Source organism: Pseudomonas sp. S2_E01 (assembly GCF_054668365.1).
Genome location: NZ_CP162762.1, coordinates 5,653,824 through 5,769,166, shown reverse-complemented (window position 1 = coordinate 5,769,166; position 115,343 = coordinate 5,653,824). Strand labels below are relative to the sequence as shown.

The following is a 115,343-nucleotide window of genomic DNA, read 5'->3' as shown; positions in this document are numbered from 1 at the left end:
GAACTGCGCAGCGCATTTTCCAACCTGGTATTCAACGCAGTGAAATACACCCCGGCCGAAGGCAACATCCGCATTCGCTGGTGGGGCGATGAGCAAGGGGCACACTTGAGCGTGCAGGACTCGGGCATCGGCATCGACAGCAAGCACCTGCCGCGCCTGACCGAACGCTTCTATCGGGTGGATTCCAGCCGCAACTCCAACACCGGTGGCACCGGGCTCGGGCTGGCCATCGTCAAGCATGTGCTGCTGCGCCATCGCGCGCGCATGGAAATCAGCAGCGTGCCGGGCCACGGCAGTACGTTTACCTGCCATTTCGCTCCGGCCCAGGTCAGCCAAACACGGGCAATCAGCACCGCCGACTGATACCGGCCAGCACGCGCCACTAGGCAATCGTCCGGTCAGCCGCTACATTGGCTGACTTGTGCCTGCCTTTCAGGCGCTGCATTTTTCCCCTTTTCGAATACACGGAAACCGCAAAACTCCATCATGGACCCTTCCCCTGGCTTGACCCTCGCGACACTTTTCGCCGATTTCGGCATGATTCTTTTTGCTCTGATCCTGGTCCTGCTCAACGGTTTTTTCGTTGCTGCGGAATTTGCCATGGTCAAGCTGCGCTCGACCCGAGTCGAGGCCATCGCCGATAAAAACGGCTGGCGCGGGCACATCCTGCGTACCGTTCACAGTCAGCTCGATGCCTACCTGTCGGCGTGCCAGTTGGGTATCACCCTCGCCTCCCTGGGCCTGGGCTGGGTCGGTGAACCGGCCTTCGCGCACATCCTCGAACCGTTGCTGGAAACCGTTGGCGTGCAGTCGCCCGAAGTGATCAAGGGCGTGTCGTTCTTCGCCGCGTTCTTCGTGATTTCGTACCTGCACATCGTGGTGGGCGAGCTGGCGCCAAAATCCTGGGCCATCCGCAAACCCGAACTGCTGTCGCTGTGGACCGCCGTGCCGCTGTACCTGTTCTACTGGCTGATGTACCCGGCGATCTACCTGCTCAACGCCAGCGCCAACACCATTCTGCGTATCGCTGGCCAAGGTGAGCCCGGCCCGCATCACGAACACCATTACAGCCGGGAAGAACTCAAGCTGATCCTGCACTCCAGCCGTGGTCAGGACCCCAGCGACCAAGGCATGCGCGTGCTGGCCTCGGCCGTGGAAATGGGCGAGCTGGAAGTGGTCGACTGGGCCAACTCCCGTGAAGACCTGGTGACGCTTGAGTTCAACGCGCCGCTCAAGGAAATCCTGGCGATGTTCCGTCGACACAAGTTCAGCCGCTACCCGGTGTACGACAGCGAGCGTCAGGAGTTCGTCGGCCTGCTGCACATCAAGGACCTGCTGCTGGAACTGGCAGCCCTGGATCACATTCCCGAGTCGTTCAACCTGGCTGAGCTGACCCGCCCGCTGGAGCGCGTGTCGCGGCACATGCCGCTGTCGCAACTGCTGGAGCAGTTCCGCAAGGGCGGTTCACACTTTGCCCTGGTCGAGGAGGCCGACGGCAACGTCATCGGTTACCTGACCATGGAAGACGTGCTGGAAGTGCTGGTGGGCGATATCCAGGACGAACACCGCAAGGCGGAACGCGGCATCCTGGCCTACCAGCCGGGCAAGCTGTTGGTGCGCGGTGACACGCCGCTGTTCAAGGTCGAGCGCCTGCTGGGCATCGATCTGGACCACGTCGAGGCCGAAACCCTGGCCGGGTTGGTCTACGAATCGCTCAAGCGGGTGCCGGAAGAGGAAGAAGTGCTGGAAGTCGAAGGCCTGCGGATCATCATCAAGAAGATGAAGGGGCCGAAGATCATTTTGGCCAAGGTGTTGATGATTGATTGAGGGCGCCTGGATTTAAGACCGAGGCGCGGCCATCGCGGGCAAGCCCGCTCCTACAGGATGAGGCCGAACCAGCCAACCCCCTACTGTTTGCCCAACGCAAAGTTGGGCAACACCCCCATCGGCTGCTTGAACTGGTACGGAATCGAGACCAGGCCCAACCCGGTATTGCGCTGCACCACAAAATGCAGGTGTGGCCCACTGCTGTTGCCGGTGTTGCCCGAGAGCGCCAACGCAGTGCCCACTGACACCCGCTGCCCTTCGCGAACGATCACCGAGCCTTGCTTGAGGTGCAGGTACACGCCCATCGTCCCGTCATCGTGCAGCACCCGCACAAAATTACCGGCGGGGTCGTTGCCGCGCCCGGTCTGCGCATTCTCGGTTTTCACCACCACCCCGCCACGCGCCGCAATGATCGGAGTGCCTTCGGGCATGGCGATGTCCATGGCGTATCGGTTCTTGGGGCCGAAGTGGCTGTACTGGCCATTATTGCCCTGGCTCAGCCGAAACGGACCACCCCGCCAGGGATACGGGTATTGATAGGCCATGGCAGCCCCTGAGGGGTCGCCCAGGGAATATTCGAACTTGGGGACGTAGGCCAGCGGCTTCTGGGCATCCATCGCCGTGAGCAGCGCCAGGCGAATGCTGCTGCGCGCAGGCATGACCCGGCGAATCGGCCGGCTCGGTGCACCATTGACGTTCTGCAGCCCGGCAAAGCTCAACTCGATCTCGACCGGCGCATATAAGTCATTGCGCACATAGACGCTGTCTGCGCCCTTCTTCTTGGTGATGATCAGGTACACCTGCCGCTCGAGGTGCTCGACCATGCGATCGCGGAAGGTGAACACCTGCGCACCTTTGGACGGGCGGTCGCTGTAAGACACCACGCCATTGGCGTCGGTGGACTTGTAGATCGTCATGGCCGACGCCTGGGCGCCGGCCAACAACAGACCGCAGAAAAACATCGAGCGCATGAACATGGGCAGGATTCTGTCGAGTGATACCTGGGAGTGAGCCTAGCAGCTGCAATGGACCCGGGTAGTCGGCAGAGGTTTCAAAGCGGTGTCGCCTTCATCGCGGGCAAGCCCGCTCCCACAGGGGAACGCATTCCACTGCAGGAGCGAGCTTGCTCGCGATGAGGCCAGCTCAGGCGACGCGGCTATCAGGCACCCGGCACAAAATGCTTCTGCGCCGTACCCCGAGCAATCAGGCGCGACAGGTAGTCGAGCTTTTGCGCGTCCTTGTCGACAAAGCGGAAGGTCAGTTGCAGCCATTCGCTGTCGGGTTTCTGTTCATGGGCGACGATGGCGTGCAGGTAGCCGTTCAAGCGCGCTGTTTCCGCACTTTCGCCCTGTTCCAGGTCGAGCACGGCGCTGTCGAGTACTTGTGGCAGGGCATCGACGCGCTTGACCACCAACAGCGCTTCCTTGAGGCTCAAGGCCTTGATCACACAGGGCTGCACGCCGTTGGGCAGGCGCAATTGGCCCTGGCCACGGCCACCGGTGGCAGCAGAGGCCGCTGGCGCTGGCGCTTTCACCGGCGGGCTGTTGAGCAGACCACGGGACGGCGCAGCGGCAGGTGCCGGGGCGGCAGCCGGCGTCGATGCAACGGCGGCAACGGCCGGTTTGCCGCCCGTCAGCGCGCTCAGGGAATCGTTGCCGAAGGCCGAATTCATCTTGGTCGGTGCACTGTTCATCAAGGTATCGAGTTTGCCGACCTTGTTCAGCGCCTGCTTGACCTTGGTCAGCAGTTGTTCGTTGGTGAAGGGTTTGCTGACGTAACCGGAAACACCGGCCTGGATGGCCTGGACGACGTTTTCCTTGTCGCCACGGCTGGTCACCATCACGAAGGGCATGGTCTTGAGGTTGTCCTGTTCACGACACCAGGTCAGCAGCTCCAGGCCAGACATTTCCGGCATTTCCCAGTCGCACAGGACCAGGTCGAACGCTTCGCGCGCCAGGATGGCCTGGGCCTTTTTACCGTTAATGGCGTCTTCGATGCGAATGCCCGGGAAGTAATTACGCAGGCACTTCTTCACCAGGTCACGAATGAACGACGCATCGTCCACGACCAATACACTGACCTTACTCATCCATCACCCCTTTAAAAAATCCTGGCAAGCATACCGCTTTACTGATGGCACTTCGCCATAAACCTCAGTCACGCCGGGACTTTTCGTTCGCGGGTGCTGCTGTGCAATTCTGGCCCGTAAACAAAAACGCCCGGCCAAAAGACCGGGCGCTTTACTAGGGCAATCTTATTTATCGTCAGCTTCGCCCGGAACATTAGCGGTTTCACCACTTGTGCCTTCAACTTCTTCCTTCATGCGCTTGAGGCCCATGTGGCGCACGTCGGTGCCGCGCACCAGGTAAATCACCAATTCGGAGATGTTGCGCGCGTGGTCGCCGATGCGCTCCAGCGAACGCAGCACCCAGATGATGCTCAACACCCGCGAGATAGAGCGTGGGTCTTCCATCATGTAGGTGGCCAGTTCACGCAACGCCGTCTTGTACTCGCGGTCGATGATCTTGTCGTACTGCGCCACCGACAACGCCAGGTCCGCGTCGAAGCGGGCGAAAGCGTCCAGCGCGTCACGCACCATGTTACGCACCTGGTCGCCAATGTGGCGCACTTCGACGTAACCACGCGGCGCTTCGCCTTCCTCGCACAACTGGATGGCGCGGCGGGCGATCTTGGTCGACTCGTCGCCGATACGCTCCAGATCAATCACCGACTTGGAAATGCTGATGATCAACCGCAGGTCGGACGCCGCCGGCTGACGACGGGCCAGAATGCGCAGACATTCTTCGTCGATGTTGCGCTCCATCTGGTTGATCTGTTCATCGATCTCGCGCACTTGCTGAGCCAGGCCGGAGTCCGCCTCGATCAATGCAGTGACCGCGTCGTTGACCTGCTTTTCCACCAGCCCGCCCATGGCCAGGAGGTGGCTGCGCACTTCCTCGAGCTCGGCGTTGAATTGCGCGGAAATGTGATGGGTAAGGCCTTCCTTCGAAATCATGGGTTTGCTCCGCAAAAGCTGTAAGCCGCAAGCTACGAGCTGCAAGCTGTTTAATGTCGTACCCGAACTGCTCTTACTTGCCGCTTGAAGCTTGCGGCTTGTAACTGCCTCAACTAGCCATATCGACCGGTAATGTAGTCTTCGGTCTGCTTCTTCGCCGGATTGGTGAACAGGGTATCGGTGTCGCCGAATTCCACCAGTTTGCCCATGTACATGAACGCCGTGTAGTCGGAGACCCGTGCGGCCTGTTGCATGTTATGGGTGACGATGACGATGGTGAACTTCGATTTCAGCTCATAAATCAGCTCTTCGACCTTGAGCGTGGAAATCGGGTCGAGTGCCGAGCACGGTTCGTCCAGCAGCAGCACTTCGGGCTCCACGGCGATGGTGCGGGCGATCACCAGACGCTGTTGCTGGCCACCGGACAGGCCCAGTGCCGAATCGTGCAGGCGGTCTTTGACCTCGTCCCACAACGCCGCGCCTTTCAATGCCCACTCGACGGCTTCGTCGAGCACGCGTTTTTTGTTGATGCCCTGGATGCGCAGGCCGTACACCACGTTTTCGTAGATCGTTTTCGGAAACGGGTTGGGCTTCTGGAACACCATGCCCACGCGGCGACGCAGCTCGGCCACGTCTTCGCCCTTGCGGTAGATGTTGTTGCCGTAGAGGTTGATTTCACCTTCCACGCGGCAGCCGTCGACCAGGTCGTTCATGCGGTTGAAGGTGCGCAGCAGCGTGGACTTGCCGCAGCCGGACGGGCCGATGAAGGCGGTCACGCGCTGTTTCGGGATGTTCATGCTGACGTCGAACAGCGCTTGTTTATCGCCGTAGAACAGGCTCAGGCCTGGCACTTCGATGGCCACGGTTTCCTGCGCCAGGTTCAGGCTTTGCTTGTCGCGACCCAGGGCGGACATGTTGATGCCGTGGGAATGGGTTTCGTGCTGCATGATCTCACTCCGTTCGTAGCTGCAAGCTTCTAGCTGCAAGCTGCAAGTTTGAGCAAAAGCGGCTTGTAGCTTGCCGCTTGTGGCTAATGGCTTTAGCTATCCAACGCTTTGTATTTTTCTCGCAGGTGGTTACGGATCCACACCGCCGACAGGTTCAACGTCGCGATCACCAGCACCAGCAACAGCGCCGTGGCGTAGACCAGCGGCCGCGCCGCTTCGACGTTCGGGCTCTGGAAGCCGACGTCATAAATATGGAAGCCCAGGTGCATGATTTTCTGGTCCAGGTGCAGGTACGGGTAGTTACCGTCCAGCGGCAGCGACGGCGCCAGTTTCACCACGCCCACCAGCATCAGCGGTGCCACTTCGCCAGCGGCGCGAGCGACAGCGAGGATCATGCCGGTCATCATTGCCGGGCTGGCCATGGGCAGTACGATCTTCCACAGGGTTTCCGCCTTGGTTGCGCCGAGGGCCAGCGAGCCTTCGCGCACCGTACGCGGAATCCGTGCCAGCCCTTCTTCGGTGGCCACGATCACCACCGGCACCGCCAGCAGCGCCAGGGTCAGGGACGCCCAGAGCAGGCCTGGCGTACCGAACGTCGGTGCCGGCAGCGCTTCGGGGAAGAACAGGCGGTCGACCGAGCCGCCCAGCACATAGACGAAGAAGCCGAGACCGAACACGCCGTACACAATTGCCGGGACGCCCGCCAGGTTGTTCACCGCAATGCGGATCACCCGGGTCAGTGCGTTCTGCTTGGCGTATTCACGCAGGTACACCGCCGCCAGTACGCCGAACGGGGTCACGATCATCGCCATGATCAGGGTCATCATTACGGTACCGAAGATCGCCGGGAAGATCCCGCCTTCGGTATTGGCCTCACGCGGGTCGTCGCTGAGGAATTCCCAGACCTTGCTGAAGTAGAAACCGATTTTGGTGAAGGTGCCCATGGCGTTCGGCTGGTAGGCGTGAACCACTTTGCCCAGGCCGATTTCGACTTCCTTGCCGTTGGCATCGCGGGCCGTCAACGCATCGCGGTTGAACTGGGTATGCAGGTCAGTCAGACGCGCTTCGATTTCCTGGTAACGGGCATTGAGTTCGGCGCGCTCGGATTCCATGTCCGCTTGCGCAGCCGGGCTGAGTTTGCCTTCCAGTTCCAGTTTGCGGCCATGCAGACGGAGGCGTTCAAGACCTGAGTTGATGGCGCCAATGTCAGTCTTCTCAATGGTCTTGAGCTGGCCCGCAAGCTTGTTCACCCGGTCGATCCGCGCTTGCAGTTCAGGCCACGCCGCTTCGCCTTCTGCGACGACTTTGCCGTCTTGCTTGACGTTGACCAGATAGCCGTAGAAGTTGCCCCACTCGCGACGCTCAATGGCCATCAGCTCCACGGGCGTCGTTTGGTTGGTCAGCCACTCACCGACGACCCACGTGAAGTCGTTACCGTTCAGGTCACGGTTGCCGACCTTGATCAGCTCACGGGTCATGAATTCCGGGCCTTGGTCCGGCACCGGCAGGCCTGCACTTTTCAGGCGTGCGCGGGGCACTTCTTCTTTCTGTACCACTTCGCCGATGACCAGGTGATTACCCTGCCCCGGTACGTCGTAGCTGGCGTGAATCAAGTCCGCCGGCCAGAAGTGACCCAGGCCGCGCACGGCAATCACCGCCAGCAGGCCGATGGTCATGATGACTGCGATGGACACCGCGCCACCACTGATCCAGACACCCGGGGCGCCGCTCTTGAACCATCCTTTCAGGGAGTTCTGTTTCACAGACTTCTACCTTTCTTAAAGCGACGAGTATTTCTTGCGCAGACGCTGACGAATCAGTTCCGCGAGGGTGTTCATGACGAAGGTGAACAACAGGAGCACCAGCGCCGAGAGGAAGAGCACGCGGTAGTGGCTGCCGCCGACTTCCGACTCGGGCATTTCCACCGCGACGTTGGCGGCCAGGGTGCGCAGGCCTTCGAACAGGTTCATTTCCATGACCGGGGTATTACCGGTGGCCATCAGCACGATCATGGTTTCACCCACCGCACGCCCCATACCGATCATCAGCGCCGAGAAAATACCCGGACTGGCGGTGAGGATCACTACGCGGGTCATGGTTTGCCAGGGTGTGGCACCCAGGGCCAGGGAACCCAGGGTCAGGCCACGGGGCACGCTGAACACGGCGTCTTCGGCGATGGAGTAGATGTTGGGGATCACCGCAAAACCCATGGCCAAACCGACGACCAGGGCGTTGCGTTGGTCGTAGGTGATGCCCAGGTCGTGGGAAATCCACATGCGCATGTCACCGCCGAAAAACCAGTTTTCCATGAACGGGCTCATGTACAGCGAGAGCCAGCCCACGAACAGGATTACCGGAATCAGCAGTGCACTTTCCCAGCCGTCCGGCACTTTCAGACGGATCGATTCAGGCAGGCGACTGAACACGAAGCCTGTGACCAGGATGCCAATCGGCAGCAGCATCAACAGGCTGAAGATGCCCGGCAGATGACCTTCCACATACGGCGCCAGGAACAGCCCGGCGAAGAATCCGAGGATCACCGTCGGCATCGCTTCCATCAGTTCGATCACCGGCTTGACCTTGCGGCGCATGCCGGGCGCCATGAAGTACGCGGTGTAGATCGCTGCGGCAACGGCCAGCGGTGCGGCCAGCAGCATGGCGTAGAACGCCGCTTTGAGGGTACCGAAGGTCAGCGGTGACAGGCTCAGCTTGGGCTCGAAGTCGGTGTTGGCGGCGGTCGATTGCCAGACGTACTTAGGTTCGTCGTAGTTTTCGTACCAGACCTTGCTCCACAGCGCGCTCCAGGAAACCTCGGGATGCGGGTTGTCGAGCAGCAGCGGCTTGATCTGGCCGCCCGCTTCAACGATCACGCGGTTGGCCCGTGGCGACAGGCCGAACAGGCCCTGGCCGTCCACCACCTGATCGACCAGCAAGGTGCGGTGCGCAGTACTGTGGAAAACACCCAACTGGCCAGCGGCGTCCAGGGCGATGAAGCCTTTGCGACGTTCTTCAGCGGTGATTTCCACGATCGGCGTACTGCCCATCTGGAAGGTGCGAATTTGCTTCAAGCGTTGTTCGCCATCCGGATCGCGAGCCATGAACCACTGCGCCAGACCGCCCTTGGAGTCGCCGATGATCAGCGAGATGCCACCCACCAGTTGGGTGGCAGCGGTGACTTGTGCCTCGCCGTCCTCCAACAGTTTGTAGCGTCCGTTGAGGCTTTTGTCGCGCAGGCTGAACACGTCGGCCTGGGCACGACCATTGATCACGTACAGCCACTGCTGACGCGGGTCGACGAAGATATTCTTCACCGGCTCGGTCATCTGCGGCAGCTCAATACGATTCTGCTCGTTGGTGACTTCGCCGGTCATCATGTTCTCTTCGCTGGTCAGCGACAGGACATTGAGTTGCGAACCGGTGGACCCCACCAGCACCAGCGTTGAGTCAGTGGCGTTGAGGCTGACATGCTCCAGCGCACCGCCCGCTTCGTTCAGTGCAACGGGTGCTTCACCGTACGGGTACTCGATCGCCGGGGTAATGGTTTTCTTGCCGTCCGGGTAGCTGACCTTATAAGTGTGGCGAAACACCAGCGCCTGGCCATTGGACAGGCCCACGGCCACCAGCGGATGACCTGGCTGATCCTCGCCGATGGAGGTGACGCTGGCGCCAGCCGGGACCGGCAGGTCGACGCGCTTGAGCTCGGCGCCGCTGTCGATGTCGAAAAACAGCGCCTGGCCCTTGTCGGAAACGCGCATGGCCACCTGGTTCTGTTCTTCCAGGGAAATCATCAGCGGCTTGCCGGCGTCCTGCATCCAGGCCGGGGTAATGGCGTCCTTGGCCGTCAAGCTGGCCCCCTGGAACAGAGGCGCGACGACGTAGGCAAGAAAGAAGAAGATCAGGGTGATCGCGCCCAGCACGGCCAAGCCGCCAACGAGTACATACCAGCGGGTCAGGCGATCCTTGAGCGCGCGAATGCGGCGCTTTCGTTGCAACTCAGGCGTATTGAAATCAATTCGCTTGGGGGGATTTGTAGTCATGTTGGAATTGGCCAGATCATTCATTCGCACACCCTAGCGATCCTGTATGACAGAAAGATGACAGCATGGTGACGCAACAAATCCGCCGCAGGCAGTGACCCGCAGAGGATTGGGAATTTGAAATGAATGGGGGCGGTTTTGGCCGCCCCCATCTTGAGCCTTCGGGGTTCACCCTACGCTCAGTTTGTTACTTCTTTGCGACAGTGCCGCCTTCTTGCAGACCCAGGTCAGCCAGTGCTTTGGCAGCAACCTTGGCTGGCAGTGGGATGTAGCCGTCTTTAACAACCACTTCCTGACCCTGTTTGGACAGAACCAGTTTCACGAACTCGGCTTCCAGCGGGGCCAGAGGCTTGTTCGGGGCCTTGTTGACGTAAACGTAGAGGAAACGCGACAGCGGGTATTTGCCGTTCAGGGCGTTTTCTTCGGTGTCTTCGATGAACTCGGTGCCGCCTTTCTTGGCCAGGGCAACGGTTTTCACGCTGGCGGTCTTGTAGCCGATCCCCGAATAACCGATGCCGTTCAGCGAGGAGCTGATCGACTGCACGACCGAAGCCGAACCAGGTTGTTCGTTGACGTTAGCCTTGTAGTCGCCTTTGCACAGGGCTTCTTCCTTGAAGTAGCCGTAGGTGCCGGATACCGAGTTACGACCGAACAGTTGCACCGGCTTGTTGGCCAGGTCGCCAGTCACGCCCAGGTCGCCCCAGGTTTTCACATCGGCTTTGGCGCCGCACAGGCGGGTGGACGAGAAGATCGCGTCAACCTGTTCCATGGTCAGGTGCTGAATCGGGTTGTCCTTGTGTACGAATACAGCCAGTGCGTCGACGGCAACAGGGATGGCGGTAGGCTTGTAGCCGTACTTCTGCTCGAAGGCTGCCAGTTCGGTGTCCTTCATCTTGCGGCTCATGGGGCCCAGGTTGGAGGTGCCTTCAGTCAGCGCAGGCGGCGCGGTGGCGGAGCCAGCAGCCTGAATCTGGATGTTGACGTTCGGGTATTCCTTTTTGTAGTTCTCGGCCCACAGGGTCATGAGGTTGGCCAGGGTATCGGAGCCGACGCTGGACAGGTTGCCCGACACACCGGTGGTCTTGGTGTAGCTCGGGATAGCAGGGTCAACAGCGGCAACTGCGTTGGCAGTCGCAACGCCAGCAGCGACAAAAGTCATTGCCGCCATCAAACGCTTCAGTTTCATGCCTTACTCCTAGCAGATAGGTGTTTTAAGTCGGGGCCAAGTATCAGCAGGCCATGTGAACACTCTATGGCTGAAATATGACAATTGGATGAAAGGCCATCATTGACCAGGGAATCGTATCAAGCCTCGCCACCAAGGTTGACAAAACAGATGAAAAATATAATTTGTCAACCAAGAGAGGATCACATGATCAATGACCGAATTCGTCGCGCCCGCCTTCTGCGGGGTATGTCACTGGAGGCCTTGGCCCTCCAACTGGGCGACATCACCAAGCAGGCGTTGAGTAAATATGAAAAAGGGCTGAGCACCCCCGATTCGACTCGCCTGTTGAAAATGGCAAAGGTTCTGCAGGTCAACCCTGAGTACTTTTTCCGTGCGGAGGCCGTTCCTCTTGCGCCACTGGAGTTTCGCAAGCTGGCGAAAATGCCCAAATATCGCCAGGTTCAAGTCGAAGAGCAGATCAGGGAACACCTGGAACGGTACATCGCTCTGGAAGACTGCTTCGACCCGGCAGACATTCGAACTCCAGAAACCCCATCGCAAATGTTCCCGGTTTCATCTCTCGACGAAGCTGAGCACGCCGCCGAATTGCTCCGCAATTACTGGGGGATAGGCAGCGACCCTATTTCCAACCTGACCGAACAGTTGGAGGAGCACAGTATCAAGGTCGCGATGCTGACGGGGCCGGAGGATTTCGATGGGGCATGTGCCGCTACCGGCGACGGCCAACACGTATTGATCGCGCTGAATGCTGAGCGTCCAGGTGAACGCATACGCTTTACTGCCGCGCATGAACTCGGTCACTGGGTGATGCAATTATCTGACGACATGCCGGAGCGAGAAAAAGAGAACTGCTGCCATCGGTTCGCCGGAGCCTTTCTCTATCCCGCTAAAGGAGTCACTGGTGACTTCGGCACTCACCCTCGCTCTCGCGTACATCCTCGTGAGCTGTTGATCGCCAAACGCCAATATGGAATTTCCATGCAGGCAGCCCTGCGTCGCCTGAAAGACCTGAACCTTCTCAGCGACAGTGGGTACAAATCCCTCACCATCCAATTCGGTGCAAATGGATGGCGCAAGGCTGAACCTGAACCATTGCCCTGCAAACCACCACAACGGTTTGAATCGTTGGTGTTCTGGGGACTTGCGGAAGGGCTGATTACCAAGTCTCGCGCAGCCGAATTTCTACGCAAACCAGTGAGTGCTCTTGACCCCAATTTCCTGGGCTCACTGGAGAGTGCATGAGCCTGATCTACATCAGCGACACCAATATCTGGATTGATTTCAGGAATGCGGGATTGTTGGATCAAATGTTCAGCCTGCCATTCACTCTTTGCTGTACAGACTTCGTACTGCACGAACTGGAGGACTTTTGCGTCGATGAATTGGTGAGTCACGGACTGTTGGTCGAGTCATTCGACGAATCGGGAGTGACAAGGCTGTTTGGTCTGAAGATGGAGCACAACAATAGTTCTTTGGCCGACGTTTCCTGCTACCTGCTCGCAAAGCAAACAGGTCGGCCACTTTTGACCGGTGACGGAAAACTCCGGCGTCAGGCTCAGCGCGACGGGTTGAAAGTGCATGGCGCTCTTTGGCTGCTGGACTTGATGATTGAGCATCAGGCCATAAGCCCAACAGAGGCCGCCGACGCGCTCATCGATATGCTTGAGCGCGGGGCACGTTTGCCTTCTGGCGAATGCGATACAAGGCTTTCACATTGGCGAAAGCCTTGAAGTGGCTGCTGTTATCGCCCCTTCTTCCAGAGATAAACCCCCAACACAATCCCCATCCCGCACAGCACAGCCACGTAGTACGCCGGCCCCATGGCGCTTTCCTTGAGCAGCAGGCTAACGACCATCGGAGTCAGGCCGCCGAATATGGCGTAGGCAACGTTGTAGGAAAAAGACAGGCCGCTGAAACGCACTACCGGCGGAAACGCCTTGACCATCACGTACGGCACCGCACCGATGGTCCCGACCAGCAGGCCGGTCAGGGCGTACAACGGAAACAGCCAGTCCGGATGCTCGGCCAGGCTGTGATAGAAGGTCCACGAGCTGGCCAGCAAGGCAGTGCAGCCGAACACGAATACACGGCCGGCACCAAAACGGTCAGCCAGCGCACCGGAAATGATGCAGCCGAAGCTCAGCATCACGATGGCCACGCTATTGGATTGCAGGGCCGTCGTCGGTGAGAAGTGGTAGACGGTCTGCAGCACGGTCGGCGTCATCAGGATCAGCACCACGATGCCTGCCGACAGCAGCCAGGTCAGCAACATGGAAATGACAATCGCCCCACGATGGTCACGCAGCACCGCGCGCAGCGGCACTTCCTCGGCCAGGGCCTTGCGCTGTTGCAGCTCGGCGAACACCGGGGTCTCGTGCAGCCAGCGGCGCAGATACACCGAGAAGAGGCCAAACACACCGCCGAGCAGGAACGGGATCCGCCAGGCGTAATCGGACACTTCCACCGGGGTGTAGAGGCTGTTGATCGCGGTGGCGACCAGCGAGCCCAGCAGAATGCCCGCGGTCAGGCCGCTCGTCAGCGTACCGCAGGCATAACCGATATGCCGCTGCGGCACGTGTTCGGAAACGAAGACCCAGGCGCCCGGCACTTCACCACCAATCGCCGCGCCCTGGATCACTCGCATCAACAGCAGCAGGATCGGCGCCCACAGGCCGATTTGTGCGTAAGTCGGCAGCAGGCCCATGATCAGGGTCGGCACCGCCATCATGAAAATACTCAGGGTGAACATCTTCTTGCGCCCCAGCAGGTCGCCGAAGTGCGCCATCACGATGCCGCCCAACGGCCGGGCCAGGTAACCCGCCGCGAAAATGCCGAAGGTCTGCATCAGCCGCAGCCACTCAGGCATGTCGGCCGGGAAGAACAGCTTGCCCACGACGGTTGCAAAGAAAACGAAAATGATGAAGTCGTAGAACTCCAGCGCGCCGCCCAGGGCAGACAGCGACAGCGTCTTGTAATCATTACGGGTCAACGGTCGTGCGGGTTGGGTCGGCTGCGCGATGCTCGAAGGCGCTGTGGTCATGGCAAGGCTTCTCTTTATAGGCGGTTCTGCCACCCCGACAACGCTGGCCAGGGCTTGGGCAGGTCCGGCACGATAGCAAATTGTTCGAAAAAGCACATAGAGGCGCGTGTTTGACGGTCAAAATGAGAACCGGACGGTCGTCTCGGAGTCTATCGACCGATATACTCGGGGTCTTGCAACGGTTTTGAAGGGTTGCTGTGCGAAAACGCCTGTCGGGATTCAGGCGGTTTCGCAGAGTTTCCCTTTAGGCGCCTTACGAAAAACGTGACGAACAGGGTATGTTCGGGGCTGAATCGTTTTTCTTTAGACGGCTATTCACCTTGCAACACTTATGAAGAGTCACGGGTCAGAGGCACCCCCGGCATGATAGAGCTCGAACAAGAAGATCCGATCCCCCAGGGCGACCTGGCCTTGCAAATCACCGCGCTCCCACGGGAAACCAACGGTTTCGGCGATATTTTCGGCGGCTGGCTGGTCGCGCAGATGGACCTGGCCGGCACCGCTATGGCCAGCAAGGTTGCCGGCGGTCGAGTAGCCACCGTTGCGATCGATCGCATGGCGTTCCTGGTACCCGTCGCCGTGGGCGCGCAGTTGTCCTTTTATACCCAGGCGCTGGAAATTGGCCGCAGCTCCATCCAGATGATGGTCGAGGTCTGGAGCGACGACCCGCTGTCCAGCGAGTGGCGTAAAGTGACGGAAGCGGTGTTCGTGTTCGTTGCCATCGACGGCAGTGGCCGCACCCGTTCGGTTCCGCCACGGGCGCGTTAAACGCAGCCACTGTTTTGCGGTCCATTGCAGTCCTGTTCCCGATAGAGAGTGGTTCCATGAACACGCCCAACGTTGAAGCCGTGAAGCTCAATGAACTGAACTGCTGGCGTATTCGTCACGGTCAGGCCGAATTGCTGGTGGCCCAGCAAGGCGCGCACATCCTCAGTTATCAGTTGGCCGGCCAGCCGCCGCTGATCTGGCTGAACGATGAAGCGGTGTTCAAGACCGGCACCAACATCCGTGCTGGCGTGCCGGTGTGCTGGCCGTGGTTCGGTAATTTGGCGCGCAACCCGCAGAGCGTCCAGGCCATGCGCACCAGCAGCGAGCCGGCCACTGCCCACGGTTTTGTGCGGGCAACGGATTGGGAGCTGGCGGGTATCGAGACCGAAGGCGAAAGTCTGAAGGTGGAATTCGTCCTGCCCTACCCCGAAGGTGGCTTCGCCGAGTGGCCCCATCAGGTGGGCCTGACGCTGAGCATTCGCCTGGACGAGCAACTGCACATCAGCCTGACCAGCCACAACCAGGGGACCGACACGGTGACCCTCAGCCAGGCGCTGCACACTTATTTCGCGGTCAGCGATGTGCGCAACGTGCACGTCGAAGGGCTTGATGGCTTGAGCTACATCGAAACGCTGGAAGACTGGAAAACCAAACCCCAGACCGGCGACCTGCATTTTGCCGGCGAGACCGACCGGATCTATCTCGATACCCCGCCGAAGCTGAGCATTGTCGACCCCACCTGGGAGCGGCGCATCGAGCTGACCAGCAGCGGATCGCGCTCAGCGGTGATCTGGAGCCCATGGGTAGCTCGCGCTGCGGCATTCAGCGACATGGCTGACGATGGCTGGCAGCGCATGCTGTGCATCGAGACGGCGAACCTGATGGATGACGTGGTGACGCTCAAGCCGGGGGCCATGCATACGCTGGGTGTGAGTATCGGTAGCAAGCCCCTCTGACACCGCTTTTCTAAATGTGGGAGCGGCGGTGCGGCGATCCCACCGGGGTGGACTGTGCAAGCCTTGCGCTTACAAATCCGACTCTTTCACCACCCGCACCTTCGCCGCATCCAGTGCGTAGGCCGCGTCGGCCAGGTCGTTGTTGACCTTCTCGATCTTCAAGGTCCCCGTCACCCATAACGGGGTGTAGATGTCGTTAAGCTTCAAGCCCTGTGGATAACGCACCAGCACCAACTGATTGGGCGGCGGTGGCGGCACGTGAATGCAGGCGCCCGGATACGGCACAAGGAAGAACAGTGTACTGCGGCCTTTGGCATCGGACTCCAGCGGCACCGGGTAACCGCCGATGCGAATGTGCTTGTCGTTCATCGACGGCACCGTCTTGGTCGAGTACATCACCGCCGGCAAGCCCTTGGCCTGTTTCATGCCACCTTTCTGGTCAAAGGTGCCATTGGCTTCGGGGGAGTTGTGATCGATTTCGGGCATGGCCTCGAGGGCTTTCTGGTCGGACTTGGGCATCAGATCCAGCCAGTCGGTTTCCGGCAGTTCGCCGGCGTGGGCAAAGCCCGAGCCCAGTAAAACAAGAGTCAACAAAAGACGGCGCATGAAGGTGCTCGGCAAGGGGGACGATACGACGCCGAGCATTCTAGCCCTCTCCGCGCATTTGTCAGAGAGGGCTTTGTCGCTTGAATCAGTTCTTTTTGATCAGACCGTAGATCACCAGTAAAACGATGGCGCCAATCAGCGCGCCAATGAAACCGGCACCTTGGCCTGCCTGGTAGATGCCCAGGGCCTGGCCGCCGTAGGTGGCTGCCAACGAACCGCCAATACCGAGCAGGATGGTCATGATCCAGCCCATGCTGTCATCGCCCGGTTTCAGGAACCGGGCCAGCAGGCCGACGATCAAGCCGATAAAGATGGTTCCGATAATTCCCATGGCACTTCCCTCTGGTTTGGTAGATAGAAGCCTAGTCAGACTTTGGCATCCTGCCATGAGAGAACGGCGGGCCCGCAATGGTTCCGCCGTTGCCACGTGAAACTGGATTTACTCGGCGATCAGCGCTTCAACCTTGAGGATCTGCGCGGCCAGCGTCTCGCGATCGGCACACCGCAGGTTGGCGTGGCCGACTTTGCGCCCGGCCTTGAAGGCCTTGCCGTAGTGATGCAGATGGCAATCGGCGATGGCCAGGACCTTGTCCGCCTCAGGTACTTTGCCGATGAAATTGAGCATTGCGCTCTCGCCCACCTTGGCCGTCGAACCCAACGGCAGGCCGGCGACGGCCCGCAGATGGTTTTCGAACTGGCTGCATTGCGCGCCTTCGGTGGTCCAGTGCCCAGAATTGTGTACACGCGGCGCGATTTCGTTGGCTTTCAAGCCGCCGTCGACTTCAAAGAATTCGAAGGCCATTACGCCGACGTAATCCAGCTGCTTGAGCACGCGGCTGGAATAATCTTCTGCCAGGGCCTGCAACGGGTGATCGGTGCTGGCGACCGACAGCTTGAGGATGCCGCTGTCGTGAGTGTTGTGCACCAGTGGGTAGAACCTGGTCTCACCATCGCGAGCCCGCACGGCAATCAGCGACACTTCGCCGGTGAACGGCACGAAGCCTTCCAGCAGGCAGGCGACGCTGCCCAGTTCAGCAAAGGTACCGACCACGTCTTCAGGTGTGCGCAAGACTTTCTGACCCTTGCCGTCGTAACCCAGGGTGCGCGTTTTGAGCACGGCCGGCAGGCCGATGGTCGCCACGGCGGCGTCCAGGTCGGCTTGCGACTGGATGTCGGCGAACGCCGGGGTGGGGATCCCCAGGTCCTTGAACATGCTCTTCTCGAACCAGCGATCACGAGCAATGCGCAAGGCTTCGGCGCTCGGATAGACCGGGACGAATTGCGAGAGGAACGCCACGGTTTCAGCCGGTACGCTCTCGAATTCGAACGTCACCAGATCGACTTCATCGGCGAGCTGGCGCAGGTGGTCCTGATCGCCGTAATCGGCCCGCAGGTGTTCACCCAACGCGGCTGCACAAGCATCCGGTGCGGGGTCCAGGAAAGCGAAGTTCATGCCCAGCGGAGTGCCCGCCAGCGCCAACATGCGACCCAACTGGCCGCCACCGATTACACCGATCTTCATCGTCAACAACCTCAGGCGATACGTGGGTCTGGATTTTCCAGCACGCTGTCTGTCTGTTCGGCACGGAAGGTTTTCAAAACCTTGTGGAACTGCGGGTGCTTGGCGCCCAGGATACTTGCCGACAGCAGCGCGGCGTTGATCGCACCTGCCTTGCCGATGGCCAGGGTCGCCACTGGGATGCCCGCCGGCATTTGTACGATGGACAGCAGCGAGTCGACGCCCGAGAGCATGGCGGACTGCACCGGCACACCCAGCACCGGCAGGTGAGTCTTGGCCGCACACATGCCTGGCAGGTGCGCTGCGCCACCGGCACCGGCGATGATCACCTCGATGCCACGCGCCTCAGCCTCTTCGGCGTACTGGAACAGCAGGTCCGGGGTGCGGTGAGCAGAAACCACTTTCACCTCGTAGGGAATGCCGAGCTTTTCCAGCATATCGGCGGTGTGGCTAAGGGTGGACCAATCGGACTTGGAGCCCATGATCACGCCAACCAATGCACTCATCGTCGTGCCTCTTCTCTCTGGGCGCCCGCAGGCGCGTCAAAAACAACAAGCCACGCAAAATGCGTGGCTTGAATTGTACGAAAAATAGCCGGACGAGCCGGCCAAAGGCCGCGCAGTATACCGCAATACCGAAGATAAACAGCCCCTGTTTCGACCATCTGTCATCTGCCATGAAAGGGCCGATTATTGACTCGAAAGTCAGCGGCCTGACTCTCAAGAAACACACAAGCGCTCGCTGATCAACTTCTGAAAAGTATCAACTAAGCAAAATGATGCGTGCCAGATCGGCAATAGTGAGAAATATACAACTTCTCGCTATATGCTTGCGTGAAGTTTAACTTAGCCCCCGCAACAACAACCCCCATAAACAACTGAACTAGACATAAATAAAAACATGACTAACAAAAACCCTATCGATATATTCGTCGTCATCCATGAGGATATAAACCCATCGACAAAACAACAGATGGCAGCGAGTTACTTTAGCCATCTACAGAAAGAGCTAGAAAGTTTCACCGATCGGAAGGTCAACATTTTCTATGGCACAGGCTCTCCCCACAACAAGTTTGACTACAAGGGAAGCAATGAAACGGAAATATTGCAACGCTGGGAAAAACTGGGTCTCCAGTGGCTGGAGTTTCGCAGCAAAGAAGGCTTCATAATCACTCAAACAAGCCTGGTGCTATTGTTCACCGCACACCCTATCAATGAAAACGTCTCGGGCGCCGCTTTGGTGGATTTGCGCAAAAATGGCGGTCGGTTTGCGATTGCATCGGCTGGCAGCAATTTGTATCCCGCTCATGAGATAGGTCATTTGCTGGGCGCAAAACATGATGACTATGAAGTCAACTATGATGGCTGGTGGTGTGAAACTTACATGACTCCAAACCCCCATCTCTTACGGAGCAATTGTTACAAATACAGCCCGGCTAATCGAAACGCCATTAAACACTACCTCGCGTCCATGGATTAAGGATTAAGCGGCAATATCCGCGTAACCTGATGCTGAACCTGAAGCACGACTAACTGGGGGTCGCCGCCCCTTCAAGTTTGCGCCACAACAAGCGCACATTGGCCTTGCGAACCAACGCGCAGCGGTACAGACGAATCTCCAGGGGCACATGCCATTGCGGGCCGCCGCAGATCACCAGTTCGCCGCGTGCCAATTCCGCTCGCACACTCAACTGCGGCACCCAGGCGATGCCCAGGCCTTCGAGCGCCATGCTTTTGAGGCTGTCGGCCATGGCAGTTTCGTAGACGGTCGTGAACCGCAAGGCGCGCTGGCGCAACAGCAGGTTCACCGAGCGCCCCAGAAACGCACCGGCGCTATAAGCCAGCAGCGGCACGCTGCCCTCGCCTTCCAGGTCGAACAGTGGCTTGCCGTCTGCATCCGCCGCGCAAACCGGCAGCATCTCGGTCTGGCCCAAGTGCAGCGAAGGGAAGATTTCCGGGTCCATTTGCATCGCCGCATCCGGGTCATAGAACGCCAGCATCAGGTCGCAACCCCCTTCTCGCAACGCATGCACCGCGTCGCCGACGTTGGTGGCGACCAGTCGCGTCGCGATGTTCAGACCTTCGTTACGCAGTTGCGCGATCCAGCGCGGGAAGAATCCCAGCGCCAGCGAGTGTGCGGCGGCGACTTGCATCACTTCGCCCTGCCCGCCTTCAAGGTGATGTAGATGGCGCAGCACTTCGCCGAGTTGCTCGACCACCGTTCGCGCAGTCACCAGAAACAATTGACCCGCCGCCGTCAGCTCGATGGGGGTACGCGAACGGTTGACCAGTTGCAACCCCAGCGCCGCCTCAAGGCTGCGAATACGCCGGCTGAACGCCGGTTGCGTCACGAAGCGGCGCTCAGCCGCCTGGGAGAAGCTACGGGTAGCGGCCAGGGCACTGAAGTCTTCCAGCCATTTACTTTCCAGGTTCATTACGTCCTCCCGGACACGCACCAAATTGGGTCGCACGCTCGCCGCAAACACGGCGTCACACCAGCATTATGCCGAATATGCATAGGCCAGTGTTTAACAGCATTGGCCCTAAATTATCCACAAGCCTAGCATTTGCAGTGTTCCGGCACAGACCGGGTCCATATCGAGATGATTTCCGTCATGTCCTCCGCTGCATCATTCCGCACAGAAAAAGACCTGCTTGGCGTACTCGAAGTACCGGCTCAAGCGTATTACGGCATCCAGACCCTGCGAGCGGTGAATAACTTCCGTCTCTCCGGCGTTCCGATTTCGCATTACCCCAAGCTGGTGGTCGGCCTGGCCATGGTCAAGCAGGCTGCTGCTGACGCCAACCGCGAGCTGGGTCACCTGAGCGAAGCCAAGCACGCCGCCATCAGCGAAGCCTGTGCACGATTGATCCGCGGCGATTTCCACGAAGAGTTCGTGGTGGACATGATTCAAGGCGGCGCTGGCACTTCGACCAACATGAATGCCAACGAAGTCATCGCCAACATCGCGCTGGAGGCCATGGGTCACCAGAAAGGCGAATACCAATACCTGCACCCCAACAATGACGTGAACATGGCGCAGTCGACCAACGACGCCTACCCGACCGCGATCCGCCTGGGTCTGCTGCTGGGTCACGACACCCTGTTGGCCAGCCTCGACAGCCTGATCCAGTCGTTCGCCGCCAAGGGTCAAGAGTTCAGCCACGTCCTGAAGATGGGCCGTACCCAACTGCAAGACGCCGTGCCGATGACCCTCGGCCAGGAATTCCGTGCCTTCGCCACCACCCTGAGTGAAGACCTGGCACGCCTGAAGACGCTGGCGCCAGAACTGCTGACCGAAGTGAACCTGGGCGGCACCGCCATCGGCACCGGCATCAATGCCGACCCGCGTTACCAGGCCCTGGCCGTTCAGCGCCTGGCCACCATCAGCGGTCACCCGCTGGTACCGGCAGCCGACCTGATCGAAGCCACCTCTGACATGGGCGCCTTCGTGCTGTTCTCCGGCATGCTCAAGCGCACCGCAGTCAAGCTGTCGAAGATCTGCAACGACCTGCGCCTGCTCTCCAGCGGTCCGCGCACCGGCATCAACGAGATCAACCTGCCAGCGCGTCAACCTGGCAGCTCGATCATGCCCGGCAAGGTCAACCCGGTGATTCCGGAAGCCGTGAACCAAGTGGCTTTCCAGGTCATCGGTAACGACCTGGCCCTGACCATGGCAGCCGAAGGTGGTCAACTGCAACTGAACGTGATGGAGCCGCTGATCGCCTTCAAGATCCTCGACTCGATCCGCCTGCTGCAACGCGCCATGGACATGCTGCGCGAGCACTGCATCACCGGCATCACCGCCAACGAAGCGCGTTGCCGCGAGCTGGTCGAACACTCGATCGGCCTGGTCACCGCACTGAACCCGTACATCGGCTACGAAAACGCCACGCGCATCGCTCGCATCGCACTTGAAAGCGGCCGCGGCGTATTGGAACTGGTGCGCGAGGAAGGCTTGCTCGACGACGCCATGCTCGACGACATCCTGCGTCCGGAAAACATGATTGCTCCGCGTCTGGTGCCTTTGAAGGCATGAGCCGACGCGTACTTGTAGCACCGCTCACCAGGTTGAGGGACTAGACACCTCTCACCTTTTGAGGGCCTGGAGGTCGCTCTCCAGGCCCTTTTTTTATCCGCTGCAAATGCACCACCAGTGGGAGCGGGCTCGCTCGCGAAGGCGGTGTGTCAGTGACACATGTATGAGCTGACACACCGCTTTCGCGAGCAAGCCCGCTCCCACCCAAAGCAAAACCGTGCAGACGGACACAACTGCGACCGGTATAGTGCCGCCCCTCTTCGCGGGGGCGGTCGTCGGTAGCGAGATCACAACCCAAGCGATACCCCTTACTTACAACAAACCCGCGAATTGGAACCGGAACGAAACCTTCGCACCACCAGCTCTGCCGCAAAAAAGCCGGTGTAACACGATGTTTCCACCCGACCAGCATTTGCTCACATAAAAACAGCGAGGAATAATCCATGCTCGAAGTCATCAACGACTTCCTCTCAGGGAAAGTACTGATCGTGCTCATTGTCGGGCTCGGTAGCTACTTCACGATCCGCTCGCGTTTCGTTCAACTGCGTCATTTCTTCCACATGTTCGCGGTGTTCCGCGACAGCCTCAAAAGCAGCGCTGGCCAGCTCAGCTCGTTCCAGGCCCTGATGCTCAGCCTCGCCGGCCGAGTGGGTGCGGGCAACATTGCCGGCGTTGGCATTGCCGTGACCCTGGGTGGCCCGGGTGCCGTGTTCTGGATGTGGGTGACCGCTCTGGTCGGCATGTCCAGCAGCTTCTTCGAATGCTCCCTCGGCCAGCTGTACAAACGCTGCGACTCCGAAGGCCAGTTCCGTGGCGGTCCGTCGTACTACATTGAACACGGCCTGAAAAAGCGCTGGCTGGGCGCGATCATGGCGTTCCTGTTGCTGGTGACCTTCGGGTTTGCCTTCAACGGCCTGCAATCCCACGCCGTGACCCACTCGCTGAACAATGCGTTCGGTTTCGACACCACCTGGACCGGCCTGGCGCTGGCGGTGTTGCTGGGCCTGGTGTTCATCGGCGGGATCAAGCGTATTGCCAAGGTCGCTGACCTGCTGGTACCGGTGAAAACCCTGGTGTACATCGGCGTGACCATCTACGTGATCGTGCTGCAATTCGACCACGTGCCGGCCATGCTGATGACCATCGTCAAGAGCGCATTCGGTCTGGACCAGGCCTTCGGCGGCCTGGTCGGCAGTGCGATCGTCATGGGCGTGAAGCGCGGCGTGTTCGCCAACGAAGCCGGCCTTGGCAGTGCGCCAAACGTGGCGGCCGTGGCCTCGGTGGAGCATCCGGTGGCACAAGGCGTGGTACAGGCGTTCAGCGTGTTCCTCGACACCTTCGTGATCTGCACCTGCACCGCGTTGCTGATCCTGCTCTCGGGCTTTTACACCCCGGGCTTCGAAGGCGACGGCATTGCCCTGACCCAGAACTCGCTGGCGGCTGTCGTCGGCGATTGGGGTCGGATGTTCATCTCGGTGGCACTGGCGCTGTTCGTGTTCACGTCGATTCTCTACAACTACTACCTGGGCGAGAACAATCTGCGCTTCTTGATTGGTGAAAACCGCAAGGCGTTGATCGGATACCGCGTCATGGTGTTGGCCCTGATCTTCTGGGGCGCCATCGAAAACCTCGGCACGGTGTTCGCATTCGCCGACATCACCATGACGCTGTTGGCGTTCGTGAACCTGATCGCGCTGTTCCTGCTGTTCAAGGTCGGCATGCGCATCCTGCGTGACTACGACGACCAGCGTGCAGCCGGGATCAAGACGCCGGTGTTCGATTCGAGCAAGTTCCCGGACCTGGACCTGGATCTGAACGCCTGGCCAGCCAACCCGCCAGCGGCCGGCAAGGCCGAAGCCGAGGCGCAAGGCGTACCCGCAGCGCAACGCTGATCGGTTAAAGTTCGAAACACCTGTGGGAGCGAGCTTGCTCGCTCCTACAAAGGACGTCATTGTTCTCGGAGCCGCTTCATGAATTCCTCGACCTACCCCGCCGCTCAGCACGTCATGGTGCTTTACACGGGTGGCACCATCGGCATGCAGGCCAGCGCCAACGGCCTGGCCCCGGCATCCGGTTTCGAAGCGCGGATGCGCGAGTATCTGCACAGCCAGCCTGAGCGGGTCGTACCGCAGTGGCGCTTTCGCGAGATGTCTCCGCTGATCGACAGCGCCAACATGTCCCCGACGTACTGGCAGCAACTGCGTGAGGCGGTGGTCGACGCAGTGGACGTGCAAGGTTGTGACAGCGTGCTGATCCTGCACGGCACCGACACCCTGGCCTACAGCGCGGCAGCCATGAGTTTTCAACTGCTGGGCATCAAGGCTCGCGTGTGCTTTACCGGTTCGATGCTGCCTGCCGGCGTGACCGACAGCGATGCCTGGGAAAACCTTGGCGGCGCGCTGGTTGCCCTAGGTCAAGGACTGGCGCCGGGCGTGCACCTGTACTTCCACGGCGAACTGCTGGACCCGACCCGATGCGCCAAGGTGCGCAGTTTTGGCCGGCATCCGTTCAAACGCCTGGACCGTCAGGGTGGCGGTGTGAAAGCCTCGACGCTGCCGGTCGCGCTGAATTACAACCAACCCAAACAACTGGCGAACGTTGCGGTGTTGCCGCTGTTTCCGGGCATTGGCGCCGAGCAACTGGACGGCGTGCTGCAAAGCGGCATCCAGGGCCTGGTGCTGGAGTGCTACGGCAGCGGCACGGGCCCCAGCGACAACCCGCAGTTTCTCGCCGCGCTGTCGCGGGCGCGCGACAACGATGTGGTCGTCGTTGCCGTAACGCAGTGCCATGAAGGTGGTGTGGAGCTGGATGTGTACGAAGCCGGCAGCCGCTTGCGCGGTGTGGGTGTGTTGTCGGGTGGTGGCATGACCCGCGAAGCGGCGTTCGGCAAGTTGCATGGTTTGCTGGGGACCGGGCTCGATGTGGCCGAAGTACGTCGGCTCATGGAACTCGACCTGTGCGGTGAGCTGAGCTGAGCTGAGCTGAGCTCCACCCCTTTGTAGGAGCGAGCATGCTCGCGATGGACGTTAACGATGAAGCGGGATATCAGATATCCCGCGGTGCCCTTGCGTCCATCGCGAGCGTGCTCGCTCCTACAGGGGACCGCGTACGGCATATTCCTTGCTGTAATCCAGCCACACCCCAGGCTGGAAGCTCCCATGCTCCACTCCCACCTCACCACGCTCAACGCTGTTTCCCTGGTGCTCAACGCCTTCAAGGCCGACGGTTTGTCCAGCGAGGCGCTGTTGGCCGGCAGTGGTATCAGCACCGCAGACCTGAGCCGGGCGGACACGCGCATCACCACCAACCAGGAAATGCAGGTGTGTGCCAACGCGGTGGCGCTCAAACGCGACATCGGCCTGGAGCTGGGTCGGCGCATGCATGTTTCGTCCTACGGCATGCTCGGTTATGCGCTCCTCACCAGTGCCACCTTCGGTGACGCTTTACGTCTGGCGATGCGTTATCCGGCGCTGTTGGGAACACTTTTTGAACTGGGCCTGGAAGAAGATGGCGAACGCATCTGGTTCGTCGCCGGCGATTACCGCGAAAGCCCGGCCATGGCAGTGTTCAACGCGGAGTTTTGCATGGTGTCGTTGAAAGTCATCTGCGACGACCTGCTTGGGCATTCGCTGCCGCTGCTGGCGGCACGCTTCGAACACCCTGGGCCCGACTATCGGGCAACCTATGCCGAACACTTCGATTGCCCACTGAGTTTCGACGCCCCGAACAACGCTTTCGCCTTTGATAAGCGCTGGCTCGATCAACCCTTGCCGTTGGCCGATGTCATCACCCACCAGGCCATGGCCGAACGCTGCCGCAAACAGAACACCGAATTCACCGGGCGCCAGGCCTGGCTGGGGCGAATTCGCCAACTGCTCAGCGCTCAACTCAATGCGGCACCGGGCCTGGACGGTCTGGCCGGGCAGATGAAATGCTCCACGCGAACCCTGCGCAGGCATCTCAAGGACATGGGCTGCAGTTATCAGGAGTTGCTCGACGAGCTGCGTTTCGAACAGGCCAAGCAGATGCTGTGCGAGGACCAGATGCCGATCTACCGGATTGCCGAGGCGCTGGGTTTCAGCGAGACGGCGAGTTTTCGGCATGCGTTCGTGCGCTGGAGCGGTGTAGCACCGAGTCAGTTCAGACCCTGAATACTCACTGCCGCGCCAATAAGGGGCGAATTCCGGTCATAGGTTTTGGCCATATCAATCCCCTTTTGGCCTTTCCTGCCGTTCTCCAAAATCGCGGGTGCCGCAAGACTGTGAGCAACCGAATCAGCTTGCGGAGAACAACAAATGCTGACGATCTACTCCGATGATCACCACCTGCACCACGGCCGTTGCGAATTGATCGACGGGCAACTCAAGCCCTGTTTCGAAATGCCTTCGCGCGCCGACCATGTCCTGCAACGGGTGAACAACCAGAATTTGGGACCGGTCAAAGCGCCCAAGGATTTCGGCCTCGACCCGATCGCCCGCGTACACACTCGCGACTACCTCGACTTCTTCAAGGGTGCCTGGGCACGCTGGACCGAATTCAATACCGACGGCGACTTGCTGCCCTACACCTGGCCAGCGCGCACCCTGCGCGCGATCAAGCCGAAAAGCCTGCACGGCGAACTCGGGTATTACAGCTTCGACGGTGGCGCCCCGATCACCGCCGGGACCTGGCAAGCGGCCTATAGCGCCGCGCAAGTGGCATTGACCGCCCAGGCGGAGATCCAGCGCGGCGCCCGCAGCGCCTTCGCCCTGTGCCGCCCGCCGGGACATCACGCCGCCAGCGATGTCATGGGTGGCTATTGCTACCTCAACAACGCTGCCATTGCCGCCCAGGCCTTCCTCGATCAGGGCCACAAGAAAGTCGCGATCCTCGACGTCGACTATCACCACGGCAATGGCACCCAGTCGATTTTCTACGAGCGCAGTGACGTCCTGTTCACCTCGATCCACGGCCACCCGGAAGCCGAGTTTCCGTTTTTCCTTGGTTTTGACGATGAGTTGGGCGAAGGCGCGGGCGAAGGTTTCAACTTCAACTACCCACTGCCCGCCGGCAGCGGTTGGGACACCTGGAGCGCTGCGCTGGAACAGGCCTGCAAAGAGATCGAAAACTACGGCGCCGACATCATCGTCGTTTCACTGGGCGTCGATACGTTCAAGGACGATCCGATCTCGCAATTCAAGCTCGACAGCCCGGATTACCTGGCGATGGGCAAGCGAATCGCCGGTCTCGGCAAGCCCACGCTGTTCGTGATGGAAGGCGGTTATGCGGTCGAGGAAATCGGCATCAACGCCGTGAACGTACTCGAAGGTTTTGAAAGTTTCTAATCAGTCATCCGCCCCAAAGACCCGCACACTGCGGGTCTTTTTTTGCCCACGATATTTATCTACCGCCAGCCGGCGGCGTCCGCCCGATAACGTCTTCGACCCCAAAGCTGTGTCATCTGCAGCGGTCATCAGGAGACAACCATGTCCGAAACCACCTTCCAGAAAGAACTGGATTTACTGACCGAACTGATCACGGGCCCCTTGATCACTGAAGTCGCCGCCAATGTGCTGCGGCCAGCGCTTGCCGCGTTGTACCCGCACTTGGAAATCAATCCGGCGCTCGCCACGGTCGTGAGTCCGACCTGGGTGATCACCACCGGACACGTGATCCCCGGAAAAAACACCTACGAATCCCTGACCAATGTGCTGATACGCCTGGGGTACACGCGGGGGTACGTGAATTACATCGACGGCGAACACTTTCTGACACTGCATCCGGGTGTCGAACCGATGGTTCAACTGGCCGTGAAGATCGATGCCATCGGCGGCCTGCTCAATTCGCTCGCACCGCTGTTGTTCAATGCATTTCAGCAACAACAGCTCGATTACTGGAACACGCTGATCCGCCCCTCAACGCCGCGATGGCATCAACTCTCGCTGTCGCTGCAAGGCATCTGGAACCTCGACCCGACCCTGGATTGGAACGAAGACGAAAAAGCCATGGCGCGTGCGGTGTTCAGCCAGCCGGATCGGGCAATACGACGGATGACCGACAAGTACCTGACCAAGGCGTGCCTGATCGACATTGACGTGGTGGCAGAACCAGGCACAACGGATAAGCACTCGTGGATTCTCGATGCGGCCGTTCTCGTTGGCACACTCGGCGGGCGGACGTACGTGATCACGCACTCGATCATCGAGGGATTCAAACGTTACGACTCTTTGGACGCATTGGGTAAAAGGCTGCCCACCCAGCAGAACATCCAGTGGCGACTGTATGAGCCCGACGGCCATTTTTTTCATCATCAGGCCTGCGCACTCATTGCCCTGGAAGTCGACGCCATTGGCGACCTTAACCGCCCTGACAAGTCCTCGCCAGTGAACCCGTCATCGCCCTCGAATCCTCATCCCAGGAATTTCACGAGCGGCGACCAACCACCGTCCTCCTACTTCAGCAAAGTCGAAGCCTTGACGCCCAACTGGCTGAAACGTGCTTCACCGGCAGACCTCACCCGCTACAGCCGGCACTTGATGGACATTGCCAACTTGCGAGAAAAGGATGCGGGCAAGACCTTTCTTGACGACATTCCGGCATTGCGCGAATTCACCCTGCAACGGCTGCGCGAGCGGATCATCAAGGATCACCCCGATGCCTCGACGCTCAAGCTTGAGGACGTCGAATTCAGTATCACCAGCGTGGTGGTGATCGGGACCTTTGTCGTACCGACGAAGACCCAGACCCTGCGGCTCTCGCTGGTGGACCTGGCACTGCAAAATCTGGTCGGCCTACCGCTGGGGAACAAGGCTGTGCAGTACAAAAACCGCAACCCGACGCCAGGCTGGATGACCGCCGAGTATCTGGAGCAACTGGTCACTCAGGTGGACATTGGCCAGACCTATCCCGCCCTGATCAAGCGCAAGCTGCTCACCGACACGCAGGACACATCACGCAGGCAAGGCTTGTACAGTCGGCACCTGCGCATCCAGCTGCCGCTGCAAGCGCTGCAACGCAAGATCCGCGGCGAGGAAGGTCTCGACGAGCGCGGTTATCAATACCTGCTGGCGGTCATGCAGGAGGACCCCGCTCTGCGCTATGTCGACGGGCTGGAAATCATCATTCGGCCGTTGGCGTTCGTCACTGGCGACGATGCCGAGAGCTCGGCGGATACGGTCGCGAACATGTTTGTCATCGGGCCACGCTTGGCGACCAAGGGTCCGTGCCTGCTCTACCGACCGCTGCTTGAGCATCCGCTGTTGCAATATCCAGGCGAGGCGAACCTGCTGTATGCGATCAGACACAGCACAATACTGCGGCAATCCATCCTGGCCTGGCTGCCGGACGGCGTGCGTTTCAACTACTCGCAATACGTCTTTCCCGGCGAGCTGCCGGCGGTCTGGACCATTGGCCAATTGCTGGTGGAGCCCAACTCGTTACTCGGCAAGATGGCCAATGTGAGGTTCAGCACCACGGCAGTGGAGGGTGAACCGGTCGCCGCGTTATTCAAAGCCAACGCCGACGCGATCGTCACACTGGCGGATCGCCAATCGGTGTCCAACGCCGAGGCCCGCTGGACCACACTCAAGCACGGTGCGTGGATGATGTTCAGCGTGGCGCTGCCGTTCCTCGGTCGCACAGTGAGTACGACGGCGTGGATCTGGCAAATCATGGACGACTTGCAACAAGCCAACGACGCCTGGACGAACGACGACCACGAGGGGAGCTGGTCGGCCATGACGGATTTGCTACTGACCCTCGGCATGGTGCTCGCCCATCAGGCCGCCGCCCGGCAGAGATCCTCTGCAAAAGTGCTGGAGAAAACCATCGTGGAGCGTCCCGCCTCGCCCGCATTGCCTGCACCCAAGGCGAGCGTGATTCGCCTGCCGGATTGGCAAGCCAGCCTACCCCCCGCCGCCCACGAATCTTCGTTGCACGCGCTCGGCGCGCTGACCTCCAAGGGCCTGGGTGAAGTCCTCGACGGCCTGAGCATTGCCGAACCAGCCAACCTCAAGCCACCGGCGCTCGACCCCGGTGCCTACCAGTATCTGAGGGGGCTCAACCATCAGTGGTACGCCAAAGTCGGTCAGCGTTGGTTCGAAGTCGCGCTCAACGACAACGAAGACGTGCAGATCATCGACTCGCGCAAGACACCGGCGGCCAAAGGTCCGTTATTGATTCATTCAGCCAAGGGGGAGTGGTTTGTCGACATGCGTCTTCGGTTGCGTGGCGGTGGTCGTCGCCAGATGCTCATGCGCCAGAACGAGCAGCGCAAGACAGACTTGAGGCAGAAACTGGAAGCGTTCGACATTCGAAAACGTGAGCTGGAAGTGCAACTGCAAAAAGCTGAAAAAGCCTTCTCCAAATCCAGTCGCCAGGCGCTGGGCGAAACGCTGGATGCGCAGGTGGTGGAGTACGGCGCCTACATCCAACAGGTCAAGGACTTCAACGCACTTGAGCCACTGCAGAACTACCGACCGGTGCTGGTCAGTTGTCTGGATCAGCAATTATCGCTGACGCAAAAATGGTTCGCCCTGCAACACAACAGCTTCAGGGAAGCCATGCGCCAGTCCCTTGCACTGCTCGACCACGAAACATTCGAAAGCGATCGGACGCCTCGCCAGATCCATCAACTCACCAGTGACATGACGCAGGGCTTTATCGACAGAATCGAGTTCGCCCAGGCCCGAATTGATGAAATGACTCGACTGGGCAAGGACGCCAGCGAAATCGCCCGTGATTACTCAATGCACATGCCAGGGTTCAAAATGCAGGATCTGAAAATGTTCCAGATCAGCATTGCTCAAGAGCTGTGCCTCAACGATGCCGCACCGGGTGACTCGGCGTCGGCGCGACAAGCCATGGAGAGAGTTGTCGAAGACGTCTGCCTGACAATCCAGTCGTCCCTGGACCTCACCGCTGAAGGCGAAACTCTGCCATTGCTGGAGCGAATCGACGGTTTCAATGACCTGGTGGAGCAATTTTCCAACCTCGATCAGCGCATTGCCGATCTGGGACCCGAGTTTCCCGATGAACTCCTGGACGCTCCCCTTGACCTCATGCGCGAACGGGTCAAGGCGTTCAACGAACCCACCACGCAGCAATTGGCCCACCTGCTGATTGAACGCAGGCTGCTCGAACCGACACCTGGACCGTCCCGGCCCGCACCACCGCATAGCCGCATCATCAAGACGCGCTTCAAGGGTACGGTGGTCGGCACCCCACGCCAGCGAGTGGCGGGCGAGGAAGCTGATCTGTTTGACGTGAAATCACCCCTGACCGGCCAGGTGATCGCGACCTTTCACGAGAAAACCCCGGGCAACTGGCTTGAGCATGTGCCTGCGCAAACGCCGTCGACGGCACGCCCCAACCTCGACCCCAGTATTCAGAAGGGTTAGATGCTGTTCGACCAGATGGCGTCCTTCAGCCGTCGAACCGAATCGCACGCCAACCAGGCAGGGCGCATTCCGGTGGAAATCGAGGACATGTTCAGTCAACAGGCCCGCCGAATGACAGAAGCGGCCGACGCCATCGAAAACGCCCTGACCGACCTGAACGCCACGGACGGCGGCCAGGTGTCAGCCGTCAACCTGGTCAAGCAGCTCAATGACGGCGCCGCCAGCCTGTACGAAAAGGGGCGTCAGTGCCGAATCAATATGATCAAAAAACAACCACCCACCGCCGCCCGGGTTCAATGGCTGCAGGATCAGGGCCTGGTGGACATTGTTCGGATTCCTGGGCGAACCCGGCTAAAGGGGCAACGAAAGGATTTTCTCGAGGAGTACGAAATCCGCGAGCGCGTAGCAGGCGACAGCAAGGGGGTGCTCTGGTATGCGCACTTTCATTACCCCAAGCCAGACACGCCGATTGATGGCTACACGGCAGCCCATCTGAAAACCGTTTCTCAACGCAAATTGGGCAGTGGGTTCGAAATGAAAACCGCACCGTCCAACAACGAACTGATCGAAATCTATCGCAGCGAAATCAGTCCGCAATTGGCCAAGGCGCTGTTCCTGCCCTCAAAAAACTGACCCATCCCCTGCAGCAGCGAGCATGCTCGCTCCTGCAGGGTTGGGAATGGGGTCAGCGCCAGGCTTTTTTCAACCGCGTCAGCGCCGCCCGGATATCCGCCTCCGGCACCGCTGCAAAGCCAAGCACCAGCCCGGCACGCAAGTCCAGCGGCGTTTGTGAGTCGGGCAGCCAGTAGCTGCTCAGCGGGTTGATCTCGACATCGACACGTGCGGCCTTCTCGACCAGTTCCTGCTCGCGGGCCTTTGAGTCCACTGCCACCGTCAAGTGAAGCCCGGCCGCTACACTCGGCAGCTGGCCGACACCTGAAATGCCCTGGGGCCAATCCGCCATGAGTGTGTTGCGCCGGCTCAAGGCGGCGCGGCGCATCCGGCGGATGTGGCGCTGAAAGTGCCCGGCCGCCATGAATTCAGCCATGACCGCCTGGGTGCTCACTTCGGAGTGCCGGACATCCACCGCACGCCGCCGCGAAAACGCGTCCACCAGCCCCGGAGGTAAAACCAGGTAGCCCAGGCGCAAGGCCGGAAAGGCGACTTTGCCGAAGGTGCCGACATACAGCACCCGCCCCTGCCGATCGAGGGCGGCCAGCGGCGCCAATGGCGCGCCGGTGTAACGGTACTCGCCGTCGTAGTCGTCTTCGACGATCCAACCCTGATTCCGCTCGGCCCAGGCCAGCAATTCAAGACGCCGTGCCAGGCTCATGACGACACCGCTCGGGTACTGGTGCGAAGGGGTGACATACGCCAGCCGGCAATTGCTGTAGGTCGCCAACTCATTGCAGTCGATACCCTCGCTGTCCACCGCCACACCTTGCAGGCGCGCTCCGGCCACGGCGAAGGCATGACCCGCTGCGCGATACCCCGGATTTTCGATAGCCACCCCATCGCCCGACTCCACCAGCAGCTGTGCACAAAGGCTAATCCCTTGCTGCGCCCCACTGGTGATCACAATTTGCTCAGCCGTGCACTGCATACCTCGGGAACTGCGCAGGTACGCGGCAATGAGCCCTCGCAAGCGCTCATCACCTGCCGGGTCGCCATAACACAACTGGTGCAAATCCGGTTTGCGCCAGAAAGCCGCGTTCAGCTTGGCCCACACCTCGAAAGGGAACAGATCGAATGCCGGAACACCCACCCGAAATGCTCGGGGAGGACCGCTCGGCGGCAAGGCCAAATGGTTATTTTCGACCCTCTCCATCGCGCCACTGTGGATAACTTTACTGGATGGAACCACAGGTAAATCCAGCAAATTTGTGGATAACCCTGTGGGTAAGCCTGTTGAAAAGCCTGTGGATACTTTTGTGGATAGTTTTTTTGTCTGCGGCAGTTGAGCCACGTACGTGCCGTCGCCCACTCGCCCTTCAATGAAGCCCTCGGCGTAGAGCTGATCGTAGGCCCTGACCACGCTGTTGCGCGAAATCGCCAACGCGCCAGCCAGATCCCGACTGGCTGGCAACCGGGTGCCGCTGACCAATCGCCCGTCGAGCACCCGTGCGCGCAACGCTTGATAGAGCTGACGACTCAGCCCCTGGCGTCGATCGAGTTCTATGCCCGCCGGGTTGAATGAAAGCGAAAGCGGCACGTCCGTCATGGTAATGGACCTATTAAATGGGTCTTAAATGGCTCTTACAACAGACCAATAGCCTGCCTAGGATGCAAGCAATCGCCAAGGAAAATATCCATGTACACGCCACGTAGTTTTGCCATCGACGATTTGCAGCAGATACAGCAGCAAATGCGGGATACCCGCTTGGCCGTGCTCGTGACCCACGGTGCGCAGGGCTTGCAGGCCAGTCACTTGCCACTGTTGCTGCGTCCGGACGAGGGCGCCAACGGCACTCTCTACGGTCACTTTGCCCGCGCCAATCCACAGTGGAAGGACCTGCAGGACGGCGCCGAGGCGCTGGTGATATTCACCGGCCCCGACGCCTACGTGAGCCCCGGGTTCTATCCGAGCAAGGCCGAACACGGAAAGGCTGTACCGACCTGGAACTACATCGCGGTGCACGCCTATGGCACTGCCGACGTATTCACCGACACCGGACGCCTGCATGACCTGGTCAGTGCATTGACCGATCGCCACGAAACCGGCCGCCCACAGCCGTGGAAGGTCACCGATGCCCCCGCCGACTACATCGACGGCATGCTCAAGGCCATCGTCGGTTTTGCCTTGCCGATCCAACGCCTGGAGGGCAAACGCAAGCTCGGCCAGAACCGCAGCAGCGCAGACATTGCCGGCGTGCGCGAAGGGCTTGCCGCCAGCCCGGATGCCCTGGACCGCGCCCTCGCCCACTTGATGACATAAGGAACACCCATGAGCCAGATAGAAATCCGTCAGGTCAGCGCTGACGATCACGCCGCGTGGCTGCCGTTGTGGCAGGCCTACCTGCGCTTTTACAAAACCGAGTTACCGGAGGCGGTCAGCCAGAGCACCTGGCAGCGCATCCTCGACCCGAGCGAACCGACCCACGCCGCGCTGGCCTGGGCGGATGGCAAAGCGGTGGGCATGGTGCATTTCATCTACCATCGCTCCAACTGGGCCATCGAAAACTCCTGCTATCTGCAAGACTTGCTGGTGGTGCCTGAAACCCGTGGCACCGGTGTCGGCCGCCAGTTGATCGAATTCGTCTATGCCACGGCCAAGGCCGATGGTTGCAGCAAAGTCCACTGGCTGACCCACGAAACCAATGCCACCGCGATCCAGCTCTACGAGCGCATCGCCGAACGCCCGGGTTTCATCCAGTTTCGCAAAGCCATTTAAGGTTCAAGGAGAACACGATGTCGACTTCACTCGCCGATTGGAAAGGCGCCCCGGCCCCCACCGTACAAACCCTCGAAGGGCGCTTCATTCGCCTGGAAAGACTCGACCCGGCGCGACACGGCGACGAGCTGTTCAACGCTTTGCAAGGTCCCGGCGCCGACCCGAAACTGTGGGACTACCTGCCTTACGGCCCGTTCCCGGAGCGCAGCGTCTTCAATGACTGGCTGAACAACCACGCCGCCAGCAGCGACCCGTATTTCTTCAGCGTGGTCGACCGCACCAGCGGTGAAGTGCAAGGCATCCTCAGCCTGATGTCGATCGTACCGTCCCAGGGCCGTATCGAAATTGGACACGTGACCTTCGGCGCGCCGATGCAGCGCTCGCCGAAAAGCACCGAGGCGGTTTACCTGCTGGCCAAAGAATCATTCGCCTTGGGCTACCGTCGCCTGGAGTGGAAATGCAACAACGGCAATGCCCGCTCCAAATACGCGGCAGAACGCCTGGGCTTCAGTTTTGAAGGCGTGTTCCGCCAGCACATGGTAGTCAAGGGACAAAACCGCGATACGGCGTGGTACTCGATCATCGACTCGGAGTGGCCGGCAGTCGCAGCGGGTTTCGAGCGCTGGTTGAGTGATGAGAATCAGTTGGGGGCCGGGCAAGTGAAGACGTTGGCGGAGTGCCGGGGATAAGTCACCGACGTCTGCACAGAGGCCTCCGAGCCCAGGTATGCGAAGGCGCTCTCGGTTCAATCCCTGCGGATGCGCACCACCCCCATCTTCATGCCAAAGGGACGGAACACGGCATTCAGCGATTTGAGTGTCTGGTTCCCTTCCCCATGCTCAATGTGTACCAGTGTGCGCACCGATATCCTGCACATTTTCGCGAACTGAACCTGGTGCATGCCTGTGACCTCGACCCGCAATCGCCGGACGGCTTCGCCGATTTCAAGCGTGCCCTGATTCAACGCTTCCTGAATGCTGTCCAAGAGCACTGCACGTTCAGCGACGGTCATGCTCATTTCAGATGCCACTCTTTCAAACGTTGCTCCAGGTTTTTCAGGGCTACACACGCAACATAATGCATATGCATTGACGTAACAGTCGTAATAAACGCAATAAAATGCAGATCTTCAACACTTTTACCCCGCAAATCTGCAAAACAATGCACACACACCTCAGTTGAAGAATCCTCTGTAGGCTTAAACCAGCAATGAGTACAGCGTCTACAGTGCGCCTGTGGATCGGGACACGTTGATGGTCGATGCCGGCCTGGACCTGAACCTCTCGGCACACAATACGCTGGGCGTGGGTTTGAACGGAGAAAGGGGCAGCGACAGTCGCGGCCATGGCCTGATAGGGCCGTGGCGCATAAGCTTTTGAGCGGCGACGAAATTCGGGCAAAAAAAAGGGGAGCACCCGCTCCCCCGAGGATTAAAACGTTGTGACCGAGGCTGTTAGATCAGCCTTCGATCTCGATCAGGATTTCGCCCGGGTTTACCCGGTCGCCCTTGGCCACGTGAATGGCGGTGACCTTGCCGGCAATGGCTGCCTGGACTTCGGTTTCCATTTTCATGGCTTCGGTGATCAGTACGGCCTGGCCAGCCTTGACGGTGTCGCCTTCCTTGACCAGTACGTCGACGATGTTGCCCGGCATGGTGGTGCTGACATGGCCCGGTGCAGTCGCTTGCTTGCGCTTGCTACTGCCACCGCCGACGAATTCGTTCAGCGGCTCGAACACCACTTCCTCCGGCATGCCGTCGATGGACAGATAGAAGTGACGCTTGCCTTCGGCCTTCACGCCGACACCGGTGATGTCGACACGGTAGGTTTCGCCGTGGACGTCGATGACGAACTCGGTCGGTACGCCTTCACCACCGGCGGAAGCGACCTTGCCGGCTTCCGGAATCGGCAACAGCACTTCCGGAGTCAGGGTGCCGGCAGCGCGTTCCTCGAGGAACTTGCGGCCAATGTCCGGGAACATGGCGAAGGTCAGCACGTCTTCTTCGGACTTGGCCAACGCACCGATCTCTTCACGCAGCTTGGCCATTTCCGGCTTGAGCAGGTCGGCTGGACGCACGTCGATGACGTCTTCGCTGCCAATGGCCTGGCGACGCAGTTGCTCGTTCACGGTGCCCGGTGCCTTGCCGTAGCCACCTTGCAGGTACAGCTTCACTTCGTTGGTGATGGTCTTGTAGCGCTCGCCGGCCAGCACGTTGAAGAACGCCTGGGTACCCACGATCTGTGAAGTCGGAGTCACTAGCGGCGGGAAGCCGAGGTCTTCGCGCACCCGCGGGATTTCTGCCAACACTTCGCCCATCCGGTTCAGGGCGCCCTGTTCCTTGAGCTGGTTGGCCAGGTTGGAAATCATCCCGCCTGGAACCTGGTTGACCTGCACGCGGGTATCGACTGCGGTGAATTCACTTTCGAACTGGTGGTACTTCTTGCGCACGGCGTAGAAGTACAAACCAATCTCTTGCAGCAGTTCCAGGTTCAAGCCGGTGTCGAACTCGCTGCCCTTGAGGGCAGCGACCATCGACTCGGTGCCCGGGTGGCTGGTACCCCAGGCGAAGCTGGAGATGGCGGTGTCAATGTGGTCGGCACCGTTTTCGATTGCCTTGAGCTGGCACATCGCGGCGAGGCCGGCGGTGTCGTGGGAGTGGATGAACACCGGCAACGACTGCTCGGCCTTCAATGCCTTGACCAGTTCGCCCGTGGCGTACGGGGTCAGCAGGCCGGCCATGTCCTTGATCGCCACCGAGTCGCAACCCATGGCTTCCATTTGTTTGGCTTGTGCCACGAACGCCTCGATGGTGTGCACTGGGCTCGTGGTGTAGGCGATGGTGCCCTGGGCATGTTTGCCGGAGGCTTTCACGGCTTCGATGGCCACGCGCAGGTTACGCACATCGTTCATGGCATCGAAGATGCGGAACACATCGATGCCGTTGACCGCGGCCTTGGCGACGAAGGCCTTGACCACGTCATCGCTGTAGTGGCGGTAGCCCAGCAGGTTCTGGCCGCGCAGCAGCATTTGCAGGCGTGTGTTGGGCAGCGCGGCGCGCAGTTGGCGCAGGCGCTCCCACGGATCTTCCTTGAGGAAGCGTACGCAGGCGTCAAACGTGGCGCCGCCCCAGCACTCCAGCGACCAGTAGCCGACTTTGTCGAGCTTGTCGCAGATCGGCAGCATGTCTTCGGTGCGCATGCGGGTCGCGAGCAGCGATTGGTGGGCGTCGCGCAGGATGGTGTCAGTAACGAAGATCTTCTTAGTCATTGGTATCTCCTCATAGCGGCAAGCTTCGAGCTACAAGCGTCAAGCAAAAGCAGATCGGCTTTTACTTGCAGCTTGCAGCTCGGCGCTTGCAGCTGTTTCATTCATAGGCCTGCGTGGGCGGCGATGGCGGCGGCGATGGCCAGGGCCAGCTCTTCGGGTTTGCGCTTGATCGAGTAGTTGGTCAGTTCAGGGTGGCTTTCAACGAAGCTGGTGTTGAACTGGCCGCTACGAAATTCCGGGTTGCGCAGGATTTCCTGGTAGTACGCGGCGGTGGTCTTGACCCCTTGCAGACGCATGTCGTCGAGGGCGCGCAAGCCACGGTCCATCGCTTCTTCCCAAGTCAGCGCCCACACCACCAGTTTCAGGCACATGGAGTCGTAGAATGGCGGAATGGTGTAGCCGGTGTAGATCGCCGTGTCGGTGCGCACGCCGGGACCGCCGGGCGCGTAGTAACGGGTGATCTTGCCGAAGCTGGGCAGGAAGTTGTTTTTCGGGTCTTCGGCATTGATCCGGAACTGCAGCGCGAAGCCACGGTGCTGGATGTCTTCCTGTTTTACCGAGAGCGGCAAGCCGGAAGCGATGCGGATCTGCTCACGGACGATGTCGATGCCCGTGATTTCTTCGGTGATGGTGTGTTCCACCTGCACCCGGGTGTTCATCTCCATGAAGTACACCTCGCCCTCGGCGAGCAGGAACTCCACGGTGCCGGCATTCTCGTAGCCCACGGCCTTGGCGGCGCGCACCGACAGGTCACCAATGTAGGCGCGCTGTTCGGGGGTCAGTTGCGGGCTCGGGGCGATCTCGATGAGCTTCTGGTTGCGGCGCTGGATCGAGCAGTCACGCTCGAACAGATGCACCACATTGCCAAAGCTGTCGCCGAGGATCTGCGCTTCGATGTGCTTGGGGTTTACGATGCATTTTTCCAGGAACACTTCCGCCGAACCGAACGCCTTGGTGGCCTCGGAAATCACTCGAGGGAAAGCCTGTTCAAGTTCCTCGCGGCTGTTGCAGCGACGGATACCACGGCCGCCACCACCGGAGGTCGCCTTGAGCATCACCGGATAACCGATGCGGTCGCCTTCGGTGAGGGCTTCTTCGATGCCGGATACGTTGCCTTCGGTGCCCGGAGTCACCGGTACGCCGGCCTTGATCATGCTGCGACGAGCTTCGGTCTTGTCCCCCATGCGGCGGATGACTTCAGCCGAGGGGCCGATGAATTTGATGCCGCGTTCGGCGCAAATCTCTGCCAGCTCGGCGTTTTCCGACAGGAAACCATAGCCGGGATGCAAGGCATCGCAGCCAGTTTCCACCGCCAGGTTCACCAGCTTGCGCGGGTTCAGGTACCCGGCCAGTGGCTCGGCGCCAATGCTGTGAGCCTCGTCTGCACGCTTCACGTGCAGCGCATGGCGGTCGGCATCAGAGAAAATCGCCACCGAGCGGATGCCCATCTCGGCGCAGGCTCGCACGATGCGGACGGCAATCTCACCACGGTTGGCGATCAGGATCTTTGTTATCACTTGGAGTTTCCCTTGAGCCGCTGGTACCCACGACCTGCTAGACCAGGTCGACGCGTGACCAAATGTTTCAATTTAGTCGCAGCCCCACACTAGCCCGCACAAGGGATTAACAAAAATGATTAATTATTGGGTCATGCATAAGTAAAGACTTATAGTTGAACCATCAGCCTGCGGCAGGAGCGTTCGGATAATGCGTAAGTCATTGATGCGTATGACATTGCGTCAATTGCAGATTTTCAATGAGGTCTGTGACCTGCGTTCATACAGCCGCGCCGCCGACGAAATGTCACTCACTCAACCCGCCGTGAGCCTGCAGATTCGTCAGCTCGAAGAGCTGATTGGCCAGCCTCTGTTCGATTACGTCGGCAAAAAGCTCTACATGACCGAAGCCGCTGAAGCGCTTCAGCGAGCCAGTCGCGACATCTTCGGTCGCCTGGAAAATCTCGACATGCAGCTGTCGGACATGCAGGGTTCGTTGCAGGGCCAACTGAAACTGGCCATCGAATCCAGCGCGAAATATTTCGTGCCGCACTTGTTTGCCGCGTTCAAGCGCCAGCATCCGGAGGTCAACCTGCAACTGACGGTGGTCAACCGTGGGCAGGTGATCCGCCGCCTCTCGGACAACCGCGATGACTTGGTGATCATGTCCATGGTTCCGCAGGACATGGGACTGGAATTCCTGCCATTCCTCAACAATCCGATCGTCGCGGCGGCGCCGCCCGATCATCCGCTGTGTCACATGGGCCCGCTGCGCTTGCAGGATCTGGAACCCTATACCTTGCTGCTGCGCGAGCCCGGCTCCGGTACGCGCATGGCCTGCGAGGAGTATTTCAAGGAGAAGCGCGTGCACTTCAACCAGACTCAGGAGGTCTCGTCGGCCGAAGCTCAAAGGGAATGCGTGTTGGCGGGTCTGGGCGTCGCGCTGATGACGCGCCACGCCCTGAACCTGGAATTGGCGACCGGTGGTTTGATTGAGTTACCGGTCGAGGAGCTGCCGCTGTTTCGCAGTTGGTGCCTGGTCCAGGCCAAGGCCAAGCGGCTGTCGCCGGTGGCCCACGCATTCCTTGCGTTCATCCGCAGCGAACGGGTGCAGATCAGCGCCCTGGTTGAGCGTTTCGACGGGAAGTTGCGGGAGTTGCCTGCCAGTAGTTGAGTTCCAGCTCTGGAAAATCACCGATCTCGGCCATTAACTGGCGGCGCTCGCAGCGATCTTCGATGGCGCGGCGAAACTCCATGCGGCGCTGGTCTTCCTGTTGACGACGGGTTCTGACAGCGCTGTTGCGTTCTTCGTAGGGCTGGGCCATTTCGAGTCTCCCAAGGCGAGTACGGGAGTTACAGGATGGGCGCGGGGGATGACCGTTTGGCGGCGGGGGCGTGACAGACTCGTGAAAGTTGTCGATCTGGAGGGAATTATCGCGAGCAGGCTCGCTCCCACAATGGATTGGTGTCCACAAGGCAACCTGTGGGAGCGAGCCTGCTCCGGGCGGCGTTCCGACGATCAAGGTCGATACGACCTTGCCATGACGCCAGTCATCAATCATCCAGCGCTTTCACCGCCTTTGGCGACAAGCGCAAGCTGCGCAGACTGCGCTTGACGCTCTTGAGGTGGTTGACCAGGCTCGGCCCGCGCGCCATGGCCACGCCCATCGCCAGCACGTCGATCACCACCAGGTGAGCGATGCGCGAAGTCAGCGGCGTATAAATTTCGGTGTCTTCGTGCACGTCGATGGCCAGATTGACCGTCGACAACTCGGCAAGCGGCGTCTGGCTCGGGCACAGGGTAATCAACGAGGCGCCGCTTTCGCGCACCAGGTTGGCCGTAATCAGCAAGTCCTTGGAGCGCCCCGACTGGGAAATGCAGATCGCCACGTCGCTTGGCTTGAGCGTCACCGCCGACATCGCCTGCATGTGCGGGTCGGAATACGCCGCCGCCGTCAGCAGCAGGCGAAAGAACTTGTGCTGCGCATCCGCCGCCACCGCGCCGGATGCACCGAAGCCATAAAATTCGACACGCTGCGCCTGGGACATGAGCGACACGGCCCGTTGCAACTCCACCGGATCGAGCTTCTCGCGAACCTCCATCAGGGTGTGCAGCGTGGTATCGAAAATCTTCAGGCTGTAGTCGGCGACGGAGTCATCTTCATGGATGGCGAACTGGCCAAAACTCGCCCCCGCCGCCAGGCTCTGCGCCAGCTTGAGTTTCAGATCCTGAAACCCGGAGCAACCGATGGCACGACAGAAGCGCACGATGGTCGGCTCGCTGATACCCACGCTGTGGGCCAGATCGGCCATGGAACTGTGCATCACCGCCGCAGGGTCAAGCAGCACATGGTCGGCGACCTTGAGCTCCGACTTGCGTAACAGGTGACGTGACTGGGCGATGTGTTGCAGCAGATTCAAGGGCCTGGACTCTTTGTTATGGGCAGGTGCCGGAGATGTAGCACGCTTGTAGTTATACTACATGAATCGGCTTTTTGCCTGCTCAAATGCGTGACCAGATCCCTTATTTTCCGGCATGTGCGTTCCATGTAGCACTTTTTGACAGCGTTTTTTAATGTCGGCACGCGCCTATCAAACGAACAACGTTTTCAGTTCAAATCCTTGAAAATTTTAAAAAGCTTCTTCCGCAACTAATCCCACATACAACACGACAACTTACAAATACCTGATAATAACAACTTCCAAATAACCAGAACCTTCGTTAAGTTAATCGGGCAGGACGCAACTAACTTAATTAAAAGGAACTACACTAATGTTTATCGAAACCAAAAATTGGACCGCACAAATCAACCAACTGCCCGACTCGGAATTTTTCCGCACTGACGGCACCGTAATCGTTCCGCACGCTGGCGTTACCCCACGGCTTGTTATGACTCCCATTCAGGACAAATCGTTTAACCTGCGACTTGAGTTGAAACTTGATGTCATCGACGAACCAGCCGCTCAAATTCGCGTTGAAAAGAGTGTTGAGTACGTAGCATCCGGCAAGTCTAACGTCACTGGCGTTGATATCTTCTTTGAAGGTGCATTACTGCACCACATTGATACGATCATTATGCCGCGTTAATGCGTCACCGGTAAAACTCGGAGTTCTTCACCCGTTCCCTGCAACTGATGGAGAACTCCAACTCAGTTACATTGCGCTCGCAACAAGACCGCCAGCCCATCCGCTTCAATCGGCCGACTGATCAGGTAGCCCTGCACCTCATCGCAGCGCTCACCCTGGAGAAACTCCAGCTGCTCCTGCTTCTCGACCCCCTCGGCCACCACCTTCAACGACAACCCATGCGCCATCGCAATGATCGCCCGGGTAATAGCCGCGTCCACCGTGCCCTCCCCCAGGCCGCGAATGAACGACTGATCGATCTTCACGTAGTCCACCGGAATCCGCTTGAGGTAACTCAGGGACGAGTAGCCGGTGCCGAAGTCATCAATCGCCAGTTTCACGCCCAGGTCCCGCAGTTGCTGGAAGGTCGCGATGATGTGTTCGACGCTGTCCAGCAAGTGGCTTTCGGTCAGTTCCAGTTCCAGGTAGTGCGGCGCCAGGCCAGTTTCTTCCAGCACCTGACGCACCAGGCTGACCAGTTTGCCCTGGCGCAGTTGATGCACCGACAGGTTCACCGACACCCGTATAGGCTCCAGGCCCTGGCGCTGCCACTCGCAGGCCTGCCAGCACGCCTGTCGTAACACAAACTCACCGATCGGGCCGATCAACCCGGTTTCCTCGGCCAGGCCGATGAAGTCTCCCGGCGGGACGTTGCCTAATAGAGGGTGATCCCAACGCACCAGCGCCTCAGCAGCATTCAGCCGGCCGGTGGCGAGGCACAGTTTGGGTTGATAGAAGACGTTCAGCTGCTTTTCTTCAATGGCTTTGCGCAGCCGGTTTTCCAGTTGCAGGCGCTCAAGGGTGCTGGCTTGAAGGCTGTCGGTGTAGAACTGGAAATTGTTGCCGCCCAGGTGCTTGGCGTGTTGCATGGCCATGTTCGACTGGCTCACCAGGGCGGAGATTTCCCGCGCATTGTCCGGCAGCATGCTGATGCCCATGGAGGCGCTGACCACCAGTTCATGCCCGTCGACCGTCACCGGCACGCGCAGCTTGGTCGACAGTCGCGTCGCCACCCGCGCCAGGCTCGAGAGTGTGCCGTAGGCGTCGAACAGCACGGCGAATTCATCGCCGGACAGCCGTGCGATGGTGTCCGCCTCCGGCAGCGCGTTGACCAGACGCCGGGACATTTTCTGCAACAGCTGGTCGGCGATTTCATGGCCCAAACTGTCGTTGAGCAATTTGAAGCGGTCGAGGTTAATGTGCAGCAACGCCAGGCTACGACCGCCCTGGCGCACACGCTGATGCGCCTCCCTCAGGCGTTCGTGGAACAGCGAGCGGTTGGCCAGGCCAGTCAGTTCGTCGTAGTGAGTCAGATAGCGCATGCGCTCTTCAGATTCACGTCGCGCTGAGAGATCGGCGAAGAAGCCCACGATATGGCTGATATTTCCTCGGTTATCGCGCACAACGTTCAATTGCAGCCACTGCGGATACAGCTCGCCATTCTTGCGCGTTTCTACCAGCTCGCCTTGCCAACTGCCATGCTGCTCCAGTGCCTGATGGATCGCCCCGTAGTGCCGGCGGGCATCGCGACTGCATGGCAGCTCGACAACGTTGCACCCGATCATGTCTTCCAGGTCATAACCGCTTAAACGGCTGAACGCCTGGTTGACCGCGATGAGGGCGTAGTTCGGGTCGAAAATCATGATGCCTTCACTGGCCGCCTCGAACACCGTCGCCGCCAGTTGCTGCTGCGCCTCGAGGTTTTTACTGGCAGTGATGTCGCGGCGGGTGCCGACCATGCGGATCACCCGGCCATTTTCGGTACGCTCGACCGCGCGCCCCCGGTCCTCGATCCAGACCCAGTGACCCGCCCCATGGCGCACCCGGTACTCAATCTGATAATCCTCGCTGCGGCCCTTCAAGTGCTCGACGAGAGCCCGCTTGAGTCCTGGCACGTCCTCCGGGTGCAAACGCGGCGTGAGATGACCAAGCATCGCCGTAATGAACTCCGGATCGAGGCCAAACAGCTCCTGCAGATGCGTGTGGTGAACCTCGTCGGTCTGCAGGTTCCAGTCCCACAACCCCAATTCGCTGGCTTTCAACGCGAGCGCCAGCCGCGCCTCACTTTTTCCCAGAGCATGGTTGGCGGCGTCCAGCTCAAGGCCGCGCTCGTCGACGCGGATTTGCAGCCCGGTCTGGATTTCACGTAACTCATCTTCAGCACGGCGACGCTGCTCGATTTCCCTGGCCAGCTCCTGGTTCAGTTGATCGCTTTGGTTTTGCGCGGCCTGCAAGTGTTCAATCAGCGCCTGGTTCTGGAAACGACGCAGCAAGCCGCCATCGATCAGCCGATTGACCTGCCAGGCCACGACACTCAATGCCCCCAGCAGGATCAGTCCGAACCAGCCCCAACCCTGCCCTTGTGAGTCACCGCCCCAGAAAAGGTAAGCGATGGCAGGCAAGAGGCATGGCAAGGTGAACGAAAGGAACGCAGGAAGGCTGACTGCGTAGGCCACACTGGCCGAAAGCGCCGCCGCGCCGATGAGGCCAAACACCCAGGCCTGCTGGATGAAATCGTCGGCGGGGACCAGGGCGATGCCGGCGCCGGCCAGCGTCAGCCCGGTCATGGCCGAGCCCAGCAGGAACATGCGACGCCAGACGGGATGAGCCTGGCGGTGAGGTATCGCCGAATCGAAGGCCGCCACCTGGATGACGCGCAACGCCACCAGCGAGAGCAACCACACCAGCCAGACGGTGACCACGAAATAGCGCTGTGGACTCCACAGCAGGCCTGCACAGACCAGTCCATTGATCAGCATGAACAGTGTCGGCAACAGCGAGCCTTGATAAAGCAGGCGCGTACGCTCGACCGCCATTTCCATGGCGTACTGTTTGCGAATAACCCGGGGCTCCACAACAGGGCCCGACAGGTCGGAGCTGAGGGTCATAGACAATATTCTTGTTCTTATAAGGATGAGCTGAGTCCGAACGTGGACGGAGCATACACAAGCCAATGACCTTACCAAACTGCTGCAGATCATAAATTCGACAAAAGTACTTGGCCCTCCGGCCCCCCGCAAACCCTGCAAGCGAGGCCCGTCAGCACCTGCAGCGGATGACCGACCGGTCGTCCCGGCCGCATCTTTCATCGGCTAAAGCAAAGCGGGGTTTGCCCGGTGTGGCGCGGCCCCCTAGAATGCCCCGATGCGCGATGATCTCTCCCTTTTGCTGAACTCCCTCAACGATGCCCAACGTCAGGCCGTAGCGGCCCCCGTGGGTCGTCAGTTGGTCCTGGCCGGTGCTGGCTCCGGTAAAACCCGAGTGTTGGTGCACCGTATCGCCTGGTTGATCCAGGTCGAAAACGCCTCGCCCCACTCAATCCTGTCGGTGACTTTCACCAACAAGGCCGCTGCCGAGATGCGCCATCGCATCGAGCAGCTGATGGGCATCAACCCGGCCGGCATGTGGGTCGGCACCTTCCACGGCCTGGCGCACCGACTGCTGCGGGCGCACTGGCAGGAAGCCGGCCTGAGCCAGACCTTTCAGATTCTCGACAGCGACGACCAGCAGCGACTGGTCAAGCGCGTGATCCGCGACCTGGGCCTGGACGAGCAGCGCTGGCCGGCCCGTCAGGCCCAGTGGTTCATCAACGGGCAGAAAGACGAAGGCCTGCGCCCGCAACACATTCAAGCCAGTGGCGACCTGTTCCTGACGACCATGCGCAGCATTTATGAAGCCTATGAGGCCGCGTGCCTGCGCGCCGGTGTCATCGACTTCTCCGAACTGCTGCTGCGCGCACTGGACCTGTGGCGCGATCATCCAGGCCTGCTGGCGCATTACCAGAAACGCTTCCGTCACATCCTTGTGGACGAGTTCCAGGACACCAACGCCGTCCAGTACGCCTGGCTGCGGCTGCTGGCCAAGGGCGGCGACAGCCTGATGGTGGTCGGCGACGACGATCAGTCGATCTATGGCTGGCGTGGCGCAAAAATCGAGAACATCTATCAGTACTCCGATGATTTTCCGGATGCCGAGATCATCCGCCTGGAGCAGAACTACCGCTCCACCGCTGGCATTCTGAAAGCTGCCAATGCCCTGATCGCCAACAACACCGGGCGCATGGGCAAGGAGCTATGGACGGACGGCGGCGATGGCGAAGCGATCAACCTGTACGCCGCGTTCAACGAACACGATGAAGCACGCTATGTGGTGGAAACCATTGAAAGCGCGCTGAAAACCGGCCTGGCCCGCAGTGATATCGCGATTTTGTACCGCTCCAACGCCCAATCTCGCGTCTTGGAAGAAGCCCTGCTGCGCGAGCGCATTCCGTATCGAATTTATGGCGGCCAGCGCTTCTTCGAGCGGGCCGAAATCAAGAATGCCATGGCTTACCTGCGCTTGCTGGAAGGCCGTGGCAACGATGCGGCGCTGGAACGGGTAATCAATGTTCCGACCCGTGGCATCGGCGAAAAAACCGTTGAAGCAATTCGCGAACATGCGCGCCACAGCGACGTATCGATGTGGGAAGCCATGCGCCAGTTGATCGCCAACAAAGGCGTGACTGGCCGTGCAGCCGGCGCACTGGGCGCGTTCATGGAGTTGATCGAGAACCTCGCCGCCAAGTGCATCGAGATGCCGCTGCACCTGATGACCCAAACCGTCATCGAGCAGTCCGGGCTGATCGCCTACCACGAGGCGGAAAAAGGCGAGAAAGGCCAGGCCCGGGTCGAAAACCTTGAGGAACTGGTCAGCGCCGCGCGCAACTTCGAAAACACCGAAGAGGACGAAGACCTGACGCCATTGGCGGCGTTCCTCGGCCACGCATCGCTGGAGGCCGGCGATACCCAGGCGGACGAGCACGAAGACAGCATTCAGTTGATGACCTTGCACAGCGCCAAGGGCCTGGAGTTTCCCTACGTGTTCCTGGTGGGCATGGAAGAAGGCCTGTTCCCGCACAAGATGAGCCTGGAAGAACCCGGCCGTCTCGAGGAGGAACGGCGTCTGGCATATGTGGGCATTACCCGCGCCATGCAGAATCTGGTCATGACCTACGCGGAAACCCGACGGCTGTACGGGAGTGAGACCTACAACAAGGTTTCGCGATTCGTACGTGAGGTGCCTAAAGGTCTGGTTCAGGAAGTACGGCTGTCCAATAGCGTGAGCCGGCCGTTCGGTGGCGGTCAGCAACAAAGTACATCCAGCCTGTTCAGCGGTAGCGAGATCCCGCAAACCGGTTTCACCCTTGGCCAGGCCGTACGCCACTCGGTGTTTGGCGAAGGCGTGATCCTCAACTTCGAGGGCGCGGGAGCCCAGGCGCGGGTACAGGTGAACTTCAGCGAAGGCAGCAAGTGGCTGATGCTGGGGTATGCGAAGCTGGAAGCGATCTAGGGCTTTCTGTAGGAACGAGCTTGCTCGCGATAGCGGTGTATCAGCCACATCAGTATTGACTGACCCACCGCCATCGCGAGCAAGCTCGCTCCTACAGGGACTGTCACCACAAGGAGCAACCATGGGCTCGGGTTTCTTTTCTTCATGGACATTCTGGGCGCTGTTGTCCGCCGCTTTCGCGGCGTTGACTGCGGTTTTCGCGAAAATCGGCGTGGAAAACGTCAACTCGGACTTCGCCACGCTGCTGCGCACCGTGGTGGTCCTGGTCAGCCTGGCCTTGATTTTGTACGCCACGGGCCAATATCAGTCCCTGGGCTCGATCTCGCCAAAGAGTTACCTGTTCCTGCTGCTGTCGGGTCTTGCGACCGGAGCATCGTGGATTTGCTACTTCCGTGCGCTGAAAGTCGGCCCAGCGTCGTTGGTGGCACCAGTGGACAAGCTCAGCGTGGTGTTGGTAGCCGTGCTTGGCGTCTTGCTGCTGGGCGAGAAACTCGACCTGCGCCAATGGGGTGGAATCGGTCTGATCACTGCGGGTGTGGTGATGCTGGCGTTACGACGCTGAGACACCTTCCTACAGAACTTATCCACCAATCCTACTGACCAAAGTAAACAAGCCTGATTGCGCTGACTGAAGCTGAACCCGACCTGTCAGGCAAAAGCCCGAAACAATCTGTCGCTAGCCAGTCACCCTTCACCTGTGCAACATGGCGACGCGTGCCATCCACAAATGGGAATTCCCTTTATGAAACGTTTTCTTAGCATCGCCATGGCGTTGTGCATCGGCCTGACGATGAGCCTCGACGCCAACGCCAAGCGCTTTGGTGGCGGCAAGAGCTCCGGCGCCGCGCCGACTCACCAGACCAGCCAAATGGCTCCTTCTTCTGCTGCAGGCGGCGCTGCTGCCACTGCGGGCGCGGCCGGTGCCGCTGGCGCTGCCGCCAAAGCCGGCGGTGCCTCTCGCTGGCTCGGCCCCCTGGCCGGCATCGCCGCCGGTGGCCTGCTGGCCTCCATGTTCATGGGCGGCGGCTTCCAGGGCATGCAGATCTTCGACATCCTGATCATGGCAGTCATTGCCTTCCTGGTCTTCCGCTTCATCGCCGCTCGCCGCCGCAAGCAACAGGAGCACCTCGCTCCAGCCGGCGCTCCAATGCAGCGTGAAGTGTTCGAGCAAAAGCCATCCATGGGCTCGATCTTCGGTGGTTCCGCGGCTCCGGCTGCCGCCCGTCCGGTGATCAATGCCCCGGCCTGGTTCAATGAGCACAACTTCATTGAAGCCGCACGCAGTCACTTCCAGTCCCTGCAGCAACATTGGGACGCCAACGAAATGGACAAGATTGCCGAGTTCGTCACCCCGCAACTGCTTGAGTTCCTCAAGCGCGAGCGTGCCGATCTGGGCGACGGTTTCCAGTCGACCTACATTGACAACCTCAACGTGCAACTCGATGGCGTCGATGATCGTGCCGACAAGACCATCGCCACCCTGACCTTCAGCGGCGTGTCGAAGACCTCTCGCTTCGACCAGGGCGAAGTCTTCAGCGAAAGCTGGAACATGGAACGTGCTCAGGGTGAGAACCAGCCTTGGCTGGTGGCCGGTATCCGCCAGAACGGCTGATCTGCCCTGCGTTCGATGTGACTCAACGCTGTCTAATGAAAAACCCGGCCTCGGCCGGGTTTTTCTATTTCGCGGTTGCATCCATAGCAAGCTACTGTATAAACCGCCCCATACAAACCGCGCCACACAAGCTAGAGGATCCCGGACGTGGAAGAAATCATCGAACAACTGCGTGAAGCCAACGAACCGGTTCCGGTGCCCCTGGAGTTACCCGACGAGGACCTGTTGGTCGAAATCGAAGAACAGCTGTTCATCGACATTCCCTTTGTCTTCCGGGAGTTTTTGCTGACCGTCAGCGACGTGGTCTATGGCAGCCTGGAGCCGGTGACCGTCACCGACCCGCAATCCCACACCTACCTGCCCGATGTGGCTGCCAACGCCTGGGACGCTGGCGTCGATCGCAGCATGATCCCGATCTGCCAGGACGGTGACGATTATTATCTGGTCGAAGAAGACGGCACCGTGGTGCTGTGGCAAGCCGAAGAAGAGCTGATTGCCGAAGAAACCTGGGAGTCGGTGTGGCACTGGGCACGGGACGTCTGGCTGGAAAGCTGAGACGCCCGCACCCCGTATGCTCAATGCCCGGCTGAATCCTTGTGGTTATCCAGAGTGTCGAGCAAGGCCACCTGCATCCGCGTGTGCACGCGGATGAACCAGCGCCAGAGCAACGCCGCCACGCCGGCCGCGACCACGGCGACCAGCACCAGCAGTTTGTTGGTGGGCAGGATACTGGCCGACAAGGCTGACAACAGCAGGAATATCACCAGCAGCGAGAGGATCGGGATCACTTCGGAGATGACCCGACGCACTCGCTGCGTGTGGCGGCCTGCCATCTCCGGCTTCACCCCCATCTCCGCGAGCAGCATCGACAGTGCCTTTAGCTTGCGATAGGCGGCGATCAGGAACGGCAGCGACAATAGCAACGCGCCTCCCCAGATCAATGCTTTCTGCCAACTTGGATCGCTGATCCAGTCTTGCAGATAGGTGGAGATGCGTGCGGCGAAGTACGCACCCGTGAAGAAGATCGCAATCACCAGTGCCAGGTTGACCCCTACCTGCAACAGAATCCGCCGGATCATCGAGGCCAGCAGCGCGCCCTCGCCCTGGGGCTGGATGTTGCGCAGCCATTCGCCATACATCCCCAACACTCGACTCATGCGTTGCGGCATCACTGCCGCCAGCTTGATCGACAGTGGATCGGCCGCGCGTATCAGGTAAGGCGTGAGCAGCGTGGTGATCACCGACACCGCGACCGCCACCGGGTAAAGGAAGTTGCTGGTGACCTGCAGGGTCATGCCCAGCGCCGCGATGATGAAGGAAAACTCGCCAATCTGCGAAAGCCCCATCCCCACGCGCAGTGAGGTTCGTCCGTCATTGCCGGCAATAAAGGAGCCCAACCCGCAGGAAAGCATTTTGCCAAGCACCACAGCGACGGTGATGACTGCAATCGGCCACGCGTATTGCAACAGAATCATCGGATCGAGCATCAAGCCGATCGCCACGAAGAAGATTGCGCTGAACAGGTCGCGAACCGGTTCGACCAGGCGCTCGATCTTCAGCAGTTGCCGCGATTCAGCCATGATCGCGCCAATCAGGAACGCACCCAAAACCATGCTGTACTCAAGCTTCACGACCAGCAGGCAGAAGCCGAAACACAGGCCGAGCACGGTAATCAGCAGCATCTCGTTGCTTTCGAACCTGGCTACATAGGCCAGCAGTCGCGGCACCAACAGAATGCCGATCACGAGGGCGACAATCATGAACAGCGACAGCTTGCCGACGGTGGAAAACACCTCACCGGAACTGACCGTGCCGCTGACGGCGATGCTCGACAACAGGGCGATAATGCCGATGCCGAGAATGTCCTCCACGATCAGCACGCCAAAGATCAACTGCGCAAAACGCTCGTTTTTCATCTTCAGGTCGTTAAGCGCCTTGACGATGATAGTGGTCGAGGAAATCGCCAGGATCGCACCGAGGAACAGCGAGTCCATGGTGTTCCATTCGAACCAGCTACCGATTTCGTAGCCGATCCAGATCATCAGCACAATTTCCAGGAACGCCGCGATAAAGGCCGTGGCGCCTACCTTGAACAGCTTGCGCAGGCTGAATTCCAGGCCCAGGCAGAACATCAGGAAAATGACCCCGAGTTCGGCGAGCGTCTTGATGGTTTCTTCGTCGTGGATCAAACCGAACGGTGGCGTGTGCGGGCCGATGATGAAGCCGGCGACAATGTAGCCCAGCACGACCGGCTGTTTGAGACGATGAAACAACACGGTCACCACACCCGCGACCAACATGATCACTGCCAGATCCTGGATAAAGCTGATGGCATGCATGGTGTGAGGCTCCTTGGTGACGTTGCTCAATTAACAGACGCGCGAAAGGTCTGATCGAGCAGGAAAAAATCCGCATTTTGCGTAGGAATCGCCCTTGGACCGGGCTTTTGCAGGGTAACACCGCGACTTCCGGCAAAAAGGCGGTGCAATATATGGAAACAGATAGATTTGGCGTGACGGCGATCACCCGCCCGGCGTCCCGATAACTGTGGTTTGAAAAACCGCTCAGGCACCCGTAGAGGTGCACCCTTCCGAAACCAGCCTTGACCCGTGAGAACGCTATGGAACCCGGAAACGCCCAGTTGTCGATGACGGTACTGATGACCCCTGACATGGCCAACTTCTCTGGCAATGTTCACGGTGGCACCTTGCTCAAGTACCTCGATGAAGTGGCCTATGCCTGTGCCAGCCGCTATGCCGGCCGTTACGTGGTGACGCTGTCAGTGGATCAGGTGATTTTCCGCGAGCCGGTGCACGTCGGCGAACTGGTGACGTTCCTGGCCTCGGTTAACTACACCGGCAACACGTCGATGGAAGTGGGCATCAAGGTGGTGACCGAGAACATTCGCGAGCGCTCGGTGCGCCACACCAACAGTTGCTTCTTCACCATGGTGGCGGTGGACGACAACCGCAAACCGGCGCCTGTGCCACCGCTGCAACCAAAAGACAGCGAAGAAAAGCGCCGCTTCATCCAGGCCCAGCAGCGGCGGCAGATTCGCCAGGAGCTCGAGAAGCGTTATCAGGAAATCAAGGGTGATGCCTGAGGGTTGTAGGTTGAGCTTTAGATAGCTATCGCGGGCAAGCCCGCTCCTACAGGGATTAATGAACACCACAAATCCTGTAGGAGCGGGCTTGCCCGCGATGGGGTCCCCTTAATCTCAGAGGCTGATTGCAGTAGCCTCGAACCGCACCCGCGGATGCGCAATACGATCCTGGGCGCGTACCAGCTCCAACTCATAGCTGGCGCACGCCTGGGTCTCCAGCAACACCTCATGCACCGCCGAAGCCGCGAACTCGAACGCTGCCACCAGGCTGTCACCCAACAACACTCGCGCCAGAAACAGCCCGGAGGTCAGGTCGCCGACGCCCACCGGCTGACGCGGGAACGCCAGCAGCGGACGGCGCAAATGCCAGCTCGCGTCCGCCGTCACCAATAACATTTCGAACACGTCCGCCGGTTTGCCGGGGTATGCCAAGTGCTTGACCAGCACGGCCCTCGGGCCTCGCGCCAGCAACGCACGCGCCATCGCCAGGCAATCGAACAGCGACTGCGGCTTGCGGCCGGAGAAGCTGTCCAGCTCCAGTTGGTTCGGACACATGAAGTCCGCCATGGCAGCCGCCTCTTCCAGCAGGAAGTCGCTGACTTCGGCCGGCACGCTGCAGCCCTTCTCCGGATGGCCCATCACCGGGTCGCACAAGTACAGCGCCTTGGGGTTCATCGCCTTGATCTGCTCGACACCCTTGAGGATCGCCCGCCCTTGCGCCGCACTGCCCAGATAGCCGGACAATACCGCGTCGCAATTGCCCAACTCGCCAATGGCTGCAATGCCTTGCACCAAGTCGGGGATCTGCTGCGGTGCCAACACTTCACCGGCCCATTGGCCATATTGGGTGTGGTTGGAGAACTGTACGGTGTTAAGCGGCCAGACATTCACCCCGACCCGCTGCATCGGGAAAACCGCGGCACTGTTGCCTGCGTGGCCAAATACCACGTGGGACTGAATGGCGAGCAGATGGGGCGTACGTTTCATGCCGAGAGTTCCGTCAAACGATTGAAATTCGAGCCGCGCAGTATGCGACTAAACGCAGCCTGTACGACAGGCCGGCGACGCAGTTAAGCTGACATCAATTTGTTGGAGCACCCGTTGATGCTGACCCTTGGAAATATATTCGTGCTGATGCTGCTCGCTACCGCAGGCGCGTGGCTGTGGCACAACCATGGCTTGCGCGAGCGCGCGCTGGAGCGGGTCAAGCAGCATTGCACCAAGCTCGGGATCGAGTTGTTGGACGGCAACGTCGCGCTGAAGAAGATCGCGTTCATCAAGGACGCCAACAGTAAGCGGCGTCTGGCACGTGTGTATAACTTCGAGTTCACGGTGACGGGCGAAACACGCCACAACGGCACCATCACTCAGTTCGGCCCCCACAGTGCCCAAATCGAGCTGGCACCCTATCCAATGCCGTTCGACGACACCCCGCCGGTGGCCGACGTGGTCAAGCCCCGTGCTGAAGTGATTGAGCTTAGTCAGTGGCGGCAAGAACACACGAAATGGCGTCCTTAATCGGAGCGACAGGCACCCAGTGCCCTCTGCAATGAATCCACCGGCTGCGGCTCACTGAAGATAAGCTCCAGGCGCGAATCCTGACGCCATTCGCTGGGCTGCCATTTCAGAGGCGCGTTATCCAGCGCATTGGCCGAAACCCACCCCCCAGAGCTGTGGATAACCAGCTTGGCCCGCCGCCAGGCAAGGCTTGCAAGCCAACCGTCGATGCGCGCCGAATCAAACGTCTGACTCGGGTGCCAGCGCCAACCGATACTCCAAACATCGCCCTGCTGTTGGTGCAGGCAGATGGGTCGCGCCGGATCGGTCCAGACCGCCGGCATTTGCCCCAGTCCCTTGGGCGCGACGAAGTTATCCACACCCGCCACCGCCGCAGCATCCAGTCCGGGCAATTCACTCAATGGCAACGCTCCCTGCTGGGTCCAGTACAAACGCCGATTCGCAAGCTGGGAAATGATTCGCTGCCGCTCATCGTCATCGAGAAGCTCGGACTTGTTCAGCAGCAACAACCCGGCATGGTTCAACGCCTCCTGCTGCGCCCCCGGCAACGGTTTACCCGCTGCAAGCGCCTGGGCATCCAGTACCAGCACGCTGGGCTGAACAGCCAGCACGCCGCGCCATGGCGCCTCACCCAACTGCATGAGCAACTGCACGGGATGACCGAGCCCGGAAGGTTCGATAAACAGCCGGTCCGGCCGCGCCTTGCGCAGCAATCGCCCGAGCCCGACCTGGAACGGCGCACCGTTGACGCAACACAAACAGCCTCCGGCCACCTCACCCAGTGCGATACCATCGGCGTCACGGGTCAGCAGCGCGGCATCGATGCCGATCTGCCCGAACTCGTTGATCAGCACCGCCCAGCGCTCGTTTGCCGGGCGCTGCGTCAGCAGGTGCCTGATCAGGCTGGTCTTGCCGGCGCCCAATGGGCCGGCGATCACGTGCGTAGGAATGTTCTGCAACATGGTCGAGGATGTCTGAGGAGGTGGAGGATGCGGTTGATTGGCTGGACGTTGCTGCTCACGTTCGTTTCTGGCGAGGCGCTGGCCCAGGCCTGTGTGGTCCATAGCACGGCTGAGCGACTCGACGTGAAAGTCTGCCAGGAGAACCGCAACATCCCGGAAAAACTGTTCGCCGACGGATTCTGCCAGCCAAACCTGGCCGGGCAGAAAGTGGAGGTGCAATACGTTGACCACTGCCCCAGCGGCGCATTCGGCGTGTGCAGCAATGCGCAAGTCGCCAATATGCCTTACCGGCAGGATATTCACTATTACGGCGTGGCCAAAGACGCGGCGTATTTAAAGCCGTATTGCGAAGGCCAGAGCCAGGGAAACTGGCTCAAGCCTTGAACATCACGCTGCCACTTCTTCATACCAGGGGCCGAACGGGTCCGGTAGCAACTGCCAGCGTTCGCGCCCAAGGGCCATTTCCTCATCGGTCAGCAGGCAATCGTCCAGCTCGGCCGTGAGTTGTGCAAAGTCGATGTTCTGGCCGATGAACACCAGCTCCTGTCGGCAGTCGCCCACGGCAGCAGTCCAGTTGGCCATGATCGCAGCGGTGCTCTCCTCGTCCTGTGGCCATTGGTCCTTCGGCACTGAACGCCACCAGCGCCCGGCATAACCGTAGCGCATCAAACCGCCGGCCTGGGACCAACTGCCGGCATCCATGGGTTTGCTGGCCAGCCAGAAGAAGCCTTTGGAGCGCAGTAGCTTGCCGTTGCTCCATTCGCCATCGATGAAGTTAAAGAAGCGCTGGGGATGGAACGGCCTGCGAGCCCGGTATGCCGTGGAAGCGATGCCGTACTCCTCGGTCTCCGGTACATGTTCGCCGCGCATCTCTCGCAACCAGCCTGGGGCCTGTGCGGCTTTTTCGAAGTCGAAACGACCGGTATTGAGGATCTTCGCCAAAGGGATTTCGCCCATGACCATCGGCAGGATCTCGGCATGCGGGTTCAATCTTTCGAGGATCGCCATCAGTTCCAGCCGCTCGCCGCTGCCGATCAGGTCGATCTTGCTGATCAGGATCACATCGGCGAATTCGACCTGCTCGATCAGCAACTCGGTGATCAGCCGCTCATCTTCCTCGCCCAGGGTTTGGCCACGGGACGCGAGGCTTTCGGCAGCCTGGTAATCGAGCAGGAAGTTGACGCCGTCGACCACGGTCACCAGCGTGTCGAGCCGTGCGATATCGGACAGGCTGCGCCCTTCTTCGTCGCGGAAGGTGAAGGTTTCCGCTACCGGCAGTGGCTCGGCGATACCGGTGGATTCGATCAGCAGGTAATCGAAGCGACCGTCCCGGGCGAGTTGGCTGACCTCTTCGAGCAAATCTTCGCGCAGGGTGCAGCAGATGCATCCGTTGCTCATTTCCACCAGTTTTTCTTCGGCGCGGTTCAGGGTGACATCACGCTGGACTTCGCTGCCGTCGATGTTGATTTCACTCATGTCATTGACGATCACCGCCACCCGCAGGTCTTCGCGGTTACGCAGGACGTAGTTGAGCAGCGTGCTTTTACCGGCGCCTAGAAAGCCCGACAGGACGGTGACAGGGAGACGATTGGGCATCAGGGAATCCTCACAGGAATGCCCGGTCGCAATGTCGGGCTTATTTTTACGTTACAGTATAACAATGCAATCTATCCACCCCCTCTTGTCGCCACGGGGAAAAGGCACAATGCTCCAGGCGGTCCTAACGGTGAGAAATCCCATGCGTAATGCCCTGAAAATCACGCTGACGTGTATTTCGCTGCTGGCTGCAGTGAATGCAGGGGCGCAAGTGCCGAACCTTGCTCACTGCACTCGAAGCGCAAATCTGCTGGCCTGTGTGGATGCAGATGGCAACGCCTACAGCGTCAATACCGTCGGCAGCACAATCTATTTGCGCGGCTTCGAACGTGAGGGGAATCGCTATTGGGCGCAGACCAACAGCCGCTACGGGCAACTGACCTTCTTCACCGGCATCGCCTCCGATGGCGAAGCCTGGGTCGGCTACAACCGTCGAGTGGGCTGGACCACCCTCAACCGTTTTTCCAGCTCCGGCGGCAGCAGCGGCAAATTCACCTGCAGCCGAATTACCGGTTGTTAGGTTTGGACTTTCCTGCGCCTGCTCAACAGGTTCTTGAGGCACGCGATCGAAAGGGCACATAAAAAGAAATAGCTGAACTTCATGTAATAACATAACATCGCCTCTCGACTACCACGATGGATCTGACGATGAACGCGTTGACCCTGCCGGATATCGCCGCGCAGCCCTCACGCCAAAACCTACCCCTCGAATGGGTGGGCATGTGCGGCATTGCGCTACCAATCCTTCTCGACGGCCAACGCCTCAGTGCGAAAATCGACGCGGGTGTCAGTCTCGACGATGGCGAGGCACGCGGCATTCACATGTCACGGCTCTACCTCGCGCTGGAGTTTCTGGAGCGCGAGAATCTGACAGCGCAATCTATTCGACGCGTTCTGCAACAATTCCTCGACTCCCATGAAGGACTTTCGGACAGTGCCTTCCTGAAGATTGAGGCTGATTTACTGCTAAAGAGACCGGCGCTCATCAGCGCGCTGTCTGGTTGGAAGTCATACCCCGTGAGCGTTGAAGCACGCCTGAAAAACGAGATGTTCCACGTGGAACTCAAAATCAATGTGCCTTATTCCTCAACGTGCCCTTGCTCAGCAGCGCTGGCCCGTCAGCTGATCCAACAACAATTCGTCGATGATTTCGCAACACGGCCTTTGCAGCATGCAGACATTTTGGCGTGGTTAGGTTCAACCAAAGGAATCGTCGCGACGCCTCACAGCCAACGCAGCCATGCGCAATTGAGCCTGCTCCTGGATGAGGTCGTGGATGAACTGCCACTGATTTCGCTGATCAATGACGCCGAAGCAGCCCTCGGCACCGCTTTGCAAACCGCCGTCAAACGCGCCGATGAGCAAGCCTTCGCCTTGGCCAACGGGCAGAACCTGATGTTTTGCGAGGACGCCGCACGAAGCCTGAATTTGGCCCTTAAGCGCTCTCCAGGTATCACAGCGTTGCGGATTCGCGTGGTGCATGCGGAAAGTCTCCATGCCCATGACGCCGTCGCCGAAAGCCGATGGAATTGGGAAGCAGCATGATTCGCCGCGACGCGTTACGCTGGGACGCACCCAGGCCGGTGCCTTCTGGCCTACCATGGGTACAGAACGTCTTCCCCCGCTTTGCTGAAATGAGCGGCACACCATTGCTCTCGATCACGACGGTCGTGACCAAGACCGGTCACAGTGTCGGCACGACGCGGGTGCTTGGAAAAATCACCTGGCGCGACAAATGTCTTAATGACAACGACCAGGTTTTACCTCTAGGGTTTACGCGCTAGCACTCACGAGCATCGACATGATCCACATCACGCTGAGCGATGGTTCATTGCTTGAATACGACCAGCCGTTGTCGGTGTATGAGCTTGCCGCCAGCATCAACGCCGGCTTGGCCAAGGCGGCAGTTGCGGGTCGCGTCAACGGGGTGCTGGTGGATTGTGAGTTCCTGCTCACATCCGATTCACGGGTCAGCATCATCACGCCTCGAGAGCCTGATGGCCTGGAAATCCTGCGGCGCTCCTGCGCGCTGATGCTCGCCATCGCCGTGAAACAGATTTACCCCAAGGTGCATTTGCACGTCGGATCGGCGCTCGGAGATGGCTTTTACCATGAGTTTGAATTTGAACGTCCTTTGAACCTGGTCGATTTGGCGGGTATCGAAGCGCGCATGAAAATGCTGGCGGCCACCAATCACTCGATTCGCCGTCGCCCCCCGCCATCGCCAACGGAGGATGAACTGACGCCCTACCTGTTCGGTGACTTCGAATGCCATTCGAAGGGCCCGCATGTCCCTGCGACAAGGGTCTTGCAAGCCTTTGCTCTGGATCACATCAGCGCCACGACCCCACAGCGTATTTACGGCAGTTGCTGGTCTTCTCAGGAAGAACTCGAAAACTGGCGGGCACCGCCACACGTGATGATTGTCAGCATCGACGATCGCCAGGCTGATTACGCTCAGTCGGTAACCGAAGCCTTGCGCCGGAGTGGCGTGCGAGCGCGCGCGGACTTGCGTAATGAAAAGGTACACCACAAGATTCGAGAGCACAGCCAACAAGTGCCATACCTGGTGGTGATCGGGGAAAGAGAAAAAGAAGGTGGGTTTGTCAGTTTGCGCAGCCAGACCGGGGAAGACTTCGGCACGATGGCGATTGATGCGGTGTGTGCGTGGTTGCGCGCAGTCGACCCTGCCCTGGTTTGAAAGTCGGGTCCCGAGCAGCCTCGCCCACAATGAAATGCCTTTTTTAACTGCGGGAATGAGGCTGCTCGCGATGGGGTTTAGGCTCGGGGCTTCACCGTCCCGCAATCCTGCCCCAACCATACCGCACGCGTATCCAGGCTACCCTTCTGCTGGATGCCGGTAGCGTTGAATGTGCCATTAACCTTGGTGGTGAATTCCCGATCGCTCAAGAACGTCGCCACTCCAGCGCCCTGGGCTTTCGGGCAGCTGAAACGAAATTTCCACTGGTTGCCGTTGCGCTCGGTGATTTCTTGCCGGCAGCCCGACTGAGGGTCCGTCAGGGGAATGTTGTCGTTTTTCACTTGCTCGGGTGTCAGGCAGGCACGAATGCCTTTACCGCCCATGGTAATGCCTTGCTTCTCAAGCTGCGCCCGTTGCTGCGGCGTCATCTGGCTCTGAATTTGCCCGAGCAGCAATTGCAGATCCGGCAGATTCTGGTCATCCACTTTCATGTTGCTGGACGTCAACTCCCACAAGCCCGGCTGCAACATCTGCGCCTGAGCGACTACGGGAAGCGCCACACCAAAAGCCACGGCCAAACCCAGCAGACGAACGTTCATCGAGTAACTCCTGATCAGTAGTGGCCGTTAGACGCCGGCCACAGGCTTCGGTTCATGGGCGAATTAATTAGCGACATTCTGCACGGAACATGGTCTGTTAAGCATTGAATCTTCAGGAGCTAGGCTGTCCCATGGACTATTTCGGACCGCATGTATTCGGTTATCTGATCGCGCTGTTGCATTCCCTGGGGCTCATCGCCGCCTTGCATGCCGTATTGACCGTCCGGACCGCCCAAGGCTCGATCGCCTGGGCGTTGTCATTGTTGTTCATGCCTTACCTTACGTTGATTCCCTACCTGGTCTTTGGCCGCAGCACCTTCGATGGTTACATCAAGGCACGCAGACAGGCCAACGAAGAAATGCGCAAGGCGATCTCCGAATTGAACTGGCGGCCCTGGGTAGAAGAAGCACTGGCAGCCAGAGCCTCCAACGCCTACGCCTCATTGCGAGCAATGCCCAAGCTGGGACGCATGCCCTGCCTGGCCAACAACGAAGTGCAACTGTTGATCAACGGCACAGCTTCTTTCGAAGCGATATTCGAGGCGATCAGCCAGGCCAGAGAAGCGGTGTTGATCCAGTTTTTTATCATCCATGACGATCGCCTCGGGCAACGCCTGCAGTCGTTGCTGCTAAAGAAAGCTGCCGAGGGCGTCGCGGTCTATCTGCTCTATGACCGCATTGGCAGTCACTCCCTGCCCCATAGTTACGTCCAGCCCCTGCGCGATGCCGGTGTAGAGGTCAAAGCATTTGCGACACGCAGCGGCTGGCTCAATCGCTTCCAGGTCAACTTCCGTAACCATCGCAAGGTCGTGGTGGTCGACGGTGTGCTCGGTTTCGTTGGCGGGCACAACATCGGCGACGAATACATGGGTGAGAAACCACCCCTGGCTCCATGGCGCGATACCCATGTCAAGGTGCGCGGGCCCGTGGTGGCCTGCATGCAGGAGTCCTTCGCCGAAGACTGGTTCTGGGCCGCGCGCTCATTGCCGCCGTTGATACTGCCAGAGGTGTATCCGGAGGACGGAGTGCTCTGCCAATTACTCGCCACGGGACCGGCCGATCCCTACGAAACCTGTTCGCTGTTCTTTGTCGAAGCCATCCACGCCGCAAAGGAACGCGTGTGGATCACCAGCCCCTATTTCATTCCCGACGAAGCCGTGTTCGCGGCTTTGCGCCTCGCCGTGTTGCGCGGTGTCGATGTGCGAATCCTGCTGCCGTCACGGCCCGACCACCGAATCGTCTACGCCGCCTCGAGCCTCTATGCCTTCGAAGCCGTCCGCGCGGGCGTGCGGGTATTCCGTTATGAGCCGGGCTTTCTGCATCAGAAGGTCGTGTTGATCGACAACGAAATCAGCGCCATCGGCAGTGCCAATATGGACAATCGATCATTCCGGTTGAATTTCGAAGTGATGCTGCTGACGGTCGACAGTACTTTCGCCAACGAGGTACAACAGATGCTCAACGATGACTTCGCCCAGGCACACGAAGTGGCCAAGGAAGAAAGCCGGGAGACCCACCGCCTCCAACAGGTCGGCATGCGGATCGCCCGGCTTATTTCACCGATACTTTAAGGCGTGTAGATGTCGTCACGGGTCCAGGGCAGTTCATGGCTGCCATCGCCATGAGCCTTCACGGCGAGAATCTGATGCAGGTTGATCCAGCCCCTGGCAAAGGCGTAAGCGCATCCCGCCAGATACAGCCGCCAGATGCGCAGCGCCTGTTCGGGCACCATCTTGCCGGCTGTTTCCAGATTGTCTTCCAATCGCTCGCTCCAATGATCAAGCGTGCGCGCGTAATGCAGACGCAGACTTTCGACATCGACGATCTCTAGACCCGCCTCGCTGATCTCGGCAGAAATCATCGACAGGTGCGGCAGCTCGCCATTGGGAAAGACGTACTTCTCGATGAACTCACCAGCCCCGCGTCCTACTGGGCGACCATCTGTGTGTTTGGCGGTGATGCCGTGGTTCATCACAAGGCCGCCCTCCTTCACAGCGCCAAACAAGGTCTTGCAGTACTCGGCCAAGTTTGCGTGGCCGACGTGTTCGAACATGCCAACGCTGACCACTTTGTCGAAACGACCGTCTTGAGGCAGGTCGCGATAGTCCAGCAACTGCAGCTCGACCTGATCATCCAGACCTTCGGCGGTGACCCGTTCCTGGGCCAGCACCAGTTGCTCCTTGCTGAGAGTGATGCCGAAGACCTTCGCGCCAAATTCTCGCGCCGCATAACGCGCCAATCCACCCCAACCGCACCCGACGTCCAGCAGATAGTCCCCCGGTTGCAGGCGAAGCTTGCGACACAAGTGGCGGAACTTGGCTTGCTGGGCCTGCTCCAGGGTTTCGCTTCCGGTTTCAAAATAAGCACAGGAGTACGCCATGTCACTGTCGAGCCAGAGCTGATAGAACTCATTGGAGAGGTCGTAGTGATAGGAAATAGCCTTGGCGTCGGCTTCCTTGTCGTGGGCGGTGCGCACGGGATTACTGTCGTCGTCCTCGCCCAACAACGCCTGACTCAAGTCGTCGCAGACGCGGATCACGTCGCTCATGGAGCCTTCAAGCTCGAGCTTGCCTTCCACGAATGCCGCGCCGAGAGCATCCAGGCTGGGGTGGACAAACTGGCTGACCATTTGCGGGTCCTTGACCACAATCGTGACACTGGGCGTCGGCCCCAAGTTGAACTCGTGGCCGTCCCAGAGCCTCAGGCGTAACGGTAGCTGCAGATTCTGTAAGGCCGGTGGAAGTTGCGCGAGCATGGAATATCCCCCTGGTTCAGACGTCTGAAGTGAGGTTAGACCATCCCTGAAAAATAGCAGGCTATCGATTAGATAGCCCTTTTCTATGGCCGTTAGCGCTTCAGCCCGATGTCTTCGAAGAAAACGTGAGTTCTCTTTTCAGAGGACTACAAATACTTCGCGCAGTTCGGAAAATATCAATCGTCCTCACGTTTCATCCTTCAGCTTGAGCAACGGTTCTCTGAACCGCAGCAGGCGCCCGGCGTTGCCCAGTACCAGCAAAGTGCTCAGGTTATGCAGCAGCGCAGCGATCATTGCGCCTGCCGCGCCCAGCCAGCCGAACGCCGCGAACGCGACAATCGCCAGCGTCCAGCCCAGACCGATGATTACATTGACCTGAAGCGTGTTCCGGCATTGGCGACTCAGACGTACACAGGTGCCGAGGCGTCGCAAATCACTTCCGATCAGCACGATGTCCGCCGACGCCAAGGCGATGTCCGCCCCGCCCGGCCCCATGGCGACCCCGACTACACCGGCCTTGAGGGCCAACGAATCGTTGATGCCATCTCCAACCACCATCGGTCGAAAACCGCTGTCGATTTCCTTGAGCACCCAATTGAGTTTGTCTTCGGGTAACGCCTGTGCATGGACGTCGTGCAATCCGACGTCTCGGGCCAGGGTCTGCGCCACACTGTGGCGATCTCCGGTGAGCAACAACTGACGGCCCAACCCAAGCTCACGCAATTCACCCAAGGCAAACCTTGCCTCGGGTTTGAGGCTATCGGACAACAACAGCCACGCGAGAAACTCCCCAGCCAGGGCGAGCCCGGCAATCGGCCCATCGTGTTCGGGCACGGCTCTTGTCGCAATGCCCAACTGGGTGAACAACTCGGGCCGACCCAGTGCGGCTTCGCCGTGCTCGGTCATTGCCACAACACCCAGGCCCTGACGCTCGTGAATGTCCGAAAGCAACAGGCACTGTTCCTGGCTGACCAAGCCAGTGAGCGCACGGCTGACGGGGTGGCTGCTGGCGGAACCGAGGCTGGCCGCGAGCCTGAGCACCTGGCTGTGATCCTCCAGCGGGCTGTCGATTGATTGCAGGCGCAGCGTGCCAAAGGTCAGTGTCCCGGTCTTGTCGACCACCAGCGACGTGAGGTCGGCCAGCTCTTCGAGAAAAGCCGAGCTGCGAATCAGGATACCGTGACGCGCCGCCACCGCGACACCGGCAATGGCCGTAGCCGGGGCTGACAACACCAGCGCACACGGGCATGCCGCCACCAACACCGCGAGCATCGCCTGGGCATCGTTTGTGACGAACCAGGTCACGGCTGCCAGCAGCAACACCAGCACCATGTAGCTGCCCGCGTAGCGTTCAAGCAGCCGGGTGATCGGCGGCTTGGAGCGCTCGGCACTCTGCATCAGCGCGATGACCTTGCCCAGGGTCGACTCGCTGCCCGTGCGCGTCACTTCAATGCGCAGCAGACCATCGAGGTTAATCGTCCCACCAAACACCGACGAGCCGACGCCCGCCTCCACTGGCACCGACTCACCGGTGATCGATGCCGTATCGAGGCTGGCCTGTCCGGCTAGCACTCGGCCATCGGCGGGCACTCGATCACCTGCACGAACTTCCACCCAATCCCCGGCCTTGAGCGTGCCGTTGTCCACCTCCAGGATCGAGCCATCAGCCTGCACTTTGCGCGCCTGGCTACGGGTGAGTTTGCCCAAGGCATGGATAGCTTCCTGCGACCCGATCACACTGCGCTCTTCCAGGACGTGGCCGAAGATCATGATGATGGGCAACAACGCCGCAGTCAGGAGGTCACCGGTTGCCCAGGCGCCGAGCATGGCCAAGGCGATCAACTGATCGGTGATGCCATGCAGACTTGGGTAGCGCAGGCTGTACCATGCCGAACGCATCACGGGCACGGCCACAAGAATCGAAGCGACGCCCAGCAGCAATTGACTGACGCCGATCTGCTGCGGCGAGGCCCAGCGCCAGATCAACCCGAGCGTCAGCAACCCCAGGGCGAGCATGGCGAGCGTGAGTTGGCGGGCGGCGCTGCGTTGCTCGGCTGAAGACAGCAGGATGGGTGCGGCGGTGGTAGAAGCAGTCATTTTGCAGCTCCCTGAAGGATCAGGCGGGAATCGTCCCTCGGATCGACCGTCGTCACTGAACCGGCCTGACCGAGGATTTTCGGCATTCGTTCCCGGTAAATACGCAGCAACATCTGTGGGTCTGTGCCTTGCTGTTGCGCCTTGGCCAGGCCCAGGACCATGGCCGTGTCGGCGGACGCTTTGGCCCGCCGCTCACTCGCCTGGGCATGGGCGACCTGCAAGGTGCGGTCGGCTTGTTCGTTGGCAGTTTGGTTAAGTTTCTCCGCTTCGGTGCGTGCGTTGGCGACCGCCTTATCGGCCTGCTGGCTGGCAGTCAGGACGGCATTGAACGCATTAACCGCCGGGTCCGGCAGGCTCGATTGCACATCGACGCGCGAGATCTCGATGCCCAGGCCCTGCCCTGTCGCGGCCAGTTCAAGCAAGCGTTGATTGATACCTTTCACCAAATCGCCGCGCAGACGCTCACGACGTTCAGCGGCCTGGCTGTCGGCACCGATAAGCTCAGGCCTCGCCACCAGGATGGTGTCCAGGTCCCGAGCGGCACTCAGGGCGACCGCGCTGCGGGTCACCAGTCGATCCAGCGCCGGCGGTACATGCTCACCTTGACGCACGAAGTCGTAAGGGTCGGTAACCTTGTAAAACACTCGCACATCCAGCTGCACGACGCCGGCGTCACCGGTGAGTAAATATCCTGACCCGGCTAATGCATCACTGATCGGCGAGGCAAAGGTCGCGGACCGGTCAGCCTGTAAAGCAGCGTCGCTGCGCAACAGGTTGGTGACCCGTCGCTCAATTACTCGATCCGCCGCCGGCAGCAGAATCACTTGCTCGAAAGGTCGAGGCCACGCAAGCAACAATCCAGCATTCTGAATGCGATCCAGAGCACCGAAGTGCAGCACCACCGCACGATCCTGCGGATCGATTTGCCGCACATTCGAAAATGCCCACACCAAGGCCGCCAGCACTGTTACCCCATACAACGCAATAAACGCCAAGCGCCCGGCCTGAATCCAAGGGCTGATCAACGCATGTGTTCCACGTGGAACCCTACTCATGGCTGAAACCCGGACTTATTATCGAGCGTCGTTGGGCCATCCACCAGCACCCGGAATGGCGCAGCATCGGTGCGCAACACCAGCTTGGTTTCCGGGCCAACGATAGTGCCCAAGGTGTCGAGTGATCGCAGCAAGTTGTACAACTGCGGAGAGTCGGCGTAAGCGCGCCCGTAAATCTGCGCAGCTTCGACACGCGACTGCGCCTCGATTTCGGCAGCTTTCACAGTGGCATCTGCCTGGACGATCCGCGCATCCCGTTCGGCAGTGGAGCGGATTTGCGCGGCCTCGCGCCTGCCGATGGCCGTGCGCTCGGTGGCGATTGTTTCACGCTCGGCGCGCATGCGATCGACCGTGGCGGCCAGTGTCACCGACGGGAGGGTTAACCGCTCGATGCCTACTTGCAGCACGCGCACCCCATAAGTGGCCAATAGTTGCTGATCGATTTGCTGGCGCAGTTGCGCTTCAAAATCAGCGATGTGCACCTGACCGGCATCAGTGTTCACGAGGTTGGCCAGATCGAAACTGCTTGCGGTGGTTTCCAGCGCGGAACCGACAAAGGTGCGAATCTGGCGCGCCGCTTCGTCTGGCTGGTTTTGCACCGCGCGCATGAAGCGCTGCACATTGTCCGGATCCCCTTGAACCTGCCACGCCACGTAAGCCTGAACAATAATGCGCAGGCCATCGCGGGTGCCCACGTCCTGCAAGCCGCTGGAGGTTGTGCGCAAACGCAGATCGACGGGGATCGCGGCCTCGAACGGTGCCGGCCAACGCCAGCTCAGGCCGGGGGCCAACAGCACCCGGGACGGATTGCCAAAGCGGGTGATCACCGTGGCCTCGCCGGCACGGACCTGCACCAGGCTCGCCGCTGCGATGGCAAAGGCCACCAGCAGCACCGCCCAGCTCATGCGTCGCCAGGGAAAGGGGCCGGCCTCTTGAGAGTCGCCGTGATGATGGTGGTGCCCGTGGTGGTGCCCGCCATGGCCGTGATTATGATCGTGAGTGTGTGACTGGCTCAATGGGCAGCTCCTGGTTGAGCGGTTTTACGCGAGGGGGTGGGATCGCCTGGCGAGGTGAACGTGCGTAGGTCGATGGTCGGCGCGTTGCCGCTGCCGCCCAGGCGATGGTCGATGACCAGAAGCTTGGCGCCGGCCAGGGCTCGGGAAAGCTGACTCAGATATTGCTCTTGCACGAATGCTTGGCCAGCGCTGGCATAGGCTTTTTGCTCGGCGGAGAACTTGAGGTTCGTCGCCTGCGCCGCTGCGTGGGTTTCCCGTGCGCTCGCGCTCGCCTGGTCGTAGGCGACGCTGGCCTGCAACTGCGCTTGGTTGGTCGTTTCGGCCGCGGCACCACGCTCACGTGATATCAATGCCTGAGCGGCGATCTGCGCTGCCTGCACACCGTGATAGGCATTGGCCGCGCCCGCCGGTGGGTGAATGGCCTCCACCACCGTGGCGAGAATTTCCACGCCGCTGTCGAGCGATGTCAGGTCGGCTTGCACGGCGCGGCCAATGTCTTCAGCGAGCCCTACCCTGTCCTCTCCCAGCAACCCGTCGAGCGTGCGCGAGGAAAAATCGTGAACCAGGATCCGACTCGCAGTGCTGCGGATGAGTGTCGGCACATCGGCGCTGTTGTACGTCGCGGCCAATGCTGCTTGATCGGTCAAACCGACGCGGTAGACGAACCGCACATCCATGTTAACGATCTGAAAGCTCTGTTTGTCTGCACGACTGCTGGCGATGACTTGGGATTTGTCATTGGCGTGGCTGGCATCCCACAAGCGATTGGCCACGTCCGGTGCCGGGCCTTCCGCCGGCTGCACAGCAACAGGCGCCGCCACTTCTCCGACATTTGCGGCCAACTCATGAACCACGCCATTCTCGACACTCAGCACGCGGCCAAACGGCCAGGGCAGACCGGCATGCAGCCCCGGGCCGAACACTGCCACCGGCTTGCCGAAACGTTCGTAGATGCCCCGCTCCTGCATGGCGATTTCATGAACACCGGTGAGCGCCCACCCGACCACGACTACCACTGCCAACACCGGTATCAAGGCGCGGCGCATGTAACTGAACGCCCAAATTTGCCGCAGGTCGATGCCGAAGCGGTTGTGCAATTCGTGCTGCAACGCCAGCAAGGGTTGTGGCGGCCAGCGCAGCAGATCAGCAACGAAGCTTCTGGCCAGCAGCGGCGGCTCCAGCTGTTCGGGGCGCGGGGTGAACAAGGACAGCAAGGCGCGCAGCAGCAGCAGTTCGGCGGCGACCAGCCCCGGCAGCAGGCCGATCAACACCGCCAGCCGTGCTGGCCACACCGCTTCGCTGCTGGCGAACAACAGGCACAACGCGCTCAGCACCAGGCTGACGATGGCCACGCGCGCCAATTGAGCCAATGCACCGGCCTCAGGCCACAGGGCAGCCGATTGCTGGGCCAATTGACGCTCCAGCACCAGCAAGCCGAACGCCAGCAACAGCGACGCCGCTGCGCCGACATTCGCTGAAAAACCCAACTGCGCAGCGGGCAGGGACAGGTTCCAGACCTGGTCGATACCCAGCAGTGCCAACAGGGCCCAGCCAGCGAGCCACAACGTCGGCGCGCCAATGTTGATCAATAGTTGTTTGCTGCGTTGGCTGATGCGCTCCAGCAGTAGTTCATACCAACCCACTGCGGGCTCAACGACCTCGGCGGCCGCCACGGTCTCTGAAGGGTTCATCGCCCTGGCGCGCCACTTCGCCACCCACCCCGCCGATTGCAGGCCTGCCATCAGCACCAGCAAGCTGGCGCACTGATTGACCAGCAGCGCCGGCCATAGCGACTTCGGCGCAAACAGCGCGACGAAAAAAGCCAGCACCAGCCCCACACCAGCCAGCGCGCCAAGGCCGACCACCCACCAGCCCAGACGCCGGCTGTGGAAGGCCGCTTGTTGGAAGCGTGGCAACCCGGCGATCGCGGCGCCGTCACTCTCAAGATCGACTTGCATAACACCCCGGCATCTTTGCCCGAATCACATTTCGTTACGATATAACGAATAGCGTGAATATTTCGTATGGAACGTTCTATCTAAAGGCGACGAAGCTGTCGCGTTGCTGAACCCTTGACCGAATGCCTTCCAAGCGCACATATTACGGTCATAATTTTCTCCAGTTTACGTGAGCAATTCCTTTACTCATCCAGGAGTACAGCCATGAGCAACTATGACGTCGTGATTCTGGGCGGCGGCCCCGGTGGTTATAACGCAGCGATCCGCGCCGGCCAGTTGGGCCTCAAGGCCGCCTGCGTCGAGGGGCGCGCCACCCTCGGCGGCACCTGCCTGAACGTCGGTTGCATGCCCTCCAAGGCACTGCTGCACGCGTCCGAGCTGTACGAGGCGGCCATGGGTGCGGAATTCGCCCAGTTGGGCATCGAGGTCAAACCCACGCTCAACCTTGCGCAAATGATGAAGCAGAAGGATGAAAGCGTTACAGGCCTGACCAAGGGCATCGAGTTTCTCTTTCGTAAAAACAAGGTCGACTGGATCAAAGGCTGGGGCCATATCGACGGCCCGGGCAAAGTCACGGTAACGGACAGTGCGGGCGGCAAAACCGAGTTGAGCGCCAAGGACATTATTATCGCCACCGGTTCCGAACCCACTCCCCTGCCCGGGGTCGACATCGACAACCAACGCATCCTCGATTCCACCGGCGCGCTGTCACTCGCCGAGGTACCCCGGCACCTGGTGGTGATCGGTGCCGGGGTCATCGGTCTTGAGCTGGGTTCAGTGTGGCGGCGCCTGGGCGCCAAAGTCACCGTCGTCGAGTATCTCGACCGGATCTGCCCCGGTGCGGACGCAGAAGCAGGCAAGGCTTTGCAACGCTCGTTGAGCAAACAAGGCATCAGCTTCAAGTTGGGTTCAAAAGTCACTCGTGCCACGTCTTCGGCAGACGGCGTCCAGCTCAGCATCGAGCCAGCCGCCGGCGGCGAGGCCGAGGCACTGGAAGCCGACTACGTGCTGGTCGCCATCGGACGCAGGCCCTATACCCAAGGTCTGGGCCTGGAGAACGTTGGCCTCGCCACGGACAAACGCGGCATGCTCGCCAACAAGGGCCATCGCACCGAAGCCCCTGGCGTGTGGGTCATTGGCGACGTGACGTCCGGGCCGATGCTTGCGCACAAGGCTGAAGATGAAGCCATGGCCTGCGTCGAACAGATCGTCGGCAAAGCTGGCGAAGTCAATTACGACCTGATCCCCAATGTCATCTACACCCGCCCGGAGCTGGCCAGCGTCGGCAAGACCGAGGAGCAACTGAAGGCGGAAGGTCGTGCCTACAAGGTTGGAAAATTCCCGTTCACCGCCAACAGCCGGGCGAAAATCAACCACGAGACCGAGGGCTTCGCCAAAGTGCTCGCCGATGAGCGTACAGATGAAGTGCTGGGGGTGCATCTGGTCGGTCCAAGCGTCAGCGAGATGATTGGCGAATACTGCGTGGCGATGGAGTTCAGCGCCTCAGCCGAAGACATTGCACTGACCTGTCATCCACACCCGACCCGCTCCGAGGCGCTGCGTCAGGCGGCGATGGATGTGGAGGGGATGGCAACGCAGATGTAGGGCTTGGAATTGAGTTGCCCCCATCGCGGGCAAGCCCGCTCCTACGGGACTTGTGTACACCCGGGCTTGCCCGCGACGGGGTGCAACTTGGTTCAAAGCGGCAAATGCTCCAAAGGTAAAGCCCCCGGGGCTTTCACCGTATGAATGGCAAAATTACTGCGGATGTCGCTCACGCCTGGCAATTTCAGCAAGCGCCCGGTGAGAAACCGGTCGTAGGCGCGCAGGTCCGGCACCACTACTTGGAGCAGGAAATCCGATTCTCCCGAGACCAGAAAGGCCGAAATCACCTCCGGCAATGCCGTCACCGCCGAGCGGAAGGCCTCGGCTTGCTCATCGTTATGGCGCTCGACCTTAACCCCGACAAACACTGTCAACCCCAGACCGATCTCGTCACGATCGAGATTGGCCTGATAGCCGCGAATCACTCCGGCCTCTTCGAGCATCCGCACCCGCCGAAGACAAGGCGATGCCGAAAGGCCAATCTCGTCAGCCAATTGCACGTTACTCAAGCGACCGTCCCGTTGCAGGGCCGCCAGAATTTTGCGGTCGTAGGCATCCAGTTTCATTATTGATAGATCCTGATGGTCAAAGCGGATATGTGTAGCAGGTTATGCCAATCCATGACGCTGTAGAAGCAAACTACGCAAGCACCTGCCCCGCCCTTCAGCTCTAGACTGGCTTCAACAAATCGAACGCATTGGGGTGCAACATGGCGGGACTATGGCTTTTTTTCATGGCGTTGGCGGTCGTCTACCTGTTGCCGGGGCCTGACATGATCCTGCTGTTGCAGACGGGCGCACGTCAGGGCAAAGGCTTGGCACTGGCCACCGCAGTGGGATTGGCGATCGCTCGAGGCTGTCACGTGGCCTTGGCAGCGCTGGGTCTGGCGGCGTTGTTCAAGGCAGCGCCCTGGACCTTCGATGCAGTGCGCCTGGCCGGGGCAGCGTACTTGCTGTGGATTGGCATCCAATGCCTGCGCTCCACGATGCTGCCCGACTTGAGCGGCAATCGTACAGGCCACGCAAAACCCCACTGGCGCCAGGCGATTCAACGTGGATTGCTGACCAACCTGCTCAACCCCAAGGCCTTGCTGTTTTGCTCGGTGCTATTGCCCCAGTTCGTCGACCCGCGCGCGGGATCGGTGCTGACGCAGTTTGCGACATTGGGTGTTGTGCTAGTCAGCGTGGGGCTGCTCTTCGACAGCGCCTACGCCTTGGCTGGCGCGGCACTGGGTCGTTGGCTGCAACGCAGTCCTTCGGCCCAGCGCCTCCAGCAATGGTTGTTTGGCAGTCTGCTGATTGGCTTCGCAGTGCGCCTGACTTTCGTTCAGCAGGCCTGACTACTGACGAGCCCTGCGCTTGCGACGATTGATCAACACCAGTGCAACCGCTGTAAACGCCACGACCCCCGCTGCCTGCAACCACTTTTTATAAGGCCGCAGGGTCGCCCGCAACGGGCTCAACGCCTGAGTAACGTAACGCTTGTCGGCGTCCTGGAAGTTTGGATAAGGGCAGCGTTCACCGAAGAAGACTGCCCAATCCACATAGGGACCTTCCTTGACGTAACGCTGATAGAACGCCGTTTTCTCTGCCTGGCCAGGATTCCAACCCGTCGCCGCGCACAGCACCGCCGCGAAGGCCTGGCTGGTATGGGGTAAATGATCGGCAGCCTGGCTGGCCAAGGCGTTGGCGACATAACGGTAGTGATAACGCTGATCAGGTTGCGCCGTGCTGACCTGCTGACGTTTGACCTCTTCTTCCGCCACCAGCGGGCCGACCTTGAGCTCGGTGCTTTCCAGACTGTAGTTGCCGCCGAAAGTGGCGTAATCCGGTGACATCTCGTAACCGAGTAACTCCATGCCGTCGAATCGGGCCAGCGTCGCGGCATTGAAGTAAGCGAAGGCACGCTTGCTTGGCCACCATTTCGATTCAGCCTCGTGGCGCAATTCCCCATACCACCTGGCTTTTTTCTGGAGCGTATCGCTGTCGAAATACGTCACCGCTTCGTCGTAACGCTCCTCACGCAGCAAGCGGCGCCCGAGCAGGTTGCGCAACTTCGCAGCCACCGATAACGGCACGTAGTTGTCGCGATCCTCCTGGGTCAGCGCGGGGGGCGCAGGTACCTGTGCATCGACGTACTGCTTGAGCTCATCGACGGTCAACACGCGCTCGGCTACGGTCGCGGCGTCGAACCAGTAAATGTCCTTGCTGCGATAAAGCTGATCGAACGCCTGCAGGTAATCACCACGTTGCAACGCCAGGATCGCGCTCTCACCTTCGACCCGACACTTGGGCTCCAACGTTTCGAAGGCCCAGTCCGGAGTACGCCGCTCGCCCCAGGACTCGTTTTGCGGAAATGCCTGGGCCGCTTTGGCATAGGCTGCGGCGGCAGCGACCTTGTCACCGTCGCGCATCGCCAGCTTGGCGCGCAACCACCAAGCCAAACCACCGTCGCCGGCGTGCTCGAGGAAGGTCCTGGCGCTGGCGTAGTCGCCCTGTTGATAATTCATTGCTGCCAGCCGATCAGCGTTCTCCAGGCTGCCGCGCGTGCTGGCCTGGAGTAATTTGATCATTTTTTGCTCAGCAGGTGGTTGATCACCAAATGACCAGTTCAATCGGCTGATCAAGGAAGCCGTGATCAGTTGCTGCACCGGTTTGCCTTCAAGCAACGCTTTGAGCTGTGCCTCGGGCATCGCCACCAGATCAGCCACCAGCAACTTCAGCGAGGTGTACCCGACCCCGGAACCGTGACGATTTTGTGCGGCGTAGAGTTCGATGGCACTGTTCCAGTCGCCGGCCGCGCGCGCTACGCGAGCTTCTTCGCCAAGGCTGGCAACCCCCAGTTCCAACGGGTCACTGAACCCGTCGATACTCAGTTGCCGAGCCTGCTCGAAGGCCTGACGTGCCTGCGCCAGCAGGTCAGCGGCTGCGTCAGCGTCGGCACTCATGGCGAACAGTGCCCGGCCCAGCGAATAAGCGGCCCAGGTGCTGCGCAATCCGCGTTGATCGGCGGGCAACGCCAACACGTTGCGGAAGTAATCGACGGCCAATCCATGATCGCCCGTGTTGAACGCCACGGCGCCTGCCGTATAGAGCACCAGTTCCCTTGGCAGGCTCGCCCCTTGGGTTTCAACCTGACGGGCATCGGTCAAACCGCGCAGGCGTTTAACCAGTTCCTGCTGTTGCGCCGTTAAACCGTCCTGTTCGGCGTATTCACGCTGCTCGCTGTATTCGGCCGGGTCGCCGCTGTGCAGGGTATCGTTGACCACTTTCAGGCCCGCAATCGCCTGGCCCAGGCGGCTGACCTCGAAACGGAAATTACCTTCGGGCAACTCCGCCAGCGACTGGCCACGGTTGTCGAGCAAGCGCATGGGGAAGTCCGGCCCGCAGGCCAACGCCGACCCCAGTGGCAAACTCAGGCTCAGGCAGAGCACATGACGGGGCCAGTTACGGGTGAACATTCGAACCTCCTTGATCAATATGGGTGCAGCGCGCCCAACCAATTGCACGCTGCCCGCCGGCTGGCAATCGTCCGTCGCGCAGGCGGGTGAAGGTAAGCACATCCGGGGTTTGTTGCAACGCGTAACCGGCCAGGGCGTCGGCAGCCTCACAGCCCTGCACCGCCAGAGTCAGCCGCTCGGGCCAGGCGCTGTCGAGGTTGCCTTCGTTGCTGACACTGACGTCATAAAGGCCATCCTGGTTCGCGAGTTTCAACATCACGCGGCTGTCGAGGGGATCGCCACGCGCTACAGCGCCCAGCGTGGCGAGGCTCCACGCTCGGCGGTCGCTGGCCAATGGCAGGCGGAACCAGATCAAGCCCGCCAGATGGGCCGGCGGGTCGTTGCGAAGCTTCAGGGCAAGCGCGCGCAGTTGTTGAGGATCGGCGAGCAATTCACGACGCTCGCCGCTGCTTTCGACCGGTACTTCGCTTTCCACCACGGGCGCACTGCTCACACCGGGCAACAGCGCCACACCGTAAGCCGGCAATGCCAGGTAAAAATCCCGCGGGGTGATGCGACTCCAGGCTTTGGCCCACTTTTGCGCCTGGCCCGGGTCGAACAGGCCCCGGCGTGGATCGCTCACCGCGTGCACCTGCAACACGCTGCTATCGACTGTGGATAACAAGGCCGGCAGTTCAGGACTGTCGAGCCACGCGGGCAAGGCAGTGATGCTCAACTTCAGAGAAATGGGCAGGGACGCGCGCAGGTCGGTGAGAAACTTGCGATACGCCGCAAGCCGGGCAATCCCGGCGTCGTGATCGATTTCCACCCCGGCGATTACCAGGCCCTGGCCTTGCCAATCGGTGAGCATCCGCTGAATCTGTGCAGTGATTTCTTTCTGATCCAGCGACGCAAGCTGGCCATCCAGACGAACCACCGCAATCAACGGTCGGCCATCTCGCTTGAGCAGCGCCGCATCAATGCGCGCCCGACTCCATCCGGCACGGGGAAAAGCCTGCAAGGCGAGAATCCTGAGCGTCGAGAAGTCCGCGCGGCTGTCATCGAGCGCAGCTTCGTGGGACGGCGTCCATTGCCGCTGCCAGACATAAACTTGCTGATCGAGCGGCGCACTGTCCTGCCGCTCGCAACCATTGAGCAGCACCAGCGCTGTCAGCAGGACCGTCAGTCGAGCAATAAAAACCATGAAGCATCCTTTGGAACGGCTCAAGCCAGCGTCCAACAGATGCTACAGGGCAAACACCAAAGGCCGCGAGCCCCTGTTCGAAGCTCGCAGCCTTTCCAACCTTGCCGCTATCAGGCGGTTTTTTGCAAACCTGCGACGGTGCGCGGCATGCCGACAAAACCCGGCAAGGCCTCAACCCGCGCCAGCCAGGCACGCACGTTGGCATAGTCATCAAGCGAGACATTGCCTTCCGGTGCATGGGCGATATAGCTGTAGGCGGCAACGTCGGCGATGGTTGGCTCGTCACCCACCAGATAAGCCGATTGCTCCAGCGCTTCGTCGATCAGCTTGAGCCAGACGTGGGCAAAGGCGATGGTTTCTTCGGCGTTATAAGGAGCGCCAAATACGGTGATCAAGCGTGCCCGACCCGGGCCAAAAGCAATCGGCCCAGCCGCCACGGATAACCAACGCTGCACCCTCGCCGCGCCGACCGGATCGGTGGGCAGCCAGCGGCCATTACCGTATTTTTGCGCCAGATAAACCAGGATTGCGTTGGAATCGGCGAGCACCACGCCCTCGTCATCAATGGCAGGTATTTGCCCGAACGGGTTAACCGCCAGGAAGTCCGGCTGCTTGTGGGCACCCTTGGCCAGGTCGACAAAGATCAGCTCGGTCGGCAACTGCAACAGGGACAACATCAGTTCCACGCGATGGGCATGGCCGGAACGGGGGAAGTTGTAGAGTTTGATCGCTTGCATGGTCGACTCCGCTATCGAGTGGCGCCGTTCAGGAGTGATCAGCACCGATGGACGCTATCTTCCACCCCCAGCCAAAACAACAGAATAACCAGCAAACGCAATCAATTATTTCATCCGTCGCAATAAACCCTCAGCGTTTCAACGCCGGGTGTTCGCGCAACGTTTTAACGGTGAAGTCCACAAAGCTGCGGATCCGCGCTGGTGCATTACGTCCGCCCTGATACACGACATGGATCGGCAAGGGCGGCAGTTCGAACTCGGCGAGAACAATCTCAAGCTCTTCCGAGGCAACCTGGTTGGCTATCTGGTAGGACAATACGCGGGTGAAGCCCAAACCAAGGCTGGCGGCGCGAATGGCGGCCTGATTCGAGGTCACGACCAAGCGAGGCTCAGTCCGGACGCTGAGCGATTCCCCAGCCTCATGAAAGGGCCAGCTCCGCTGCTGGCCGATGGAGGATGTGCCAATCACCGGCGCACGCATCAGGTCCTGGGGATGTTGAGGTCGGCCGTTGGCCTGTAAAAATGACGGCGACGCGCAAACAACGCGACGCACTTCACCCACACGGATCGCGTGCTGGTTGCTGTCGGGCAACTCACCGATACGCACGGCCACGTCCACGCCCTCCTCAACCATGCTCACGACACGATCGACGATCAGACCATTGATGATCACCTCGGGAAACTGGGCCAGATAAGCCACCATCACCGGCGTGACGAACAGCTCGCCAAACAGCACTGGAGCGGTGATCGTCAGTTGCCCACGGGGTTCTGCGTGGCTGCCCGCCGCCGAATCCTCAGCTTCCTGCACTTCGGCGAGTATTCGCCGGCAATCGTCGAGATACCGCTGGCCGGCTTCGCTCAGGTGCACGCTACGGGTAGTACGCGTCAGCAGCGACGTGCCGATGCGTTTTTCCAGCGCGGCCACCGCGCGAGTCACGCTGGCTGCCGACATCCCAAGGCGACGCGCCGCCGCCGAGAACCCCTGTTCCTGGGCGACCACCGAAAAGACCTGCATTTCCTGAAATCGATCCACTGGGTATTCCTTGATCAATAAAACGACGGTGGCGCGTGGCACCAGATGGAAAACAGACCCTAAGCGATTATTTCTTCCGGCGTCGAGCTTGCGCGGTAGGGGAATCAGTTGCAGGCCATGGTCTGTTACTTGCGCATCTGAACGCTGGAGCCGGAAAAAACAAACCCCCGCGATTGCGGGGGTCTGCGTCGTACCTGTGGATAACTTATTCCACCGTCACCGACTTCGCCAGGTTGCGCGGCTGATCGACGTCAGTGCCCTTGAGCACGGCGACGTAGTACGACAGCAACTGCAACGGAATGGTATAGAGGATCGGCGACAGGATGTCGTGGATGTGCGGCATGTGCACAACATGGGTGCCTTCGCCGTTGGTCATGCCGGCCTTCTCGTCGGCGAACACGATCAACTGGCCGCCACGGGCACGGACTTCCTGCAGGTTGGACTTCAGTTTCTCCAGCAGCTCGTTGTTCGGCGCAACGGTGACCACCGGCATGTCGTTATCCACAAGCGCCAGCGGGCCGTGCTTCAGTTCGCCGGCCGGGTAGGCTTCAGCGTGGATGTAGGAGATTTCCTTGAGCTTGAGCGCCCCTTCCATGGCCACCGGGAACTGCGCGCCGCGGCCCAGGAACAATGTGTGGTTCTTCTCGGCGAACAGCTCGGCGATTTTCTCGACGGTGCTGTCCATGGCCAGTGCTTCGCCCAGACGGGTTGGCAGACGACGCAGCTCTTCGACCAGGGTGGCTTCAACGCCCTGTGCCAACGTACCGCGCACCTGGCCCAGGGACAGGGTCAGCAGCAGCAAGCCAACCAATTGGGTGGTGAATGCCTTGGTCGAGGCGACGCCGATTTCACGACCGGCCTGGGTCAGCAGGGTCAGGTCGGATTCACGCACCAGCGAGCTGATGCCGACGTTGCAGATGGCCAGGCTGGCGAGGAAGCCCAAATCCTTGGCGTTGCGTAGCGCGGCCAGGGTGTCGGCGGTTTCGCCGGACTGGGAGATGGTCACGAACAGCGTATCGGGTTGCACCACCACCTTGCGGTAGCGGAATTCGCTGGCCACTTCGACCTGGCACGGAATACCGGCCAGTTCTTCCAACCAGTAACGGGCAACCATGCCGGCATGGTAGCTGGTGCCGCAAGCGACGATCTGTACGTTGCGCACTTTGGCGAACAGCTCGGCGGCCTGTGGACCGAACGCCTGGACGAGCACACCAGTCGGGCTGAGTCGCCCTTCGAGGGTGCGCTGCACAACGGCCGGTTGCTCGTGGATTTCCTTGAGCATGAAGTGGCGGAATTCGCCCTTGTCCGCCGCTTCGGCACCGTCGCGGTACTGCACGGTTTCGCGCTCGACGGCTTGGCCGTTGATGTCCCAGATCTGCACGCTGTCGCGGCGGATTTCGGCGATATCGCCCTCTTCCAGGTACATGAAACGGTCGGTGACCTGACGCAGGGCTAACTGGTCGGAGGCGAGGAAATTCTCGCCCAGGCCCAGACCGATCACCAATGGACTGCCACTGCGGGCGGCAACCAGTCGATCCGGTTGCGCAGCGCTGATGACGGACAGGCCATAGGCACCCTGCAGTTCTTTGACGGTGGCCTTCAGCGCCACAGTGAGGTCGCCCAGATCCTTGAGTTTGTGGTTGAGCAGGTGGGCGATGACCTCGGTGTCAGTGTCCGAAGTGAAGACGTAGCCCAGGGCCTTGAGTTGTTCACGCAGGGCTTCATGGTTCTCGATGATGCCGTTGTGCACCACTGCCAGATCGCCGGAGAAATGCGGGTGAGCGTTACGTTCGCACGGCGCGCCGTGGGTCGCCCAGCGGGTGTGGGCAATACCGAGACGGCCAATCAGCGGCTCGGCGTCCAGCGCAGCCTCCAGCTCGCTGACCTTGCCCGGACGACGCATGCGCTCGAGCTTGCCGTCGTTGGTCAGCACCGCTACACCGGCGCTGTCATAGCCACGGTATTCAAGGCGTTTGAGGCCTTCGAGCAGGATGGCTGTGATATTACGTTCTGCGACTGCGCCGACAATTCCACACATGCTATTTCTCCTGACTGACAGCCGCGCAAATCAAATTGATGCCGCGGGCCTGAATCTGATCGCGTGCTTCATTTGGAAGGCGATCATCGGTAATTAGGGTATGGACACTGCTCCAGGGCAGTTCCAGGTTGGGGATCTTGCGTCCGATCTTGTCGGCCTCGACCATCACGATCACTTCGCGAGCGACCTCTGCCATGACACGGCTAAGTCCCAGCAATTCATTGAACGTGGTAGTGCCACGGACCAGATCGATGCCGTCGGCACCGATGAACAACTGGTCGAAATCGTAGGAGCGTAGTACCTGCTCGGCAACCTGCCCCTGGAACGATTCGGAATGTGGGTCCCAGGTGCCACCGGTCATCAACAGCACCGGCTCATGTTCGAGTTCACTCAGGGCGTTGGCGACGTGCAGGGAATTGGTCATCACAACCAGGCCGGGTTGCTGGCCGAGTTCGGGAATCATCGCAGCCGTGGTGCTGCCGCTGTCGATGATGATCCTCGCGTGTTCGCGGATCCGCGTGACCGCCGCGCGGGCAATAGCCTGTTTATAAGCGGAGACAGATTGGCTGATATCGGCCACCAGCTCTTGAGGCATGGTGATCGCCCCACCGTAACGGCGTAGCAGCAGACCATTGCTTTCGAGTGCAGCGAGGTCCTTACGGATCGTAACTTCCGAAGTTTCGAAACGTTTTGCCAACTCGTCCACGCTGACTTCACCCTGCTCATTGAGCAAAGCAAGAATGTTATGGCGGCGCTGAGGCGTGTTGCGTTTCGACATGACTAGGTAAGTTTCGATTCGAAAGATAACGGAAGCAATCAAAACCTATTGGCGAAACTTCGTCAAGCGGGGACGATAAAAAAGGTCTGTGGATAAAAGAAGAAACCTGTAGGAGCGAGCTTGCTCGCGATAGCGGTGTGTCAGTCACATTGATATCAACTGTTACACCGCAATCGCGAGCAAGCTCGCTCCTACAGATCACATTTGCCCTGAATTGTGGATAACTCAGCCTTTCTTGACCTTCTCAGGCCGCTTCCAGCCGTCGATGTTCTTCTGACGAGCACGACCGACCGCCAACTGGGCTTTATCCACATTCTGAGTGATGGTCGAGCCCGCCGCAGTGGTCGCACCACTGGAGATATCCACAGGCGCCACCAGCGAGTTGTTGGAGCCGATGAACACGTCCTCGCCCAGCACGGTTTTCCACTTGTTCACGCCGTCATAGTTGCAGGTGATGGTGCCCGCGCCGATGTTGGTGCGCGCACCGATCTCGGCGTCACCGAGGTAAGACAGGTGACCGGCTTTTGCGCCTTCGCCCAGATGGGCATTCTTCAGCTCGACAAAGTTACCCACATGGGCGCGAGCCTCCAGAACGGAGCCTGGACGCAGGCGGGCGAATGGCCCGGCATCGCTGCCTTCGCCGAGCACCGCTCCTTCGATGTGGCTGTTGGCCTTGATTACCACGCCCTTGCGCAGGGTGCTGTCCTTGATCACGCAATTGGGTCCGATGACCACGTCGTCTTCGATGACCACCTTGCCTTCGAGGATGACGTTGATGTCGATCAGCACATCGCGCCCGACGGTGACCTCACCGCGCACATCGAAACGAGCCGGATCACGCAGCGTCACGCCCTGCGCCATCAGACGGCGACCGGCACGCAGCTGGTAATGGCGCTCCAGTTCGGAAAGCTGCTTGCGATCGTTGGCGCCCTGCACTTCCATGGCGTCGTGCGGTTGTTCGGTGGCGACCACCAGGCCATCGTTGACGGCCATGGCGATCACGTCGGTCAGGTAGTACTCGCCCTGGGCGTTGTTATTGGAGAGTCGGCTCATCCAGCCGCTCATCTGCGCGAACGGCAGCGCGAGAATGCCGGTGTTGCCTTCGGTGATCGCCCGCTGCGCTTCGTTGGCATCTTTTTGCTCAACGATGGCGGTAACCTTGCCGTCGGCATCACGCACGATACGGCCGTAACCGGTCGGGTCGTCGAGTTCGACAGTCAGCAGACCCAACTGCTGTGGAGCGACTTGCTTGAGCAGGCGCTGCAGGGTATCCACTTCGATCAAAGGCACATCGCCGTAGAGAATCAGTACGGTGTCGGACTCGATGTACGGCACGGCTTGAGCAACCGCGTGACCGGTACCCAGTTGTTTGTCCTGCAGTACGAAATTCAGGTCATCCGCCGCCAGACGCTCACGCACGGCATCCGCACCGTGGCCAATGACCACGTGAATGCGCTGTGGATCAAGTTGCCTTGCGCTGTGGATAACATGGCCAAGCATCGAATTGCCGGCAATCGGGTGCAGGACCTTGGGCAGCGCCGAGCGCATGCGAGTGCCCTGGCCAGCGGCGAGGATTACGATTTCAAGTGACATGACTGGCTACCAATCCTGGGTGGTCAGCGGCTGCGACCAAGTGATGAACATCGGAAAAGAAAAAAGGGTAGCCGAGGCTACCCTTTTTAATCAATCGCGCAACAAGAAGACCTGTTAGTGGCCGAACTTCTTGCGGATCTGCTGGACGGTGCGCAGCTGAGCTGCAGCCTCGGCCAGACGTGCGGAAGCAGAACCGTAATCGAATTCCGCGCCCCGCTCATGCAGGGCTTTCTCGGCAGCCTTGACGGCTTCCTGAGCGGAGGCTTCGTCCAGGTCGGCAGCACGTTGCACGGTGTCGGCAAGAACCTTGACCATGTTCGGCTGAACCTCGAGGAAACCACCGGAGATGTAATACACCTCCTCTTCCCCGCCCTGCTTGACCAGTCGGATCGGACCTGGCTTCAGATTAGTGATCAGCGGCGCGTGCCCCAGGGCGATACCAAGATCACCCAGTGCACCGTGCGCAATCACCATCTCGACCAGACCGGAAAAGATTTCTCCTTCCGCGCTGACGATATCGCAATGGACTGTCATAGCCATCTGATTGCCTCAACCTAAATTAGCGCCCGTTGCCGGGCGCCGGGATTACAGTTTCTTGGCTTTCTCGATCGCTTCTTCGATGCCGCCAACCATGTAGAACGCTTGTTCTGGCAGGTGGTCGTAGTCACCGTTGAGGATGCCTTTGAAGCCAGCAATGGTGTCTTTCAGGGAAACGTATTTACCCGAGGCACCGGTGAAGACTTCAGCCACGAAGAACGGCTGCGACAAGAAACGCTGGATCTTACGAGCACGGTTTACCAACTGCTTGTCGGCTTCCGACAGCTCGTCCATACCCAGGATCGCAATGATGTCCTTCAGTTCCTTGTAACGCTGCAGCACGTACTGAACACCACGAGCAGTTTCGTAGTGGTCGTTACCGATCACGTTCGGGTCCAGTTGACGCGAAGTCGAGTCCAGTGGATCTACCGCTGGGTAGATACCCAGGGAAGCGATGTCACGGGACAGTACGACGGTGGCGTCCAAGTGGGCGAAGGTGGTCGCTGGCGACGGGTCAGTCAAGTCGTCCGCTGGTACATATACGGCCTGGATCGAAGTAATCGAACCTTGCTTGGTCGAAGTGATGCGCTCTTGCAGCACGCCCATCTCTTCAGCCAGGGTCGGCTGGTAACCTACTGCCGAAGGCATACGGCCCAGCAGTGCGGATACTTCAGTACCGGCCAGGGTGTAACGGTAGATGTTGTCGACGAACAGCAGAACGTCGTTACCTTCGTCACGGAACTTCTCGGCCATGGTCAGGCCGGTCAGTGCCACGCGCAGACGGTTTCCCGGCGGCTCGTTCATTTGACCGTAGACCAGTGCCACTTTGTCCAGAACGTTGGAATCCTTCATCTCGTGGTAGAAGTCGTTACCCTCACGAGTACGCTCACCCACACCGGCGAACACGGAATAACCGCTGTGCTCGATGGCGATGTTACGGATCAGTTCCATCATGTTTACGGTTTTGCCTACACCGGCACCACCGAACAGACCAACCTTACCACCCTTGGCGAACGGGCAAACCAGGTCGATAACCTTGATACCGGTTTCCAGCAGGTCGTTGCCGCCTGCCTGCTCTGCGAACGACGGCGCAGCGCGGTGGATACCCCAACGCTCTTCGGTGTCGATCGGGCCAGCTTCGTCGATCGGGTTGCCCAGTACGTCCATGATCCGGCCCAGGGTCGCTTTACCGACCGGTACGGAGATGGCTGCGCCAGTGTTGTTGACGTCCAGACCGCGCTTCAAGCCTTCGGTGGAGCCCATCGCAATGGTACGAACCACGCCGTCGCCCAGCTGCTGCTGAACTTCCAGAGTGGTTTCGGCGCCTTGAACTTTCAAAGCGTCGTAGATGCTCGGTACGCTGTCGCGTGGGAATTCCACGTCGATAACGGCGCCGATGATTTGAACGATACGTCCGCTACTCATAGCTGGATCCTCTGAATATTTGAACCGTTAAACCGCGGCAGCGCCGCCGACGATTTCCGAGATCTCTTGGGTGATCGCAGCCTGACGCGCCTTGTTGTAGACCAGCTGCAATTCGCTGATCAAATCACCGGCGTTGTCGGTAGCGTTCTTCATCGCGATCATCCGCGCAGCTTGTTCAGCCGCGTTGTTCTCGACCACCGCCTGGTAGACCTGCGACTCCACGTAGCGGACCATCAAGCCGTCAAGCAGCTCTTTGGCGTCCGGTTCGTACAGATAATCCCAGTGGTGCTTGAGTTCCTGATCCGGGGTTGCCACCAGTGGAATCAATTGCTCCACGGTAGGCGTTTGCGTCATGGTGTTGACGAACTTGTTGGACACCACGGACAGGCGATCGATACGGCCATCCAGATAAGCATCCAGCATCACCTTGACGCTGCCGATCAGGTCATTGATCGACGGCTCTTCACCCAGGTGGCTGATAGCTGCAACGACGTTACCGCCGAAGTTGCGGAAGAAAGCCGCACCCTTGCTACCAACGACACACAGGTCGATCTCGACGCCGTTTTCGCGGTTTACCGCCATGTCCTTGACCAGAGCCTTGAACAGGTTGGTGTTCAAGCCACCACACAGACCACGGTCACTGCTCACCACGACATAACCGGCGCGCTTTACTTCGCGGTCGATCATGAACGGGTGGCGATATTCCGGGTTGGCGTTGGCCAAATGACCAATAACCTGGCGGATACGCTCCGCATAAGGACGGCTAGCAGCCATGCGCATTTGTGCCTTGCGCATTTTGCTGACCGCCACTTTTTCCATGGCGCTGGTAATTTTTTGCGTGCTTTTGATGCTCGCAATCTTACTGCGAATCTCTTTTGCGCCTGCCATGTAACACCTATCAGGTTAGCAAGCGGGAGCCTTGCGGCTCCCGCTGCGGCTTACCAGGTTTGGGTGGCCTTGAACTTCTCGATACCGGCTTTGAGGCCAGCGTCGATTTCGTCATTGAAGTCACCTTTCACGTTGATCTTCGCCATCAAATCGGCGTGATCGCGGTTGAAGAAAGCGATCAGCGCTTGTTCAAAGCTGCCGACCTTGGTGATTTCGACGTCAGTCAGGTACCCGCGCTCAGCGGCATACAGCGACAGCGACATGTCGGCGATCGACATTGGCGCGTATTGCTTCTGCTTCATCAGCTCGGTAACGCGCTGACCATGCTCAAGTTGCTTACGGGTCGCTTCGTCCAGGTCAGAAGCGAACTGGGCGAATGCCGCCAGTTCACGGTACTGAGCCAGAGCGGTACGGATACCACCGGACAGCTTCTTGATGATCTTGGTCTGAGCGGCACCACCCACACGGGATACCGAAACACCGGCGTTCACTGCAGGGCGGATGCCCGAGTTGAACATGGCCGATTCCAGGAAGATCTGACCGTCGGTGATGGAAATCACGTTGGTCGGAACGAACGCGGAAACGTCGCCAGCCTGGGTTTCGATAATCGGCAGTGCGGTCAGGGAACCGGTTTTGCCGGTCACTGCGCCATTGGTGAACTTCTCGACGTACTCTTCCGAAACGCGGGATGCGCGCTCCAGCAGACGGGAGTGGAGATAGAACACGTCGCCTGGGTAAGCTTCACGGCCTGGTGGACGGCGCAGCAGCAGGGAAATCTGGCGGTAAGCCACTGCTTGCTTGGACAGATCGTCATAAACGATCAGCGCGTCTTCACCGCGGTCGCGGAAGTATTCGCCCATGGTGCAACCGGCGTACGGAGCCAGGAATTGCAGCGCAGGAGATTCCGAAGCACTGGCAGCCACGATGATCGTGTTGGCCAGGGCGCCGTTTTCTTCCAGCTTGCGAACAACGTTGGCGATGGTCGATTGCTTCTGACCGATCGCGACGTAGACGCAGAAAATGCCGCTGTCTTTCTGGTTGATGATCGCGTCGATCGCCAGAGCGGTTTTACCGATCTGACGGTCACCGATGATCAGCTCACGCTGGCCACGGCCGACAGGGATCATGGCATCGACAGCCTTGTAGCCAGTCTGTACAGGCTGGTCTACCGATTTACGCCAGATCACGCCTGGAGCAACTTTCTCGACCGCGTCGGTCTCGGTGTTGTTCAGCGGACCTTTGCCGTCAACTGGGTTACCCAGTGCGTCGACTACGCGACCCAGCAGTTCCTTACCCACCGGAACTTGCAGGATGCGGCCAGTGCACTTGGCGCTCATGCCTTCGGCAAGAGACTGGTAAGCACCCAAAACAACGGCACCTACGGAGTCTTGCTCCAGGTTGAGGGCCATACCGTAGACGCCGCCCGGAAACTCGATCATCTCGCCGTACATGACGTCGGCCAGACCGTGAATCCGCACGATGCCGTCAGATACGCTGACGACAGTGCCTTCGTTACGGGCTTGGGAGGTCACATCGAGCTTGTCGATGCGGCCCTTGATAATTTCACTTATTTCGGAAGGATTGAGTTGCTGCATTGCTCTGCTGCCCCTTCAAACTCAAGATTTCAATGCTTCGGCAAGTTTCGCGATTTTGCCGCGAATCGAGCCATCGATAACCAGGTCGCCGGCGCGGATGACAACACCCCCAATAAGGGAGCTGTCTTCCTCGACTTGCAGGCGCACTTCCCGGTTGAGTCGTGCACTGAGAACCTTGGCGAGTTTGTCTTGCTGTTCTTGGTTCAATGCAAAAGCACTGGTCACTTCAACGTCTACCGACTTCTCTTGTTCGGCCTTGTACAGGTCAAACAGAGCGGCGATCTCCGGCAACAGCGGGAGACGGTCGTTTTCGGCAACGACGTGAATGAAATTCTGTGCCTTGACATCAAACTTGTCGCCACACACGTCAATAAACGTGGCGGCCTTTTCTGCGCTCGTCAGTCGCGGGGCCTTGAGCACGCGCAGCATGGTGTCGTCTTGCGACACCGCTGCTGCCAGGCCGAGCATGGCTGACCAATTGGCCAGTTGCTGGTGGGCCTGAGCGTGCTCGAAGGCCGCCTTAGCGTAAGGTCGGGCCAACGTGGTCAGTTCTGCCATGATCGCCCTCGCTTAGATTTCAGCAGCCAGTTGGTTAACCAGCTCTGCGTGCGCGTTTTGATCGATTGTGGCACCCAGAATCTTCGCAGCACCACCAACGGCCAGGCTACCCACTTGGGCACGCAGCGCGTCTTTGACACTGTTCAGTTCCTGTTCGATCTCGGCCTGAGCCTGAGCCTTCACACGGTCAGCTTCGACGCGAGCCTGTTCACGGGCTTCGTCGACAATCTGGGTACCGCGTTTCTTGGCTTGCTCGATGATTTCAGCTGCCTGAGCTTTCGCTTCGCGCAGTTGCTGACCCGCTTTCTCTTGGGCCAACTCCAGGTCGCGAGCTGCTCGGCTGGCAGCGTCCAGACCATCAGCGATCTTCTTTTGACGTTCGTGCAGAGCCGCGATGACCGGAGGCCATACGAACTTCATGCAGAACAGTACAAAAATCAGGAACGCAACGGACTGGCCAATCAGGGTCGCATTAATGTTCACGCCAACACCTCGCAGTTACGTTGTCCATCACACCAAATTACCCGGAAGATCCGAGTAATTAGCCAGCGATCTGACCAACGAACGGGTTCGCAAAGGTGAAGAACAGAGCGATACCAACACCGATCATGGTTACGGCGTCGAGCAGACCGGCAACGATGAACATTTTAACTTGCAGCATTGGAACCATTTCTGGTTGACGCGCAGCGCCTTCCAGGAATTTGCCGCCCAGCAGGCCGAAACCAATTGCGGTACCCAGTGCGCCCAGGCCGATCAACAGTGCAACAGCGATAGCGGTTAGACCAACTACAGTTTCCATCTTTCCTCCCGACTTTTACGTCGTATGGTTTAGGTTTTTTTAATTTAAAGCGGTAAAACAAATCGTTTCAGTGGCCCGGTAAGGACCCCCTCCCGTTTGACCGGGAGGGACATCAGACTAGTCGAAACTGGCCTTAATGGTTTTCTTCGTGCGCCATCGACAGGTAGACGATGGTCAGCATCATGAAGATGAACGCCTGCAGGGTGATGATCAGGATGTGGAACACCGCCCACGCCCACTGCAGGACAACGCCCAGGCCACTGAGCCAGAGCAGGCCGCTGCCGAACATCACAGCGATCAGAATGAACACCAGCTCGCCGGCATACATGTTGCCGAACAGACGCAGGGCCAGAGAGATCGGCTTGGCAATCAGAGTCACGAATTCCAGCAGGAAGTTCACCGGGATCAACAGCGCCTGAACGAGAATGTTCTTGCTGCCGAACGGGTGCAGGGTCAGTTCGCCGATGAAGCCGCCGATGCCCTTGACCTTGATGCTGTAGAAAATGATCAGTGCGAAAACCGAGAACGCCATGCCCAGGGTCGCGTTCGGGTCGGTGGTCGACACGGCACGGAATGGGATGTGTGCATCACCGGAGATCAGGATGGCCAACTGAGGAATCCAGTCGACCGGTACCAGGTCGACGGCGTTCATCAGGAACACCCAGACGAAGATGGTCAGTGCCAGCGGTGCAATCACCGGGCTACGGCCATGGAAGCTGTCTTTCACGCTGCCATCGACGAATTCGACCAATACTTCAACGAAGTTCTGTAGAGCACCAGGTTGACCGGAAGTCGCTTTCTTCGCCGCCATGCGGAAAAGGAGAACGAAGATCAGACCCAAAGCGACCGACCAGCCGAGTGTATCGACGTGGAAAGCCCAGAAGCCCATTTCCTTGGCTTCTGCTGCGGTGTGAGCAAAGCCCCAGCCGCCGGTAGGATGCTGACCGAAAGTCAGGTTCTGCAAGTGGTGCTGGATATAGCCCGAAGCGGTTGTTTCTGCCATGGTTGCCTCAAACGCCCTAAGGTCTCGAAAGTCTTGTTCTCATCAGCAGGGGAGCGAACCAGCTGACCGACTGGGTCAGCACGAAGGCACCGAATACTGCAATCGGCGCCAATGGCTTCACACCTGCAAACACCAGTGCAAACAGCACTGCCGTCAAAATCAGTTTGCCTGCCTCGCCGGCATAAAAAGACCGGACGATGGACTGGGCTGCTCGGGCACCGGAAAACCGAAATGCCTTGTGAGCGAAATACACATTGGGCAGCAAGGCTATCAGGCCTCCGCAAAGTCCCGAATATCCGGCAACGACTCCGCGCCATTGCCAAAGCGCCAGAGCAGCGATCAGCAGGACGACAAACTGAGCCATCAACACCGGAAAAACTGCCAGTCGATGGAACGGCAAGCGGTTTGGCGTGCGGCTTTCCATCACTATTGCTCTCCAATGGTCGGCTGCCAGAAATCAATAACTTGGCATAATTTGTGCCGACAAAATGCGCGCAGAGTATAGGGGCGGTTCAGCCCCTATTCAACTATCAGGTAGTGATTTCCGACTGCGCGCTACATGAGGAAATGTTTCAGCGAATGTGTGCGAGCACACCCTGAAGTTCATCGAGGGAGTTGTACCCGATCACCAGCTGTCCCTTTCCCTTTTTACCGTGGCGAATCTGCACCGCAGAGCCTAGGCGCTCGGCCAGGCGCTGCTCGAGTCGGGCAATATCGGGATCCTGTTTTGCAGGTTCCGCAGGCTCCTGTTTGCCGTTGAGCCACTGGCGTACCAGTGCCTCAGTCTGGCGCACGGTCAGCCCTCGTGCGACAACATGTCGCGCCCCTTCAACCTGTTGATTTTCCGGCAATCCCAGCAAAGCACGCGCATGACCCATTTCCAGGTCGCCGTGTGACAGCATGGTTTTGATGACTTCCGGCAACGCGATCAAGCGTAGCAGATTCGCAACGGTGACCCGGGACTTGCCCACGGCTTCGGCAACCTGCTGCTGAGTCAGCTGGAATTCCTGCTGCAAACGCTGCAGGGCAACTGCTTCCTCGATCGGATTGAGGTCTTCGCGCTGAATGTTCTCGATCAACGCCATGGCGATCGCGGTTTCATCCGGCACATCGCGCACCATGGCCGGGATGGTTTCCTGACCCGCCTGCTGGCTTGCGCGCCAGCGGCGTTCGCCTGCGATGATCTCGAAGCGTCCGTTGCCGATAGGACGCACCACGATCGGCTGCATCACACCCTGGCTCTTGATCGACTGTGCCAGTTCTTCCAGCGCTTGCGGGTCCATGTCCCGGCGCGGCTGGTATTTGCCACGCTGGATCAGGTCCAGGGGCAGATGTTGCAATTCACGCGCATCGGCCTGTACCGCTTGTTCTTCCAGCGAACTGACAGTCGGACCGCTGAGCAGTGCATCCAGTCCTCGTCCGAGACCTCGTTTCTTGACGGCCATGGGGATTCCTTAAATTGCCTGGGCAGCGGCGGTGCGTGGATTTTTGCGTTGACGGCGAACCATCTCGCCCGCCAGCGCCAGGTAGGCAATCGCGCCACGTGATGTCTTGTCGTACGCCAGCGCAGGCATGCCGTAACTGGGCGCCTCGGCCAGACGGATGTTGCGCGGGATGACCGTGTCGTACAGCTGCTCGCCGAAGTGCTCCTTGAGCTGAGCGGAAACATCGTTCATCAGGCTCAGTCGCGGGTCATACATCGTACGCAGCAAGCCTTCGACCTTCAGGTCAGGGTTGAGGAGTTCGGCGATGCGCTTGATGTTATCCACAAGGTCGCTCAAGCCTTCCAGCGCGAAATACTCGCACTGCATGGGGATAATCACCCCGTCAGCGGCAACCAGTGCATTCAACGTCAGCATCGACAGCGACGGCGGGCAGTCGATGAGAATGTAGTCGTAGTTATCACGAATGGGCGCCAGCGCGCTTCGCAGGCGACTTTCCTTCATCTGCATTTCCAGCAGAACCACTTCAGCGGCAGTCAGGTCGCGGTTGGCCGGCAGGAGCTGATAACCACCATGCTCGGAGAAGTGGATGGCCTGCGCCAGATCGCATTCACCGATCAGCAGGTCATAGACCGAGTTTTCCAGGCCGTGTTTATCCACACCGCTGCCCATGGTGGCGTTGCCCTGTGGATCGAGATCGATCAACAGCACCCTGCGCTTGGTAGCGACCAGGGAAGCTGCGAGGTTGATGCAGGTGGTGGTTTTACCCACACCACCTTTCTGGTTCGCAATCGCGAATACCTTAGCCATTCTTGCTTGTGTTCCCAATCATGCCGTGCGGCGCAGTATCAGCAGATGGCGTTGGCCTTGGCAACCGGGTACGGCCAGGGCGTGTTCGCTATCGAGGTGGAAGTCTGCCGGCAATGCTACCAGCTCATCGGCAGGATGAACGCCCTTCATTGCCAGCCAGCGTGTATCGCCATCGCCCAGGTGTCGGGTCCAGTCGGTGAAGTTCTCCATGCTGCTGAACGCCCGGGAAATAATCCCGTTGAATGGCTGGGCAGGCTCGAAGGCTTCGACGCGACTGTGGATAACTTGCAGGTTGTCCAGCTTGAGCTCGAGTTTGACTTGGGTCAGGAAGCGGGTTTTCTTGCCGTTGCTGTCCAGACAAGTGACTTGCGCCTGCGGAAACAGGATGGCCAACGGTATACCCGGCATGCCGCCGCCACTGCCCACGTCGAGCCAGCGCCCGTTTTCGATGAATGACATCACGCTCAAGCTATCGAGCAGATGACGCGACACCATCTCGTCCGGATCGCGTACCGCAGTCAGGTTGTAGGCCTTGTTCCATTTGATCAACAGGGCCAGATAGCCCAGCAGCTGCGCGTGCTGGGTTTCTGTCAAGGCAACACCGAGCTGGCGAGCGCCTGTGGATAACTCTTCGGCGTGTTTCGAGGTGACCAACGAACTCAAGCGCTTTGCTCCAACTGACGGCCAGCGCCGCGTTTTTTCAAATGAATCATCAACAGCGAAATCGCAGCCGGGGTAACGCCGGGGATACGTGATGCCTGGCCGAGCGTTTCAGGGCGGGTAGCGCCCAACTTGCTCTGGATTTCCTTGGACAGCCCGGAAATGCTCGTGTAATCGATATCCACAGGCAGTTTCGTGTCTTCACTGGCGCGCAAACGGGCAATTTCATCCTGTTGACGGTCAATGTAACCGGCGTACTTGGTCTTGATTTCGACCTGTTCGGCAACCTGTGGATCTTCTGCGCCCCCGCCGGTCACTGCGACCAGCCCAGCGTAGTCGATTTCCGGACGACTCAAGAGGTTGAGCAGGTTGTATTCGTGGGTCAGCGGGGTGCCGAACTTTTCGGCAATCGCATCGCCTTGTTCAGTGTTTGGCCGGACCCAGGTGCTTTTCAGACGCTGCTCTTCTCGCTCGATGCCTTCACGTTTTTCGCAGAAAGCCGTCCAGCGGGCGTCATCGATCAGACCCAGTTCACGACCTTTTTCAGTCAGGCGCAGGTCCGCGTTGTCTTCCCGCAGGATGAGGCGGTATTCGGCGCGGGAAGTGAACATGCGGTACGGCTCTTGGGTGCCGAGGGTAATCAGGTCGTCAACAAGTACGCCGATGTAGGCTTCATCGCGGCGAGGGCACCAGGCTTCTTTGCCCTGTGCGCGCAGCGCAGCGTTGGTTCCGGCCAGCAGCCCCTGGGCGCCGGCTTCTTCGTAACCAGTGGTGCCGTTGATCTGCCCGGCAAAGAACAGGCCGCCGATGACTTTGGTTTCCAGGCTGTATTTCAAATCCCGTGGATCGAAGTAGTCGTATTCAATCGCATAGCCCGGACGCACGATGTGCGCGTTTTCCATGCCGCGGATCGACTGGACAATCTGCAATTGCACGTCGAATGGCAGTGATGTGGATATCCCGTTCGGGTACAGCTCATTGGTGGTCAAGCCTTCCGGCTCGATGAAGACCTGATGGCTTTCCTTGTCGGCAAAGCGATGGATCTTGTCTTCAATCGACGGGCAATAACGCGGGCCAATCCCTTCGATCACCCCGGAATACATCGGCGAGCGATCAAGGTTGGCCGCGATGATTTCGTGAGTCCGGGCATTGGTGTGGGTAATCCAGCAACTGATCTGTTGTGGATGCAGTTCCTTGGAACCCATGAACGACATGACCGGAATCGGCGTGTCGCCAGCCTGCTCGGTCATGACCGAGAAATCCACAGACCGCGCGTCAATGCGCGGGGGCGTACCGGTTTTGAGGCGACCAACTCGCAGGGGCAGTTCGCGTAAGCGGTGTGCCAGGGCAATCGACGGCGGATCGCCGGCGCGGCCGCCGGAAAAATTCTGCATCCCGATGTGGATAAGTCCGCCCAGAAAGGTGCCAGTGGTCAACACCACCGAGTCCGCGAGGAAACGCAGGCCCATTTGGGTCACGACACCGCGCACCTGATCCTGTTCCACGATCAGATCGTCGGCAGCCTGTTGAAATATCCACAGGTTGGGCTGGTTTTCCAGGATCTCGCGAATGGCCGCCTTGTAGAGAACGCGATCGGCCTGGGCGCGGGTTGCACGCACTGCAGGACCTTTGCGGCTGTTCAATACACGGAACTGGATACCGCCTTTGTCGGTAGCCAGAGCCATCGCGCCGCCGAGGGCATCGATTTCCTTGACCAGATGGCTTTTGCCAATCCCTCCGATGGCGGGGTTGCAGCTCATGGCACCGAGGGTTTCCACGTTATGCGTCAGCAACAGGGTTTTCACACCCATGCGTGCTGAGCCCAGTGCTGCCTCGGTACCGGCATGACCGCCGCCGATGACGATCACTTCAAAACGGGAAGGGAAATCCACCACGCACCTCGTGCCTGCTTAAGTAGGTAATTCAGGAAAATTGGGACAGGTTTCTGAACCTGGTCGACAAGTATAGGGACTTCGCCTTCTCTAAAGAACCCTTTGCACAAAATTTAACCAGCTGTGGAGAAGTCGGAGTTATAGAAATTAAAAAGAGAGAAATTTATTAAATCTTTGTTTTTATGTTTATTCTTAGTGACCATCAAATCTGTGGATAGATTTATGCAGGCCTTATATAACATGGTGTACAGAGATTTATAACCCTGTGTCCATGTGCGAAGGAGGGCCTTGGATAACCGGTTTAAGCCTGTGGATTAAAGTGGTGTTTATCCACAGAGGGGTTTATGTTCAGCTTTCGAGGCCTGTTATCAACCGCCCTCAGGTGCGGTTATTCACAGGGCTTAATCCACAGAAATCGCTCAGAGGTGGCCACATTCAGATGGCAGTCATGCCCTCACTGCCAAAGGCACGTGTACTTCGGGGATCGAGGAGCACGAGGTTGAATGCAGGGTATTGTGAGGACATGTAACAAAAGCTAATAATAGCTATTATCATTAAGCCACCCTCCTCTTGCCTTTATGTCCATGCCACCCCACACCGCAGCAATCGAGCGCATCTATGTGCAGCACCATTCGTGGCTGTATGGATGGTTGAAGGGGAAACTGCATGACGCCTGCGATGCAGCCGACGTGGCGCACGATACGTTCGTGCGCCTACTTGGCTCACGAGACGCCAGCCAGATTCTTGAGCCTAGGGATTACCTGGCAACCGTGGCACGCGGGCTGGTGATTGACCGCTATCGCCGGCGCGCAATCGAGGTGGCTTATCTGCAAACCCTGGCAGAACGACCGGAAGCGACAGCCATCAGCGAGGAAGACAAGGCGCTGATTATTGAAACCCTGGTCGCTGTGGATAAAGCCCTCGCTAACCTGGGGGCCCGGGCACAGCGAATCTTCATGCTGTCGCAGATCGAGGGGCTGACTTATCAACAGATCGCCAATCAGCTGAAGGTGTCCCTGACCACCGTGAAAAAACACATGGTCCGCGCACTGACCGAATGCTCGATGATCATGGCGGCACGCTGATGATCCCCGACCGCAAAGTCTTCGAAGCTGCCGCCACCTGGTACGTGCAATTTCAATCCGAACCGCCCACGGCGGCCCAGCGTCAGGCATGGCAACACTGGGTCGACAGCAGCCCGGCGCATCTGGCTGCCTGGAACCACATGGAACAGGTTCAACGTCAACTCGGCAGCCTGCCCCGGGACCTGTCCCGGCGGGCATTGTCCTCGACGCAACAACGTCGCCAGGTGCTCAAACTGCTGTTGATCCTCGCCGGCACCGGTTACCTGGGCTGGAACGTCCAGCAACACACCCCTGTGGGCAACATCTGGGCGGACTACCGGACCAAGGTCGGACAGCGGCGCAAGATCGAGCTGGCCGACGGCAGTCAGATTCACCTCAATACCGGCACCGCCATTGATGTGCTGTTCGACGCAGAGCAGCGCCTGATCCGTTTGCGCGAAGGGGAAATCCTGGTCCGCACCGGCAAGCAGGGCGACCAGCGACCGTTTTTTGTCGACACCCGCGAAGGTCGTATCAGGGCCCTGGGCACCCGTTTTTCAGTGCGCCAGTTATCCGGCTCCTCGCGGATCGGGGTGCTTGAAGACCGGGTCAGCATCCAGCCATACGACCAGCCCAAGCATTCCCAAGTGTTGGTGGCCGGTGAAGGCGTGGACTTCGACAGCCATCGCATCGGTGCGATTCATCTCTATCGCTCCACCGATGCTGCCTGGATCAACGGTCAATTGATCGCCCTCGATGCACCGCTGGGGGATGTGATCGCAGAACTGGGTCGTTACCGCTCAGGGGTCTTGCACTGCGATGAGCGTGCGGCACGCCTGCGGGTCTCCGGGACATTCCGCCTGGACTCAACCGAAGCGGTGCTGGCCAACCTGAAAGCATCATTACCGGTCAGCGTCAGTTATTTCACGCGGTACTGGGTATCGATCAAGCAGGTCGGTTAAGCGGTTTGCGCGATGCACGAAAATTTGTTCACTACAGGGTTATCTTTTTTTTCCCTGTAACGGCCCTACAGGTAATCGCGGTTCAACGCGGCATTTGCCACCTTCAGGGCTTTGACTACCCATGCGACTTCCTCACTTGCGTAAGCGTTTCACTCCCCATTGCATTGCCTACAGTTTGCTGATGAGCAGCGCCGCCACGAGCGCGCTGTTCGCCCCCCCTATCATGGCCGCCGATGCCACCCAGCGTTACGCCATCGGGGCTGGCCCGCTGGATAAAGCCCTGAGCGAGTTCGCTTCCGTGGCCAACGTGATTCTCTCGTTTTCCCCACAGCAGACTGCCAACTTGCGTACGCAGGGCCTGTCCGGCAGTTATCCGGTGGAACAGGGCTTCTCCGTTCTGTTGCAAGGTTCCGGATTGCAGGCCGTGCCCCAGGCGCCGGGCAGCTACATCCTGCAAACGGTCCCCGACAGCGGTCCCTTGGTACTCGGCACCACCAACATCAATGGCCAGCAGCCGAACGAGATGTACCTCGATTACGCCGCAGACACGGGGTACAAGGCCAACAACAGTCGGGTGGGGAGCAAAACAAGCACGCCGCTATCGCAAACCCCGCGCTCGATCTCGGTCGTCACCGCCCAGCGCATGAAAGATCAAAAGTCCCAGACCCTGACCGAGGTCCTGGGTTACGTGCCCGGTATTTTCGCGCCGCCGTTCGCGGCCGGTGACAGCCTGGCTGGGGATCTGTTCTTCATTCGGGGTTTCAACGCTACAGACTACGGCTACGGCCTGCTGCGCGACGGCCTGCGCGTGCAAGGCAACCGTTATGACACCACCACCGAACCCTATGGCCTTGAACGCGTCGAGGTCTTTCGCGGCCCTTCGTCATTGCTTTATGGCGAAAACGCGCCGGGCGGCCTGGTCAACCTGGTGAGCAAGCGCCCGACTTCCGCACCGCAAGGTGAAGTGCAACTCGGTTACGGTTCCAACAACAGGCGGCAATTGGGCATCGATGTTTCCGGGCCACTGACCGAAAACGACAATGTGCTGGGCCGGTTGGTGATGCTTGGACGCAATTCGGATACCCAGACCAAGCACGTACCGGACGACCGGATCTACATCGCACCATCCCTGACCCTGAATTTCGATGACTACAACACGCTGACACTGCTGGCCAATTACCAGAAGGATCACACCAACATGGAGCTGGGCCTGCCTGCTGCCGGTACTCTGTTGAAGAACCCCAACGGCAAACTGGACAAGGACACGATGCTGGGGGATCCGGACTGGAACACCTTCGAAAGGGAAACCTGGAGCGTCGGCTACGAGTTCAGCCATAGCTTTAACGATGACTGGCAGTTCCGGCAGAACTCGCGTTACATGCAATCGCGCATCAACCGTCATGAAACCTGGCCGGGCAACCTGAACAACGCCGGGTTTGGCACGCGCGTGAACATGACCGCCTACGATCGCTTCAACAAGTCGATGGTTTACTCGCTGGATAACCAGCTCGAAGGCAAGTTCCAGGTGGGTGGCCTGGAAAACACCGTGCTGTTTGGCGGCAGCTTTGACCGCACCTCGTTCAACCAGGACTGGAATGCAGGGTTGGTCGGCCCGATCGATGTCTACAACCCGGTTTACCTGCGTGATCCGACAACACCAATTGCCGTGCAGAACACTTTGCTTGAACAGCAGATGAAAGGTGTTTATGCACAGATCCAGAGCAAATATGACCACTGGCTGTTCTTGCTGGGCGGTCGGCAGGACTGGGTCGACAGTGATTTCCGTGACAAGGTCGCCCGCGGCGCAAACATCAGCTCTGTGGATAAGAAGTTCACCTACCAGGGCGGCGTGATGTACCAGTTCGACAATGGCCTTACGCCCTACGTCAGCTATTCCACAGCCTTTGTCCCGGTACAGCAGATTTCCAACTCCGGCCAGCCACTGGACCCGATCACCAGCAGCCAGTATGAAGTCGGTCTCAAATACGAGCCGGCGGGTTGGGATACAGCGTTCACCGCTTCGGTGTACGACCTGCGCAAGAAGGATGACACCTATCTGGACGCCACCACCTCGACCTATCGCCAGGTGGGCGAAAGTCGGTCCAAGGGCGTGGAGCTGGAACTCAACAGCAACCTGACCCCTAATCTGAACGTCACGGCCGCCTACACGTACACAGATGCACGGATTACCAAAGATGCCGCTGCCTCGTTGGTCGAAGGTCACCAAATGACGGGCGTGCCGCGCAATCAAGCCTCGGCCTGGGCGAAATACCGTTTCCTGGAGGGTGGCCTGAAAGGGTTCTACGTTGGGGGCGGCGTGCGCTACTTTGACAGCGCGTTCGCCTACACGGCACCGACCTTGTATGGAAAGCTCGATGCCGGCGACGTTACCCTGGTGGACGCGGCGGTCGGTTATCAGATCGACAGCCACTGGAGCGTCGACCTGAACGCGAAAAACCTGTTCGACAAGGAATACGTATCAGGCTGTAACGATGCCGGCCGCTGCTACTGGGGTGAGGATCGCACCTTGCTGGGTACGGTGTCCTATAACTGGTAACGTTGAAGGGCTGTGGATAAGTTTTCCACAGCGCTCCACAGTTATTTCCCTATGCAGAAACTCGAAAAAATCCTGCCCAACAAATCATCGGAGCTGAATGCGCCGGTGATTTCGCCCAATGATTGCTGAGCCTGGCGTAAATCCTCGGCCAGCAACTCCCCTGCTCCCGCCAAGGTCAGTTGTGAACGCCCGTGTTCCAGGGAGTCGCTGGCATAGCGCAGAGCCTCGAGGTGCCGGCGACGAGCGCTGAAGCTGCTTTCGGATGTCTGTTCATAACCCATGCAGGCCTTCAGGTGGTCGCGTAACAATTCCAGTCCCGATCCCGCCGATTTGGCACTGAGGCTGATGGTGACATGGCCATCATCGCTGACATCCAGGGCGATCGCCTCACCCGTCAAGTCGGCCTTGTTACGGATCAGCGTGACTTTTGAAGGATCGGGTCGGGTTTCAAGGAATTCCGGCCACAGGGCAAAAGGATCGAGCGCTTCGGGGGCGGTGGCATCAACGACCAACAGCACTCGGTCGGCTTCGCCGATAGCCTTGAGCGCCCGTTCGACGCCGATCTTTTCCACATGATCATCGGTGTCACGCAGACCGGCGGTATCCACGACGTGCAGAGGCATGCCATCGATGTGGATATGCTCACGCAAAACATCACGCGTTGTACCGGCAATCTCGGTGACAATCGCTGCTTCGCGGCCAGCCAGGGCATTGAGCAGGCTTGATTTGCCAGCGTTTGGCCGACCGGCGATCACTACAGTCATGCCGTCGCGCAGCAAGGCGCCCTGCCCGGCCTCACGCATCACTGTGGATAACTCTTCACGAACCTTGTCGAGCATGCTCAGCACGTGGCCATCGGCGAGAAAGTCGATTTCCTCCTCCGGAAAGTCGATCGCGGCCTCGACATAGATGCGCAGCCCGATCAGTTGCTCAGTCAAGTTATGCACACGCGCGGAGAAAGCGCCCTGCAATGAACGCAGCGCATTGCGCGCTGCCTGCGCAGAGCTGGCTTCGATCAAGTCAGCGATGGCTTCGGCCTGTGCCAGGTCGAGCTTGTCATTGAGGAAGGCGCGTTCGCTGAATTCACCCGGCCGCGCCAGACGGCAACCCAGTTCCAGGCAACGCTGCAACAGCATATCCAGGACGATCGGCCCACCGTGCCCTTGCAACTCCAGCACGTCTTCGCCGGTGAACGAGTTCGGCCCGGGGAAATACAGCGCGATGCCCTGATCCAGGACCTCGTCGTCTGCACCGAGGAACGGTCCGTAGTGAGCGAAGCGGGCTTTGAGTTCGCGGCCGCTGAAAGCCTTGGCTGCAACACTGGCCAACGGCCCGGAAATACGCACGATGCCGACACCGCCACGACCTTGAGCCGTAGCGACGGCAGCGATGGTTTCACGGGGAGCGCTCATAAACCGGTATCCAGAGACAAAAGTGACAGATAGCAAAACGCCCCACTAGGGGGCGTCTTGAGTGGTTATCCACAGTGTAAATCAGGCAGCCGCTTTGGTAGCCGCTTCGATTTTACGTGTGATGTACCACTGTTGGGCGATCGACAGGCAGTTGTTCACTACCCAGTACAGCACCAGACCGGCCGGGAACCACAGGAAGAAGAAGGTGAAGATGATTGGCATCATTTTCATCACCTTGGCCTGCATCGGATCCGGAGGTGTCGGGTTCAACTGCTGTTGGATGAACATGGTTGCACCCATGATGATCGGCAGAATGAAGAACGGATCCTTGATCGACAGGTCAGTAATCCACAGCATGAACGGCGCCTGGCGCATTTCCACGCTTTCCAGCAGAACCCAGTACAGGGAGAGGAAAACCGGCATCTGTACGAGGATTGGCAAGCAACCACCCAGCGGATTGATTTTCTCCTTCTTGTACAGCTCCATCATGGCTTGCGACATTTTCTGCCGGTCGTCGCCATGTTGCTCTTTCAGCGCAGCCAGTTTTGGTGCGACTGCACGCATGCGGGCCATGGATTTGTAGCTGGCAGCCGACAGCGGGAAGAAGATCCCTTTGATCAGCATGGTCAGGAAGATGATCGACCAGCCCCAGTTACCCACAATCGCGTGGATGTGTTGCAGCAACCAGAAGATCGGCTGGGCGATGAACCACAGAATGCCGTAGTCGACGGTCAGTTCCAGGCCTGGGGACAACTCTTTCAGCACCGCCTGGCTTTTCGGGCCGGCGTACAGAATGGCGCTGGTTTCAGCCTTGGCACCCGGAGCAACGGTCAGCGAAGGGCCGGTGTAGCCGATGATGTAGTTGCCTTTGCTGTCTTTACGGGTCTGGACGACGTTGTTTTCGCCCTTCGCCGGAATCCAGGCAGTCACGAAGTAGTGTTGCAACCAAGCAACCCAACCACCGTTGACGGTTTCTTTGAGCTGAGCCTTGTCCATGTCCTTCATCGACACTTTCTTATACGGCTCGGAACTTGTCCACAGGGCGGCGCCCAGGTAAGTCGCGGTGCCGGTGGCAGTGCTGGAAGAAGGATCGGAGCTGGCATCACGCTTGAGTTGCGCGAACATCGCACCCGACCAAGGTTGGGCGCTTTCGTTATCGATCAGGTAGCTGACGGTTACGTCATACAGGCCACGTTTCAGCGTGAAACGCTTGATGTAGTTGACGCCGTCTTTGCTGAACTTCAGGTCCACGACCAATTGGTCCTGACCATCTGCCAGCTGATAAACCTTCTTCTCCGAGGAGTACACCGGACGACCAGCAGGATTTGCATCCGGACCGTTGGCACCGATCAGGCCGCTTTGAGCCAGATAAGTACGCTCGTTGCCGTTATCGAACAACTGGAACGGGATGTCCGGATGGTCCTGGCGACGCGGATACAGTGGCAGCGTCAACTGGGCAACATCGCCACCCTGTGGGTCGATTGCCAGGTTGAGCACATCCGTTTTGATCTGGATGAGATCCTTGCTGACAGCCACTGGCGTTTCAGCAGGAGCACTGGTCTCGTTTGCGGCGCGGGGGATGTCGTCACTGACGGAAGCATTATTGCCAGTTGGCGTATCCGGTAGACCCGGTGTGGTCGTACTGGCTGCAACATTCTGAGTCGGCAGGGCAGCCTGGCCATAGTCCTGGTTCCATTTGAGAACCAAAACGTAGGACACGATTGCCAGGGCGACGATCAGGATCGTGCGTTTGATATCCATGATTACTCGGCCATCGAAGAAGAACGGGAGGTAGGGATAGGTGGAACCGGGTCATAACCACCGGGATTCCACGGATGACAGCGACCTAAACGACGAAAGGTCAGCCAGCCACCGCGTAGAAGGCCATGATTTTCGATGGCTTCCAACGCGTAGCAGGAACAACTGGGGTAGAAACGACAGTGGCTGGCCATCATTGGACTGATGGCATAGCGATAAAACTGGATCGGAACGAGCGCCAGTTTACGCATCTGGACTGTCTACCCCTACAGTTTCGGTTTTGACTGCTGGTACTGGCTTGCTGCGCGCCAGACGCTTCCAGAGTTTGCCGAAATGCTGAATCAATTCGGGGTTTTCTACGTCGCCCAAACCTTTGCGCGCGACGATAACGATGTCCCAACCGACCAGGGAATCCTGATTCAGGCGGAACGACTCGCGCATTAGACGTTTGAGGCGATTGCGCTCAACGGAGAGCTTTACGCTCTTTTTCCCGATAACCAGCCCGAGACGGGGGTGATCAAGATCGTTGTTGCGCGCAAGGAGCAGGAGATTTTTCCCCGGAACCTTGCCGGTAGGGGAGTCAAAGACTGCCTTGAAATGCCGGGGTGTAAGCAGACGCTTTTCCCGACTGAAGTCCTGACTCACCTGCAGTGCCGGATTATCAAACTGCCAGACGCGCACGACCTTTGGCGCGACGACGCGACAGGACGGCACGACCGTTCTTGGTAGCCATGCGGGCACGGAAACCGTGGGTGCGAGCGCGTTTGATAGTGCTTGGTTGGAAAGTACGTTTCATGTCGTGTTACCTGGTTCGTCCACAACGGGCCGGAATGGCCCCCGTTTTAAGAGACCGGGGATTCTAGAGAAAGCAAGTCCTCAGGTCAATTTCCAACCAGCGTTTCCTCATAAATAGATGCGTGACCCTCTGGATCCTGTTCAACCTTGATCAAACATAAAAATAAAGAAGGAAAGTATTTAAAGCTTTTCTGTAAAGCTTATAGAAGCTAAGGCGCCATTCATCTGTGGATAACTGCCTTGGGAGCCTCTATTACGTGATGTACAGAGAATGACAACTACAGTGGAAAACCGTGTTCAGCCTGTGTTGCAGGGGCGGATAAGCTGTGTGCGAAAGACAGTGTTATCCACAGGCGGGTTATCCACTGACTTATCCGTCGAGTTGTGCAACGATCTCAAGGGCGGTTATCCACAGAGCTTATTCACTGACCACTGGTCGCCTTTTTTGCTCATAAAGCGTTGATTCTTCTTGGTCAGTGCACAACCTTCGTGTGGATAAGTCGGCGTCTGGTCGTTACAATGGCCGCTTGTTTTTGCCTCACCGGCTTTCTACTTAGGGGATATCCGTGTCAGTGGAACTTTGGCAGCAGTGCGTGGAGCTTCTGCGCGATGAGCTGCCTGCCCAACAATTCAACACTTGGATCCGTCCACTACAGGTCGAAGCCGAAGGCGACGAGTTGCGTGTCTATGCACCCAACCGTTTTGTCCTCGACTGGGTCAATGAAAAGTATCTGGGTCGCGTCCTTGAGCTGCTCGATGAGCATGGCAATGGGATGGCGCCGGCGCTTTCCTTATTAATAGGCAGCAAACGCAGCTCGGCACCGCGTGCCGCGCCGAATGCGCCGCTGGCTGCTGCTGCTTCACAGGCACAGGCGGCTCAGCCACAGGTCAGTGCGCCAGCCTCGGCCCCGGCAGCCGCTTTGAGGGCGGCTGCCAAAAATGTCGCGCATGTCGACGAAGAGCCTTCCCGCGACAGTTTCGACCCGATGGCAGGGGCCAGCTCGCAACAGGCGCCGGTGCGTTCCGAACAGCGCACCGTCCAGGTCGAGGGTGCGCTCAAGCACACCAGTTACCTGAACCGCACGTTCACCTTTGAAAATTTCGTTGAGGGTAAGTCCAACCAACTGGCCCGGGCTGCGGCCTGGCAGGTGGCGGATAACCCCAAGCACGGTTACAACCCGCTCTTCCTTTATGGTGGCGTAGGTTTGGGTAAAACCCACTTGATGCATGCTGTGGGTAACCACCTGTTAAAGAAAAACCCGAATGCCAAGGTCGTCTACCTGCATTCGGAGCGATTCGTGGCCGACATGGTCAAGGCTCTGCAACTGAACGCCATCAACGAGTTCAAGCGTTTTTACCGTTCGGTGGATGCACTGCTCATCGATGACATTCAATTCTTTGCGCGCAAGGAACGCTCCCAGGAAGAATTTTTCCATACCTTCAACGCTCTGCTCGAAGGTGGCCAGCAGGTCATTCTCACCAGTGACCGCTACCCGAAAGAAATCGAAGGGCTTGAAGAGCGTCTAAAATCGCGCTTTGGCTGGGGTTTGACGGTCGCCGTCGAGCCGCCGGAACTTGAAACCCGGGTTGCGATCCTGATGAAGAAGGCCGACCAGGCCAAAGTCGATCTGCCTCACGACGCCGCGTTCTTCATCGCCCAGCGCATTCGCTCCAACGTCCGTGAGCTCGAGGGCGCGCTCAAGCGTGTCATCGCTCACTCGCACTTCATGGGCCGCGACATCACCATCGAGCTGATCCGCGAATCCCTGAAGGACCTGTTGGCGCTGCAAGACAAATTGGTCTCTGTGGATAACATTCAGCGTACGGTCGCCGAGTACTACAAGATCAAGATTTCCGACTTGCTGTCCAAACGCCGTTCGCGTTCGGTGGCACGTCCGCGACAGGTTGCCATGGCGTTGTCCAAGGAGTTGACTAACCACAGCCTGCCGGAAATCGGCGATGTGTTTGGTGGCCGTGACCACACCACGGTTTTGCACGCCTGCCGCAAGATCAACGAACTTAAGGAATCCGACGCGGACATCCGCGAGGACTACAAGAACCTGCTGCGTACATTGACCACTTGATGAATTCCAGCGCAGCTAATTAAGGCAAGGGACTAGACCATGCATTTCACCATTCAACGCGAAGCCCTGTTGAAACCCCTGCAACTGGTCGCAGGCGTCGTCGAGCGCCGCCAGACCTTGCCGGTGCTCTCTAACGTGCTGCTGGTTGTCGAAGGCCAGCAGCTCTCGCTGACCGGTACTGACCTGGAAGTCGAGCTGGTCGGTCGTGTCGAGCTCGAAGAGCCGGCCGACCCGGGTTCCATCACGGTCCCTGCGCGCAAGCTGATGGACATCTGCAAGAGTTTGCCGAACGATGCCCTGATCGACATCAAGGTCGATGAACAGAAGCTCGTGGTGAAGGCTGGCCGTAGTCGTTTTACGCTGTCGACGCTCCCGGCCAACGACTTCCCGACGGTGGAAGAAGGCCCAGGCTCACTGACCTGCAGCCTGGAGCAAAGCAAGCTGCGTCGCCTGATCGAACGCACCAGCTTCGCCATGGCCCAGCAGGACGTGCGTTACTACCTTAATGGCATGCTGCTGGAGGTCTCCGCGGGGATCATCCGCGCAGTGGCCACCGACGGTCACCGTCTGGCCATGTGCTCGATGCAGGCCGACATCGGTCAGCCGGATCGCCATCAGGTCATCGTACCGCGCAAAGGCATCCTCGAACTCGCTCGTCTGCTGACCGAGCCTGAAGGCAACGTCAGTATCGTCCTGGGTCAACACCACATCCGCGCTACCACCGGTGAGTTCACCTTCACTTCGAAACTGGTGGACGGCAAGTTCCCTGATTACGAGCGCGTCCTGCCTAAGGGCGGCGACAAACTGGTGCTGGGTGATCGCCAGGCGCTGCGTGAGGCCTTCAGCCGTACCGCGATTCTGTCCAACGAGAAGTACCGTGGCATTCGCCTTCAGCTGGCCAGCGGTCAGTTGAAAATCCAGGCCAACAACCCGGAACAGGAAGAGGCAGAAGAGGAAGTCGGCGTTGAGTACAACGGCGGTAACCTGGAGATTGGTTTCAACGTGAGCTACCTGCTCGACGTGCTGGGCGTAATGACTACCGAACAGGTTCGCCTGATCCTGTCCGACTCCAACAGCAGTGCGCTGGTGCAAGAGTCCGACAACGATGATTCGGCCTACGTCGTCATGCCGATGCGCCTGTAATCAGCACAACGAGATGTCCTTAAGTCGCGTCTCGGTCACCGCGGTGCGCAATTTGCACCCGGTGACCTTCTCCCCCTCCCCCCGAATCAACATTCTTTACGGCGCTAACGGCAGCGGCAAAACCAGTGTTCTGGAAGCCATTCACCTGCTGGGGCTCGCCCGTTCGTTTCGCAGCACCCGTTTGTTGCCCGTCATTCAATATGAACAGTTGGCGTGCACCGTGTTTGGCCAAGTCGAATTGGCTGAAGGCGGACAGAGTGCTCTTGGCATATCCCGGGACCGACAGGGCGAGTTCCAGATTCGCATTGACGGCCAAAACGCCCGTAGCGCTGCGCAGCTGGCTGAGATCCTGCCTTTACAGCTGATCAACCCTGACAGCTTTCGCCTGCTGGAGGGGGCACCGAAGATTCGCCGCCAGTTTCTCGATTGGGGTGTGTTCCACGTGGAACCGCGATTCATGTCGACCTGGCAGCGCTTGCAGAAGGCTCTGCGCCAGAGAAACTCTTGGCTGCGGCATGGTACACTTGACGCCGTTTCGCAGGCGGTTTGGGACAGGGAACTGTGCCAGGCCAGCGCTGAAATTGATGAATACCGCCGCGCCTATATCAAAGCCTTGAAACCAGTCTTTGAACAGACCTTGAGCGAGCTGGTTGAGCTTGAGGGTTTGACGCTCAGCTATTACCGAGGCTGGGACAAAGACCGCGAACTGAGTGCAGTGCTTGCCGGATCCCTGCAACGGGATCAGCAAATGGGTCATACCCAGGCCGGTCCGCAGCGAGCAGATTTGCGCCTTAGATTGGGGGCAAACAATGCTGCGGATATTTTGTCCCGCGGTCAGCAGAAGCTGGTGGTCTGTGCATTGCGAATTGCCCAAGGGCATTTGGTGAGTCAGGCTCGGCGTGGTCAGTGTATTTATCTGGTGGATGACTTGCCGTCCGAATTGGACGAGCAGCACCGTCGCGCGCTTTGCCGCTTGTTGGAAGACTTACGCTGCCAGGTGTTCATAACCTGTGTAGATCATGAATTATTGAGGGAAGGCTGGCAGACGGAAACGCCAGTCGCTCTGTTCCACGTGGAACAGGGCCGTATCACCCAGACCCACGACCATCGGGAGTGAAGGCATTGAGCGAAGAAAATACGTACGACTCATCGAGCATTAAGGTGCTGAAAGGCCTGGATGCCGTGCGCAAACGTCCCGGTATGTACATTGGTGATACTGACGATGGCAGCGGTCTGCACCACATGGTGTTCGAGGTGGTGGACAACTCGATCGACGAAGCTTTGGCCGGTCACTGCGACGACATCAGCATCATCATCCACCCGGATGAATCCATCACCGTTCGTGACAACGGTCGAGGCATTCCGGTAGATGTGCACAAAGAAGAAGGCGTCTCGGCAGCCGAGGTCATCATGACCGTACTGCACGCCGGCGGTAAGTTCGACGATAACTCCTACAAGGTATCCGGCGGTTTGCACGGCGTGGGTGTGTCGGTAGTGAACGCCCTCTCCGAAGAACTGGTACTGACCGTTCGCCGCAGTGGCAAGATCTGGGAACAGACCTACGTGCACGGCGTGCCGCAGGCGCCCATGGCCATCGTTGGCGACAGCGACACCACCGGCACCCAGATCCACTTCAAGGCTTCCAGCGAAACCTTCAAGAACATTCACTTCAGCTGGGACATCCTGGCCAAGCGTATCCGTGAACTGTCCTTCCTCAACTCAGGTGTCGGCATCGTCCTCAAGGATGAGCGCAGCGGCAAAGAGGAGCTGTTCAAGTACGAAGGTGGCTTGCGTGCGTTCGTTGAATACCTGAACACCAACAAGACGGCGGTCAACCAGGTGTTCCACTTCAACATCCAGCGTGAAGACGGCATCGGCGTGGAAATCGCCCTGCAGTGGAACGACAGCTTCAACGAGAACCTGTTGTGCTTCACCAACAACATTCCGCAACGTGACGGCGGTACTCACTTGGTGGGTTTCCGTTCCGCACTGACGCGTAACCTGAACACCTACATCGAGCAGGAAGGCCTGGCCAAGAAGCACAAGGTCGCCACCACGGGTGATGACGCTCGCGAAGGCCTGACGGCGATTATCTCGGTGAAGGTGCCGGATCCGAAGTTCAGCTCCCAAACCAAGGACAAGCTGGTGTCTTCCGAAGTGAAGACCGCTGTCGAACAGGAAATGGGTAAGTACTTTTCCGACTTCCTGTTGGAAAACCCGAACGAAGCCAAACTGGTCGTCGGCAAGATGATCGACGCGGCGCGTGCCCGTGAAGCGGCGCGCAAGGCTCGCGAGATGACTCGCCGTAAAGGCGCGTTGGACATTGCTGGCCTGCCGGGCAAACTGGCTGACTGTCAGGAAAAAGACCCTGCCCTCTCCGAACTGTACCTCGTGGAAGGTGACTCTGCTGGCGGTTCTGCCAAGCAGGGTCGTAACCGCCGGACGCAGGCGATCCTTCCACTGAAGGGCAAGATCCTCAACGTCGAGAAAGCACGTTTCGACAAGATGATCTCTTCCCAGGAAGTGGGCACCTTGATCACCGCGCTGGGCTGCGGCATCGGCCGCGAAGAGTACAACATCGACAAGCTGCGTTATCACAACATCATCATCATGACCGATGCTGACGTCGACGGTTCGCACATCCGTACCCTGCTGCTGACCTTCTTCTTTCGTCAGTTGCCAGAGCTGATCGAGCGTGGCTACATCTACATCGCCCAACCGCCGCTTTACAAGGTCAAGAAAGGCAAGCAAGAGCAATACATCAAAGACGACGACGCCATGGAAGAGTACATGACGCAGTCGGCCCTGGAAGATGCGAGCCTGCACCTCAACGAAGACGCTCCAGGCATCTCCGGTGAAGCGCTGGAACGTCTGGTGAATGACTTCCGCATGGTGATGAAGACCCTCAAGCGTCTGTCGCGCCTGTACCCGCAGGAGCTGACCGAGCACTTCATCTACCTGCCGGCCGTGAGCCTGGAAAAACTCGGCGATCACGCCGCCATGCAGGAATGGCTGACCCAGTACGAAACCCGCCTGCGCACTGTCGAGAAGTCTGGCCTGGTCTACAAAGCCAGCCTGCGTGAAGATCGTGAGCGTGGCGTGTGGCTGCCGGAAGTCGAGCTGACCTCCCACGGCTTGTCGAGCTACGTCACCTTCAACCGCGACTTCTTTGGCAGCAACGACTACAAAACTGTCGTTTCGCTGGGAGCACAGTTGAGCACTCTGTTGGATGAGGGCGCATACATCCAACGCGGAGAGCGTAAGAAAGCCGTCACCGAGTTCAAGGAAGCATTGGAGTGGCTGATGGCCGAAAGCACCAAGCGCCACACTATCCAGCGATACAAAGGTCTGGGCGAAATGAACCCGGATCAGCTGTGGGAAACCACCATGGACCCAAGCGTTCGCCGGATGCTGAAAGTGACTATCGAAGACGCCATTGGCGCTGACCAGATCTTCAACACCCTGATGGGTGATGCGGTCGAACCTCGCCGTGACTTCATCGAAAGCAACGCCTTGGCGGTATCCAACCTGGACTTCTGATCCAGCGGATTCGCCAAACTAAAAAACCAGCGCATTGCGCTGGTTTTTTTTGGGTTTTTTCCTGGATCGAAACGCGATCTCCCCTAAAAAAACGTGGTGTTGTGTTGGATATTAATGTTATATGTGTAACATAAATGCAGTTAATGACACCGCAATAACAATTTTTCAAACGGTGGTGCTGAGATGTCGACCGAAAAGAACAGCTTCCTTCAGTTGCTTGAGCAAGAGTTCTCGAATCTGACGCCTACGGGCAAACGCATCGCCAGCTACCTATTGGGCAATCCGGACCAGCTCCCTTTCGAGTCAGCCGACAGCATCGCGCAGCAGGCTTCCACCACCGGCATTTCCGTGGGTCGTTTCTTTCGTTCACTGGGTTACCAGAATATTGATGAGGTCAAACAGAGCCTGCGCGGCGATGCGCCAGCCTCCTGGTTGATTACCGACCGCATCGGCGCCTTCCGCACTGAAAGCGAGCGCGAAGATGCACTCGACCGTTCCCTGAGTCGCGAGATCGAAGCCATCCGCCACGTCTACGCGCTGGCGCGCACGGGGGTGTTTGCCGACATCGTGCAGCGCATCCATGAAGCTGACGCGGTGTTCATCCTGGGCATCCAGTCGACCCGCGGGATTCTGACCGCATTTCACAGTCACCTGGAGTACATCCGGCCGAAGGTTTACTACGTCGATGGTCTGTCGGGCATCTACGCCGAGACCCTCAATTCTGGCTTTGAAAACCCCTACGCGATCATTTCGGATTTCCGTGCCTACTCAAGCGTGACTCGCACGTTCTGCGACGCGGCAATCGATAACAACCTGCCCATGGCACTGATCACCGACCTGCAATGCCCCTGGGCCCGTGACTATCAGTTGGACCTGTTGCAGCTTAAAACCGATGTCGGGCAGTTCTGGGACTCCCCTGCTCCGCTGGCCAGTCTGTTGAACCTGATGGTGTCGGCCGTCGCGGAAAAATACGGCGACCGCCTGGATGAGCGCCTGACAAAAAATCGCCAATTGCAAAAAGCCTTTGGTCAGTTCGAAGGTTAGATCCATCCCAACCCCAATGGAGTTTTTGCGTGAACAGCAGCCCCCTTGTAGAGATTGATCCCGAGCGTTATCAGGTACAAATCGACCTGATCTACGCCAGCGCCGACAATCTGGCTGGAAAGGTGATCTACCCCAGCGCCCGTTGCCTGCTGCATCGCCAGGCGGCCGACTGCCTGGCCAAGGCCAGTGAGCTGGCGCGGCTGGCGGGCTACACGCTGCGTATCTACGACGCCTACCGTCCGCCCTTCGCCCAATTTCTGCTGTGGGAAGCATTGCCGGACGGTAATTACGTGCGCGATCCACATTTGGGTTCTCACCATAGCCGTGGCGTAGCCGTGGACCTGACGCTGATTGATAGCGATGGGCAGCCGCTGGACATGGGCACCGGCTTCGATGTCATGGAAGAGAAGTCCCACCCGTTCTACCCCGACCTGCCCGTCCAGGTGCAGCGCAATCGTCTGCTCCTGCTGGGGATCATGCTGGCATCCGGATTTCGTGCGATTGACACCGAGTGGTGGCATTACGAACTCCCGGATGCCGACAACTACCCGCTGCTGGAAGACAACCAGACCTCTTTTTCAAGCAACGCAATCACCTGAAAAACGAAACCGCAGAGTTTCGCCAGCACTACCAAAACAACAAATGAGCTTTACCCGCTTCACCTGCAACTGCCCGGTTATAGCTTTTATAAAAAACCTGACGTACTTCCATACATCGAATGATCAAGGAAACCGGCATGACCCCAATGAACACCGTGAGCAGCAAAACCTTCCCACGCAGCAAATTGCTGCTTGGCCTCTTATGCAGCGCGTTGAGCCTGGGCGCTTGGCAGGCCGCCACTGCGGCGACAGCCCCAGACACCCTGGTGATCGGCAAGCCCGCCGACCCACAGACGCTGGACCCTGCGGTCACCTTCGACAACAACGACTGGACCATCACTTACCCGTCCTACCAGCGACTGGTGACCTACAAGACCGATGGAGACAAGAGCAGCACCGAAGTGACCGGCGATCTGGCAGAAAGCTGGACCGTGTCGCCAGACAACCTGGTTTGGGAGTTCAAGATCAAGCCCGGCAACAAGTTCGATGACGGCACGGCCGTGGATGCCAATGCCGTGAAGTTTTCCTTTGATCGTCTGATGACCCTCAAGCAGGGGCCGTCCGGTGCATTCCCGGAGGACATGGTGGTGGCGGTGATCGACCCGCAAACCATCCGATTTACCCTGAAAACGCCATTCGCCCCGTTCCTGTTCACCCTGGCTCACAACGGCGCCTCGATCGTGAACCCGCTGGTAGCCGACAAGGGCGCCGAAGCCAATGCGTGGCTGTCCAGCCATACCGCAGGTTCCGGCCCGTTCCGTCTGAGCAGTTGGCAAAAGGGCCAGTCCGTGACGCTGGAGCCGAACCCGCACTATGCCGGCGCCAAGCCTGCGTTCAAGACGGTGATCCTCAAGACCATCGCCGAGCCGTCAGTGCGCCGCCTGCAACTGGAACGCGGTGACCTGGACATCATTGAAGACATGCCCGAGGACCAACTGGGCGCGCTCGCCACCAAGCCGGGTGTGGCTGTGCGCGAATATCCGTCGCTGCGCGTGACCTACCTGTACCTGAACAACAAGAAGGGTCCGCTGGTCGACGTCAACGCTCGCCGGGCCATCACCGAAGCGGTGGATTACAACGGTATCGTCAAAGGCATTCTCAAGGACAAAGCCAAGCTGCTGAACGGGCCGATCCCGGATGGCATGTGGGCCTACGACAGTTCGCTGCCTGTCATGAAGCAGGATATGGCGGCCGCCAAGAACAGCCTGGCCAAGGCGCCGCAGAAGATTACCACGCTGAACTATATGTACTCCGACAAGGACGCCAACTGGGAACCGATCGGCCTGACCTTGCAGGCGGCACTCGCACCGCTGGGCATCAACCTCAAGCTGGAAAAGACCGCCAACGCTACCCTGCGTGAACGTGTTGGCCAGGGCGATTACGACATTGCCGCCGGCAGCTGGAGCCCGGATTTCGCTGACCCCTACATGTTCATGAACTTCTGGTTCGACTCCAAGATGCAGGGTTTGCAAGGTAACCGTTCGTTCTACAGCAACCCGGAAGTCGACAAGCTGATCCGCGAAGCGGCCGCTGTCAGCGACACGGCCAAGCGAGTCGAGCTGTATCAGACCGCGCAAAAGAAAGTGCTCGACGACAGTGTCTATGTGTACCTCTATCAGAAGAGCTACACCCTGCCGATGCGTGATTCAGTCAAGGGCTACGTGTTCAACCCCATGCTCGAACAAGTGTTCAACCTGGGCAGCATGAGCAAGTAACCCTGCTCCATCGCGCCAGCCAAATGGGCTGGCGCGGCTTCTGATTTCATTGCTCGTGTGACTGAGGTGCCAGATGGCCTTCCTGACGTTGTTGCGCAAGCGCCTGTTCGGCCTGATTTTGGTCGTGTTCGGTGTTTCGCTGATTACCTTCTCGATTTCCCACTTGATTCCGGGCGACCCGGCTCGCCTGATCGCCGGCGACCGCGCCAGCGACGCCCTGGTGGCCGGCATTCGTCATCAATTGGGATTGGATCTGCCGCTGTATCAACAATACGGCCGCTACCTGATGGACCTTTTGCACGGTGACCTGGGGACATCGATCCGTACCAACCGTCCCGTGCTGGACGACCTTCAGGCCTTCTTCCCGGCAACGCTGGAATTGGCGCTGGTGGCACTGGCACTGGCGATTCTGGTCGGGGTGCCACTGGGCGTGTTATCCGCGGTTTACCACAACCGGCTGATCGACCAGATCGCGCGGACCCTGGCGGTCACGGGTATTTCCACGCCGGCCTTCTGGCTCGGCCTGGGTGCTATCGTCCTTTTCTACGGCCATCTGGGCTGGCTGCCAGGTGGCGGCCGGTTGTCCGAAGGGGTTATGCCACCGGCGACGATCACTGGTTTTTACCTGATTGACTCGTTGTTAGCCGCAGATATCGGGCTGTTTCTCGATGCCGCCGAGCACCTGATTCTTCCTGCCGCGACCTTGGGTTTCGTGACCTTGGGCGTGGTTGCCCGGCAGATCCGCTCTGCCATGCTCGATCAACTGGGAGAAGATTACATCCGCACCGCTCGCGCTTATGGTTTGTCCCGCTGGACCGTGATTTTGCGTCACGCGCTGCCCAATGCCCTTATCCCTTCGGTGACGGTCCTCGGGCTGACCCTCGGTGACCTGCTATACGGTGCGGTGCTTACCGAAACCGTGTTTGCCTGGCCCGGCATGGGGGCGTATGTGGTCAAGTCGATCCAGTCACTGGATTTCCCGGCGGTAATGGGCTTCGCCATTCTGGTGTCGTTCATCTATGTCCTGTTGAACATGGCCATCGACCTTTTGTATCGCGTCATCGACCCACGCATCGGCGAGGTGAATTGAAATGTCCGTAAATCTGACGGCAACGCCCCGTGCGCGCTGGGCGGAAAAACTCGCCTACCTGGGCTACCAGATCCGCCGCAGCCCGCTGACCATGGCGGGGCTGTTCATCACCACGATCGTATTGTTGTGCATGATTTTCGCGCCATGGCTGGCCAGTCATGACCCGAACACCTTGAACCTAGGCGAACGCCTGGCGCCGCCATCTGCCGAGCACTGGTTCGGCACCGACGAAGTGGGCCGCGACCTGTTCAGCCGGGTGCTGTTCGGCAGCCAGCAGTCGGTGGGCGTTGGCCTGTTCGTGGCTTTTGCCTCCTGCTTCATTGGCGGGTTGCTCGGCTGTTTTTCCGGGGTGATCGGCGGGCGTTTTGACGCGCTCGTCATGCGTCTGATGGACATCATGCTCTCGGTGCCATCCCTGGTGCTGATCATGGCATTGGCCGCCGCGCTGGGGGCGAGTCTGTTCAACGCCATGCTGGCGATTACCCTGGTACGGATCCCGTCCTACGTACGCCTGGCCCGTGGTCAAGCCCTGAGCATTCGGCAGATGGGTTACGTCAAGGCCGCCCACACCTTTGGCGCCGGGCGCTGGCATGTCGTGCATTGGCACGTGGCGCGCAACGCGATGCCGCCGTTGCTGGTGCAACTCAGCCTGGACATCGGCAGCGCGATCCTCATGGCGTCTGCCCTGGGTTTCATCGGTCTTGGCGCGCAGCAACCTACCGCCGAGTGGGGCGCAATGGTCGCCACCGGGCGTAACTACATCTTGGATAACTGGTGGTACTCGACGTTTCCAGGCCTGGCGATCCTGATCACCGCCACCGGCTTCAACCTGCTGGGCGATGGCGTTCGCGATCTGCTCGACCCACGGCAACAGGGGAAATGACCATGAACACTTCAAGCCCTGTGCTGGCCATCGATAACCTGAGCCTGGAATTCCCGGCTTACAAAAACAATGTGAAGGCGCTTAATGGCGTGAGTTTGCACGTCAATCCCGGCGAAATTGTCGGTGTGGTGGGTGAGTCCGGTTCGGGCAAGTCGGTCACGGCGATGCTCAGCATGCGTCTTCTACCCGAGCGCAGCTATCGCATTACCGCAGGCAGCCTCAACATGCTGGGCCGCGACATGCTGGCGACACCTGAAAAGGAACTGCTGAAGATTCGCGGACGTGATGCGGCGATGATCTTTCAGGAGCCAATGACCGCCCTGAACCCGACCCGGCGCATCGGTCGTCAGATGCTCGATGTGATCATGCATCACCAACAAATCAGCGCGGCCCAGGCCCGGCTCAAGGCGATTGCCCTGTTGCGCGACATGCACATCGCCAGCCCAGAGCATGTACTGGAAAGTTACCCTTTCGAATTATCCGGCGGCATGCGCCAACGGGTGATGATCGCGCTGGCGTTCTCCTGTGAACCGCAACTGTTGATCGCCGACGAGCCGACCACCGCCCTGGATGTAACGGTGCAACGCCAGGTGTTATTGCTGCTGCGGGAAAAGGCCCGGCAACGGGGCACCGCGATTCTGCTGATCACCCACGACATGGCGCTGGTGTCCCAGTTCTGTGACCGGGTGTACGTGATGTACACCGGCGCAGTGGTCGAGGAAGGGCGCACGGTCGATGTCATGCACTCGCCCCAACATCCCTATACCCGCGGGCTGCTCAGTGGCCTTCCGGAAATGGTCGAGCCCGGCCAGCCATTGCTGACCATCCCCGGGCAAGTGCCCAACCTGGCGTCGCTACCTGAGGGCTGCACGTTTCAGGAGCGTTGCGCCTACGCCATGTCCACGTGTGCCAAACGCCCGCCCCTGATTGCCATCAACGAGGACCGCAAGAGCGCTTGCTGGTTGCCCGTCCAGGAGCTTTCATCATGAACAGTGCCGTTCAAGAGGGTGCAACCCAAATGGTCCCTTCGATCCTTGAGCTCAATGATGTACGCGTGCGGTTCCCGGTCAGCAACGATTGGCTGGGTCGGCCGCGCGGTTATGCCCATGCCCTTAATGGCATTGACCTTCAGGTTCGCGCGGGCGAAACCCTGGGCATCGTTGGTGAGTCGGGCTGCGGCAAGAGCACGCTGGCACAGCTTTTAATGGGCTTGATACCGCCCAGCAGTGGCGATCTGAACTGGGCAGGCCATGGCGCAAGTGAAAGCAGCAACGTGCAGATTGTGTTCCAGGACCCGCAGTCTTCACTGGACCCGCGCCTGCCGATCTGGCGAATCATCACCGAACCCTTATATGCCCGGGGGAAGGTCAATCAGGCTCACATGCGCGAAGTCGCTGCCAGGGTCGCAGCCCAGGTTGGCATCAGGCCGGAATACCTGGACCGCTTCCCCCACCAGTTTTCCGGTGGTCAGCGTCAGAGGATCGCCATTGCTCGTGCCCTGTCCTCCGATCCGGACATCATCGTCCTCGACGAGCCGACCTCGGCGCTGGACATCTCGGTTCAGGCGCAGATCCTCAACCTGCTCGCAGAGCTTCAACGCGCGCGCAACCTGACCTATATCCTGATTTCTCACAACGTGTCCGTGGTTCGTCATATGGCAGATCGAGTGGCGGTGATGTACCTGGGGCAAATCGTCGAACTGGGCAACGCCGCTCAGGTACTCGATCAGCCGCGCCACCCCTACACCCGCCTGTTGCTC

Annotated in this window: 103 protein-coding genes (2 of these 103 cut by a window edge); 47 read left to right on the top strand and 56 right to left on the bottom strand. The window is 59.3% G+C overall.

Going from position 1 to position 115,343, the window contains the following annotated elements:
- Together phoR and AB4O36_RS26575 are read left to right on the top strand one after the other, a co-directional pair.
- Positions 1-363, top strand: the end of a protein-coding gene (gene phoR, locus AB4O36_RS26580; RefSeq protein WP_460142179.1) for a phosphate regulon sensor histidine kinase PhoR. 924 nt of this gene lie to the left of the window's left edge; the window shows 363 of its 1,287 coding nt (coding positions 925-1,287); its start codon lies beyond the left edge, outside the window; its stop codon occupies positions 361-363.
- Positions 364-486: 123 nt separating this feature from the next.
- Positions 487-1,827: a hemolysin family protein gene (locus tag AB4O36_RS26575; protein ID WP_460119640.1), complete on the top strand. Its 1,341-nt coding sequence runs from the start codon at positions 487-489 to the stop codon at positions 1,825-1,827.
- An 80-nt stretch (positions 1,828-1,907) separates the two neighbouring features.
- Here the strand turns inward: AB4O36_RS26575 and AB4O36_RS26570 are convergent, their stop codons facing one another.
- The 7 genes from AB4O36_RS26570 to AB4O36_RS26540 form a co-directional block, all read right to left on the bottom strand.
- Complete coding sequence (locus AB4O36_RS26570) at positions 1,908-2,804, bottom strand: peptidoglycan DD-metalloendopeptidase family protein (protein WP_460119638.1); 897 nt, start codon at positions 2,802-2,804, stop codon at positions 1,908-1,910.
- Positions 2,805-2,986: 182 nt separating this feature from the next.
- Complete coding sequence (locus AB4O36_RS26565) at positions 2,987-3,916, bottom strand: response regulator (RefSeq protein ID WP_460140646.1); 930 nt, start codon at positions 3,914-3,916, stop codon at positions 2,987-2,989.
- A 165-nt stretch (positions 3,917-4,081) separates the two neighbouring features.
- Positions 4,082-4,843 (bottom strand): phosphate signaling complex protein PhoU, encoded by a 762-nt coding sequence (gene phoU, locus AB4O36_RS26560; protein WP_371049745.1) that lies wholly within the window; start codon positions 4,841-4,843, stop codon positions 4,082-4,084.
- A gap of 113 nt (positions 4,844-4,956) precedes the next feature.
- Positions 4,957-5,790 carry a phosphate ABC transporter ATP-binding protein PstB gene (gene pstB / locus AB4O36_RS26555; protein WP_460119634.1) on the bottom strand — a complete coding sequence of 278 codons (834 nt, stop codon included), beginning with the start codon at positions 5,788-5,790 and terminating at the stop codon, positions 4,957-4,959.
- Positions 5,791-5,882: 92 nt separating this feature from the next.
- Positions 5,883-7,553: a phosphate ABC transporter permease PstA gene (gene pstA / locus AB4O36_RS26550; protein ID WP_460140645.1), complete on the bottom strand. Its 1,671-nt coding sequence runs from the start codon at positions 7,551-7,553 to the stop codon at positions 5,883-5,885.
- Positions 7,554-7,568: 15 nt separating this feature from the next.
- Positions 7,569-9,602, bottom strand: a complete 2,034-nt coding sequence (locus AB4O36_RS26545; RefSeq protein ID WP_460142178.1) for an ABC transporter permease subunit — start codon at positions 9,600-9,602, stop codon at positions 7,569-7,571.
- A 412-nt stretch (positions 9,603-10,014) separates the two neighbouring features.
- A complete protein-coding gene (locus tag AB4O36_RS26540) occupies positions 10,015-11,013 on the bottom strand; it encodes a phosphate ABC transporter substrate-binding protein PstS family protein (RefSeq protein WP_460119630.1) in 999 nt (332 codons plus the stop codon).
- 186 nt (positions 11,014-11,199) lie between these two features.
- Here AB4O36_RS26540 and AB4O36_RS26535 point away from each other — a divergent pair, with 186 nt between their 5' ends.
- Complete coding sequence (locus AB4O36_RS26535) at positions 11,200-12,258, top strand: helix-turn-helix domain-containing protein (RefSeq protein ID WP_460140644.1); 1,059 nt, start codon at positions 11,200-11,202, stop codon at positions 12,256-12,258.
- A complete protein-coding gene (locus AB4O36_RS26530; protein ID WP_460119626.1) occupies positions 12,255-12,746 on the top strand; it encodes a PIN domain-containing protein in 492 nt (163 codons plus the stop codon). The genes AB4O36_RS26535 and AB4O36_RS26530 overlap by 4 nt, the downstream gene beginning before the upstream one ends.
- A gap of 11 nt (positions 12,747-12,757) precedes the next feature.
- Here the strand turns inward: AB4O36_RS26530 and AB4O36_RS26525 are convergent, their stop codons facing one another.
- The gene (locus AB4O36_RS26525; protein ID WP_460140643.1) at positions 12,758-14,056 is read right to left on the bottom strand and encodes an MFS transporter; all 1,299 of its coding nucleotides are present in this window, start codon (positions 14,054-14,056) and stop codon (positions 12,758-12,760) included.
- Between the two features lie 363 nt (positions 14,057-14,419).
- Between AB4O36_RS26525 and AB4O36_RS26520 the strand changes: the two genes are divergently transcribed.
- Together AB4O36_RS26520 and AB4O36_RS26515 are read left to right on the top strand one after the other, a co-directional pair.
- Complete coding sequence (locus AB4O36_RS26520; RefSeq protein WP_007896491.1) at positions 14,420-14,824, top strand: acyl-CoA thioesterase; 405 nt, start codon at positions 14,420-14,422, stop codon at positions 14,822-14,824.
- A gap of 56 nt (positions 14,825-14,880) precedes the next feature.
- Complete coding sequence (locus AB4O36_RS26515) at positions 14,881-15,780, top strand: D-hexose-6-phosphate mutarotase (protein ID WP_460140642.1); 900 nt, start codon at positions 14,881-14,883, stop codon at positions 15,778-15,780.
- Between the two features lie 69 nt (positions 15,781-15,849).
- Here AB4O36_RS26515 and AB4O36_RS26510 read toward each other — a convergent pair whose 3' ends face one another.
- From AB4O36_RS26510 to purE, 4 genes are all read right to left on the bottom strand, one after another.
- The gene (locus AB4O36_RS26510; protein WP_460119620.1) at positions 15,850-16,386 is read right to left on the bottom strand and encodes a DUF3299 domain-containing protein; all 537 of its coding nucleotides are present in this window, start codon (positions 16,384-16,386) and stop codon (positions 15,850-15,852) included.
- Between the two features lie 85 nt (positions 16,387-16,471).
- Positions 16,472-16,717: a GlsB/YeaQ/YmgE family stress response membrane protein gene (locus AB4O36_RS26505; RefSeq protein WP_368556199.1), complete on the bottom strand. Its 246-nt coding sequence runs from the start codon at positions 16,715-16,717 to the stop codon at positions 16,472-16,474.
- A gap of 108 nt (positions 16,718-16,825) precedes the next feature.
- Positions 16,826-17,908 (bottom strand): 5-(carboxyamino)imidazole ribonucleotide synthase, encoded by a 1,083-nt coding sequence (locus AB4O36_RS26500; protein ID WP_460119618.1) that lies wholly within the window; start codon positions 17,906-17,908, stop codon positions 16,826-16,828.
- An 11-nt stretch (positions 17,909-17,919) separates the two neighbouring features.
- On the bottom strand, positions 17,920-18,411 hold the full coding sequence (gene purE / locus AB4O36_RS26495; protein WP_095194600.1) for a 5-(carboxyamino)imidazole ribonucleotide mutase: 492 nt from the start codon (positions 18,409-18,411) through the stop codon (positions 17,920-17,922).
- A 394-nt stretch (positions 18,412-18,805) separates the two neighbouring features.
- Here purE and AB4O36_RS26490 point away from each other — a divergent pair, with 394 nt between their 5' ends.
- A complete protein-coding gene (locus AB4O36_RS26490; protein WP_460140641.1) occupies positions 18,806-19,384 on the top strand; it encodes a hypothetical protein in 579 nt (192 codons plus the stop codon).
- Between the two features lie 49 nt (positions 19,385-19,433).
- On the opposite strand, the gene AB4O36_RS26485 is transcribed toward AB4O36_RS26490, so the two are convergent.
- The gene (locus AB4O36_RS26485; RefSeq protein WP_460140640.1) at positions 19,434-20,339 is read right to left on the bottom strand and encodes a LysR substrate-binding domain-containing protein; all 906 of its coding nucleotides are present in this window, start codon (positions 20,337-20,339) and stop codon (positions 19,434-19,436) included.
- Positions 20,340-20,519: 180 nt separating this feature from the next.
- Here AB4O36_RS26485 and aspA point away from each other — a divergent pair, with 180 nt between their 5' ends.
- The 7 genes from aspA (at position 20,520) to AB4O36_RS26450 (ending at position 31,954) form a co-directional block, all read left to right on the top strand.
- Entirely contained in the window at positions 20,520-21,944 is a 1,425-nt protein-coding gene (aspA, locus tag AB4O36_RS26480) for an aspartate ammonia-lyase (protein WP_460119614.1), read from the top strand.
- 443 nt (positions 21,945-22,387) lie between these two features.
- The gene (locus AB4O36_RS26475) at positions 22,388-23,836 is read left to right on the top strand and encodes an alanine/glycine:cation symporter family protein (protein ID WP_460119612.1); all 1,449 of its coding nucleotides are present in this window, start codon (positions 22,388-22,390) and stop codon (positions 23,834-23,836) included.
- 78 nt (positions 23,837-23,914) lie between these two features.
- Positions 23,915-24,919: an asparaginase gene (locus AB4O36_RS26470; protein ID WP_460119610.1), complete on the top strand. Its 1,005-nt coding sequence runs from the start codon at positions 23,915-23,917 to the stop codon at positions 24,917-24,919.
- A 183-nt stretch (positions 24,920-25,102) separates the two neighbouring features.
- Positions 25,103-26,095 (top strand): AraC family transcriptional regulator, encoded by a 993-nt coding sequence (locus AB4O36_RS26465; protein WP_460119608.1) that lies wholly within the window; start codon positions 25,103-25,105, stop codon positions 26,093-26,095.
- 144 nt (positions 26,096-26,239) lie between these two features.
- Complete coding sequence (locus AB4O36_RS26460; RefSeq protein ID WP_460140639.1) at positions 26,240-27,268, top strand: histone deacetylase family protein; 1,029 nt, start codon at positions 26,240-26,242, stop codon at positions 27,266-27,268.
- Between the two features lie 141 nt (positions 27,269-27,409).
- Positions 27,410-31,321 carry a dermonecrotic toxin domain-containing protein gene (locus AB4O36_RS26455; RefSeq protein WP_460140638.1) on the top strand — a complete coding sequence of 1,304 codons (3,912 nt, stop codon included), beginning with the start codon at positions 27,410-27,412 and terminating at the stop codon, positions 31,319-31,321.
- Positions 31,322-31,954, top strand: coding sequence for a hypothetical protein (locus tag AB4O36_RS26450; protein ID WP_460140637.1), 633 nt, complete (start codon positions 31,322-31,324; stop codon positions 31,952-31,954). It abuts the gene before it with no gap.
- A gap of 52 nt (positions 31,955-32,006) precedes the next feature.
- Here the strand turns inward: AB4O36_RS26450 and pdxR are convergent, their stop codons facing one another.
- On the bottom strand, positions 32,007-33,542 hold the full coding sequence (pdxR, locus tag AB4O36_RS26445) for a MocR-like pyridoxine biosynthesis transcription factor PdxR (RefSeq protein ID WP_460119602.1): 1,536 nt from the start codon (positions 33,540-33,542) through the stop codon (positions 32,007-32,009).
- Between the two features lie 90 nt (positions 33,543-33,632).
- On the opposite strand from pdxR, the gene AB4O36_RS26440 reads away from it, so the two are divergent.
- From AB4O36_RS26440 to AB4O36_RS26430, 3 genes are read left to right on the top strand one after another with little or no spacing between them, the layout of a single operon-like run.
- On the top strand, positions 33,633-34,256 hold the full coding sequence (locus tag AB4O36_RS26440) for an FMN-binding negative transcriptional regulator (RefSeq protein WP_460140636.1): 624 nt from the start codon (positions 33,633-33,635) through the stop codon (positions 34,254-34,256).
- Between the two features lie 9 nt (positions 34,257-34,265).
- Positions 34,266-34,712, top strand: a complete 447-nt coding sequence (locus AB4O36_RS26435; RefSeq protein ID WP_460119599.1) for an N-acetyltransferase family protein — start codon at positions 34,266-34,268, stop codon at positions 34,710-34,712.
- A 17-nt stretch (positions 34,713-34,729) separates the two neighbouring features.
- Positions 34,730-35,401 carry a GNAT family N-acetyltransferase gene (locus AB4O36_RS26430; protein WP_460140635.1) on the top strand — a complete coding sequence of 224 codons (672 nt, stop codon included), beginning with the start codon at positions 34,730-34,732 and terminating at the stop codon, positions 35,399-35,401.
- A gap of 56 nt (positions 35,402-35,457) precedes the next feature.
- On the opposite strand, the gene AB4O36_RS26425 is transcribed toward AB4O36_RS26430, so the two are convergent.
- The 3 genes from AB4O36_RS26425 to AB4O36_RS26415 all read right to left on the bottom strand — a co-directional run bounded on the left by AB4O36_RS26425 (position 35,458) and on the right by AB4O36_RS26415 (position 39,496).
- Positions 35,458-35,730 carry a transcriptional regulator gene (locus AB4O36_RS26425; protein WP_460119596.1) on the bottom strand — a complete coding sequence of 91 codons (273 nt, stop codon included), beginning with the start codon at positions 35,728-35,730 and terminating at the stop codon, positions 35,458-35,460.
- A gap of 440 nt (positions 35,731-36,170) precedes the next feature.
- Positions 36,171-37,979 (bottom strand): sodium-extruding oxaloacetate decarboxylase subunit alpha, encoded by a 1,809-nt coding sequence (gene oadA / locus AB4O36_RS26420; protein WP_460119594.1) that lies wholly within the window; start codon positions 37,977-37,979, stop codon positions 36,171-36,173.
- Positions 37,980-38,080: 101 nt separating this feature from the next.
- Entirely contained in the window at positions 38,081-39,496 is a 1,416-nt protein-coding gene (locus tag AB4O36_RS26415) for an acetyl-CoA carboxylase biotin carboxylase subunit (protein ID WP_460119592.1), read from the bottom strand.
- Positions 39,497-39,686: 190 nt separating this feature from the next.
- On the opposite strand from AB4O36_RS26415, the gene AB4O36_RS26410 reads away from it, so the two are divergent.
- Complete coding sequence (locus tag AB4O36_RS26410) at positions 39,687-40,649, top strand: LysR family transcriptional regulator (protein WP_460119590.1); 963 nt, start codon at positions 39,687-39,689, stop codon at positions 40,647-40,649.
- Here the strand turns inward: AB4O36_RS26410 and AB4O36_RS26405 are convergent.
- Entirely contained in the window at positions 40,591-40,800 is a 210-nt protein-coding gene (locus AB4O36_RS26405) for a PA3496 family putative envelope integrity protein (RefSeq protein ID WP_460119588.1), read from the bottom strand. The two genes, AB4O36_RS26410 and AB4O36_RS26405, sit on opposite strands and share 59 nt — an antisense overlap.
- A gap of 229 nt (positions 40,801-41,029) precedes the next feature.
- Complete coding sequence (gene hexR / locus AB4O36_RS26400) at positions 41,030-41,896, bottom strand: transcriptional regulator HexR (RefSeq protein ID WP_192307191.1); 867 nt, start codon at positions 41,894-41,896, stop codon at positions 41,030-41,032.
- A gap of 352 nt (positions 41,897-42,248) precedes the next feature.
- On the opposite strand from hexR, the gene AB4O36_RS26395 reads away from it, so the two are divergent.
- Positions 42,249-42,563 carry a hypothetical protein gene (locus tag AB4O36_RS26395; RefSeq protein WP_460140634.1) on the top strand — a complete coding sequence of 105 codons (315 nt, stop codon included), beginning with the start codon at positions 42,249-42,251 and terminating at the stop codon, positions 42,561-42,563.
- Between the two features lie 62 nt (positions 42,564-42,625).
- Here AB4O36_RS26395 and AB4O36_RS26390 read toward each other — a convergent pair whose 3' ends face one another.
- Positions 42,626-45,490 carry an EAL domain-containing protein gene (locus tag AB4O36_RS26390; RefSeq protein WP_460140633.1) on the bottom strand — a complete coding sequence of 955 codons (2,865 nt, stop codon included), beginning with the start codon at positions 45,488-45,490 and terminating at the stop codon, positions 42,626-42,628.
- A gap of 256 nt (positions 45,491-45,746) precedes the next feature.
- Between AB4O36_RS26390 and uvrD the strand changes: the two genes are divergently transcribed.
- The 4 genes from uvrD to AB4O36_RS26370 all read left to right on the top strand — a co-directional run bounded on the left by uvrD (position 45,747) and on the right by AB4O36_RS26370 (position 50,097).
- Positions 45,747-47,930 (top strand): DNA helicase II, encoded by a 2,184-nt coding sequence (uvrD, locus tag AB4O36_RS26385; protein ID WP_460140632.1) that lies wholly within the window; start codon positions 45,747-45,749, stop codon positions 47,928-47,930.
- 121 nt (positions 47,931-48,051) lie between these two features.
- Positions 48,052-48,492: an EamA family transporter gene (locus AB4O36_RS26380; RefSeq protein WP_460140631.1), complete on the top strand. Its 441-nt coding sequence runs from the start codon at positions 48,052-48,054 to the stop codon at positions 48,490-48,492.
- Between the two features lie 180 nt (positions 48,493-48,672).
- A complete protein-coding gene (locus AB4O36_RS26375) occupies positions 48,673-49,542 on the top strand; it encodes a Tim44 domain-containing protein (RefSeq protein WP_460119578.1) in 870 nt (289 codons plus the stop codon).
- 147 nt (positions 49,543-49,689) lie between these two features.
- Positions 49,690-50,097 carry an SMI1/KNR4 family protein gene (locus AB4O36_RS26370; protein ID WP_077430996.1) on the top strand — a complete coding sequence of 136 codons (408 nt, stop codon included), beginning with the start codon at positions 49,690-49,692 and terminating at the stop codon, positions 50,095-50,097.
- A 20-nt stretch (positions 50,098-50,117) separates the two neighbouring features.
- Here AB4O36_RS26370 and AB4O36_RS26365 read toward each other — a convergent pair whose 3' ends face one another.
- Positions 50,118-51,881 (bottom strand): cation:proton antiporter, encoded by a 1,764-nt coding sequence (locus AB4O36_RS26365; RefSeq protein WP_460119576.1) that lies wholly within the window; start codon positions 51,879-51,881, stop codon positions 50,118-50,120.
- Between the two features lie 281 nt (positions 51,882-52,162).
- Between AB4O36_RS26365 and AB4O36_RS26360 the strand changes: the two genes are divergently transcribed.
- Positions 52,163-52,645, top strand: a complete 483-nt coding sequence (locus tag AB4O36_RS26360; protein WP_460119574.1) for an acyl-CoA thioesterase — start codon at positions 52,163-52,165, stop codon at positions 52,643-52,645.
- Positions 52,646-52,759: 114 nt separating this feature from the next.
- On the opposite strand, the gene pdxY is transcribed toward AB4O36_RS26360, so the two are convergent.
- On the bottom strand, positions 52,760-53,632 hold the full coding sequence (gene pdxY / locus AB4O36_RS26355) for a pyridoxal kinase PdxY (RefSeq protein WP_460119572.1): 873 nt from the start codon (positions 53,630-53,632) through the stop codon (positions 52,760-52,762).
- Between the two features lie 117 nt (positions 53,633-53,749).
- Here pdxY and AB4O36_RS26350 point away from each other — a divergent pair, with 117 nt between their 5' ends.
- Positions 53,750-54,163, top strand: coding sequence for a DUF3301 domain-containing protein (locus AB4O36_RS26350; protein ID WP_460126861.1), 414 nt, complete (start codon positions 53,750-53,752; stop codon positions 54,161-54,163).
- Here the strand turns inward: AB4O36_RS26350 and AB4O36_RS26345 are convergent.
- The gene (locus AB4O36_RS26345; RefSeq protein WP_460119570.1) at positions 54,160-55,125 is read right to left on the bottom strand and encodes a CobW family GTP-binding protein; all 966 of its coding nucleotides are present in this window, start codon (positions 55,123-55,125) and stop codon (positions 54,160-54,162) included. The genes AB4O36_RS26350 and AB4O36_RS26345 overlap by 4 nt on opposite strands.
- A 27-nt stretch (positions 55,126-55,152) precedes the next feature.
- Here AB4O36_RS26345 and AB4O36_RS26340 point away from each other — a divergent pair, with 27 nt between their 5' ends.
- On the top strand, positions 55,153-55,509 hold the full coding sequence (locus tag AB4O36_RS26340; protein WP_460119568.1) for an NADH:ubiquinone oxidoreductase: 357 nt from the start codon (positions 55,153-55,155) through the stop codon (positions 55,507-55,509).
- Between the two features lie 3 nt (positions 55,510-55,512).
- Here the strand turns inward: AB4O36_RS26340 and zigA are convergent, their stop codons facing one another.
- Positions 55,513-56,721: a zinc metallochaperone GTPase ZigA gene (gene zigA / locus AB4O36_RS26335; protein WP_460140630.1), complete on the bottom strand. Its 1,209-nt coding sequence runs from the start codon at positions 56,719-56,721 to the stop codon at positions 55,513-55,515.
- Positions 56,722-56,863: 142 nt separating this feature from the next.
- On the opposite strand from zigA, the gene AB4O36_RS26330 reads away from it, so the two are divergent.
- From AB4O36_RS26330 to AB4O36_RS26315, 4 genes are all read left to right on the top strand, one after another.
- The gene (locus tag AB4O36_RS26330) at positions 56,864-57,241 is read left to right on the top strand and encodes a glutamine synthetase (protein WP_460140629.1); all 378 of its coding nucleotides are present in this window, start codon (positions 56,864-56,866) and stop codon (positions 57,239-57,241) included.
- A gap of 128 nt (positions 57,242-57,369) precedes the next feature.
- On the top strand, positions 57,370-58,266 hold the full coding sequence (gene folE2, locus AB4O36_RS26325; RefSeq protein WP_460140628.1) for a GTP cyclohydrolase FolE2: 897 nt from the start codon (positions 57,370-57,372) through the stop codon (positions 58,264-58,266).
- On the top strand, positions 58,263-58,505 hold the full coding sequence (locus AB4O36_RS26320; protein WP_460140627.1) for a hypothetical protein: 243 nt from the start codon (positions 58,263-58,265) through the stop codon (positions 58,503-58,505). Before folE2 ends, AB4O36_RS26320 begins: the two co-directional genes overlap by 4 nt.
- A 17-nt stretch (positions 58,506-58,522) precedes the next feature.
- Complete coding sequence (locus AB4O36_RS26315; RefSeq protein WP_460140626.1) at positions 58,523-59,422, top strand: His/Gly/Thr/Pro-type tRNA ligase C-terminal domain-containing protein; 900 nt, start codon at positions 58,523-58,525, stop codon at positions 59,420-59,422.
- Positions 59,423-59,499: 77 nt separating this feature from the next.
- On the opposite strand, the gene AB4O36_RS26310 is transcribed toward AB4O36_RS26315, so the two are convergent.
- Positions 59,500-60,021, bottom strand: coding sequence for a DUF3617 domain-containing protein (locus tag AB4O36_RS26310; protein ID WP_460119558.1), 522 nt, complete (start codon positions 60,019-60,021; stop codon positions 59,500-59,502).
- A 131-nt stretch (positions 60,022-60,152) separates the two neighbouring features.
- Here AB4O36_RS26310 and cls point away from each other — a divergent pair, with 131 nt between their 5' ends.
- On the top strand, positions 60,153-61,592 hold the full coding sequence (gene cls, locus AB4O36_RS26305; protein WP_460119556.1) for a cardiolipin synthase: 1,440 nt from the start codon (positions 60,153-60,155) through the stop codon (positions 61,590-61,592).
- Here the strand turns inward: cls and cfaB are convergent.
- The 5 genes from cfaB to hflK (AB4O36_RS26280) form a co-directional block, all read right to left on the bottom strand.
- Positions 61,589-62,776: a C17 cyclopropane fatty acid synthase CfaB gene (cfaB, locus tag AB4O36_RS26300; protein WP_460140625.1), complete on the bottom strand. Its 1,188-nt coding sequence runs from the start codon at positions 62,774-62,776 to the stop codon at positions 61,589-61,591. The two genes, cls and cfaB, sit on opposite strands and share 4 nt — an antisense overlap.
- A 186-nt stretch (positions 62,777-62,962) precedes the next feature.
- Positions 62,963-64,873: a cation-translocating P-type ATPase gene (locus AB4O36_RS26295; protein ID WP_460140624.1), complete on the bottom strand. Its 1,911-nt coding sequence runs from the start codon at positions 64,871-64,873 to the stop codon at positions 62,963-62,965.
- A complete protein-coding gene (gene hflK / locus AB4O36_RS26290) occupies positions 64,870-65,928 on the bottom strand; it encodes a protease modulator HflK (RefSeq protein ID WP_460140623.1) in 1,059 nt (352 codons plus the stop codon). The genes AB4O36_RS26295 and hflK (AB4O36_RS26290) overlap by 4 nt, the downstream gene beginning before the upstream one ends.
- Entirely contained in the window at positions 65,925-66,944 is a 1,020-nt protein-coding gene (hflC, locus tag AB4O36_RS26285) for a protease modulator HflC (protein ID WP_460140622.1), read from the bottom strand. The genes hflK (AB4O36_RS26290) and hflC overlap by 4 nt, the downstream gene beginning before the upstream one ends.
- The gene (hflK, locus tag AB4O36_RS26280) at positions 66,941-68,902 is read right to left on the bottom strand and encodes a protease modulator HflK (protein ID WP_460140621.1); all 1,962 of its coding nucleotides are present in this window, start codon (positions 68,900-68,902) and stop codon (positions 66,941-66,943) included. The genes hflC and hflK (AB4O36_RS26280) overlap by 4 nt, the downstream gene beginning before the upstream one ends.
- Before the next feature lie 204 nt (positions 68,903-69,106).
- Here hflK (AB4O36_RS26280) and lpdA point away from each other — a divergent pair, with 204 nt between their 5' ends.
- On the top strand, positions 69,107-70,507 hold the full coding sequence (lpdA, locus tag AB4O36_RS26275) for a dihydrolipoyl dehydrogenase (RefSeq protein WP_460119544.1): 1,401 nt from the start codon (positions 69,107-69,109) through the stop codon (positions 70,505-70,507).
- 92 nt (positions 70,508-70,599) lie between these two features.
- Here lpdA and AB4O36_RS26270 read toward each other — a convergent pair whose 3' ends face one another.
- Positions 70,600-71,073, bottom strand: coding sequence for an Lrp/AsnC family transcriptional regulator (locus AB4O36_RS26270; RefSeq protein WP_460140620.1), 474 nt, complete (start codon positions 71,071-71,073; stop codon positions 70,600-70,602).
- Between the two features lie 143 nt (positions 71,074-71,216).
- Between AB4O36_RS26270 and AB4O36_RS26265 the strand changes: the two genes are divergently transcribed.
- Positions 71,217-71,846, top strand: coding sequence for a LysE family translocator (locus AB4O36_RS26265; protein WP_460140619.1), 630 nt, complete (start codon positions 71,217-71,219; stop codon positions 71,844-71,846).
- On the opposite strand, the gene AB4O36_RS26260 is transcribed toward AB4O36_RS26265, so the two are convergent.
- The 20 genes from AB4O36_RS26260 to mnmG all read right to left on the bottom strand — a co-directional run bounded on the left by AB4O36_RS26260 (position 71,847) and on the right by mnmG (position 92,938).
- Complete coding sequence (locus AB4O36_RS26260) at positions 71,847-73,967, bottom strand: hypothetical protein (protein WP_460140618.1); 2,121 nt, start codon at positions 73,965-73,967, stop codon at positions 71,847-71,849.
- Complete coding sequence (locus AB4O36_RS26255; protein ID WP_460140617.1) at positions 73,954-75,150, bottom strand: DUF3142 domain-containing protein; 1,197 nt, start codon at positions 75,148-75,150, stop codon at positions 73,954-73,956. Before AB4O36_RS26255 ends, AB4O36_RS26260 begins: the two co-directional genes overlap by 14 nt.
- A gap of 110 nt (positions 75,151-75,260) precedes the next feature.
- Complete coding sequence (locus tag AB4O36_RS26250) at positions 75,261-75,887, bottom strand: glutathione S-transferase family protein (RefSeq protein ID WP_460140616.1); 627 nt, start codon at positions 75,885-75,887, stop codon at positions 75,261-75,263.
- A 130-nt stretch (positions 75,888-76,017) separates the two neighbouring features.
- Positions 76,018-76,920, bottom strand: coding sequence for a LysR family transcriptional regulator (locus AB4O36_RS26245; RefSeq protein WP_460140615.1), 903 nt, complete (start codon positions 76,918-76,920; stop codon positions 76,018-76,020).
- 205 nt (positions 76,921-77,125) lie between these two features.
- The gene (gene glmS / locus AB4O36_RS26240) at positions 77,126-78,958 is read right to left on the bottom strand and encodes a glutamine--fructose-6-phosphate transaminase (isomerizing) (RefSeq protein WP_460140614.1); all 1,833 of its coding nucleotides are present in this window, start codon (positions 78,956-78,958) and stop codon (positions 77,126-77,128) included.
- Between the two features lies 1 nt (position 78,959).
- Positions 78,960-79,736 carry a DeoR/GlpR family DNA-binding transcription regulator gene (locus tag AB4O36_RS26235; RefSeq protein WP_460140613.1) on the bottom strand — a complete coding sequence of 259 codons (777 nt, stop codon included), beginning with the start codon at positions 79,734-79,736 and terminating at the stop codon, positions 78,960-78,962.
- Positions 79,737-79,961: 225 nt separating this feature from the next.
- Positions 79,962-81,329, bottom strand: a complete 1,368-nt coding sequence (glmU, locus tag AB4O36_RS26230) for a bifunctional UDP-N-acetylglucosamine diphosphorylase/glucosamine-1-phosphate N-acetyltransferase GlmU (RefSeq protein WP_460119527.1) — start codon at positions 81,327-81,329, stop codon at positions 79,962-79,964.
- Positions 81,330-81,443: 114 nt separating this feature from the next.
- On the bottom strand, positions 81,444-81,869 hold the full coding sequence (locus AB4O36_RS26225; protein ID WP_075946957.1) for a F0F1 ATP synthase subunit epsilon: 426 nt from the start codon (positions 81,867-81,869) through the stop codon (positions 81,444-81,446).
- A gap of 45 nt (positions 81,870-81,914) precedes the next feature.
- Positions 81,915-83,291: a F0F1 ATP synthase subunit beta gene (gene atpD / locus AB4O36_RS26220; RefSeq protein WP_217829080.1), complete on the bottom strand. Its 1,377-nt coding sequence runs from the start codon at positions 83,289-83,291 to the stop codon at positions 81,915-81,917.
- Between the two features lie 27 nt (positions 83,292-83,318).
- Positions 83,319-84,179 (bottom strand): F0F1 ATP synthase subunit gamma, encoded by an 861-nt coding sequence (gene atpG, locus AB4O36_RS26215; protein WP_460140612.1) that lies wholly within the window; start codon positions 84,177-84,179, stop codon positions 83,319-83,321.
- Positions 84,180-84,229: 50 nt separating this feature from the next.
- The gene (atpA, locus tag AB4O36_RS26210; RefSeq protein ID WP_460119524.1) at positions 84,230-85,774 is read right to left on the bottom strand and encodes a F0F1 ATP synthase subunit alpha; all 1,545 of its coding nucleotides are present in this window, start codon (positions 85,772-85,774) and stop codon (positions 84,230-84,232) included.
- A 21-nt stretch (positions 85,775-85,795) separates the two neighbouring features.
- Positions 85,796-86,332 carry a F0F1 ATP synthase subunit delta gene (locus AB4O36_RS26205; RefSeq protein ID WP_460140611.1) on the bottom strand — a complete coding sequence of 179 codons (537 nt, stop codon included), beginning with the start codon at positions 86,330-86,332 and terminating at the stop codon, positions 85,796-85,798.
- Between the two features lie 12 nt (positions 86,333-86,344).
- Positions 86,345-86,815 carry a F0F1 ATP synthase subunit B gene (locus AB4O36_RS26200; protein ID WP_056854267.1) on the bottom strand — a complete coding sequence of 157 codons (471 nt, stop codon included), beginning with the start codon at positions 86,813-86,815 and terminating at the stop codon, positions 86,345-86,347.
- 58 nt (positions 86,816-86,873) lie between these two features.
- Entirely contained in the window at positions 86,874-87,131 is a 258-nt protein-coding gene (atpE, locus tag AB4O36_RS26195; RefSeq protein ID WP_003097235.1) for a F0F1 ATP synthase subunit C, read from the bottom strand.
- 133 nt (positions 87,132-87,264) lie between these two features.
- A complete protein-coding gene (gene atpB, locus AB4O36_RS26190; protein ID WP_460119520.1) occupies positions 87,265-88,134 on the bottom strand; it encodes a F0F1 ATP synthase subunit A in 870 nt (289 codons plus the stop codon).
- Between the two features lie 16 nt (positions 88,135-88,150).
- Complete coding sequence (locus AB4O36_RS26185; RefSeq protein WP_460119518.1) at positions 88,151-88,558, bottom strand: F0F1 ATP synthase subunit I; 408 nt, start codon at positions 88,556-88,558, stop codon at positions 88,151-88,153.
- 148 nt (positions 88,559-88,706) lie between these two features.
- Positions 88,707-89,579, bottom strand: coding sequence for a ParB/RepB/Spo0J family partition protein (locus tag AB4O36_RS26180; RefSeq protein ID WP_460140610.1), 873 nt, complete (start codon positions 89,577-89,579; stop codon positions 88,707-88,709).
- Between the two features lie 9 nt (positions 89,580-89,588).
- Entirely contained in the window at positions 89,589-90,386 is a 798-nt protein-coding gene (locus tag AB4O36_RS26175; RefSeq protein ID WP_460119515.1) for a ParA family protein, read from the bottom strand.
- Between the two features lie 18 nt (positions 90,387-90,404).
- Complete coding sequence (gene rsmG, locus AB4O36_RS26170; RefSeq protein ID WP_460140609.1) at positions 90,405-91,049, bottom strand: 16S rRNA (guanine(527)-N(7))-methyltransferase RsmG; 645 nt, start codon at positions 91,047-91,049, stop codon at positions 90,405-90,407.
- Complete coding sequence (gene mnmG / locus AB4O36_RS26165; protein ID WP_460140608.1) at positions 91,046-92,938, bottom strand: tRNA uridine-5-carboxymethylaminomethyl(34) synthesis enzyme MnmG; 1,893 nt, start codon at positions 92,936-92,938, stop codon at positions 91,046-91,048. The genes rsmG and mnmG overlap by 4 nt, the downstream gene beginning before the upstream one ends.
- Positions 92,939-93,516: 578 nt before the next feature.
- On the opposite strand from mnmG, the gene AB4O36_RS26160 reads away from it, so the two are divergent.
- The 3 genes from AB4O36_RS26160 to AB4O36_RS26150 all read left to right on the top strand — a co-directional run bounded on the left by AB4O36_RS26160 (position 93,517) and on the right by AB4O36_RS26150 (position 97,521).
- Complete coding sequence (locus tag AB4O36_RS26160; RefSeq protein ID WP_460140607.1) at positions 93,517-94,023, top strand: sigma-70 family RNA polymerase sigma factor; 507 nt, start codon at positions 93,517-93,519, stop codon at positions 94,021-94,023.
- Positions 93,996-94,964 (top strand): FecR domain-containing protein, encoded by a 969-nt coding sequence (locus AB4O36_RS26155; protein WP_460140606.1) that lies wholly within the window; start codon positions 93,996-93,998, stop codon positions 94,962-94,964. Before AB4O36_RS26160 ends, AB4O36_RS26155 begins: the two co-directional genes overlap by 28 nt.
- Before the next feature lie 121 nt (positions 94,965-95,085).
- Positions 95,086-97,521 (top strand): TonB-dependent siderophore receptor, encoded by a 2,436-nt coding sequence (locus AB4O36_RS26150; RefSeq protein ID WP_460140605.1) that lies wholly within the window; start codon positions 95,086-95,088, stop codon positions 97,519-97,521.
- A gap of 41 nt (positions 97,522-97,562) precedes the next feature.
- On the opposite strand, the gene mnmE is transcribed toward AB4O36_RS26150, so the two are convergent.
- From mnmE to rpmH, 5 genes are all read right to left on the bottom strand, one after another.
- On the bottom strand, positions 97,563-98,933 hold the full coding sequence (gene mnmE / locus AB4O36_RS26145; RefSeq protein WP_460140604.1) for a tRNA uridine-5-carboxymethylaminomethyl(34) synthesis GTPase MnmE: 1,371 nt from the start codon (positions 98,931-98,933) through the stop codon (positions 97,563-97,565).
- A gap of 81 nt (positions 98,934-99,014) precedes the next feature.
- Positions 99,015-100,694, bottom strand: a complete 1,680-nt coding sequence (gene yidC, locus AB4O36_RS26140) for a membrane protein insertase YidC (protein ID WP_460119502.1) — start codon at positions 100,692-100,694, stop codon at positions 99,015-99,017.
- A 2-nt stretch (positions 100,695-100,696) separates the two neighbouring features.
- On the bottom strand, positions 100,697-100,942 hold the full coding sequence (gene yidD / locus AB4O36_RS26135) for a membrane protein insertion efficiency factor YidD (RefSeq protein WP_150733942.1): 246 nt from the start codon (positions 100,940-100,942) through the stop codon (positions 100,697-100,699).
- Positions 100,935-101,336, bottom strand: coding sequence for a ribonuclease P protein component (gene rnpA / locus AB4O36_RS26130; protein ID WP_010465490.1), 402 nt, complete (start codon positions 101,334-101,336; stop codon positions 100,935-100,937). Before rnpA ends, yidD begins: the two co-directional genes overlap by 8 nt.
- A 16-nt stretch (positions 101,337-101,352) precedes the next feature.
- Positions 101,353-101,487, bottom strand: a complete 135-nt coding sequence (rpmH, locus tag AB4O36_RS26125) for a 50S ribosomal protein L34 (RefSeq protein ID WP_003213577.1) — start codon at positions 101,485-101,487, stop codon at positions 101,353-101,355.
- A gap of 565 nt (positions 101,488-102,052) precedes the next feature.
- Between rpmH and dnaA the strand changes: the two genes are divergently transcribed.
- From dnaA to AB4O36_RS26070, 11 genes are all read left to right on the top strand, one after another.
- Positions 102,053-103,570, top strand: coding sequence for a chromosomal replication initiator protein DnaA (gene dnaA / locus AB4O36_RS26120; protein ID WP_460119500.1), 1,518 nt, complete (start codon positions 102,053-102,055; stop codon positions 103,568-103,570).
- A 39-nt stretch (positions 103,571-103,609) separates the two neighbouring features.
- A complete protein-coding gene (gene dnaN, locus AB4O36_RS26115; protein WP_460119498.1) occupies positions 103,610-104,713 on the top strand; it encodes a DNA polymerase III subunit beta in 1,104 nt (367 codons plus the stop codon).
- A 13-nt stretch (positions 104,714-104,726) separates the two neighbouring features.
- Complete coding sequence (gene recF / locus AB4O36_RS26110) at positions 104,727-105,830, top strand: DNA replication/repair protein RecF (protein ID WP_460119496.1); 1,104 nt, start codon at positions 104,727-104,729, stop codon at positions 105,828-105,830.
- A gap of 5 nt (positions 105,831-105,835) precedes the next feature.
- Complete coding sequence (gene gyrB / locus AB4O36_RS26105) at positions 105,836-108,253, top strand: DNA topoisomerase (ATP-hydrolyzing) subunit B (RefSeq protein WP_460119494.1); 2,418 nt, start codon at positions 105,836-105,838, stop codon at positions 108,251-108,253.
- Between the two features lie 183 nt (positions 108,254-108,436).
- Positions 108,437-109,297 (top strand): MurR/RpiR family transcriptional regulator, encoded by an 861-nt coding sequence (locus tag AB4O36_RS26100; protein WP_460119443.1) that lies wholly within the window; start codon positions 108,437-108,439, stop codon positions 109,295-109,297.
- Between the two features lie 29 nt (positions 109,298-109,326).
- The gene (gene ddpX, locus AB4O36_RS26095) at positions 109,327-109,896 is read left to right on the top strand and encodes a D-alanyl-D-alanine dipeptidase (protein ID WP_460119441.1); all 570 of its coding nucleotides are present in this window, start codon (positions 109,327-109,329) and stop codon (positions 109,894-109,896) included.
- A gap of 137 nt (positions 109,897-110,033) precedes the next feature.
- Positions 110,034-111,611: an ABC transporter substrate-binding protein gene (locus tag AB4O36_RS26090; RefSeq protein WP_460119439.1), complete on the top strand. Its 1,578-nt coding sequence runs from the start codon at positions 110,034-110,036 to the stop codon at positions 111,609-111,611.
- A 73-nt stretch (positions 111,612-111,684) separates the two neighbouring features.
- Positions 111,685-112,701, top strand: coding sequence for an ABC transporter permease (locus AB4O36_RS26085; protein ID WP_460119437.1), 1,017 nt, complete (start codon positions 111,685-111,687; stop codon positions 112,699-112,701).
- A 1-nt stretch (position 112,702) separates the two neighbouring features.
- A complete protein-coding gene (ddpC, locus tag AB4O36_RS26080; RefSeq protein WP_460140603.1) occupies positions 112,703-113,584 on the top strand; it encodes a D,D-dipeptide ABC transporter permease in 882 nt (293 codons plus the stop codon).
- Between the two features lie 2 nt (positions 113,585-113,586).
- A complete protein-coding gene (locus AB4O36_RS26075) occupies positions 113,587-114,573 on the top strand; it encodes an ABC transporter ATP-binding protein (RefSeq protein ID WP_460140602.1) in 987 nt (328 codons plus the stop codon).
- Positions 114,570-115,343: the 5' portion of an ABC transporter ATP-binding protein gene (locus AB4O36_RS26070; RefSeq protein ID WP_460140601.1), read on the top strand. Its footprint extends 195 nt past the window's final position; the window shows 774 of its 969 coding nt (coding positions 1-774); it begins with the start codon at positions 114,570-114,572; its stop codon lies beyond the right edge, outside the window. Before AB4O36_RS26075 ends, AB4O36_RS26070 begins: the two co-directional genes overlap by 4 nt.

What these genes read in the sequence shown, in the direction of transcription:
- AB4O36_RS26500 (WP_460119618.1), bottom strand. Translation starts at nt 17,908, where the DNA reads ATGAAGATCGGTGTAATCGGTGGCGGCCAGTTGGGTCGCATGTTGGCG.
- uvrD (WP_460140632.1), top strand. Translation starts at nt 45,747, where the DNA reads ATGCGCGATGATCTCTCCCTTTTGCTGAACTCCCTCAACGATGCCCAA.
- AB4O36_RS26540 (WP_460119630.1), bottom strand. Translation starts at nt 11,013, where the DNA reads ATGAAACTGAAGCGTTTGATGGCGGCAATGACTTTTGTCGCTGCTGGC.
- AB4O36_RS26100 (WP_460119443.1), top strand. Translation starts at nt 108,437, where the DNA reads ATGTCGACCGAAAAGAACAGCTTCCTTCAGTTGCTTGAGCAAGAGTTC.
- cfaB (WP_460140625.1), bottom strand. Translation starts at nt 62,776, where the DNA reads ATGCTCGCGCAACTTCCACCGGCCTTACAGAATCTGCAGCTACCGTTA.
- AB4O36_RS26465 (WP_460119608.1), top strand. Translation starts at nt 25,103, where the DNA reads ATGCTCCACTCCCACCTCACCACGCTCAACGCTGTTTCCCTGGTGCTC.
- AB4O36_RS26235 (WP_460140613.1), bottom strand. Translation starts at nt 79,736, where the DNA reads ATGTCGAAACGCAACACGCCTCAGCGCCGCCATAACATTCTTGCTTTG.
- rpmH (WP_003213577.1), bottom strand. Translation starts at nt 101,487, where the DNA reads ATGAAACGTACTTTCCAACCAAGCACTATCAAACGCGCTCGCACCCAC.
- AB4O36_RS26530 (WP_460119626.1), top strand. Translation starts at nt 12,255, where the DNA reads ATGAGCCTGATCTACATCAGCGACACCAATATCTGGATTGATTTCAGG.
- AB4O36_RS26150 (WP_460140605.1), top strand. Translation starts at nt 95,086, where the DNA reads ATGCGACTTCCTCACTTGCGTAAGCGTTTCACTCCCCATTGCATTGCC.
- recF (WP_460119496.1), top strand. Translation starts at nt 104,727, where the DNA reads ATGTCCTTAAGTCGCGTCTCGGTCACCGCGGTGCGCAATTTGCACCCG.
- lpdA (WP_460119544.1), top strand. Translation starts at nt 69,107, where the DNA reads ATGAGCAACTATGACGTCGTGATTCTGGGCGGCGGCCCCGGTGGTTAT.
- AB4O36_RS26575 (WP_460119640.1), top strand. Translation starts at nt 487, where the DNA reads ATGGACCCTTCCCCTGGCTTGACCCTCGCGACACTTTTCGCCGATTTC.
- AB4O36_RS26180 (WP_460140610.1), bottom strand. Translation starts at nt 89,579, where the DNA reads ATGGCCGTCAAGAAACGAGGTCTCGGACGAGGACTGGATGCACTGCTC.
- pdxY (WP_460119572.1), bottom strand. Translation starts at nt 53,632, where the DNA reads ATGAAACGTACGCCCCATCTGCTCGCCATTCAGTCCCACGTGGTATTT.
- AB4O36_RS26470 (WP_460119610.1), top strand. Translation starts at nt 23,915, where the DNA reads ATGAATTCCTCGACCTACCCCGCCGCTCAGCACGTCATGGTGCTTTAC.
- AB4O36_RS26380 (WP_460140631.1), top strand. Translation starts at nt 48,052, where the DNA reads ATGGGCTCGGGTTTCTTTTCTTCATGGACATTCTGGGCGCTGTTGTCC.
- folE2 (WP_460140628.1), top strand. Translation starts at nt 57,370, where the DNA reads ATGAACGCGTTGACCCTGCCGGATATCGCCGCGCAGCCCTCACGCCAA.
- aspA (WP_460119614.1), top strand. Translation starts at nt 20,520, where the DNA reads ATGTCCTCCGCTGCATCATTCCGCACAGAAAAAGACCTGCTTGGCGTA.
- AB4O36_RS26085 (WP_460119437.1), top strand. Translation starts at nt 111,685, where the DNA reads ATGGCCTTCCTGACGTTGTTGCGCAAGCGCCTGTTCGGCCTGATTTTG.
- AB4O36_RS26090 (WP_460119439.1), top strand. Translation starts at nt 110,034, where the DNA reads ATGACCCCAATGAACACCGTGAGCAGCAAAACCTTCCCACGCAGCAAA.
- AB4O36_RS26340 (WP_460119568.1), top strand. Translation starts at nt 55,153, where the DNA reads ATGCGGTTGATTGGCTGGACGTTGCTGCTCACGTTCGTTTCTGGCGAG.
- AB4O36_RS26265 (WP_460140619.1), top strand. Translation starts at nt 71,217, where the DNA reads ATGGCGGGACTATGGCTTTTTTTCATGGCGTTGGCGGTCGTCTACCTG.
- AB4O36_RS26460 (WP_460140639.1), top strand. Translation starts at nt 26,240, where the DNA reads ATGCTGACGATCTACTCCGATGATCACCACCTGCACCACGGCCGTTGC.
- AB4O36_RS26185 (WP_460119518.1), bottom strand. Translation starts at nt 88,558, where the DNA reads ATGGAAAGCCGCACGCCAAACCGCTTGCCGTTCCATCGACTGGCAGTT.
- oadA (WP_460119594.1), bottom strand. Translation starts at nt 37,979, where the DNA reads ATGACTAAGAAGATCTTCGTTACTGACACCATCCTGCGCGACGCCCAC.
- yidC (WP_460119502.1), bottom strand. Translation starts at nt 100,694, where the DNA reads ATGGATATCAAACGCACGATCCTGATCGTCGCCCTGGCAATCGTGTCC.
- hflK (WP_460140623.1), bottom strand. Translation starts at nt 65,928, where the DNA reads ATGAGTAGGGTTCCACGTGGAACACATGCGTTGATCAGCCCTTGGATT.
- AB4O36_RS26545 (WP_460142178.1), bottom strand. Translation starts at nt 9,602, where the DNA reads ATGCAGGACGCCGGCAAGCCGCTGATGATTTCCCTGGAAGAACAGAAC.
- AB4O36_RS26520 (WP_007896491.1), top strand. Translation starts at nt 14,420, where the DNA reads ATGATAGAGCTCGAACAAGAAGATCCGATCCCCCAGGGCGACCTGGCC.
- mnmE (WP_460140604.1), bottom strand. Translation starts at nt 98,933, where the DNA reads ATGAGCGCTCCCCGTGAAACCATCGCTGCCGTCGCTACGGCTCAAGGT.
- AB4O36_RS26255 (WP_460140617.1), bottom strand. Translation starts at nt 75,150, where the DNA reads ATGGTTTTTATTGCTCGACTGACGGTCCTGCTGACAGCGCTGGTGCTG.
- AB4O36_RS26360 (WP_460119574.1), top strand. Translation starts at nt 52,163, where the DNA reads ATGGAACCCGGAAACGCCCAGTTGTCGATGACGGTACTGATGACCCCT.
- AB4O36_RS26425 (WP_460119596.1), bottom strand. Translation starts at nt 35,730, where the DNA reads ATGAGCATGACCGTCGCTGAACGTGCAGTGCTCTTGGACAGCATTCAG.
- AB4O36_RS26535 (WP_460140644.1), top strand. Translation starts at nt 11,200, where the DNA reads ATGATCAATGACCGAATTCGTCGCGCCCGCCTTCTGCGGGGTATGTCA.
- AB4O36_RS26315 (WP_460140626.1), top strand. Translation starts at nt 58,523, where the DNA reads ATGATCCACATCACGCTGAGCGATGGTTCATTGCTTGAATACGACCAG.
- AB4O36_RS26260 (WP_460140618.1), bottom strand. Translation starts at nt 73,967, where the DNA reads ATGTTCACCCGTAACTGGCCCCGTCATGTGCTCTGCCTGAGCCTGAGT.
- AB4O36_RS26390 (WP_460140633.1), bottom strand. Translation starts at nt 45,490, where the DNA reads ATGACCCTCAGCTCCGACCTGTCGGGCCCTGTTGTGGAGCCCCGGGTT.
- glmU (WP_460119527.1), bottom strand. Translation starts at nt 81,329, where the DNA reads ATGTCACTTGAAATCGTAATCCTCGCCGCTGGCCAGGGCACTCGCATG.
- AB4O36_RS26565 (WP_460140646.1), bottom strand. Translation starts at nt 3,916, where the DNA reads ATGAGTAAGGTCAGTGTATTGGTCGTGGACGATGCGTCGTTCATTCGT.
- AB4O36_RS26205 (WP_460140611.1), bottom strand. Translation starts at nt 86,332, where the DNA reads ATGGCAGAACTGACCACGTTGGCCCGACCTTACGCTAAGGCGGCCTTC.
- AB4O36_RS26375 (WP_460119578.1), top strand. Translation starts at nt 48,673, where the DNA reads ATGAAACGTTTTCTTAGCATCGCCATGGCGTTGTGCATCGGCCTGACG.
- atpE (WP_003097235.1), bottom strand. Translation starts at nt 87,131, where the DNA reads ATGGAAACTGTAGTTGGTCTAACCGCTATCGCTGTTGCACTGTTGATC.
- AB4O36_RS26410 (WP_460119590.1), top strand. Translation starts at nt 39,687, where the DNA reads ATGCGTAAGTCATTGATGCGTATGACATTGCGTCAATTGCAGATTTTC.
- AB4O36_RS26075 (WP_460140602.1), top strand. Translation starts at nt 113,587, where the DNA reads ATGAACACTTCAAGCCCTGTGCTGGCCATCGATAACCTGAGCCTGGAA.
- AB4O36_RS26155 (WP_460140606.1), top strand. Translation starts at nt 93,996, where the DNA reads ATGCTCGATGATCATGGCGGCACGCTGATGATCCCCGACCGCAAAGTC.
- AB4O36_RS26435 (WP_460119599.1), top strand. Translation starts at nt 34,266, where the DNA reads ATGAGCCAGATAGAAATCCGTCAGGTCAGCGCTGACGATCACGCCGCG.
- AB4O36_RS26310 (WP_460119558.1), bottom strand. Translation starts at nt 60,021, where the DNA reads ATGAACGTTCGTCTGCTGGGTTTGGCCGTGGCTTTTGGTGTGGCGCTT.
- AB4O36_RS26320 (WP_460140627.1), top strand. Translation starts at nt 58,263, where the DNA reads ATGATTCGCCGCGACGCGTTACGCTGGGACGCACCCAGGCCGGTGCCT.
- ddpC (WP_460140603.1), top strand. Translation starts at nt 112,703, where the DNA reads ATGTCCGTAAATCTGACGGCAACGCCCCGTGCGCGCTGGGCGGAAAAA.
- AB4O36_RS26570 (WP_460119638.1), bottom strand. Translation starts at nt 2,804, where the DNA reads ATGTTCATGCGCTCGATGTTTTTCTGCGGTCTGTTGTTGGCCGGCGCC.
- AB4O36_RS26295 (WP_460140624.1), bottom strand. Translation starts at nt 64,873, where the DNA reads ATGACTGCTTCTACCACCGCCGCACCCATCCTGCTGTCTTCAGCCGAG.
- purE (WP_095194600.1), bottom strand. Translation starts at nt 18,411, where the DNA reads ATGAGTGCATTGGTTGGCGTGATCATGGGCTCCAAGTCCGATTGGTCC.
- hflK (WP_460140621.1), bottom strand. Translation starts at nt 68,902, where the DNA reads ATGCAAGTCGATCTTGAGAGTGACGGCGCCGCGATCGCCGGGTTGCCA.
- AB4O36_RS26475 (WP_460119612.1), top strand. Translation starts at nt 22,388, where the DNA reads ATGCTCGAAGTCATCAACGACTTCCTCTCAGGGAAAGTACTGATCGTG.
- yidD (WP_150733942.1), bottom strand. Translation starts at nt 100,942, where the DNA reads ATGCGTAAACTGGCGCTCGTTCCGATCCAGTTTTATCGCTATGCCATC.
- zigA (WP_460140630.1), bottom strand. Translation starts at nt 56,721, where the DNA reads ATGCCCAATCGTCTCCCTGTCACCGTCCTGTCGGGCTTTCTAGGCGCC.
- AB4O36_RS26525 (WP_460140643.1), bottom strand. Translation starts at nt 14,056, where the DNA reads ATGACCACAGCGCCTTCGAGCATCGCGCAGCCGACCCAACCCGCACGA.
- AB4O36_RS26395 (WP_460140634.1), top strand. Translation starts at nt 42,249, where the DNA reads ATGTTTATCGAAACCAAAAATTGGACCGCACAAATCAACCAACTGCCC.
- AB4O36_RS26330 (WP_460140629.1), top strand. Translation starts at nt 56,864, where the DNA reads ATGCGTAATGCCCTGAAAATCACGCTGACGTGTATTTCGCTGCTGGCT.
- AB4O36_RS26225 (WP_075946957.1), bottom strand. Translation starts at nt 81,869, where the DNA reads ATGGCTATGACAGTCCATTGCGATATCGTCAGCGCGGAAGGAGAAATC.
- pdxR (WP_460119602.1), bottom strand. Translation starts at nt 33,542, where the DNA reads ATGACGGACGTGCCGCTTTCGCTTTCATTCAACCCGGCGGGCATAGAA.
- atpD (WP_217829080.1), bottom strand. Translation starts at nt 83,291, where the DNA reads ATGAGTAGCGGACGTATCGTTCAAATCATCGGCGCCGTTATCGACGTG.
- AB4O36_RS26490 (WP_460140641.1), top strand. Translation starts at nt 18,806, where the DNA reads ATGACTAACAAAAACCCTATCGATATATTCGTCGTCATCCATGAGGAT.
- AB4O36_RS26505 (WP_368556199.1), bottom strand. Translation starts at nt 16,717, where the DNA reads ATGGGAATTATCGGAACCATCTTTATCGGCTTGATCGTCGGCCTGCTG.
- cls (WP_460119556.1), top strand. Translation starts at nt 60,153, where the DNA reads ATGGACTATTTCGGACCGCATGTATTCGGTTATCTGATCGCGCTGTTG.
- AB4O36_RS26440 (WP_460140636.1), top strand. Translation starts at nt 33,633, where the DNA reads ATGTACACGCCACGTAGTTTTGCCATCGACGATTTGCAGCAGATACAG.
- AB4O36_RS26405 (WP_460119588.1), bottom strand. Translation starts at nt 40,800, where the DNA reads ATGGCCCAGCCCTACGAAGAACGCAACAGCGCTGTCAGAACCCGTCGT.
- atpG (WP_460140612.1), bottom strand. Translation starts at nt 84,179, where the DNA reads ATGGCAGGCGCAAAAGAGATTCGCAGTAAGATTGCGAGCATCAAAAGC.
- AB4O36_RS26510 (WP_460119620.1), bottom strand. Translation starts at nt 16,386, where the DNA reads ATGCGCCGTCTTTTGTTGACTCTTGTTTTACTGGGCTCGGGCTTTGCC.
- atpB (WP_460119520.1), bottom strand. Translation starts at nt 88,134, where the DNA reads ATGGCAGAAACAACCGCTTCGGGCTATATCCAGCACCACTTGCAGAAC.
- AB4O36_RS26515 (WP_460140642.1), top strand. Translation starts at nt 14,881, where the DNA reads ATGAACACGCCCAACGTTGAAGCCGTGAAGCTCAATGAACTGAACTGC.
- AB4O36_RS26485 (WP_460140640.1), bottom strand. Translation starts at nt 20,339, where the DNA reads ATGAACCTGGAAAGTAAATGGCTGGAAGACTTCAGTGCCCTGGCCGCT.
- dnaN (WP_460119498.1), top strand. Translation starts at nt 103,610, where the DNA reads ATGCATTTCACCATTCAACGCGAAGCCCTGTTGAAACCCCTGCAACTG.
- phoU (WP_371049745.1), bottom strand. Translation starts at nt 4,843, where the DNA reads ATGATTTCGAAGGAAGGCCTTACCCATCACATTTCCGCGCAATTCAAC.
- AB4O36_RS26160 (WP_460140607.1), top strand. Translation starts at nt 93,517, where the DNA reads ATGTCCATGCCACCCCACACCGCAGCAATCGAGCGCATCTATGTGCAG.
- AB4O36_RS26270 (WP_460140620.1), bottom strand. Translation starts at nt 71,073, where the DNA reads ATGAAACTGGATGCCTACGACCGCAAAATTCTGGCGGCCCTGCAACGG.
- atpA (WP_460119524.1), bottom strand. Translation starts at nt 85,774, where the DNA reads ATGCAGCAACTCAATCCTTCCGAAATAAGTGAAATTATCAAGGGCCGC.
- AB4O36_RS26250 (WP_460140616.1), bottom strand. Translation starts at nt 75,887, where the DNA reads ATGCAAGCGATCAAACTCTACAACTTCCCCCGTTCCGGCCATGCCCAT.
- AB4O36_RS26365 (WP_460119576.1), bottom strand. Translation starts at nt 51,881, where the DNA reads ATGCATGCCATCAGCTTTATCCAGGATCTGGCAGTGATCATGTTGGTC.
- AB4O36_RS26345 (WP_460119570.1), bottom strand. Translation starts at nt 55,125, where the DNA reads ATGTTGCAGAACATTCCTACGCACGTGATCGCCGGCCCATTGGGCGCC.
- pstB (WP_460119634.1), bottom strand. Translation starts at nt 5,790, where the DNA reads ATGCAGCACGAAACCCATTCCCACGGCATCAACATGTCCGCCCTGGGT.
- AB4O36_RS26455 (WP_460140638.1), top strand. Translation starts at nt 27,410, where the DNA reads ATGTCCGAAACCACCTTCCAGAAAGAACTGGATTTACTGACCGAACTG.
- AB4O36_RS26430 (WP_460140635.1), top strand. Translation starts at nt 34,730, where the DNA reads ATGTCGACTTCACTCGCCGATTGGAAAGGCGCCCCGGCCCCCACCGTA.
- AB4O36_RS26450 (WP_460140637.1), top strand. Translation starts at nt 31,322, where the DNA reads ATGCTGTTCGACCAGATGGCGTCCTTCAGCCGTCGAACCGAATCGCAC.
- AB4O36_RS26175 (WP_460119515.1), bottom strand. Translation starts at nt 90,386, where the DNA reads ATGGCTAAGGTATTCGCGATTGCGAACCAGAAAGGTGGTGTGGGTAAA.
- glmS (WP_460140614.1), bottom strand. Translation starts at nt 78,958, where the DNA reads ATGTGTGGAATTGTCGGCGCAGTCGCAGAACGTAATATCACAGCCATC.
- AB4O36_RS26350 (WP_460126861.1), top strand. Translation starts at nt 53,750, where the DNA reads ATGCTGACCCTTGGAAATATATTCGTGCTGATGCTGCTCGCTACCGCA.